At 70.0% G+C, this 115,343-nt stretch carries 96 protein-coding genes and 1 rRNA gene; 48 read left to right on the top strand and 49 right to left on the bottom strand.

Annotated elements, in window-relative coordinates; all coding sequences use genetic code 11:
- Positions 1–133: 133 nt before the first annotated feature.
- The 5 genes from BXA10_RS14855 to BXA10_RS14835 all read left to right on the top strand — a co-directional run bounded on the left by BXA10_RS14855 (position 134) and on the right by BXA10_RS14835 (position 9,325).
- Positions 134–1,402, top strand: coding sequence for a M48 family metallopeptidase (locus BXA10_RS14855; RefSeq protein ID WP_139338010.1), 1,269 nt, complete (start codon positions 134–136; stop codon positions 1,400–1,402).
- A 283-nt stretch (positions 1,403–1,685) separates the two neighbouring features.
- The gene (locus tag BXA10_RS14850) at positions 1,686–6,122 is read left to right on the top strand and encodes a S8 family serine peptidase (protein ID WP_425436069.1); all 4,437 of its coding nucleotides are present in this window, start codon (positions 1,686–1,688) and stop codon (positions 6,120–6,122) included.
- Between the two features lie 577 nt (positions 6,123–6,699).
- Positions 6,700–7,596 (top strand): alpha/beta hydrolase, encoded by an 897-nt coding sequence (locus BXA10_RS14845; protein ID WP_175649217.1) that lies wholly within the window; start codon positions 6,700–6,702, stop codon positions 7,594–7,596.
- Between the two features lie 62 nt (positions 7,597–7,658).
- Complete coding sequence (locus BXA10_RS14840; protein WP_217696774.1) at positions 7,659–8,894, top strand: serine hydrolase domain-containing protein; 1,236 nt, start codon at positions 7,659–7,661, stop codon at positions 8,892–8,894.
- Positions 8,895–9,004: 110 nt separating this feature from the next.
- The gene (locus BXA10_RS14835; RefSeq protein WP_076470938.1) at positions 9,005–9,325 is read left to right on the top strand and encodes an antibiotic biosynthesis monooxygenase family protein; all 321 of its coding nucleotides are present in this window, start codon (positions 9,005–9,007) and stop codon (positions 9,323–9,325) included.
- A gap of 128 nt (positions 9,326–9,453) precedes the next feature.
- Here the strand turns inward: BXA10_RS14835 and BXA10_RS14830 are convergent, their stop codons facing one another.
- A complete protein-coding gene (locus BXA10_RS14830; RefSeq protein WP_076470937.1) occupies positions 9,454–10,488 on the bottom strand; it encodes a PucR family transcriptional regulator in 1,035 nt (344 codons plus the stop codon).
- A gap of 172 nt (positions 10,489–10,660) precedes the next feature.
- Here BXA10_RS14830 and BXA10_RS14825 point away from each other — a divergent pair, with 172 nt between their 5' ends.
- Both BXA10_RS14825 and BXA10_RS14820 read left to right on the top strand, forming a co-directional pair.
- Positions 10,661–11,101 (top strand): MarR family winged helix-turn-helix transcriptional regulator, encoded by a 441-nt coding sequence (locus BXA10_RS14825; protein WP_076470936.1) that lies wholly within the window; start codon positions 10,661–10,663, stop codon positions 11,099–11,101.
- The gene (locus BXA10_RS14820; protein WP_076470935.1) at positions 11,088–11,633 is read left to right on the top strand and encodes a hypothetical protein; all 546 of its coding nucleotides are present in this window, start codon (positions 11,088–11,090) and stop codon (positions 11,631–11,633) included. Before BXA10_RS14825 ends, BXA10_RS14820 begins: the two co-directional genes overlap by 14 nt.
- A 436-nt stretch (positions 11,634–12,069) precedes the next feature.
- On the opposite strand, the gene BXA10_RS14815 is transcribed toward BXA10_RS14820, so the two are convergent.
- The 7 genes from BXA10_RS14815 to BXA10_RS14785 all read right to left on the bottom strand — a co-directional run bounded on the left by BXA10_RS14815 (position 12,070) and on the right by BXA10_RS14785 (position 24,285).
- Positions 12,070–17,487, bottom strand: coding sequence for a ThuA domain-containing protein (locus tag BXA10_RS14815; RefSeq protein ID WP_076470934.1), 5,418 nt, complete (start codon positions 17,485–17,487; stop codon positions 12,070–12,072).
- A gap of 93 nt (positions 17,488–17,580) precedes the next feature.
- Positions 17,581–18,432 (bottom strand): sugar phosphate isomerase/epimerase family protein, encoded by an 852-nt coding sequence (locus tag BXA10_RS14810; protein WP_076470933.1) that lies wholly within the window; start codon positions 18,430–18,432, stop codon positions 17,581–17,583.
- The gene (locus BXA10_RS14805; RefSeq protein WP_076470932.1) at positions 18,429–19,607 is read right to left on the bottom strand and encodes a substrate-binding domain-containing protein; all 1,179 of its coding nucleotides are present in this window, start codon (positions 19,605–19,607) and stop codon (positions 18,429–18,431) included. The genes BXA10_RS14810 and BXA10_RS14805 overlap by 4 nt, the downstream gene beginning before the upstream one ends.
- 31 nt (positions 19,608–19,638) lie before the next feature.
- Positions 19,639–20,643: an ABC transporter permease gene (locus BXA10_RS14800; protein ID WP_076470931.1), complete on the bottom strand. Its 1,005-nt coding sequence runs from the start codon at positions 20,641–20,643 to the stop codon at positions 19,639–19,641.
- Positions 20,640–21,665, bottom strand: a complete 1,026-nt coding sequence (locus tag BXA10_RS14795) for an ABC transporter permease (protein WP_076470930.1) — start codon at positions 21,663–21,665, stop codon at positions 20,640–20,642. Before BXA10_RS14795 ends, BXA10_RS14800 begins: the two co-directional genes overlap by 4 nt.
- A complete protein-coding gene (locus BXA10_RS14790) occupies positions 21,662–23,164 on the bottom strand; it encodes a sugar ABC transporter ATP-binding protein (protein WP_076470929.1) in 1,503 nt (500 codons plus the stop codon). Before BXA10_RS14790 ends, BXA10_RS14795 begins: the two co-directional genes overlap by 4 nt.
- Positions 23,161–24,285 (bottom strand): Gfo/Idh/MocA family protein, encoded by a 1,125-nt coding sequence (locus tag BXA10_RS14785; protein WP_076470928.1) that lies wholly within the window; start codon positions 24,283–24,285, stop codon positions 23,161–23,163. The genes BXA10_RS14790 and BXA10_RS14785 overlap by 4 nt, the downstream gene beginning before the upstream one ends.
- Before the next feature lie 304 nt (positions 24,286–24,589).
- On the opposite strand from BXA10_RS14785, the gene BXA10_RS14780 reads away from it, so the two are divergent.
- The 4 genes from BXA10_RS14780 to BXA10_RS14765 all read left to right on the top strand — a co-directional run bounded on the left by BXA10_RS14780 (position 24,590) and on the right by BXA10_RS14765 (position 29,056).
- On the top strand, positions 24,590–27,202 hold the full coding sequence (locus BXA10_RS14780) for a tetratricopeptide repeat protein (RefSeq protein WP_076470927.1): 2,613 nt from the start codon (positions 24,590–24,592) through the stop codon (positions 27,200–27,202).
- A gap of 71 nt (positions 27,203–27,273) precedes the next feature.
- Positions 27,274–28,071, top strand: coding sequence for a thymidylate synthase (locus tag BXA10_RS14775; protein ID WP_076470926.1), 798 nt, complete (start codon positions 27,274–27,276; stop codon positions 28,069–28,071).
- A complete protein-coding gene (locus BXA10_RS14770; protein WP_076470925.1) occupies positions 28,068–28,544 on the top strand; it encodes a dihydrofolate reductase in 477 nt (158 codons plus the stop codon). Before BXA10_RS14775 ends, BXA10_RS14770 begins: the two co-directional genes overlap by 4 nt.
- A 44-nt stretch (positions 28,545–28,588) precedes the next feature.
- A complete protein-coding gene (locus tag BXA10_RS14765; protein ID WP_076470924.1) occupies positions 28,589–29,056 on the top strand; it encodes an SAM-dependent methyltransferase in 468 nt (155 codons plus the stop codon).
- Positions 29,057–29,121: 65 nt separating this feature from the next.
- Here BXA10_RS14765 and BXA10_RS14760 read toward each other — a convergent pair whose 3' ends face one another.
- The 9 genes from BXA10_RS14760 to BXA10_RS14720 all read right to left on the bottom strand — a co-directional run bounded on the left by BXA10_RS14760 (position 29,122) and on the right by BXA10_RS14720 (position 39,768).
- The gene (locus tag BXA10_RS14760) at positions 29,122–30,069 is read right to left on the bottom strand and encodes a DUF389 domain-containing protein (protein WP_076470923.1); all 948 of its coding nucleotides are present in this window, start codon (positions 30,067–30,069) and stop codon (positions 29,122–29,124) included.
- A gap of 227 nt (positions 30,070–30,296) precedes the next feature.
- Complete coding sequence (locus BXA10_RS14755; RefSeq protein WP_084752795.1) at positions 30,297–31,784, bottom strand: aminotransferase class V-fold PLP-dependent enzyme; 1,488 nt, start codon at positions 31,782–31,784, stop codon at positions 30,297–30,299.
- Positions 31,781–33,205: an amino acid adenylation domain-containing protein gene (locus BXA10_RS14750; RefSeq protein WP_076470922.1), complete on the bottom strand. Its 1,425-nt coding sequence runs from the start codon at positions 33,203–33,205 to the stop codon at positions 31,781–31,783. The genes BXA10_RS14755 and BXA10_RS14750 overlap by 4 nt, the downstream gene beginning before the upstream one ends.
- Positions 33,202–34,410, bottom strand: a complete 1,209-nt coding sequence (locus tag BXA10_RS14745) for a cytochrome P450 (RefSeq protein WP_076470921.1) — start codon at positions 34,408–34,410, stop codon at positions 33,202–33,204. The genes BXA10_RS14750 and BXA10_RS14745 overlap by 4 nt, the downstream gene beginning before the upstream one ends.
- Positions 34,407–34,637 carry a phosphopantetheine-binding protein gene (locus BXA10_RS14740; RefSeq protein ID WP_084752791.1) on the bottom strand — a complete coding sequence of 77 codons (231 nt, stop codon included), beginning with the start codon at positions 34,635–34,637 and terminating at the stop codon, positions 34,407–34,409. The genes BXA10_RS14745 and BXA10_RS14740 overlap by 4 nt, the downstream gene beginning before the upstream one ends.
- Complete coding sequence (locus BXA10_RS14735; RefSeq protein WP_076470919.1) at positions 34,615–35,709, bottom strand: condensation domain-containing protein; 1,095 nt, start codon at positions 35,707–35,709, stop codon at positions 34,615–34,617. Before BXA10_RS14735 ends, BXA10_RS14740 begins: the two co-directional genes overlap by 23 nt.
- Positions 35,702–37,033 carry an MFS transporter gene (locus BXA10_RS14730; protein WP_076470918.1) on the bottom strand — a complete coding sequence of 444 codons (1,332 nt, stop codon included), beginning with the start codon at positions 37,031–37,033 and terminating at the stop codon, positions 35,702–35,704. The genes BXA10_RS14735 and BXA10_RS14730 overlap by 8 nt, the downstream gene beginning before the upstream one ends.
- Positions 37,030–38,208 (bottom strand): condensation domain-containing protein, encoded by a 1,179-nt coding sequence (locus tag BXA10_RS14725; protein WP_076470917.1) that lies wholly within the window; start codon positions 38,206–38,208, stop codon positions 37,030–37,032. The genes BXA10_RS14730 and BXA10_RS14725 overlap by 4 nt, the downstream gene beginning before the upstream one ends.
- A 270-nt stretch (positions 38,209–38,478) precedes the next feature.
- Positions 38,479–39,768 carry an MFS transporter gene (locus BXA10_RS14720; protein WP_084752789.1) on the bottom strand — a complete coding sequence of 430 codons (1,290 nt, stop codon included), beginning with the start codon at positions 39,766–39,768 and terminating at the stop codon, positions 38,479–38,481.
- Positions 39,769–39,925: 157 nt separating this feature from the next.
- On the opposite strand from BXA10_RS14720, the gene BXA10_RS14715 reads away from it, so the two are divergent.
- Together BXA10_RS14715 and BXA10_RS14710 are read left to right on the top strand one after the other, a co-directional pair.
- Positions 39,926–40,372 (top strand): DUF3592 domain-containing protein, encoded by a 447-nt coding sequence (locus tag BXA10_RS14715; RefSeq protein WP_076470916.1) that lies wholly within the window; start codon positions 39,926–39,928, stop codon positions 40,370–40,372.
- A gap of 163 nt (positions 40,373–40,535) precedes the next feature.
- On the top strand, positions 40,536–43,799 hold the full coding sequence (locus BXA10_RS14710; RefSeq protein ID WP_175649216.1) for a hypothetical protein: 3,264 nt from the start codon (positions 40,536–40,538) through the stop codon (positions 43,797–43,799).
- Between the two features lie 122 nt (positions 43,800–43,921).
- Here the strand turns inward: BXA10_RS14710 and BXA10_RS14705 are convergent, their stop codons facing one another.
- From BXA10_RS14705 to BXA10_RS31515, 3 genes are all read right to left on the bottom strand, one after another.
- Entirely contained in the window at positions 43,922–44,173 is a 252-nt protein-coding gene (locus BXA10_RS14705; RefSeq protein ID WP_139338003.1) for a hypothetical protein, read from the bottom strand.
- 149 nt (positions 44,174–44,322) lie between these two features.
- The gene (locus BXA10_RS14700; RefSeq protein ID WP_076470914.1) at positions 44,323–44,796 is read right to left on the bottom strand and encodes an ArsI/CadI family heavy metal resistance metalloenzyme; all 474 of its coding nucleotides are present in this window, start codon (positions 44,794–44,796) and stop codon (positions 44,323–44,325) included.
- Positions 44,797–44,817: 21 nt separating this feature from the next.
- Entirely contained in the window at positions 44,818–44,970 is a 153-nt protein-coding gene (locus BXA10_RS31515; protein WP_175649215.1) for a hypothetical protein, read from the bottom strand.
- Between the two features lie 79 nt (positions 44,971–45,049).
- Here BXA10_RS31515 and BXA10_RS14695 point away from each other — a divergent pair, with 79 nt between their 5' ends.
- The 3 genes from BXA10_RS14695 to BXA10_RS14685 are packed head-to-tail and all read left to right on the top strand — an operon-like array spanning position 45,050 to position 46,559.
- A complete protein-coding gene (locus BXA10_RS14695) occupies positions 45,050–45,421 on the top strand; it encodes an ArsR/SmtB family transcription factor (protein ID WP_076470913.1) in 372 nt (123 codons plus the stop codon).
- Entirely contained in the window at positions 45,418–46,155 is a 738-nt protein-coding gene (locus BXA10_RS14690) for an aquaporin (RefSeq protein WP_076470912.1), read from the top strand. The genes BXA10_RS14695 and BXA10_RS14690 overlap by 4 nt, the downstream gene beginning before the upstream one ends.
- Entirely contained in the window at positions 46,152–46,559 is a 408-nt protein-coding gene (locus BXA10_RS14685; protein ID WP_076470911.1) for an arsenate reductase ArsC, read from the top strand. The genes BXA10_RS14690 and BXA10_RS14685 overlap by 4 nt, the downstream gene beginning before the upstream one ends.
- A 152-nt stretch (positions 46,560–46,711) precedes the next feature.
- Here the strand turns inward: BXA10_RS14685 and BXA10_RS14680 are convergent, their stop codons facing one another.
- Both BXA10_RS14680 and BXA10_RS14675 read right to left on the bottom strand, forming a co-directional pair.
- Positions 46,712–48,718 (bottom strand): NPCBM/NEW2 domain-containing protein, encoded by a 2,007-nt coding sequence (locus tag BXA10_RS14680; RefSeq protein ID WP_076470910.1) that lies wholly within the window; start codon positions 48,716–48,718, stop codon positions 46,712–46,714.
- A 439-nt stretch (positions 48,719–49,157) separates the two neighbouring features.
- Entirely contained in the window at positions 49,158–49,751 is a 594-nt protein-coding gene (locus BXA10_RS14675; protein WP_245828251.1) for a TetR/AcrR family transcriptional regulator, read from the bottom strand.
- Between the two features lie 276 nt (positions 49,752–50,027).
- On the opposite strand from BXA10_RS14675, the gene BXA10_RS14670 reads away from it, so the two are divergent.
- Positions 50,028–50,585, top strand: coding sequence for a hypothetical protein (locus BXA10_RS14670; RefSeq protein WP_076470908.1), 558 nt, complete (start codon positions 50,028–50,030; stop codon positions 50,583–50,585).
- Between the two features lie 354 nt (positions 50,586–50,939).
- Here BXA10_RS14670 and BXA10_RS14665 read toward each other — a convergent pair whose 3' ends face one another.
- From BXA10_RS14665 to BXA10_RS14655, 3 genes are all read right to left on the bottom strand, one after another.
- Complete coding sequence (locus BXA10_RS14665) at positions 50,940–51,239, bottom strand: EthD domain-containing protein (RefSeq protein ID WP_076470907.1); 300 nt, start codon at positions 51,237–51,239, stop codon at positions 50,940–50,942.
- A 47-nt stretch (positions 51,240–51,286) separates the two neighbouring features.
- Positions 51,287–52,066 (bottom strand): glucose 1-dehydrogenase, encoded by a 780-nt coding sequence (locus BXA10_RS14660; RefSeq protein WP_076471032.1) that lies wholly within the window; start codon positions 52,064–52,066, stop codon positions 51,287–51,289.
- Between the two features lie 157 nt (positions 52,067–52,223).
- Positions 52,224–54,041 (bottom strand): glycoside hydrolase family 15 protein, encoded by a 1,818-nt coding sequence (locus tag BXA10_RS14655; protein WP_076470906.1) that lies wholly within the window; start codon positions 54,039–54,041, stop codon positions 52,224–52,226.
- Positions 54,042–54,235: 194 nt separating this feature from the next.
- Here BXA10_RS14655 and BXA10_RS14650 point away from each other — a divergent pair, with 194 nt between their 5' ends.
- The 4 genes from BXA10_RS14650 (at position 54,236) to BXA10_RS14635 (ending at position 58,062) form a co-directional block, all read left to right on the top strand.
- Positions 54,236–54,814 (top strand): TetR/AcrR family transcriptional regulator, encoded by a 579-nt coding sequence (locus BXA10_RS14650; protein ID WP_076470905.1) that lies wholly within the window; start codon positions 54,236–54,238, stop codon positions 54,812–54,814.
- Positions 54,814–55,953, top strand: a complete 1,140-nt coding sequence (locus BXA10_RS14645; RefSeq protein ID WP_076470904.1) for a GDSL-type esterase/lipase family protein — start codon at positions 54,814–54,816, stop codon at positions 55,951–55,953. The genes BXA10_RS14650 and BXA10_RS14645 overlap by 1 nt, the downstream gene beginning before the upstream one ends.
- A 187-nt stretch (positions 55,954–56,140) precedes the next feature.
- Positions 56,141–56,851: a DNA alkylation repair protein gene (locus BXA10_RS14640; protein ID WP_076470903.1), complete on the top strand. Its 711-nt coding sequence runs from the start codon at positions 56,141–56,143 to the stop codon at positions 56,849–56,851.
- Between the two features lie 260 nt (positions 56,852–57,111).
- Entirely contained in the window at positions 57,112–58,062 is a 951-nt protein-coding gene (locus BXA10_RS14635; protein ID WP_217696773.1) for an NADP-dependent oxidoreductase, read from the top strand.
- Positions 58,063–58,198: 136 nt separating this feature from the next.
- Here BXA10_RS14635 and BXA10_RS14630 read toward each other — a convergent pair whose 3' ends face one another.
- Positions 58,199–58,918, bottom strand: a complete 720-nt coding sequence (locus BXA10_RS14630) for a TetR/AcrR family transcriptional regulator (RefSeq protein ID WP_175649214.1) — start codon at positions 58,916–58,918, stop codon at positions 58,199–58,201.
- 30 nt (positions 58,919–58,948) lie between these two features.
- Here BXA10_RS14630 and BXA10_RS14625 point away from each other — a divergent pair, with 30 nt between their 5' ends.
- Positions 58,949–60,073 (top strand): FAD-dependent oxidoreductase, encoded by a 1,125-nt coding sequence (locus BXA10_RS14625; RefSeq protein WP_076470902.1) that lies wholly within the window; start codon positions 58,949–58,951, stop codon positions 60,071–60,073.
- Positions 60,074–60,086: 13 nt separating this feature from the next.
- Here BXA10_RS14625 and BXA10_RS14620 read toward each other — a convergent pair whose 3' ends face one another.
- The 3 genes from BXA10_RS14620 to BXA10_RS14610 form a co-directional block, all read right to left on the bottom strand.
- Complete coding sequence (locus tag BXA10_RS14620) at positions 60,087–61,232, bottom strand: RNA polymerase sigma factor (RefSeq protein WP_076470901.1); 1,146 nt, start codon at positions 61,230–61,232, stop codon at positions 60,087–60,089.
- Positions 61,233–61,239: 7 nt separating this feature from the next.
- On the bottom strand, positions 61,240–61,647 hold the full coding sequence (locus BXA10_RS14615) for a YciI family protein (protein ID WP_076470900.1): 408 nt from the start codon (positions 61,645–61,647) through the stop codon (positions 61,240–61,242).
- Positions 61,648–61,891: 244 nt separating this feature from the next.
- Entirely contained in the window at positions 61,892–62,656 is a 765-nt protein-coding gene (locus tag BXA10_RS14610) for a hypothetical protein (protein WP_139338002.1), read from the bottom strand.
- A 270-nt stretch (positions 62,657–62,926) separates the two neighbouring features.
- On the opposite strand from BXA10_RS14610, the gene BXA10_RS14605 reads away from it, so the two are divergent.
- Both BXA10_RS14605 and BXA10_RS14600 read left to right on the top strand, forming a co-directional pair.
- Positions 62,927–64,114 (top strand): low temperature requirement protein A, encoded by a 1,188-nt coding sequence (locus BXA10_RS14605; RefSeq protein ID WP_076470898.1) that lies wholly within the window; start codon positions 62,927–62,929, stop codon positions 64,112–64,114.
- Positions 64,115–64,326: 212 nt separating this feature from the next.
- Positions 64,327–65,208: an NAD(P)-dependent oxidoreductase gene (locus tag BXA10_RS14600; protein ID WP_076470897.1), complete on the top strand. Its 882-nt coding sequence runs from the start codon at positions 64,327–64,329 to the stop codon at positions 65,206–65,208.
- Between the two features lie 61 nt (positions 65,209–65,269).
- Here the strand turns inward: BXA10_RS14600 and BXA10_RS14595 are convergent, their stop codons facing one another.
- Entirely contained in the window at positions 65,270–66,196 is a 927-nt protein-coding gene (locus BXA10_RS14595) for an oxidoreductase (protein ID WP_076470896.1), read from the bottom strand.
- Between the two features lie 80 nt (positions 66,197–66,276).
- Here BXA10_RS14595 and BXA10_RS14590 point away from each other — a divergent pair, with 80 nt between their 5' ends.
- The gene (locus BXA10_RS14590) at positions 66,277–66,942 is read left to right on the top strand and encodes an acyl-CoA-like ligand-binding transcription factor (protein WP_076470895.1); all 666 of its coding nucleotides are present in this window, start codon (positions 66,277–66,279) and stop codon (positions 66,940–66,942) included.
- On the opposite strand, the gene BXA10_RS14585 is transcribed toward BXA10_RS14590, so the two are convergent.
- The gene (locus BXA10_RS14585; protein ID WP_076471029.1) at positions 66,939–67,721 is read right to left on the bottom strand and encodes a TetR/AcrR family transcriptional regulator; all 783 of its coding nucleotides are present in this window, start codon (positions 67,719–67,721) and stop codon (positions 66,939–66,941) included. The two genes, BXA10_RS14590 and BXA10_RS14585, sit on opposite strands and share 4 nt — an antisense overlap.
- A 692-nt stretch (positions 67,722–68,413) precedes the next feature.
- Between BXA10_RS14585 and BXA10_RS14580 the strand changes: the two genes are divergently transcribed.
- The 3 genes from BXA10_RS14580 to BXA10_RS14570 all read left to right on the top strand — a co-directional run bounded on the left by BXA10_RS14580 (position 68,414) and on the right by BXA10_RS14570 (position 71,649).
- Positions 68,414–70,384: an ABC transporter ATP-binding protein gene (locus BXA10_RS14580; RefSeq protein WP_076470894.1), complete on the top strand. Its 1,971-nt coding sequence runs from the start codon at positions 68,414–68,416 to the stop codon at positions 70,382–70,384.
- Between the two features lie 169 nt (positions 70,385–70,553).
- Positions 70,554–71,042 carry a nitroreductase/quinone reductase family protein gene (locus BXA10_RS14575; protein ID WP_076470893.1) on the top strand — a complete coding sequence of 163 codons (489 nt, stop codon included), beginning with the start codon at positions 70,554–70,556 and terminating at the stop codon, positions 71,040–71,042.
- A gap of 118 nt (positions 71,043–71,160) precedes the next feature.
- Positions 71,161–71,649, top strand: a complete 489-nt coding sequence (locus BXA10_RS14570) for a VOC family protein (RefSeq protein ID WP_076470892.1) — start codon at positions 71,161–71,163, stop codon at positions 71,647–71,649.
- Between the two features lie 231 nt (positions 71,650–71,880).
- Here BXA10_RS14570 and BXA10_RS14565 read toward each other — a convergent pair whose 3' ends face one another.
- From BXA10_RS14565 to BXA10_RS14545, 5 genes are all read right to left on the bottom strand, one after another.
- A complete protein-coding gene (locus BXA10_RS14565; RefSeq protein WP_076470891.1) occupies positions 71,881–73,455 on the bottom strand; it encodes an FAD-dependent oxidoreductase in 1,575 nt (524 codons plus the stop codon).
- Positions 73,456–73,478: 23 nt separating this feature from the next.
- Positions 73,479–74,342, bottom strand: a complete 864-nt coding sequence (locus tag BXA10_RS14560; protein ID WP_245828250.1) for a carbohydrate ABC transporter permease — start codon at positions 74,340–74,342, stop codon at positions 73,479–73,481.
- A complete protein-coding gene (locus BXA10_RS14555; protein ID WP_076470889.1) occupies positions 74,335–75,204 on the bottom strand; it encodes a carbohydrate ABC transporter permease in 870 nt (289 codons plus the stop codon). The genes BXA10_RS14560 and BXA10_RS14555 overlap by 8 nt, the downstream gene beginning before the upstream one ends.
- A 115-nt stretch (positions 75,205–75,319) precedes the next feature.
- Positions 75,320–76,627 (bottom strand): ABC transporter substrate-binding protein, encoded by a 1,308-nt coding sequence (locus tag BXA10_RS14550; RefSeq protein WP_076470888.1) that lies wholly within the window; start codon positions 76,625–76,627, stop codon positions 75,320–75,322.
- A 77-nt stretch (positions 76,628–76,704) separates the two neighbouring features.
- On the bottom strand, positions 76,705–77,751 hold the full coding sequence (locus BXA10_RS14545; protein WP_076470887.1) for a LacI family DNA-binding transcriptional regulator: 1,047 nt from the start codon (positions 77,749–77,751) through the stop codon (positions 76,705–76,707).
- 301 nt (positions 77,752–78,052) lie between these two features.
- On the opposite strand from BXA10_RS14545, the gene BXA10_RS14540 reads away from it, so the two are divergent.
- The 4 genes from BXA10_RS14540 to BXA10_RS14525 all read left to right on the top strand — a co-directional run bounded on the left by BXA10_RS14540 (position 78,053) and on the right by BXA10_RS14525 (position 83,089).
- The gene (locus BXA10_RS14540; RefSeq protein ID WP_076470886.1) at positions 78,053–78,421 is read left to right on the top strand and encodes a hypothetical protein; all 369 of its coding nucleotides are present in this window, start codon (positions 78,053–78,055) and stop codon (positions 78,419–78,421) included.
- Between the two features lie 139 nt (positions 78,422–78,560).
- Positions 78,561–79,907, top strand: a complete 1,347-nt coding sequence (locus tag BXA10_RS14535) for a M14 family zinc carboxypeptidase (protein ID WP_076470885.1) — start codon at positions 78,561–78,563, stop codon at positions 79,905–79,907.
- Between the two features lie 268 nt (positions 79,908–80,175).
- Positions 80,176–80,937 (top strand): hypothetical protein, encoded by a 762-nt coding sequence (locus BXA10_RS14530; protein ID WP_076470884.1) that lies wholly within the window; start codon positions 80,176–80,178, stop codon positions 80,935–80,937.
- Between the two features lie 262 nt (positions 80,938–81,199).
- Complete coding sequence (locus tag BXA10_RS14525; RefSeq protein ID WP_245828249.1) at positions 81,200–83,089, top strand: CocE/NonD family hydrolase; 1,890 nt, start codon at positions 81,200–81,202, stop codon at positions 83,087–83,089.
- A 215-nt stretch (positions 83,090–83,304) separates the two neighbouring features.
- Here the strand turns inward: BXA10_RS14525 and BXA10_RS14520 are convergent, their stop codons facing one another.
- Positions 83,305–84,132, bottom strand: a complete 828-nt coding sequence (locus tag BXA10_RS14520) for an inositol monophosphatase family protein (protein ID WP_084752780.1) — start codon at positions 84,130–84,132, stop codon at positions 83,305–83,307.
- 144 nt (positions 84,133–84,276) lie between these two features.
- Between BXA10_RS14520 and BXA10_RS14515 the strand changes: the two genes are divergently transcribed.
- The 9 genes from BXA10_RS14515 to BXA10_RS14475 all read left to right on the top strand — a co-directional run bounded on the left by BXA10_RS14515 (position 84,277) and on the right by BXA10_RS14475 (position 95,348).
- Positions 84,277–85,617, top strand: coding sequence for an FAD-binding oxidoreductase (locus BXA10_RS14515; protein WP_084752775.1), 1,341 nt, complete (start codon positions 84,277–84,279; stop codon positions 85,615–85,617).
- Positions 85,618–85,784: 167 nt separating this feature from the next.
- Entirely contained in the window at positions 85,785–86,504 is a 720-nt protein-coding gene (locus BXA10_RS14510; RefSeq protein WP_076470881.1) for a GntR family transcriptional regulator, read from the top strand.
- A complete protein-coding gene (locus BXA10_RS14505) occupies positions 86,501–87,520 on the top strand; it encodes an ADP-ribosylglycohydrolase family protein (RefSeq protein WP_076470880.1) in 1,020 nt (339 codons plus the stop codon). The genes BXA10_RS14510 and BXA10_RS14505 overlap by 4 nt, the downstream gene beginning before the upstream one ends.
- Positions 87,521–87,553: 33 nt before the next feature.
- On the top strand, positions 87,554–89,077 hold the full coding sequence (locus BXA10_RS14500; RefSeq protein WP_076470879.1) for a purine-cytosine permease family protein: 1,524 nt from the start codon (positions 87,554–87,556) through the stop codon (positions 89,075–89,077).
- Positions 89,074–90,012, top strand: a complete 939-nt coding sequence (locus BXA10_RS14495; protein ID WP_076470878.1) for a PfkB family carbohydrate kinase — start codon at positions 89,074–89,076, stop codon at positions 90,010–90,012. Before BXA10_RS14500 ends, BXA10_RS14495 begins: the two co-directional genes overlap by 4 nt.
- A gap of 691 nt (positions 90,013–90,703) precedes the next feature.
- The gene (locus tag BXA10_RS14490) at positions 90,704–92,044 is read left to right on the top strand and encodes an extracellular solute-binding protein (RefSeq protein ID WP_076470877.1); all 1,341 of its coding nucleotides are present in this window, start codon (positions 90,704–90,706) and stop codon (positions 92,042–92,044) included.
- Between the two features lie 67 nt (positions 92,045–92,111).
- Complete coding sequence (locus tag BXA10_RS14485; RefSeq protein WP_084752772.1) at positions 92,112–93,068, top strand: carbohydrate ABC transporter permease; 957 nt, start codon at positions 92,112–92,114, stop codon at positions 93,066–93,068.
- 16 nt (positions 93,069–93,084) lie between these two features.
- Complete coding sequence (locus BXA10_RS14480; RefSeq protein ID WP_076470876.1) at positions 93,085–93,906, top strand: carbohydrate ABC transporter permease; 822 nt, start codon at positions 93,085–93,087, stop codon at positions 93,904–93,906.
- On the top strand, positions 93,903–95,348 hold the full coding sequence (locus BXA10_RS14475) for a mannitol dehydrogenase family protein (RefSeq protein WP_076470875.1): 1,446 nt from the start codon (positions 93,903–93,905) through the stop codon (positions 95,346–95,348). The genes BXA10_RS14480 and BXA10_RS14475 overlap by 4 nt, the downstream gene beginning before the upstream one ends.
- Positions 95,349–95,421: 73 nt before the next feature.
- Here the strand turns inward: BXA10_RS14475 and BXA10_RS14470 are convergent, their stop codons facing one another.
- Positions 95,422–96,990 carry a glycoside hydrolase family 183 protein gene (locus BXA10_RS14470; RefSeq protein WP_245828248.1) on the bottom strand — a complete coding sequence of 523 codons (1,569 nt, stop codon included), beginning with the start codon at positions 96,988–96,990 and terminating at the stop codon, positions 95,422–95,424.
- Between the two features lie 106 nt (positions 96,991–97,096).
- Entirely contained in the window at positions 97,097–98,218 is a 1,122-nt protein-coding gene (locus BXA10_RS14465) for a glycoside hydrolase family 172 protein (RefSeq protein ID WP_076470874.1), read from the bottom strand.
- A 162-nt stretch (positions 98,219–98,380) separates the two neighbouring features.
- On the opposite strand from BXA10_RS14465, the gene BXA10_RS14460 reads away from it, so the two are divergent.
- The 3 genes from BXA10_RS14460 to BXA10_RS14450 all read left to right on the top strand — a co-directional run bounded on the left by BXA10_RS14460 (position 98,381) and on the right by BXA10_RS14450 (position 103,009).
- Positions 98,381–99,343, top strand: coding sequence for a LacI family DNA-binding transcriptional regulator (locus BXA10_RS14460; RefSeq protein ID WP_076470873.1), 963 nt, complete (start codon positions 98,381–98,383; stop codon positions 99,341–99,343).
- A gap of 155 nt (positions 99,344–99,498) precedes the next feature.
- Positions 99,499–102,006 carry a GH116 family glycosyl hydrolase gene (locus BXA10_RS14455; protein ID WP_076470872.1) on the top strand — a complete coding sequence of 836 codons (2,508 nt, stop codon included), beginning with the start codon at positions 99,499–99,501 and terminating at the stop codon, positions 102,004–102,006.
- 52 nt (positions 102,007–102,058) lie between these two features.
- Entirely contained in the window at positions 102,059–103,009 is a 951-nt protein-coding gene (locus BXA10_RS14450; protein ID WP_084752766.1) for a hypothetical protein, read from the top strand.
- 77 nt (positions 103,010–103,086) lie between these two features.
- Here the strand turns inward: BXA10_RS14450 and BXA10_RS14445 are convergent, their stop codons facing one another.
- From BXA10_RS14445 to BXA10_RS14430, 5 genes are all read right to left on the bottom strand, one after another.
- Positions 103,087–104,523, bottom strand: coding sequence for a serine/threonine-protein kinase (locus tag BXA10_RS14445; RefSeq protein WP_076471024.1), 1,437 nt, complete (start codon positions 104,521–104,523; stop codon positions 103,087–103,089).
- 308 nt (positions 104,524–104,831) lie between these two features.
- Entirely contained in the window at positions 104,832–105,392 is a 561-nt protein-coding gene (locus tag BXA10_RS14440) for a COG4315 family predicted lipoprotein (protein WP_084752763.1), read from the bottom strand.
- 528 nt (positions 105,393–105,920) lie between these two features.
- Positions 105,921–106,250 (bottom strand): dihydrofolate reductase family protein, encoded by a 330-nt coding sequence (locus BXA10_RS31880; RefSeq protein ID WP_217696772.1) that lies wholly within the window; start codon positions 106,248–106,250, stop codon positions 105,921–105,923.
- A 24-nt stretch (positions 106,251–106,274) separates the two neighbouring features.
- Positions 106,275–106,454 (bottom strand): dihydrofolate reductase family protein, encoded by a 180-nt coding sequence (locus BXA10_RS31875; protein ID WP_217696771.1) that lies wholly within the window; start codon positions 106,452–106,454, stop codon positions 106,275–106,277.
- A 129-nt stretch (positions 106,455–106,583) separates the two neighbouring features.
- Entirely contained in the window at positions 106,584–107,060 is a 477-nt protein-coding gene (locus tag BXA10_RS14430; protein WP_076470870.1) for a GNAT family N-acetyltransferase, read from the bottom strand.
- A 201-nt stretch (positions 107,061–107,261) separates the two neighbouring features.
- On the opposite strand from BXA10_RS14430, the gene BXA10_RS14425 reads away from it, so the two are divergent.
- Entirely contained in the window at positions 107,262–107,513 is a 252-nt protein-coding gene (locus tag BXA10_RS14425) for a hypothetical protein (RefSeq protein ID WP_076470869.1), read from the top strand.
- A gap of 194 nt (positions 107,514–107,707) precedes the next feature.
- On the opposite strand, the gene BXA10_RS14420 is transcribed toward BXA10_RS14425, so the two are convergent.
- From BXA10_RS14420 to BXA10_RS14410, 3 genes are read right to left on the bottom strand one after another with little or no spacing between them, the layout of a single operon-like run.
- On the bottom strand, positions 107,708–108,331 hold the full coding sequence (locus tag BXA10_RS14420; RefSeq protein ID WP_076470868.1) for an HIT family protein: 624 nt from the start codon (positions 108,329–108,331) through the stop codon (positions 107,708–107,710).
- Positions 108,332–108,375: 44 nt separating this feature from the next.
- On the bottom strand, positions 108,376–109,005 hold the full coding sequence (locus BXA10_RS14415; protein ID WP_076470867.1) for a DJ-1/PfpI family protein: 630 nt from the start codon (positions 109,003–109,005) through the stop codon (positions 108,376–108,378).
- Positions 109,006–109,007: 2 nt separating this feature from the next.
- Positions 109,008–109,973, bottom strand: coding sequence for a GlxA family transcriptional regulator (locus tag BXA10_RS14410; RefSeq protein ID WP_076470866.1), 966 nt, complete (start codon positions 109,971–109,973; stop codon positions 109,008–109,010).
- Positions 109,974–110,172: 199 nt separating this feature from the next.
- Between BXA10_RS14410 and BXA10_RS14405 the strand changes: the two genes are divergently transcribed.
- Together BXA10_RS14405 and BXA10_RS14400 are read left to right on the top strand one after the other, a co-directional pair.
- On the top strand, positions 110,173–111,309 hold the full coding sequence (locus tag BXA10_RS14405; RefSeq protein WP_076470865.1) for a glutathione-independent formaldehyde dehydrogenase: 1,137 nt from the start codon (positions 110,173–110,175) through the stop codon (positions 111,307–111,309).
- A 35-nt stretch (positions 111,310–111,344) separates the two neighbouring features.
- The gene (locus tag BXA10_RS14400) at positions 111,345–111,746 is read left to right on the top strand and encodes a GlcG/HbpS family heme-binding protein (RefSeq protein ID WP_076470864.1); all 402 of its coding nucleotides are present in this window, start codon (positions 111,345–111,347) and stop codon (positions 111,744–111,746) included.
- A 211-nt stretch (positions 111,747–111,957) separates the two neighbouring features.
- Here BXA10_RS14400 and BXA10_RS14395 read toward each other — a convergent pair whose 3' ends face one another.
- Positions 111,958–113,781, bottom strand: a complete 1,824-nt coding sequence (locus BXA10_RS14395; protein ID WP_076470863.1) for a CocE/NonD family hydrolase — start codon at positions 113,779–113,781, stop codon at positions 111,958–111,960.
- A 281-nt stretch (positions 113,782–114,062) separates the two neighbouring features.
- Between BXA10_RS14395 and BXA10_RS14390 the strand changes: the two genes are divergently transcribed.
- On the top strand, positions 114,063–115,067 hold the full coding sequence (locus BXA10_RS14390; RefSeq protein ID WP_175649212.1) for a CehA/McbA family metallohydrolase: 1,005 nt from the start codon (positions 114,063–114,065) through the stop codon (positions 115,065–115,067).
- A gap of 184 nt (positions 115,068–115,251) precedes the next feature.
- On the opposite strand, the gene rrf is transcribed toward BXA10_RS14390, so the two are convergent.
- A 5S ribosomal RNA gene (gene rrf / locus BXA10_RS14385) occupies positions 115,252–115,343 on the bottom strand; the annotation flags it as partial.

The raw sequence follows: 115,343 nt of genomic DNA, 5'->3' as shown, positions 1-115,343 counted from the left end.
CGCCCGCTGATCTTCGGAAGAGATGAGATCGGCGAGCCGGCCCCGGTGGTCACGGGCACGATCCGCACCCGGCATCAGCTGAACGGCCGGTTACGTTGTGTGAACGCCGGCGGCAAGATCGGCCATCGTGATCATGACGACGGCCGAGGCGGGAGCCTGCCCGCGTTGCGGCAAGACGACCGTGTCAACGCGGGAGGCGATGCCCTGGTGCGCCGCCTGCGAATGGAACCTTGACGGATACGACAGCGCGCGGCAGGCGCCGGAGTTCGGTTGGGCCTGGATCGACCGGCGCAGCCACCGGATGGCCGGCCGCCTGATTCGGCACCAGTACGCGGCCCTGGTCGACCGCCCGTTGGAGTCGTCGGGCCTCGGCCCGGCCGGCGTGGCGACCGCTGCGGCGTCGCTGCTTCTCGTCGTCGGCGTGCTGGCGCTCGCGGTGGTCGGCGTGTGGCTACTGTTCGCCTATCCGTTCCCGAACATCGCCGTGGTCTTCGGGGTCGCGATGATCGGCCTGGCGGTGGCGCTGCGGCCCCGGTTCGGCCGCGTCGACCCCGACCTGGAGGTCCTCTCGAAGGATCAGGCACCCGAACTGCACGCGCTGGTGGAGGAAGTGGCGGCGGCCGTGGGTGCCCCCGTGCCACACGTCATCGGGGTGGACGGCAGCCTCAACGCGTACGCGACGCAGGTGGGGCTGCGCCGGCGACGAGTCCTGGCCCTCGGGTTGCCGCTATGGGGTGCGCTGGACGGGCCGCAGCGGGTGGCGCTGCTCGGTCACGAGCTGGGCCACTTCGTCAACGGCGACGTACGCCGGACGGTGGTGACGCAGCCGGCGCTGACCATGCTCGGCAACGCTGCGGACATGTTCCGTCCGGTGGACTCGGTCCGCGGCGGCGGGCTGGTGGAGATGATCGGTGACGCGCTGGGCCGGGCGTTCTCCTGGGTCGTGTCGCGGCTGCTCTACGGCGGTCATCTCGTGTTGGTCGTCACGGCGCTGCGGGACAGCCAGCGGGCCGAGTACCTTGCCGACGAGATGGCCGCCCGGGCCGCGGGTACGGACGGCGCGAAGCGGCTGCTGGATGCGCTGCTGCAGTCCGAATCATTGGCGCTCGTGGTCCGGCAGGCGTCACGCGGCGGGCAGGGGCCGGCGGCCTGGCAGACCGGAGTCGCCCGGTCGCTGGCGGCCGCCGCCGACACGCTTCCGCTGCTGCGTCAACTCTCCATCCGGGAGCAGAGCTCGCTGTTCGCCTCGCACCCGCCCCAAGGCCTGCGACACCGCATGCTCGCCGCACGGGCCGAGCACGAACCGCGGGTGACGGTCACCGACGCCCGGATCGAACGGATCGACACGGAGCTGGCGCGGCACTACCAGCGGGTCAGCCACGCTGTCGCCTGGTCGGGCTGACCCGGGTCTCGCGCCCCGCCCGCACGTCGGCGCGGTCCGGCCACGGCCGCGTCAGGATCCTGCCGGCCACCGCCCGCGATGCCCACGAATTGCCCACTGATTGCTCGGGTTCTGCCCAAGTCTGTCCGTTGATCTTGCTCCGTCCTCATCGGACAATGATCAAATTCGTGCCGGCGCGCCGTCAGGTGCGGCGCGTTCCGCACGGATCGGGCGAACTCGGGAGGACCCACGAGTCCGCTCGCCGGCACCGGAAACCGAACGGTGCCGCTGGAGTGGAGGAACGTTGTCAGAAAGACGAACAGGTCGAGGCAGGCGCCGGTTCAGCGTCCGGCCCCTGGTCGCCGTCGCGGCGGCCATCGTCCTCGGCCTGACCGCACAACCGGTGGTCGCGAACGCGGCGCCGGCTCGCGCCGCCGTGGACGGCCAGGTTCTCAAGGAGCTGTCGGCCAAGGGCCGCACCAGCTTCCTGGTGTATCTCAAGGACCAGGCGAAGCTGGACACGGCGGCGAAGCTGCGCGGCGACGCCCGCGCCGCCGAGGTACGCCAGCAGCTCACCAGCACCGCCGACCGCACCCAGGCGGGGCTGCGCGGCGTCCTCACGCAGAAGCGGGCGCGGTACACCTCGTACTGGATCGCCAACGCCCTGCAGGTCGACGGCGACAAGGCCCTGCTGGACACGATCGCCGCCCGCCCCGAGGTCGCGCGGATCGACCCGGTGCGGTCGTACCGCATGGTCGAGCCGACGCCCGCGCGGGTCGGGACGAAGGCCGGCACGGCCGCGCCCGAGTGGGGCGTGGCCAGCATCGAGGCGCCCCGCGTCTGGGACGAGTTCGGTGACCGCGGTGAGGGCATCGTGGTCGCCAACATCGACGGCGGCGTCCAGTACGACCATCCGGCCCTGGTCGGCAAGTACCGGGGCAACAACGGCGACGGCACCTTCTCGCACGACTACAACTGGTTCGACCCGACCAACGTCTGCCCGGAGTTCAAGCCGTGCGACACCGGAGGCCACGGCACCCACACCATGGGCACCATGGTCGGTGACGGCGGCGCCGGCAACCAGATCGGTGTCGCCCCAGGCGCCACCTGGATCGCCGCCAAGGGCTGCGAGCGCGAGTGGTGCTCGGACACCTCCCTGCTCCTCGCCGGCCAGTGGATCATCGCCCCGACCGACCGCAACGGGCAGAACCCCCGCCCGGACCTGCGGCCCGACATCGTCAACAACTCGTGGGGCGGTGGCCAGGGCAACCTCTGGTACAAGCAGACCGTCGACGCGTGGCGCGCGGCGGGCATCTTCCCGGTCTTCTCGGCGGGTAATTCGGGGCCGGCCTGCAACACGGCGAACACCCCGGGCGACTACCCGCAGTCGTACGCGGTGGGTGGTTACAACTCGGCCAACGAGGTGTACCAGTATTCGAGCCGGGGCAGCTCGGCGGTGGACGGCGGTATCAAGCCGAACATCTCCGCGCCCGGTGAGGACGTGCGTTCGAGCTGGTTCGGCGGCGGGTACGCGACGATCAGCGGTACGTCGATGGCCGCGCCGCACGTCTCCGGCACCGTGGCGTTGCTCTGGTCCGCCGCGCCGAACCTGCGCCGTGACCTCGCCGCCACCGAGAAGCTGCTCAACGAGACCGCGATCGACGTCGACGCGACCGAGTGTGGCGGCACCGCCGCCAACAACAACGTCTTCGGCGAGGGACGGCTCAACGCGTACCAGGCGGTGGTGAAGGCGCCGCGCGGCGCGGTCGGCCGGGTGACCGGCCGGGTCACCGACTCGTCCACCGGCGAGCCGCTCGACGGCATCCGGATCAGCTCCGGTGAGACGCAGGCGGTGACCGGCAACGACGGCGACTACACGCTGGTGCTGCCGATCGGCGAACACACGGTGACAGCCGGCGCGTACGGCTACGGAAGCAAGAGTGTCTCGGTGACCGTTCCCGCGACGGGCGCGGTCACCGCGAACTTCGCGCTGGACCCGCCGTCGATGGTGACCGTGTCGGGGCGGGTCACCGACGGGTCCGGCCACGGCTGGCCCCTGTACGCCAAGATCGAGGTCGCGGGACGTCCAGGCGGGCCGGTCTTCACCGACCCGATCACCGGTAGGTACTCCTTCACCCTGCCGGCCAACAGCACCTACACCGTCGGTACGACGGCTCACTATCCCGGCTACCAGAAGGTCACCCGCTCCGTGCAGGTGGCAGACGTGGCCAAGACCGTGAACATCAAGGTCCCGGTCGACCACGGCTGCACCGCCGGCGGCTACGCCGGTAGCTACTCGGGACCCCTGTTCGGGACGGAGACGTTCGACGGCGCCGACACGCCGCAGGGCTGGTCGGTGGTCAACCGGACGCAGTACCCGGGGTGGACCTTCAACGACCCGGGGAACCGGGGCAACCAGACGGGCGGCAGCGGAAACTTCGCGATCGTCGACAGCTTCGTCCAAGGGCTGGACGCCCGGCAGGACACCGACCTGGTCTCCCCCACGTTCGACCTGAGGGACGTCCGGGCGCCGTACCTGCGTTTCAACAGTGACCTCTATGCCACGGCCGGCGACGACGTGGGCGACATCGACGTCACCACCGACGGTGGCAAGACCTGGACCAACGTGTGGCACGGGGACGACTGGCGACGTGGGCCCACGCAGGAGCTGGTCGCGCTCGAACCGGCCGCCGGCAAGGCCAACGTGCAGGTGCGGTTCCGGTACAGCGCGGGCTTCGGTTGGTGGTGGGCGGTCGACAACGTCGAGCTGATCGACCGGATCTGCACCCCGACCCCGGCCGGCCTCGTCGCCGGCTTCGTCACCGACGCGAACACCGGCGAGGGGCTCGACGGCGTCACCGTCGTCAGCCCGGACGCGTCCGCCGAGCAGGCGGAGACCGCGGCCACGCCGGAGGACCCGAGCATCTCCGACGGGTTCTACTGGTTCCTCTCCACCCTCACCGGGACCCACACGTTCCGGGCGAGCCAGCGGCCGTACCAGCCACTGTCGAAGGACGTCGAGGTCACCGCGGACCGGCTGAACAAGGTGAACTTCGCCCTCACCGCGGGTCGGCTCACCGTCAGCCAGACGAGCATCGAGGTGAACCAGCCGTACGGCGCCACCCGCAGCACCACTGTGACGCTGAAGAACACCGGCAGCGCCCCGGCGACCGTCGGGACCCTGGCCCGGGCCGGTCAGTTCGAGGTGCTCGGACAGAAGGGTGCGCCGCTGGCCGAACGGAAGGTGTCCGGCGTCACCAGGGCCATGAACGGGATCGCGGCCGGCCGCGACGCGAAGGCCACCGCGGCCACGGCAGCGGCGGCGGCAGCCACGGGTGACCTGGCCTGGAGCCGGATCGCCAACGCTCCCGCCCAGGTCTACGACAACGCCGCCGTGACCATCGGCGGCAAGGTCTACTCCGTGGGCGGCGGGGCCGGTACCGGTACGGAACGTTCGACCTGGGTCTACGACCCGGCGACGAACCTGTGGACCAGCCTGCCGCAGATGCCCCGAGGCCGCAGCGCGCCGTCGGCGGCGGTCGTGGACGGCAAGCTCTACGTCCTCGGTGGCTGGAACGCCGACGGTGCACCGGTCCCCACGGTGGACGTGTTCGACCCGGCCACGAACGCCTGGAGCACGCTCGTCGGCGTGTCCAACCCGGCGCCGCGGGCGGCGGCCGGCACCGCGGTCGTCGACGGCCGGATCGTCGTCGTCGGCGGCTGCCCGGACGGCAACTGCGCGGGCACCAGGAGCGTCGTGGTCTTCGACCCGCACAGCCGTACGTTCAGCACCTGGGCCGACTACCCGGTGCCCGTGGCGTACCTCCCGTGCGGTGCGATCGGCGGCGGCATCTACTGCGCCGGCGGGGTCGACAAGACGCCGTACCGCAACACGTACGGCTACGACCCGGCCGCCGACGCGTGGACGCGACTGCCCGACCTGCCTATCGACCTGTGGGGTTCGCCGAACGCGGTCGCCGGTGGGCTGCTGATCCTCGCCGGTGGGATGACCGCCAACTCGACCGTCGTCACCAACCGCACCGTGGCGTACGACCCGACCGCGAGGGCGTGGCGGGACCTGCCGAACACCCAGGTCGCCGTCTACCGCGGAGCGATGGCGTGCGGGGTGTACAAGATCGGAGGCGGCAGTGACCTGGTGACCGCCGAGTCCGAGCGGTTGAGCGGTCTCGGCGACTGTGGCGCGGGCGGCGTGCCGTGGCTCGACGTCACGCCGGGCGAGTTCACCCTGGCTCCGGGCGCCTCGAAGAAGGTCACGGTGACGGTGACGGCGACCCCCGCCACCGGCATCACGCAGCCCGGCACCTACCGGGCGGAGTTCGGGTTCACGACCGACACTCCGTACCCGGTGCCGGCGGTCGACGTCGAGGCCGGGGTCGCCGCCCCTGCCGACTGGGGCAAGATCCAGGGCACGGTCACCGGTAGGAGCTGCGACGGGACCGTGTCGGGCGTCGGCGCGACGCTCCGGTTCGACCTCGTCGGCACGAACGGCAAGACGGGTTACACCGTCGTCGCCGACGCACAGGGCCGGTACGTCTACTGGCTGCCGGCCGGTAAGTACCAGGTCACAGTCGCCAAGGACGGGTGGACGCCGAAGGTGAAGCGGCAGACGGTCAGCGAAGGGGTGACGTCGACGTACGACGTCGTCCTCGATCCGGCCTCGCCCTGCCTGACCGGGTCCACGTCCGAGGGCCGCCTGCACGGGATGTTCCGGCGCATGTGAGATGACGGTGGCCGCCGGACCTCGATCGGGTCCGGCGGCCACCTCCCGGAGCGCGGGCCGCGACCGCGTCTTCGGGTGACGAGGCGCCGAACCCAGTCCTGACGCAGATCAGGCGTGTTGCGGCTCCTCCAGGTGGTGCGGCCTTCCGGGAGCTGTGAGCGGTGCTGGCTCACCCCCGTGGCTGCCGCTGGCGACGACTTCTCACCTCGAGCCCGGCGTCACGCCGTTCGTCGAACTTGCGGAGCAGTCTGCGTCCGCTGGTTGGCGATGGCCCGCAGGAGGCCGCACGATTCCAGGGAGATACCGATGCCGGAGCCTGAGCCCGTTCCCGACGCCCACGCCGAGGATGCTACGAGTTCCCCGCAGGGACATCTCCCGACATCGACCACCACGACCGGTGGAAGTCCTGGCGTCAGCCGCCCAGCAGGCCCGTACCCGACGCCGCCCTTGCGGTACTTCGACAGATCCGTTGTGGAGGCGCGGGCTCGGTCGTAGGCGACGGTCGGTGCGTGATCTCAGGATGATGGCCGACGGATGGCGGATGATCCCGTCGGCGGTGACCGGGACGATGGTCGTCATGGATCCTGAGCTGGAAGCATTCATTCCGCTTTTTCCCCCGGCCGATCTGACCGACCCGGTCGCCAACCGTAAGAGCCTGGCCGAGTTGGCCGCCGGGGTCCCGGCACCCGACACCGTGGACATGACGATCGAGGACTGCACGGTGCCCGCTGACGTCGACGTGCGGGTGCGGATCTATCGCCCGCACCACGCGCAGGGCGCCATCGTCTGGCTGCACGGCGGTGGGTGGGTCATGGGCGACCTGGACACCGAGCACCCGTGGGCATCCCGGCTCGCGGACGCCTCCGGCGCGGTGGTGATCTCGGTGGCCTACCGCCTGGCTCCCGAACATCGCTTCCCGGCCGCCCTTGACGACACCTATGCCGTGCTGACCTGGACAGCCGAGCACGCGGCCGACCTTGAAATCGACCCGGAACGGATCGCGGTCGGCGGACACAGCTCCGGCGGAGGACTCGCGGCCGCGGTGGTGCTGCGAGCGCGCGACCAGCAGGGACCGCCGATCCGCTTCCAGCTGCTCAACCAGCCCAGCCTCGATGACCGGCAGGAAACGTGGTCGGCACGGCACTTCACCGACACCCCCTGGCTGACTCGAGACAAGCTCGCGACCGCCTGGCGGCACTATCTGGGCTCCGCACCCGCCACGCCGTACGCCGCCCCGGCGCGGGCCGTCGATCTGTCCGGCCTGCCACCCGCCTACATCGGCACGGCCGAGTTCGATCCGAACCGCGACGAGAACATCGGCTACGCGCAGCGCCTGCTGCAGGCGGGCGTATCCGTCGAGCTGCACCAATGGCCCGGCACCTTCCACGGATCGCAGGCGATCCTCTCCGCTGAGGTGTCACAACGGCAGATCGCCGAACTCGGCGCGGCGCTGCGCCGCGCTATGGCCGCCTGAGCCCGGCGTTTCGCGCACGGAAGGTCTTCGTCGCACCCATGGAACACGGAAGGACGAACGTCTTGAAGATCCGACTGACAGCAGGAACAAGCGTCGCCGTGCTGAGCATCAGTGCGGGCATGGCGATGGCAGGCCCCGCATCGAACGCGACCGAGGCCGTGCTGGCTGCCAACACGGCCCCGTCGACCGGCCTCGATCCTGCGACGCTGCGATCCGCCCTGGACAATGTCCACCGCGCGGGGATGCCGGGCGTATACGCCGAGGTACGCGACGGCAGTCAGGTATGGCGCGGCGCCTCCGGCGTTGCCGATGTCGGGACCGGCCGTCCCGTCAGGCCCGACATGCGGCAGCGCGTCGGCAGCGTCACCAAGACCTTCACTGCCGCCGCGATCCTGCAGCAGGTCGAAAAGGGCTCGATCCAGCTCGATGCGCCGATTGGCCGCTATCTGCCGCAGCTGGTGCCGGGCGAGCGCGGCAGAAAGATCACCGTTCGGATGCTGCTCAATCACACCAGCGGTATTCCGGAGTACCTCCCCTACGCGTTCCCGTCACTCAAGGAGTGGCCATCCCTGCGGGACATATCGCCGGAGAGCCTGGACGACAACCGGTTCAGGCAGTTTCGCACGACTGAGCTGATCGAAATGGGACTGGCAGCTCCTGCCGCCGGCGAGCCGGGTGCCACCCCGGGGGTGTATTCCAACACCAACTACCTGCTCCTCGGCGAACTCCTGGAGCAGGTGACCGGCACCACGGCAGAGAAATACATCACCCGGAACGTCATCGATCGCGCCGGGCTCCGGCACACTGAGTTTCCGGCCGGGCCACGGGTCAATGGGCCGCACTCGCGGATGTACGAGGCACTGTTCGGCCTGATCGACCCACCGCGCGACTACAGCGTCTACAACATGTCCTGGGTAATGACCGGGGCCGGCCTGGTCTCGACGATGGAGGATCTCAACCGCTTCTACGACAGGCTGCTACGCGGCAAGATCGTCAGCCGGTCATCGCTGGCGCAGATGCAACGCACGGTTCCGGTCATCAGCCACGAGGGGCAGCAGATCGAGTATGGCCTCGGTCTGCACAAGCTCACAGTTGCCGGATGCAGCACCTTCTGGGGCCACGACGGCACGGCCTGGGGAGCACTGACCACGTCCTGGACCCGCGCCGACGGCGAGCGGCAGACATCCATCGCGTTGAACCTCACGCGGTGGAACAAGGTCGACTCTTCGGGGAACCCGCAATCCCATCCCATCGACGAGGCGCTGTCGGCTCTTCACCAGCGGGCGATGTGCGGGTAGCCAAGACGTGCGGGCGTCGGCGGGAGGGATGACCACACCGACCTTGCCCAGGCAAGGTCGGTGTGGGAGGGCCTGAAACACGGCGAGCAAGAGAGGGTCAGGCGCAGCGAATGATCGCACGGACATGGCGAGGTTGGGCCTCACCGGCAGCAGCGGACGAGTACGAGCACCACTACGAAACCGAGGCAGCCAAGCATCTCCATCAGGTTCCCGGCTTCCGCGGTGCCCACTTGCTACGACGCAACGACGGCGACGAGGTCACGTTCACCTCGATCACGTTCTTCAGCAGCATGAACGATGTTCGCGCGTTCGCCGGCGACGATCCCGAGCAAGCCGTGGTCGAGGAGGACGCCCGCCGCGCTTTGACTCGGTGGGACGAACGCGTCACCCACCACGACGTCGCCGCCGACCTCTGGCCACGACCAGCTTGATTGCGCTAGTGGGAGCGGGTGGAGGTGGCGCGGCCACCGCGTGATCGTCTGTACGGCGCGTGGCGCCGGGTCGCGCGGTGGCGCGACCCGGCGCCGGGTCATGGATGAGGGCCGCGCGCGGATCGTCCTCAGTCGTTGAGTAGACGCCATGCGGTGAGGGCGAGCCTCGCCCGTATCAGTCCAGTGGGCTCGGTGAGGTCGATGCCCAGGGCCTTTCCGAGCTGTCCGAGTCGGCGGGAGACGCTGCTGTGGTGGAGGTGGAGGAGGTCTGCCGCCTGGCGTTGTGAGCCGGTGGCGCAGTACACGTCCAACGTGTCCAGATTTTCTGGATCATCGGCCATGCGAGCGATCGCGGCCACGTCGGCGTTGTCTCGTGCGACGTCGTGGGGTACCCGTGCGAGCAGCGCCAGCGCCCCCAGGCCGCTGTAGTGGACGATTGGCTTGCGTGAGGTGGTAAAGCGGAGGGCAGTGCGGGCTTCCTCCCAGGAACGGTCGGGGCTTCCCGCGGAACCGATCCCCGCGCGTACACCTGCCGGAAACCGCGCCGGGTGCACGGTGGTGGCCAGGATGACGCCGACGTCGGCGAGCGACGCCACCTTCACCGGGCGAGCCGGGCAGACCAAGCCGGCGACTCGATCGAGCGAGAGCCGCGACCGTACGGCGATGACGCGGACCAGCAGGTCGGCGGCGAAACCCAGGAGCCGTAGCGCCCGGCTCCTTGCCGCATCGTCGCTGTCGGAGCTGATCGCGAGCTCTACGAGGGCGGGGTCGGCCATGGTGGTGCGGGCCGGACCGTATCTCTCGACAACCGCCGCTGCGGCGATGGCGAGCCGGTCCAGCAACAGTTCGTCGAGCGGACCCGGCGCGGCGGTACGTTCCAGCCACACGGTGCCGATTTCCTCCTCATCGAGGGTGATCGGTACCGTTGTGGACGCGGGCGGCGGCGGGGCGGTCGCTTGCCTGCCCTCAGGCGACATGCGGGTCGCCTGCCCCGTGCCGTGAAGCCGAATCCCGGCCACGCACTCGGCCAGGCTCGCCGAGGCACGGGCCAGCGCGGGGAGATCCACCCGTCGGCGCATCAGCGTGTCATAAAACATGACAACGCGGATCGCACCTTCGGCGTGCGCATCCAGGTGCGACAGCCGTAGGGCCAGTGCCTCCATGACAGGAGAATAGGTGGCCGATCGGCGCAGACGTAACCGTTCGAGCGGCAGCGCGTGACGCGGCGCCTGCGCCCGGGTGACGCGCGCCGGGGGCGCCGCCTCCACTGTCAATCAACTCGACGCAACGGTGAAATGGTTGTATGGCCTAACCATCAGGTTGTATCGTCGAACCATGGTTGACGGCGATGACGTGGGGACGGCACAGGATGCCCTCATGCGGTTCATCCGCAACTTCGGCCTTCACCAGCCCGACCGCACACCGTGCGGGCAACCACTGCCCGTCTCGGAGGCACACGCCTTGGCGGAAATCGCTCGGGATGGCCACCTGCGGCAGGCCGAACTGACCCGGCGCCTACGGCTTGAGAAGAGCACGATCAGCCGCTTGGTCACCAACCTCGAACGACGCGGCTGGATAACCCGACAGGCCGCCAGCGAGGACGGACGAGGCGTCCTGCTTCAACTCACCGAGGCCGGAGTCACCGCCGCGGCACTACAAGCCGAGGCGCGCCGAACCAGATTCACCACGCTCCTGGCCCGTATCCCTGACGATCAGCGCGCGTCAGTCGTGCACGCGCTGCAGACCCTGGCGGAGGCCGCCGATGAGAAGCCCTGACCACTCCAACATCCGCCGCTGCGCACTCGCCGTGACCGCCGCCCTGGCGACATTGAGTACCGGCTGCGCCGACGGCAGCCGCGAACCGACGACGTCCGCAACCGGGCCCGATCGGCAGGCGCAAGTCGCCGAGCGGGGCGAATCCATCATGCCCTTCGACCTCGACCGCACCACCCACCACTTCACGAAGACCGACAGCGGGGGCGTTCAGACCGTCGTCGCCGACGATCCCCGGGACATCAACCAGGCGACCCTCATCCGACACCACCTGCAGCAGGAGGTTGACCGGTTCCGCCGCGGTGACTTCGCCGACCCCGCCGCCATTCATGGCGACGACATGCCCGGGCTCGCCGTGTTACGCAGCAGCGCCGGCAAGATCGAGATTGAATACGAGACGACGGTTGACGGCGCGCGCATCACCTACGCCAGCGATGCCGTCGAGATCGTTTCGGCCTTGCACGCCTGGTTCGACGCGCAAGTGCGGGATCACGGCATGCACGCCACTCACGGTGCACCGTCCTTGACAGGGTGACCACGCCCCGATCAACGCGCCGCACCCACCCGGGTCGACGATCGCGCTCCCCCTCTCCGACCGGCGGGCGCGGTCGAGCCAGCTGCGCGCGGCCCTGGGCGTTGGCTGGCGGTTCGCGGTCTACGAAAGGGCGAGTCACAGCCGATCGCCGACGAGACGAAGCCGGACGGTTCCAACAACCCCGAGGGCCGCGCGCGCAACCGCCGGGTCGAGGTCCCGTACCAGCGGAAGCCCGCGGCGCATGCGAGAGCGTTCCGGGTGGTCGACCCGGCGGGCGTCACGTCGGTGAACTTCGACGCCGGCCTGTTCGGGAAGATCGAGTCGCGGTGAGTTGAGCCGCCGCGGACGGAGACGCCGGAAGACCGGGTGCCGGAGCACGCCACGCGTGCTCCGGCACCGGTCGGGAGCCGGCCGGCACCGGCCCGCCGTCATCACCTCACAGGTGGGCCCTCAGGTAGGCGCTGGCGGCGACCAGTTGGGCGCGCGCCTGCTCGTCGTCGACGGCGCCGGCGAAGGCCGTGAACCGGTCGAGCGCTGCCCGGGCCTGCGCCTTCAGCCCGGCCTTCGCCATCTGCTCGGCCACCTTGAGCTGCGCCGCCAGGAGAACCGCGCGAGCCGGCGGGACCGACCCCTCCTTCCGGTACCGCTCCAGCAGCGCCCTGGTGTTGGCGTACGTCGCCACCACCTCGAACGACGCCGTCGACTCCGTGACGTTGCCGGCCTTGTCGGTGGCCACCGCGGTCACCCGGTGGGTGCCGGCCGTCGGCGCGGCCGCTCCGCTGACCTGCTTGCCGTCCAGCGTCACCACCACCGACGCGACGCCCGATGCCGGGTCCGCCGCCGACGCCGTGATCGGCAACTCCTCACCGAGCTGGTAGGAGCCGCCGTCCTCGATCCCGCCGAACTTCACTGTCGGACCGGTGGCGTCGACCCGCAACGGCACCACCGACTCCGTCGAGACGTTGCCCGACTCGTCGACCGCCCGGAACCGCAGCTCGTGGGTGCCGTCCCCGCTCACCGGCACCGGCTGCCGGTAGTCGGCCCACTCGCCGTCGCCGGCCCGGTAGGAGATCCGCACCGGGCGGCCGCTGTCGTCCGACCCGGTCGCCGAGACGGTGACCGGCGAGACGTACCACCCGTTGTCGCCGTTCGGTGCCGCCGGGTCGACCGTCACCGACACCGACGGCGGCGTGGTGTCGACCACCCGGAAGTAGTCGAACGCCACAGTCACCGGCGACACCTGCTCCGGGCCCACCGCCATCAGACCGAACGACGTCATGGCGGCGTCGTTGGTCACCGGGTCACCCAGCGACGTCCAGTTGACCCCGCCGTCGCTGATCTCGGCCGAGTAGGTGTTCCCGGTCCGCTTCAGCCGCAGGTCGTACCAGCCGCTCTCGGTCGTCTCCGCGACGTCGACGGACCGGTTGCCGCCGTTGCCGAACTGCCCGTTGCGCTCCGAGACCAACTCGGCCCGCAGATCGGTCGGCGAGCCGCCGGCGTTCGTCGCCACCACGTCGAACTTCACGTAGTTGTCGTCGTCGGCGTACACCAGGAACCCGGCCAGCTGCCAGCGGTGCAGCATCGTCGGCGTCAGCCGGGTCTGGATCGTCCAGTCCCCGTCGGGCAGGTCCTGGAGGATGAAGTTGCGCGGCGAGACGGGGTTGCTGTCGTTGATGTCGCCCGGCTGCGTCTCGATCCGCAGCTGCCCGTCGGCCATCGCGACCTTCGACGAGACGTAGCGCACCACCGCGTTCCACCGGCAGCCGTCGAGCTTGTCGCCGTCGAACTCGTCGCTCGGCGCAATCGAACCGCCGTCGGGCGAGTCGCAGCCCGGTCCCGGCTCGGGCTCCGGATCCGGATCGGGGTGGATCGCCTCGTCCACCAGGCTGAACCCGGAGAACTCCACCTCACTCTTGGCCGAGGTGCTGTGCGCGGTCACCGCGAGTCCGATGTCCTGCGGGCTCACCGCGCCGGCGAGCGTCACCGGGTCACCGACCCGGGTGAAGTTCACGCCGTCCTTGCTCCAGTAGCCGTAGTACTGGCTGCCGTCGCGGACGATCCGCACCCATGCCGGGTAGCTCGTCGTGCTCGCGCCGGTGCTGGCGTCGAGCTGCCCGTTGCCGTCGGTGTCGCGCAACCACTCGAACCCGAGGCCGGCACGCAGCGTCATCGCCGCGTACCCGGGCGAGGTGCCGGGTTGGGTGATGTCGTTGCGGACGATGAGCCCGGCCTTGGCGGAGGCGTTGGTGTTGCCCTGCCGCTCGATCTTCACCGTGGCCGTCCACTCGTTGCCCGCGGCGGCCGGGCGGTACACCGCGCCGTACTGGTCGGTGCCCTGCCACATGTTCGCGCCGCCGGAGTTGATCACCCAGGTGTCGGTGTCCGGCCGGTCGAAGGTGGCGTCGGCGTTGCTGAAGGTCTGCCAGTCCCCGTACAGGTCACCGACCTCCACCTCGACGATGCGGGAGGTGGTGCTGGCGCCCTTGTCGTTGGTGGCGACCGCGGTCAGCTGGTAGCGCTGCTGCGTGGTGGCGTTCCACGTCACCGCGTACGGCGCCGTGGTGTCGGTGCCGATCGAGGTGTCGCCGGCGAAGAACTCGACCTTGGTGATCGTGTTCTCCGCATCGCTCGCGTCGGCGGTGACCTCGATCGCGCCCGGCTCCAGGTCGTCCTCGGCGGTCGGGGCGGTCACCGCGACCTTCGGCTTGCTGGTGGGTGAGACGCCCTTGCCGTCGGCCTCGATGAAGTTCAGCCGCCGCTCGCCGGCGCCGGGAAAGACCGCGTACAGGGTGAAGGTCTCGCCCGGGTCGGTGACGTCGACCGGTACGTCGACGTAGCGGCCGGCGGGCGTCGCCGGCACCTGCGCGGTGCCCAGCAGCGCGCCGTCCGGCGCGCCGCGACGCAGCTCGACGGTGCCGGCGCCGGCCGCGCTGACGCGTAGGACCAGCTTGTCCACGCCGTGCAGGTGCACCGGGTCGTACGACGCCCACGCGCCGTTCTGACCGGTGATGGCGTTGGCGTGGCCCTCCACGTCCCGCGCCGGCGCCACGGTCACGCCCTGGGACGCCTCGAAGAATTCCGCCTCCCGCTGCTTCGGGAACAGCAGCGTGGTGTCCGACCCGGTGAGCGCGGGAATGCCGCCCGCACCACCGGAGTCGGTGTAGCGGCCGTCGAGGGCGTAGAAGACGTTCATGTCGTCGCTGTGCCCGCCGCCGAGGGAGGTGGCCACCATGCCGGTCCGCCCGTGCAGCGGATCCGCTGGGTGCGCGTGTTCGTCGTGGCCGAGCGCCGGTTGGATCACCACGTCCGCGTCGTCGATCTGGCTGTCCTCGGCGTCGGTGACCGACAGCTTCCAGCTGATCTCGTCACCGAAGTCGAAGAACCCGCCCTTCGGGGGCAGTTCGAAGCGCACCTCGGGTCGCTTGTTGCCGACCGTGACGGGCACCGTCGTGGTGCCGGTCTTGCCGTGCGGGTCGGTCACCGTGAGTCGAGGGTTGTAGACGCCGTTGTCGGTGTACGTGTGGGTCGGCTTCTGCTCGGTCGAGTCGACGGTGCCGTTGCCGTCGAAGTCCCACGCGTAGGTCAGCTGCTCGCCCTCCGGGTCGGACGACGGAGCACCGTCGAACCGCACCTCGAGCGGGGCGTGTCCGGAGTCCGGCGTGGCGGTGGCCTTCGCCTCCGGGGAGCGCGAGCCGGAGATGTAGTCGATGCGGTACAGGCCCGAGTTCGGGTTGTCCCGGCCGAAGCCGCCACCCCAGTCGAGCACGTACAGCGAGCCCTCCGGGCCGAAGCTCGAGTCGATCGGCGCGAGGAACTGCTCCTGCGGCAGGAACGGGTTGACCTTCTCGACGTTCCCCTCGCCATCGGGAATGACCGAATACATCTTGTTGCGGGACCACTCGTAGAAGAACGGCTTGCCGTCGTAGTACGCCGGGAACTTGGTGTCCGAATCCAGGTCGGGGTCGTACTGGTAGAAGGGCCCGCCCATCGGGGCGAGCCCACCGCCCTGCGGGATGACCGACGGCACCGAGGAGCGCTTGTAGCCGTACCACATCTTCGCCGGCTTGGCCGCGGGCAGCTCAGTGAGGCCGGTGTTACGGATCGAGTCGTTGACCGGGTTGGCGCAGTCGAAGTAGGCACCGACGGTCACCGGGTTGGTCCGGTAGTCGACGTCCCGGAACGGCTCGTTGTCGCCCATGCACAGCGGCCAGCCGTAGAAGCCGGGTTCGGTGATGAGGTTCCACTCGGCGATGCCGGCGGGGCCGCGGTCGGGGTTGTCGTTGCCGTTGTCCGGCGAGTAGTCGGCCATGCCCAGCGCGCCGGTCCGCGGGTCGATCGAGAAGCGGAACGGGTTGCGGAAGCCCATCGCGTAGATCTCCGGGCGGGTCTTCGCGGTGCCCGGCGGGAACATGTTCCCCTCGGGGATGGTGTACGTGCCGTCCGGCTCCGGATGGATACGCAGGATCTTGCCGCGCAGATCGTTGGTGTTGGCCGAGGTGGCACGTGCGTCGTGGAAGGTGTTGTCGCGTTCCGACAGCGGCGCGTACCCGCCGGACGGCTCGGAGTGCGGGTTCACATCGTCGCCCACGCCGAGGTACAGGTTGCCGTCCAGGCCGAAGGCCAGCCCACCGCCGGTGTGCCCCGGCTCGTCGGGCAACCGCCGCGCGGGCACCTCCAGCAGCACCTTCTCACTGGCCCGGTCGATCTGCGACCCCTCACCCACCGTCAGCCGGGACAGCCGGTTGACGAAGTTGGCCGGATCGGAGTCGTCGCCGCTCGCCGGGGAGTAGTAGACGTAGAGGTGGCCGTTGGTCGCGAACGCCGGGTCGAGGGCGATGCCCAGGAGGCCGTCCTCGCCGCCGGAGTACACCGGGATGGTGATCGCGGTCGACGTGGTCCGGCTGCGCGGGTCGTACACCCGGATCTCGCCGCGGACCAGCTCGGTGAAGAACACCCGGCCGTCGGGCGCGACGTCCATCGCGTACGGCGCGCTGGTGTTCTGGTCCAGCGGCACCCGCTCGAACTTGTCCCAGGTGGTCGCGCCGCAGTCGCCCTCGACCATGCCGGCTGCCCACTTCACCCCGCCGACGATGTGCTGCACCAGTCGCGGCTCGCCGGTGTAGTGCGCACCGAAGTGGCCCATTCCGGTCATCCAGGCGCGGCCGCCGTCGTACGGCTTGCACCAGGAGATCGGGTGGTCGTAGCCCATGGCGTTGCCGCCCGGGTCGTACGTGGTCTCGTCCATGGTGGCGAGCACGTGGGCGTCGCCGCGCACGTTGAGCGCGTAGTTGTACCACTCGTCGGCCCGTTCCCACCGTTGCGGCAGGTGGCTGGTCGACGGGTGTGTGCGGTCCTCGACGCGTACCGTTCCGGGAAGGCCGGGGCTGCTGCCGGTGGCCGCGTGGCCGGGCATCAGCGAGCCGATCATGTTGTCCCACCACGTGTAGTTCCCGCGCATGTCGGTCGCGTTGTGGATGGCGACGATGCCGTGGCCGGCCTGCATGTAGCGCTCCATCGCCGCCTTCTGGTCGGCGGTCCACGGGTCGCCGGAGGCCTGGAACATGACCAGGGCGTCGAAGTGTGCGAGGTCCTCGTCGTTGAAGATCGACGAGTCCTCGGTGTGCTCGGTGGTGATCCCGGCTTCGGCAAAGGCCTCCTGGAGCACCGGAACGCCCTGCTCGATCGCTTCGGCGTGCCGGTACTGGGTGGTCTTCGTGAAGATCAGGACGTGGGCGTCGCCGTGCGAACCCGGATGGGCGGCGGCCGGCGCTGTGCTGAGCATGGACATCGCGAGCGCGGCGGCGACCGGCATCGCGAGCAACCGTCCCCACCGGGGACGCCAGGTCACGTTCATGGGGTGCTTCCTCCCTGGGACGTGAGGTGCTGTCGTGGTCGTGACCGTGCGGCGTGCCGGCGCCGTCGGACCGGGTGAGCGGGCTGGTAGGGGTTAGGGCATCACCGCCTTGAGGAACTTGAGCCCGTCCACGGCGATCGCGTCCTGGCTCGCCGCCAACGGCCGCCAGATGGAGGCCGCGGTGGCGATCGTCGCGTTCTCCGCGGTGAACGACTCGATGCACAGCGGGCCGGTGTAGCCCGCGTCGTCGACCGCGGCGATGATCGCCGGCCAGTCCAGGTGGTCGGTGCCGGGCGTGCCGCGATCGTTGCCGCAGACCTGGACGTGCGCGATCCGCCCGGCGGCTGAGCGGATCGCCGCCGGGACGTCCGTCTCCTCGATGTTCTGGTGGTAGACGTCGAGCGCGAGCCCGCAGTGTGGCAGGTCGCCGATCGCCTCGAGGGTCTGGCCGATGGTGTTGAGCAGGCTCGTCTCGTACCGGTTGAGTGGTTCGACGGCGACCGTGACGCCGGCCGCGCCGGCGTGGTCGACGACGGGGGTGAGGTTGCCGCGCAGCTGCTCGTACGCCGCGGCCCGCTCGCCCGGGGACAGCCGCCAGGTGCGGCCGACCGAGGCGTACGCCGGGCCGGCGATCACCGGCGAGCCGACCGTCGCGGCGGCGTCCACCACCCGGCGCAGGTAGTCCTGGGTGGACCGGATGGTGGCCGGATCCGCGGCGACGAGTTCCCGGCCGGGTGGCATGACGAGGCAGACGGTGGCGCCGAGGCCGTGGTCGGTGAGCACCTGAGCGGCCAGCTTCGGGTCCCAGTCGTCCGGGTCCTCGACCGGGAGTTCGAGCACGTCGAAGCCCCACCCCGCGACCTTGGCCGCGAGGGCGGCCAAGGTCGCGTCGGTCAGCGGCGAGGTCCACACCCACGTGTTGACCCCGAGTCGATGTCCGGTCACTTCCACGGTCCCGGGTAGCCCGGCATTCCCTCGCACCCGCACATCGCGTAGTGCAGCGGCGGCATGTCCTGCTGCACGTACTGCTTGACGTTCTCGCCGGTGATGCGCGGCTGCGGCAGCACCCACTCCTTCGGCACCTGCTCGCCCTTGAGAATCTTCAGGGCGGCGATGACCGGGGTGCGCCACTGGTAGGTGGGGTAGGTCGGCGCGACGGCGGTCAGGCCCTCGTCGACCCAGAGCCGCAGGAAGTCCTGCTGGTCCTCACCGACGAACGCGGGCACCTCGACGCCGGCGTCCTGGAAGGCCTCCACCGCTGCGACGGCGGTCGCTCCGGCGTCCATCCACACGCCGTTGATCTCACCCTCGCGCTGGATGTAGTCGGCCACGATGCTCTTGGTCTTGGCCGCGTCACCATCGGTGAACTCCACGCCGACCACGTCGAGCTCGCTGGCGGCGAAGATCTCGTTGGCCGCCGCCCACCGCTGCTCGAGCACGTCCACGCCGGGCAGGATGCGCAGGGCGAGAACCTTGCCGCCCGGCTTGACCTTCTCGGTCAGGAACTCCGCGCCGTTCGCCCCGAAGGCGAAGCCGCCGATGGGGTGGATGAAGGTGACCGGGCAGCCGGTGTTGACACCGCGGTCGAACACGATCACCGGCACGCCGGTCGCGCACGCCTGCTCGACGGCCGGGGTCAGGGTGGCGGTGGTGTTGGGCGAGATGACGATCGCCGAGCAGTTCCGGCCGCTGAGCGACTGGATGTCACTGATCTGCTTGTCGTCCTTGGCCTCCGCGTCCAGCACCACGAAATCGCTGATCTCCGGGTGTAGCTTCACCTCCTGCTGCATGGTCTTGAGGCCCACCTGCCGCCACGGGTTGTCCACCGCGGCGTTGGAGAAGCAGAGGGTGTACTTCCCGCCGGTCTTGGCGAACTTCGTGGTGTCCACCATCTCCGGCTCGAGCATCTGCTCCCACGGCTTGCCCTCCGGGCCCTGCGGCGTGGCGTTGCGGAACGCGAGCTGCCGGTCGTACTCGGCCTGATCGAAGAACTCCGACTTGCGGGTGTCGGAGCCGGACGACGCGGCGGCGCCGGGGTTGGTGTCCTCGGGCAGGTCGCTGGAGCATCCGGCGAGCGCGAGTACGCTCGCCGCGGCCACCAGGGCCCATCTCTTGGTCATTATTCGTGTTCTCCTCACTGGCCAGGGAACTTCAGGAGGGTGCGGGTTGCGCTGTGTTGCGCTGCTTCGGCCGCGTCCGCAGCCGTTGCCGCAGGCCGCCGCCGAGCGAGGCGTAGGCGACGGCGGCGATGATGATCAGGCCTTGTACCGCCGACTCGAGGGCGCCGCTCACACCGAGCAGGTTCAGCAGCGTGAACAGGGCCTCCAGGGACAGCGCGCCGGCGGCGGCCGCGACCACCGAGCCGCGCCCGCCGCCGAGGAGCACGCCGCCCAGCACGACGGCGGTGATCGCCCGGAACTCCAGGCCGTTGCCGACCTGCGCGGAGACGCCGGCGAACCCGCCGAGCAGGATCGAGGCGACGGCGGCGAGCAGTCCGGAGAGGACGAACCCGAGCAGCCGGAGCCGGTCGACCTGACCGCCGGACAGCCGCACCGCGGCCTCGTTGTCGCCCGCCGCGACCAGCGCGCGGCCGGTTCCGCTGCGCATGAACAGCGCCGCGGCCACCAGGATCGCCGACAGGATCAGCACCGACCACGGGACCTCGCCGAGCACCGGTACGTCCAGGGCGCCGCGCCCGAACGTCCGGAACCCGGCCGACAACGCGCCGCGGGGTGCGCCGTCGGTCCACAGGAAGGTCGCGCCGTCGAGCACGAGCAGCATGCCGAGGGTGACGATGAACGACGGCACCAGCAGTTTCGTCGTGATCAGCCCGTTGACCAGGCCGACCAGCAGCCCGAACCCGAGCACGAGCAGGATCACCGAGGTGGTGGCCGACTCGTTCCCGTCGATGAGCCGGGCGGCGATGACCACCCCGGCGGTGACCAGGGCGCCCACCGACAGGTCGAAGCCGCCGGAGACGATGACGAAGTACTGCCCGATGGCGAGGATCATCAGCGGCGCGGCGCGCTTGAGCAGCGCCAGGTATCCGGACGGTTCGTCGTAGGCGGGGCCGGCGATCGCGAGGCCGACGAGCAGCAGGAGCAGGACGACGAGTACCGGGGCGGTGCCCTCGGCCAGGCGCGGACGCCAGGTCATGCCAACCTCCCCCGGTTGCGGTCGGCCATCATGCGGCGGGCGTAGAGCGCGACCGCGGTCACCAGGACGACGCCGCGTACCACGTCCTTGAAGAACGGGTCGACGGCGAGGTCGTCGAAGATCGTGTCGAGGGTGGCGAGGATGAGCACGCCGCCGATGGTGCCGACGACGCCGCCGCGACCGCCGGCGAGCAGGGTCCCGCCGAGCACAACGGCGGCGATGGACTCCAGGTCGTAGCCGGCGTCCGTGCCGACGTACGGCGCACCGGAGCCGAGCCGGCTCGCCAGGTAGATCCCGGTGAGGCCGGCGGCGACCGAGCACAGCACGTGTGCGGTGACGACGACCCGGCGGGTCGGTACGCCGGAGAGCCGGGCCACCTCGATGTCGCCGCCGACTGCGTACATGTGGTAGCCGGGGCGGGTCCGCGACAGGTACCACCAGGCCAGCGCGGCGACGGCGAGCATGAGCAGTGCCGCGACGGGCAGCGGCCCGATCCGGTCGTAGCCGAGGTGCTGGAAGCTGCGCGGTACGTCGCCGGCCGGTCCGGTGTAGTTGTTCTCGAGGTAGCCGCGCAGGACCAGCGCCACACCGAGGGTGGCGATGAACGCGTTGGCCCTGAGGACGGTGATGACCAGTCCGTTTACCAGCCCTACGGCGGCGGCCACGGCGAGCGCGAGCAGCACGCCGGGTACGACCATGCCGTTCTGCCCGGCCATCGTCTCGGCCGCGAGCAGCGACGTGAGGCCGATCAGGTAGGCGACGGACAGGTCGAGGGACCCGGTGAGGATCACCATGGTCTGGCCGATCGCGACGAGGCCGAGCGCGGTGGACCGGGTGAGGATGTTGAGGATGCCGGCCTGGTCGAGCAGGACCTCGCCGCGCATCCCGACGAGCACGCTGCCGACGACGAGCAGGGTGACGAGCGCGAGGTAGACGACTACGACCGGGGTGAGGCGCGAGCGCACTCCGGGCCGGGTGGCCGTCTGGTCGGCCGGGGCAGCCTTCTCCCGCAGGATGCTCATGCCGCCGCACCTGTCCGGTGCCCGGTGGCGAGTGCCATCACGTCCCCCTCGCTCGCGCCGGCCGGCAGTTCACCCGCGAGCGCGCCGTCGTGCATGACGAGGATCCGGTCGCTCATTCCGATCAGCTCGGGAAGTTCCGAGGAGATCATCAGTACCGCCACGCCGCGCTTCGCGAGGTCGCGCAGCAACTCGTGCACGGCCCGCTTCGCGCCGACGTCGATGCCGCGCGTCGGTTCGTCGACGAGCAGCACCCTCGGTTCGACGGCCAGCCACTTGGCGAGGACGACCTTCTGCTGGTTGCCGCCGGACAGGAAGCGCACCTCCTGGTGCTCGCCGCGAGCCACCACGTTGACCAGGTCGAGCAACGCCGGCACGTCGGAGCGGGCGCGGGCGCGTGGACCGCGCAGGGCGGCGCGGCGTACCAGCAACGTGTTGTCGCGTACGGACTGGCGAAGGGCCAATCCGTCGCCCTTGCGGTCCTCGGTGACCATCGCGATCCCGAGGCGCACGGCGGTGTGGGGTCGGGTCACCCGCCGTGCCACCCCGTCCACCTCCAGCCTGCCTCTGGTGAACGGCTCGACGCCGAAGACCGCGCGGGCGAGTGCCGATCGGCCGGAGCCCTGCAGCCCGGCCAGTCCGACGATCTCCCCGGCGCGTACCTCGAGGTTCAGGTCGCGTACGCGGGCGTTGGCCGCGCCGTGCAGCGCGAGGCGGACGGGCCCGAGGTCTTCGGGCCGGGCCCGGTCCGGGTAGTACTCGCCCAGGTCACGGCCGACCATGTGGCGGACGAGGTCGTCCGGGGTCAGGTCGCGAGTCGGCGCGCAGGTGACGAACCGGCCGTCCTTGAGCACGGTGATCCGGTCGGAGAGGTCGAACACCTCGCGCATGCGGTGCGAGACGTAGAGGATCGCGATGCCCCGCTCGCGGAGCCGGCGGACCAGGTCGTAGAGCAGCTCGACCTCGTGGTCGGCGAGCGCGGCGGTCGGCTCGTCCATGCCCAGGACCTGCGCGTCGGTCGACAGCGCCTTGACGATCTCCACGACCTGCCGCTGAGCGACCGACAGCGACGACACGACCGCGGTCGGGTCGATCCCGTCCTCGCCGAGCCAGTCCAGCAGTTTGCGGGTGTCGGCAACCATCCGCCGGCGGTCGACCTGCATCCGCCGTACGGGCTCACGACCGAGGTAGACGTTCTCGGCGACGCTGCGATGCGGCAGCAGGGTGAACTCCTGGTGGATGATCGCGATGCCGGCGCGCTGAGCGTCGGTGGGACCGGTGAAGGACACCTGGGCGCCGTCGACCTCGATGGTGCCGCCGTCGGGCCGGTGCACGCCGGCCAGCACCTTGAGCAGCGTGGACTTGCCCGCGCCGTTCTCACCCATCACCGCGTGCACCTCGCCGCCGCGCAGGTCCAAGTCCACACCGTGCAGCACGGGTACGCCGAGGAAGGACTTGCTGATGCCGGTCAGCCGTACGCGTGGTGTCGGGTCGGGTGTCATGTGGGCACCTGCGTCCACGCGCCGTCCGAGGCCGCCGAGGCCAGCACCGCGTCGGTGATCCGGACGGCGCGCAGGCCGTCGGTGAAGGTGGGCAGACCGTCCGGGACCTCGCCGCGCACCGCCCGGTAGGTGTCGGCGACGAACGCGTCGAAGCAGTCCTGGTAGCCCTGCGCGTGTCCGGCCGGCAGCCGGACGTAACGCGCGGCGGAGGGGTGCAGCGTCGCCGGGTCACGCAGCAGCGTCCGGCCGCCGTCGCGCCGGCCGATCCACAGCCGTTCCGGGTCCTCCTGGTCGAAGCCGAAGCTCGCCTCGGTGCCGGAGAGTTCGAGCTGCAGCCGGTTCTTGCGCCCGGCGGCGACCTGCGACACCACCAGCGTCCCGACCATGCCGGCGGTGGTGGTGAAGTGCACGGTGGCCAGGTCCTCGGTGGGCGTCCGGTTCCCGGAGGCGCGTTCGTGCACGACCGCGGTGCGGGCGGACAGCCGGCTGATCCGGTCGCCGGTGGCGAACTCGAACAGGTCGCACCAGTGCGAGCCGATGTCGGCGAAGGCGCGTGACGGCCCGCCGAACGCGGAGTCGACTCGCCAGTCGTCGTCGGACGGACGGGACAGCCAGTCCTGGAGGTAGCCACCGGTCACGCTGGAGAGGTGCCCGGCCTCGCCGGCGGCCAGCCGGGCCCGGAGCTCGCGCACCATGGGGTGGAAGCGGTAGACGAAGGGGACGGCGGTCACCCGGTCACCGGCCGCCTCGACGAGCGCCACCGCCTCGGCGCTCCCGGTTGCCAGCGGCTTCTCGCAGACGACGTGCACGCCGGCGGCGAGCGCGGCGGCGACGACCGGGGCGTGCGACGCGTTGGGCGTACACACGTGCAGCACGTCGACCTCGGCGTGGTCGAGCAGGGCGGCCAGGTCCGGGTAGCCCTCGTCGGCGCCGGTGGCCCGCGCGGCGGCGGCGGCGCGGTCGGGTCGCGAGGCCACCACTCCCACGACGCTCGCGCCGGCACGGCGCGCCGCCTCCGCGTGTACCTGCCCCATGAACCCCGCGCCGACGAGCGCAACGCGCAAGGTCTGCCGCTCGGATTCGAGGCCACCGGACGCAGTTGCCAGATCGGCCATAGACATGCGTCGACGGTAACGACCACTTATGCCATGGTCAACCAAAAGTCATGTCGATATCGCGGATAGTTATAAGATCAGCAGAGAAAGTACCCGTACCGGCCGACGTAACATCCCGTTGGTTATCGAACAACGCAAATGATCACGGGATAGTGCATTATGATCCACAGTGGCCGCAGCGGAGCGGCAACCGCATCCATCCACTGTGGATCCGCTGGGGTCCTTCGTTCGCCCGGGCCGGTACCTTTGATGCGTCCCGACCGCCCGGCACTCCCCCGGCCCCGGCCGCCACATCTGACGTGAGGGCAACATGACGGCCGCCGACTTCGGCGTCGAGCCGACCACCGCGAGCAACCCTGAGCAGTACGTCATACTGCTGCGTCGCATCCGTGACCAGTCCGGCCTCGCCTACCGCGAGATCGCTCGCCGGGCGAAACGCACTGGGGACGTACTGCCGGCGAGCACCCTGGCGACCATGCTCGGCCGGCCGACGCTGCCCCGCCGCGATCTGGTGTCGGCCCTGCTACGCGCCTGCGACGTGCCGGACGACCACGTGACGAAATGGCTGGCGGTGTGGGGGCAACTGGCCGCCGCTCGTGCCGCGGCGAAACCCCCGGCCGCCGGCCCCGGTGGCGAGCCGCCGCGGCAGCGGCCCTCTCCAACCACCCGGTCGGCCCGTACCGCACCCGCGAGCGGTGCCGTCGCGCCGAACGTCGACGACCTCGGGCCCGCACCACATACGGAGGGTTCCGCCGTCCTGCGCCTGGTTCCCGCCGGAGGCGAGACCCGATCGGCCACTCGGCGACGAGGACGGGCCGATCCGACCGGCGGGGCGCGCGACGGTGCCGTCGTGCGTGGGTTGCCGTGGAGGTCCGCCGACGTGAAGCAGCCCGTGGACGACGAGCCGGACGTACCCGTCCCGTACCAGCTGCCCCCGCCGCCACCGCTGATGGTCGGGCGCTCGACGGAGATCGACCGGCTACTCGCGGCGGCCGAGGCCGACGCGGCAGTGTGCCTTGTCGAAGGAGCCGGCGGGGTCGGCAAGTCCGCGCTCGCCCTGCACGTCGCGCACCGGATCGCCGAACGTTTCGACGGTGGCTGCCTCTACACCGACCTGCGCGGGGCTGCGGCCGGCATCGCGGCGGCCGAGCCCACGGAGGTGTTGGCCCAGTTCCTTCGTGCTCTGGGTGTACCTGCCGTCCCCGCGTCGCTCGACGAGGCGTCGGCGTTGCTGCGTACGTGGACCGCCGAACGGGGCGTGCTCGTGCTACTCGACAACGCCGCGTCGGCGGCGCAGGTCCGGCCGCTGCTGACCAGCGGTCCCGGATGCACGACGATCATCACCAGCCGGTGGATGCTTCCCGACCTCGACACCACCTCCCGGATCCGCCTCGAACCGTTACCCGACGACGCGGCGTTCGCCCTGTTCACCGGGCTCACCGGCAGCCAGCGAGTGCAGGCGGAGCCGGCTGCCGCGGCGACGGTGGTCCGCCGGTGCGGCGGGTTGCCGCTGGCGTTGCGAATCGTCGGCGCCCGCGCCGCGGCCCGGCCGGACGCCCCGCTCACCGGTCTCGCCGAGCGGGTGGACGACGAGGGCCTGCGGCTGGACGTGCTGGAGGTCGGCGACCTGTCCGTACGGGCCAGCCTGCACCTGGGCTACCAGGCGTTCGAGGACGCGCCGCAGGACGAGCGGCGGCAGGCGGCGCGGCTCTTCCGGTTCGCCGCGCTGCCGGACTGGACGCACTTCACGACGTACGGGTGCGCGGCGCTCGCCGAACTGTCGGTGACGGACGCGGAACGGGCGCTGGACGCGTTGGGCGACGCTCATCTGATCGATTCGGCCGGCGCCGGTCGATACAGGTTCCACGACATCGTCCGGCTCTACGCCCGCGAGCGGGCGCAGGCGGTGGACGACCCGTCCCACCGGGATGAGGCCCTCGGCCGGCTGACCGTATGGCTGCGTTCGGCCACCATCCACGCCGCCCGGCTGCTCTACCCGCACGACCGGCTCGGTGTCGACGGCCCCGCCCCGGTGACCGGCCGCGGGCCGGTCCTCGACGGCACCGACGACGCCTGGGCCTGGTTCGAGCGGGAGCACACCAACCTGTTGCTGATAGCCCGCCAGCAGGCAACGGCCGGGCGGAACCTCACCGAGGTCAACGACCTGGCTCTCATCGCGGTCAAGTTCCTGGACTACGCCGGATACATCGCCGAGCAGCAACAGTTCGGGTACCTCGCGGCCACGGCGGCGCGGCGGCTCGACGACCGTTCGGGCGAGGCGTCCGGGCTCAACATCGTCGCGGTCGCGCTGCTGCGTCAGGGCCGCCTGGACGAAGCGCTGCCGTTGCTACAGCGGTGTCTGACGGTCCAGCGCGAGCTCGGCGACCGGGGCCGCGAGGCCGCCATCCTGAACAACCTCGGAAACGCCCTGCGCGACCGCGGTGACCTGACCGGCGCCCTGCAGCACCTGCGGGACGCACTGGCCATCCGGCGGGAACTCGGTCAGCGGCACAAGGAAGGGTTGGTGCTCGACAACCTGGCTCTGGTATACCAGCGCCTCGGCGACCACTCCCGCGCGCTCGCGTGCCACGCGGCGGGACTCGCTGTCGTCGACCGGGGCACCGATCCGTTGCGTGAGGCGCAGGCGCTGGTCAACTTCGCCGAGACGCTGCTGGCCGCCGGCGACCACCGGACGGCGATCGTACGCGCGGGTGAGTCGCTGGAGATCTGCCGACGTTACGGCCATCAGCGGGGCATCGGCCTGGCGCTACAGGTGCTGGGCGACGCCCACGCGGGCCTCGGAGAACGTGCCGCGGCTCAGCGGCACTGGCGGGAGGCGCTGGGCAGGCTCGACGGGCTGGACCCGCAAGCGGCCGCCCGGCTACGTTCCGCTCTGGCTGCCGAGGGGCGAGACGGTACCTGATCGTTTCGTGACGTGCGGCACGAGGACAGGGCGTGATCGCAGAACCGGAGGTCAGCGCTAGGCTCGCCGGTATGCCGGACACCCAGTACGAAGACCTGCTCCGCCACGTCCTTGCCACGGGCGCCCGCAAGGAGGACCGCACCGGCACGGGCACTCGGTCGATCTTCGGCCACCAACTGCGCTACCGGCTCTCCGACGGTTTCCCGCTGATCACGACGAAGAAGGTGCACTTCCGCTCGATCGCGTACGAGTTGCTGTGGTTCCTGCGCGGCGACGGCAACGTCGCGTGGCTCCAGGAGAACGGCGTCACGATCTGGGACGAGTGGGCGGCGCCGGACGGTGACCTCGGCCCGATCTACGGGGTGCAGTGGCGGTCGTGGCCGACCCCGGACGGCGGGCACATCGACCAGATCGGTGAGGTGCTGCGCACGCTGCGTGAGAACCCGGACTCCCGGCGGATCATCGTGTCGGCGTGGAACGTGGCCGACATCCCCCGGATGGCGCTGCCGCCCTGCCACGCGCTCTTCCAGTTCTACGTCGCCGACGGCAAGCTCTCCTGCCAGCTGTACCAGCGCAGCGCGGACCTGTTCCTCGGTGTGCCGTTCAACATCGCGAGCTACGCGCTGCTGACGCACATGATCGCCGAGCAGGTGGGCCTCGGGGTCGGTGACTTCGTCTGGACCGGCGGCGACTGCCACATCTACGACAACCATGAGGAGCAGGTCCGCACGCAGCTCGCGCGCGAGGCGCGGCCGTTCCCCACGCTGAGCCTGAAGCCGGCCGACAGCCTCTTCGACTACACCTACGAGCACATCACGCTCGACGGCTACGACCCGCACCCCGGCATCAAGGCGCCGGTGGCGGTGTGATCGGGGTCGAGTGGGCGCAGTCGGCCAACGGCGTCATCGGCCGCGACGGCGCGCTGCCGTGGCACCTGCCGGAGGACCTGAAGCACTTCCGCGAGCTGACCTCGGGCGCGACCGTGATCATGGGTCGGCGCACCTGGGAGTCGCTGCCGCCGCGGTTCCGGCCGCTGCCGGGCCGGCGCAACCTCGTACTGTCGCGGACCCCGCAGGAGGGCGTGGAAACCTTCCCCGACCTGCCGCAGGCGCTCGCCGCCGTGTCCGGGGACGTCTGGGTGATGGGTGGCGCGGCGGTGTACCGGGCGGCGCTGCCGTTCGCGGACCGGATCGTGGTCACCGAGATCCGGGAACTCTTCGACGGGGACACGTACGCGCCGGACGTCGGGCGCCCGCCGGACTCCGTCGGAGACTGGCAGGAGTCGTCGACCGGCCTGCACTACCGGTTCCTGACCTGGGACCGAGGCCAGCGGCCGGGCTGAGCGAGCGCGGTGGCCCAACACTGATGCGGACCTGGAAGGGAACCATGCGCAGCTTCGAGATCACCCCGATCGGTACCGTCCAGAACGAGAGGACGGACGTTCAACACACGGACAACTGGGGCGCCGTCCGCAGCACCATCCTCGTCGACGAGCGCTTCGGCGACGCCTGCCTACAGGGTCTGGACGGCTTCTCCCACGTGGAGGTCCTCTTCGTCTTCGACCAGTTCCCGGACCACGGCGACTATCGCGAGCCCAAGCCGAACCGCGGCCGTCCCGACCTCCCGCCCGTCGGCGTGTTCGCCGGCCGCGGCCCGCGCAGACCGAACCGCATCGGGGTGACGTGCTGCGCCATCGAATCCGTCCACGGTCGCGAACTGACGGTGGTGGGCCTCGACGCGGTCTCCGGCACCCCGGTCATCGACCTGAAGCCGGTGATGGTGGAGTTCCTACCGGAGCACGTCACACAGCCGGAGTGGGTCAGCCGCCTGATGTCGGAGTACTTCCGGCCGTGAGGCGCGCTCTCCAGGGCCGGGGGCCCTTGGTGCGGACGGCGACTCGAACCCCGTCGTCCTCCTGCTCACGCGGCGGGCCGACGGCGGGAACGACGGGCCAGGTTCCACCACCAGAGCTGCTGCACGGCGAGGGTCAGCAGCCCGGCCAGCACGATCGCGCACACGTTGATGATCAGTTGGACGGCCGAGCCGCCCGCCTCGTCCCAGACCCCGTACGCCCCGGCGACCGCCACGTTCGCGGCCGCCGGGACCGTCGTGACCGAGATCAGCACACCGACGAGGCTGCCGGACTTCTTCGAGGTCAGCGAGAGCATGCCGGCGACCCCGGCCAGCAGGCCCACCACCCAGGAGAGCGCGTCCGGACGCCAGATGAAATCGGTCAGCGGGCGGTCGGCCAGCAGCATCCCCCGACTGACCAGCCCCATGGCCGTCAGCGCCCAGGTGCTCAGCACCGTGGCCACCATGGCGGCGAGGAAACCCACCACGATGGCCTGAAGCGACCGCCACACCGTGTCGAACCGGCGACGCAGCAGGCCCACGCAGATCGCGGCGAGCGGCCCGAACTCCGGGCCGACCACCATCGCACCGACGATGAGGATCGGCTGGTCGAGCAGCACACCGATCCCGGCGATCATGGTGGCCACGATGATCAGCACCAGGTAGGTGCCGCTCAGTTCGGTCTGCTCACCGGTCTTCGCCGCGATCTCGTCCCAGACCACCGCGTCGGCGCCGCTGCCGGGTGCCTCCCGCGCCGCCCGGTCGGCGGCCACCGAGATGGCCAACTCGACGTCGTCGGCCGCGATGCCGCCCTGCGCCTCCACACCCAGCCGTCGCAGACCCTGCAACACGCTGTCCGCGCTCTCCCGGACCACATCGCAGGTGATGAGATCACCCGCGGGCTGGCGGGCGGCCCCCGGTAGCACCACCAGATGCGTCACACCACGTTCGGCGGCCAGCAGATCGGTGACCGCCGCCGACTGATCCGGCGTCGCGATCACCCTCAGGTGCAGCACACTCTCCCCCTCGTTGGCCGGACGGTCCTCCCTTGCCCGTCCAGCCGTCGCGACTCTACCGGCCGGTCTTCAGCAGGGTGCTGACCGCAAACGGGCCGGGGATGTGCCATGGCCGCGGCACGGTGTCTACCCGCAGCGCGATTCGAACGCACTGTCCTGGGTTCACGCCAGGTGCCTCCAACCGTCGGGCGCTACCGGGCACGTGTTGCCGGATGGGGTGCCCCTGGTCAGCAGCGGATCCTGGGTGCCAGCCGGAGGTCCGTGGGGCCGTTCCGGTCCAGGTAGGTCGAGGCGGCGAACGCCAGGAAACGCTCGGCGTCCGCCGCGGTCGAGGCCAGCCCGAAGGACAGCCGTACCGCACCGCCGGTCGGCAGCCGCAGCGTGGCGAGGTGCTGGTCGATCGTCTCCGGACGGCTACGGATCGAGTGGCGGAGCAGGTCGCCGTCGATGCCGAAGGCGGCCTCGGCCGCGCCCGGGTTGCAGAAACAGCCGGTACGCAGGGCGAAGCCGGCCGTCGACGACTCGACCGCGACGAGCCGCTCGTCGACGAGCGAACCGTCCGGGTGGTGGAAGTTGAACGCCACCGTGCCACCCCGCGCGGTAACGGTCGACGGACCGTAGATCCGCACCAGTGGTCGGCCGTTGCGGTGCCGCAACGCGGTCAGCTGTTCGAGTAGCCATCCGGTGAGCAGCTCGACCCGGGTGTGGATGACCTCGACGCCGATCGAGCCGAGCCAGCTCAGCCCGAACTCCACGTCGGGGATGCTGAGGAAGTTGAGGGTGCCGTCCTCGAACCCCGACTCGTCGCCCATCGGCTGGTGCCAGTCGCCCTGGACGCTGACAGCGCGGATGGTGCCGCCGGCGAACCAGGGGCGGCGCAGCCGGGCCAGCGCGTCACGCCGGGCGAGCAGCGCCCCGACCCCGGTGGGGTAGCCGAAGAGCTTGTACCAGCTGAGGCAGACGAAGTCCGGGCGGACGACGCTCAGGTCCAGCCGGTTCGTCGGCGCGAACGCCGCGGCGTCCAGCAGCACGTCGTAGCCGTGCTGCTGGGCAAGGTCCACCCAGGTCAGCGGATGCTGCACGCCGGTGAAGTTGCTCTGTGCCGGGTACGCGAACAGCCCCGAACCGCCGGGGTCGTGCCGCCGGAGGCGGCCGGTGAGCCGGCCTCGAGCGGTGGTCAGCGCGGCGATCACATCGGGTTCGGCCACCCGCAGCTCGGGCCCGGTCAGCGGTACGTAGCGCACCGGCGCGCGGGCCGCCCGGGCGTACTCCCTCATGCCGTTGACGGAGTTGTGGTTGTCCCAGGTCAGCACGAGCGGGCGACCACGGCCGAAGTCGTACGCCTCGCCGACCAGCCGGCAGGCGCCGCTGGCGTTCTGGGTGAAGATGACCGCGTACTCGGCCGGGTCGGCGCGGAAGAAGTCGAGCACCGCGCGCCGGGCCGACTCGACGAGTGACCCGGCGGCCTCGGAGGTGGGGTTCTCCGAGTGCGGGTTGCTGTACAGGCCGCCGAGCAGCCGGTCGTGGTGGGCGACGATCTGTGCCCGCGCGGCCACCCCGGCGCCCGTGTAGTCGAGGTAGACCCGGCCGTGCCGGTCGAGGTGGCGATACTCGGTGGCGCGCAGCTCGTCGATGCGGGTGGTGCCGGAGTACGCCGTGGCCGCGGCGACACCTGTTTCCGCAGCCGCCGCGCGGGCGTGTCCCTCGGTCGTCATGTGCGGTGCGGCCAATCCGGTCGGTGGGTCGAGCCGTCGGCGCTCACCTCCCGAGCATCGCACAGCGTCGATGTGACGGGTCTGTCGTGATTCTGCGCCGGCGCAGCGGCCCGGCGGGGTGGGCCGTCCCCCGCAGGGCCGATCCGGCTCAGCGCGCTGCGGTCGAGTTTGCCGTTGGGCAGGGTGGGCAGCCGCGGCACCCGCTCGAACACGGTCGGCACGGCCACGGCGGGCAGCCGGTCGAGCAGATGCGCCCGCAGGGTCGCCGGCTCCACCGGTTCGGCGCAGACGACGAACGCGACGCCCTGGTACGGAACGGCGACGCCGGCCAGGAGCACCGCCGGATGCGACATCAGGGCGTGTTCGATCTCGGCCGGTTCGATCCGCATGCCGCCGACCTTGAGCTGCTCGTCGACGCGTCCGTGGTAGCGGAGCAGGCCGTCGGCGCCCAGGCTGACCCGGTCGCCGGTGCGGTACACGGGACCTCCGGACACCACTCCGGGCGAGGAGATGCAGAGCTCGCCGTCGTCGATGGAGACGGTCGTGCCGGGGATCGGTCGTCCGATCGGTACCGGGTCCTCCCCCTGCACACACCGGTGCACGGTGCTCCAGACGGTGCACTCGGTGGGCCCGTACTCGTTGTAGAGCGCCGCGTGCGGCATCCGCTCGTAGTGCAGGTCGACCAGTCCGGGCGGGCAGCTCTCGCCGGCCACGATCACGGTGGACAGGCTGGGCATCGGCGCTCGTAACGCCAACCGGTACAGCGACGGCACCATCAGCGTGTGCGTGGGCCGGTGCGCGGCGCCGGCCCGCACCAGCGCCCGTACGTCGAACGGCCGCGCACTCGGGATGATCAGGGTGCCGCCGGTGCACAGCGTCCAGTAGATGCCCGCGACGGAACTGTCGAACGAGATCGACGAGCAGAGCAGGAACCGCTGCGGCGGCGGGCCGTAGTACTCCAGACGGGCCTTGGTCGAGTAGCTCAGCGCCGCCCTCGACACGGTGACCGGCTTCGGCACGCCCGTCGAGCCACTGGTGAACATGGTGTACGCGTCCGGCCCGTCCCGCCACGGCGAGCAGCCGACCGGCGGCAGTGACGTCAGCAGCTCCTCGGTGAGGATGACGCTGGCGCCGCCGGCCGAGATCATCAGTTCCCGGCGGGCCGCCGGGAAGGCCGCGTCCACGGGGACGTACCGGGCACCCGCCCGCAGGACCCCGAGCATGGCCACGACGGCCCACCGCGACAACCGGGTGTGCACGATCACCGGGTCACCGGCGGTCACTCCCCACTGTTCGAGGTGCAGGGCGACCGCACTGCTCAGGCCGTCCAGGTCCGCGTACGTCAGGGCCTGCTCGGGATCCACCACGGCCGGCGCCTGGCGGCGCGTGCGCAGTTGGGCGGCCAGCGCGTCGGGGATCATCGTCGCCTGCCCACGACCGGCATCCGCTTGATTCCGTGCAGCCAGGCCGACCGGACGCGCTCAGGCTCACCGGTGGGCTCGAAGGAGGAGAAGGTGGCGAACAGTTCCTCGAAGAAGATGCGCAACGTCATCCTGGCCATCGCCGATCCCAGGCAGTAGTGCCGCCCGTCCCCGAATGCCAGATGCCGGTTCGGGTGCCGGTCCGGGTGCAGCGTGTCCGCGTCGGCGAAGACTGCCTCGTCGCGGTTCGCCGACCCGAGCCACACCACGACCGGTTCCCCCGCCGCGACCGGTACGCCCCCGACGCTGGTGTCCCGCGTGGCCAGTCGCATGAAGTGCCCGGCCGGCGTGGCGAACCGGAGCGCCTCCTCGACCACGCGGTCGATGCGCTGGGGATGCCGGGCCCACTCCTCGTAACGCCCCAGGCGGATCAGCTCGGCCAGCGCCACGCGAGGCACGTGCGGGATGGCGGCGGCGCCGCCGAGGAGCACGCTGTAGCAGTTGGCCACGACGGCGCCGGGACGCAGCGGCATGGCTCCCAGCAGGTCCACCAGGTCCCCGCGTGGCTGCCGCCGATGCTCGAACAGCAGGTTGAGCAGGTACGCGAACAGCTCCCGGTGGCCGCGATCGAGGGTCGCGGACGGGCCGTCGGGCAACATGACGTCCCGGTCGTGTTCGGCCACCGACATGGACACCCACCGGGCCAGGTCGGGCCAGTCGGCGGCCCGGATGCCCATCAGCGGCTTCAGGAAGGCCAGCGGCAGGGTCGAGGTGAGCTCGGCGAAGTCCAGGTCGCCGCCGGCCGGGCGGAGCATCTCCCGTACGAAGGAGCGGATGGCCGGTGCGTGCCGCGCCACCGCGCGGCCGGTCATCTGACGTTGCAGCGGACCGCGGATGAGTCCGTGTCGCGGCGGGTCGCTCGCCGCGAACTGCTGGTCGCGCGCCGGCTCCGGCCGGCCGATCATGCTGAGCATCACCCCGCCGGTGGAGGTGAACCCGGCATGGTCGGTCAGGACGGCTCTGACGTCGGCGTAGCGGGTCACCGCCCAGAAGCCCGACCGGTCGTCGACCGGGTGCCAGCCGACCGGATCCCGACGGCGCAACGCCCGCCACACGGCGTGCGGGTCTCCGACGTCGTACAGGGCGGGGTCGGCGAGGCCGGTGCCGCCCCGGGGGCAGATGTGGTCACCCGGCGGGCTGCTCATGCGGCCAGCACCTCGTCGACCAGTTCGGCGATGGTCGGCTTGAGGAACAGCACCGCCGCGTCGACCTCGATGCCGAACTGCTCGTACACGTCCATCAGCAGGTCGGCGGCGAGCAGGGAGTCGCCGCCGAGGGCGAAGAAGTTGTCCTCGACGCCGACCGGCGTGATGTTGAGCTTCTCGCTCCAGAGCCGGGTGAGCATCGCCTCAAGCTCGGGTCGCGTGGGCATCGATCTCCTCCCATCGGTCGACGAATCGCCGTATCAACGCGCGCATCTCGGTGTCCTGGTAGGAGCGGCGGTAGCGCACGCAGGCGGTGTAGTTGCCGGACGCTGCCGGTTCGAGCCAGAACGCCAGCCCGTTTACGGGCAGCACCGGCCCGCCCAGGCCGAGCCCGGGCGGGACCGTCAGCGGTTCGACTCCGGCACCGTCGGGCACCTGGATGACCTCGAACTGGGCCAGGCTCGGTCCCCCCTCGGCGAACAACGCGTCGGCCTGCGGTACCGCGTCCAGCAGCAGCGGAAACGGGATCTCGTTGGCGTACGCCTCGGCGAACGCGTGGTGCACCGCGCCCACGGTCGGCGGGCCGAGCCGTACCGGCAGCACGTTCATGTAGAGCCCCACGGTGTCCCAGTCGGATCTGCGTCGGCCGTGGGTCAGCACCGGGACGACGGTCTCGTTCTGGTGGAGCGGGCCGAGGGCCCGCGCGAACGCGGTGAACAGTACGACGAACGGCGTGCTGCGCACGGCCCGGGCGACCGCACCCGCCCGCTCCTGGGTGATGCCGCTCGGTGCCCGGATCTCCGCCGTGCCGAGCTCACCGCCCGTACCCGGGGCCAGGGCCGGGACGTCGGTGAGCATCCGGGTCCAGAACGGCTTGAACCGGGTGACCCGGTGTGGCGGGTGGGTGGCGGCACGCTGGTGGTAGTACGCGGGCGCCGGTCCGCTGCCCGGTTTCAGGACCTCGCGGACGAGCAGCCGCATCGACCACGGGTCCGAGACGTCGTGGTGGGCGACGAGCAGCAGTTCGGTACCGGCCAGGTACGCCCAGAGCAGGCATCGCGCGTCTGGCGGGTACCGGCCGGCGGCGGCCGCCGCCCACACGTCGTCGACTGTTCGCAGCGGAACCGGTCCCTCGCCCAGCACCGGGTGCCGGGCGACGAGGGCGTCGAGGGCCTGCCGCAGCGCGGCGGGGTCCGGCTCCGCCGGCAACCGGATCCCGCCCAGCGCGACGAACCGGTCGGCTTGCGCCGGTCTGCCCGCCCAGGACAGGATGCGCTGTCCGAACGGCTGGTCATGCACGTCGTCCTCCTCCGGTGGCCTTCCCGGCCATGTCGATGGGTACCTGCTCGCGCCGGGCCGGCTCCGGTGCCGGCGGTGTCGGGGTGTCCCGCTCGGGGCTCCCGTCCGGCAGGTCACGCTCCCAGCGCAGGGGTGAGAAATAGAGCCAAAGGCCGGAGGCCCACACCCCGGCGGCGGCGATCCAGAGCGTCGGCCGTACCCCGAGCCAGCTGCCCAGCAGGCCGCCGGCCAGGGCACCCACCGGCATCACCCCGAAGATCACCCACCGGACCGAGGCCGTCATCCGCCCCAACAGTTCCGGCGGGCACGCCCCTTGCCGGTAGCTGACCGCGGCGGCGTTGTAGATGGCGAACAGCGCACCCATGCCGGCCATGCCGACCGTGTAGGCGACCGGACCCCAACCGGGTTGGGCTGCCGGTACGAGCATTACCGTCCAGCCGAGCCCCAGCGGGGCGATCCAGATGATCCGCGCCGTGCCCACCAGGCGCGCCAGCCGTGCGGACAGCAGCCCGCCGGTGATCCCACCCAGCGTGGTCAGCGCCATCACCGCCCCGACGGTCTGTTCGCTGAGATGCAGGTCGCGCACCAGGTACAGGACGGCCAGCGCGAAAATCATCTGACTGAACAGGTTGAGCGACGCCGAGGCGGCCACCAGCCTGGGCATGATCGGATGGCGGAACACGAAGGACAGCCCAGCAGCCAGCTCACGTCGGAAGTCCGGCCGGCGGGTCCCGACCGGTGGTTGTTCCGATCGCCGGATGAACAGCAGGGACACCGCGTTGACCAGGTAGGCGAGCGCGTCGACGCCCGCCGTGCGCGCCACCCCCAGCGCCGACGCCACGACGCCGCCCGCGCTGTATCCGGCGATACGCGAGACCGAGTACGTGGTGGCGAGCTTGCCGTTGGCGTCGAGCAGCTGGCCGCCGGGGACGACCGCCGGCAGGAAGCTCTGGTGCGCGGTCTCGTACAACACGGTGCAGACGCTGGACAGCAGCGCCACGATCCAGAGGTGGATCATCGTGACCCACCCGGTCCAGGCGCCGACCGCGACGGTTGCCACGAGCCCGGCCCGGGCGAGGTGGCAGACCACCATGACCCGGCGTTTACGCATCCGGTCCACCCACACCCCGGCGGGCAGGGACAGGAACAGGTAGGCGACCATCCGGGTGGCGCTGAGGACACCGACCTCCACCGCTGAGGCGTCCAGGACGGTGACCGCGAGCAGCGGAATGACCAGCAGCGAGACGGCGTCACCGACCTCGCTGAGGGTCCGGCCCGACCACAGCACCATGAAGTCGCGGTTGCGCCACAGGCTCACGTTCATCGCGCGTCCTCGACGGAGCGCAGCAGAAGATCGACCATCGCGGTCAGGAACCGTTCCACGTCCGCGCGCCCGTACCCGTCGCGCATCACGCGCAGGGTCAGCTGCACCGACGGGTACGCCCTGGCCACCAGGTAGAAGCTGGCCCCGCTGTAGGCACGGGGTGGGAGCCACTCGATGCGCCCGGGCGTGACCTCGGACGGCTCGGGGTCGGCGTCGTCCGGCGGCGGAAGGAAGGTGAAGTAGCTGCCGTGGTCGAAGTCGTGGGTGCCCACGGCGAACGGGTCGTACACGCCGTGCCGCATGGCGTTCACCGCCGCGACGTTGACCTCGCGGGCCACCGGGCCGAGTGGGCCGCCGGGATCGCAGGAGGCCAGCATGGGCACCCACTGGGTCATGGACGACACCAGCCGCCGCACCGACGGCTCCAGACGGTTCGCGGACAACTGCCACAGCAACTGATCCGCCACCCCCGTGCTGGCGGCCAGTACCTGCGCGTAGACCGCGAGCAGCAGGTTCGGCAGGGTCACCTGGAGGTGCTGTGCCGCACGGCGCGCCGCGCCGTACGGGATGCCCGTGTGGGCGTGCGCCCGCAGCAGAGCACCCCGGGACACCGGTGTCCGGGGCACGGCGGTGACCATCTGCCGGCGGTACTCGCCGGCCGCGGTCAACCTGTCCCGGAACGCGTCGCTGCGCTGCCGTTCGGCCAGTTCACGCGGTGCCGGGGCGGCACGGAGAGGTTCGTCGCGCAGCAGGGCGTAGAAGTCGGACTCCAGGGTCCGTACCGCGGCGCCGTCGGCCGCGATGTGGTGGATCACCAGTTGAACCTGCGGTGGCTCGTCGTCGCAGGTGTGGACCCAGGCCCGCCAGGCCGGCTGCTCGGTCAGGTCGAACGGCTCCCGGACCGACGCCTGCGCGAACCGCACGAGCGGGTCGCGCAGGACCGCCTGGCGCACCTCGCCGGGCTCGTCGGCGGGGCGGTAGACGGTGCGCAGCGACTCGTGCCGCAGCGCCAGCGCGGTGAGGGTGTGCCGGACCTGCTCCACGGTGATCCCGGCGGGGATCGGCCACGCGAGGTCGAGGTTCGACTCCCACAGCTGCTCGGGTGGGCGCACCATGAGGGCCTTCCACATGGAAAGTTGCCCCATGGTGAGCGGGTAGCTGCCCTGAATCCGCATGAATCCTCCAGCTCTGCGCGGATGGGTGGCCACCTCGCGGTGACCACCCACCGTGGTTCTCGTGCTCTCTCAGCTGGCGCAGTCGTCCTTACGCATCGCCGCACCTCCTCTCGTCAGCGCCGTCGATCTCCTCCGGTGATGAGGGTGGATCCGGAGGTGCATCGCGGGATGATGGAGCTTCGGGGTCAGGTCCAGCTGACGCCACGCTTGCCGACGCTGCGCATAGCGTTCCTCCCCTCTGATGGGGCGGCCCGTGCCCGCCCGGTGAACTCAGCGTCGGCCGCCGCCGGACTCCGCGACAGGGCTGCCGGCGATCGAGGTTGTTCGAAGTTGTTCGAGCGGCGCCGCGGCCGTCACCGGCGCGGCCGCACGCTGCCGCCGCCACAGCGGTACGAGAGCGAGGACCAGCGACGCACCCGACAGTCCGCTGAATCCGATGACCGTGGTGGCCGCCCAACGGTCCGCGGCCATACCCGCCACGACCATCGCCATCCCCTGGAACCCGCTCAGACCGGTGATGGCCACGCCGAACGCGCGCCCCCGGTACTGGGCCGGCACGGCCCGGCCGAACAACGCGTTCAACGGAATGGCGAAGGCGCTGGCCGCGCCCGCCGACACCAACAGCGACAGCACCACCCACAGCGGCGGGGCGAGCCAGACCGCCGCCAGCACCCCGGCGGCGAGTACCGCCAGGGGCAGGACCAGTCGCGCCCGAGTCGACGGTGGGCAGAGCCGGGTGAGAGCCACCCCGCCGAGGGCCATCCCCGTCGGCGCCGCCGCCAGTAACAGTCCGACCGTGCCGGCGCCGCCGCCGTACTGGCCGGCCAGCGGTGCCATCAGCCCCTCCGCGGCGTAGGTGAACGCGCTGGCCGTCCACAGCACCAGGACGTAGGCGCGCAGCCGGGGATCGTTCCAGATCACCAGGAGACCGGCAGCTCGGCCGGGACGCGCCTGGCTCGCCGACGGGCGGGGTGCGGGGCGGCGGCGGACGCCGATCATGATGAGAAGCGCGGAGAACAGGAACGTGCCGGCGTCCACCAACAGGGCGCCCCGCAGCGACAACAGCGCCACCAGACTTCCGCCGACGGCGAAACCGAGCACCTGCACGACCTGGGCGAAGATGTTGTCCACCCCGTTGGCCACCGGATACCGGTCACCGTCGAGGACCTCGGGCATCAACGCGGCCCGCGCGGCGACGAACGGCGGCCGCAACAGGTTGACCGCGAAGAGCAACACCACCAGGGCGGGTGCCGCGAGGCCGGGCAGCGCCGCCAACGGGATGAGCGCCGCGCGCGCGAGGTCACACCCGACCAGGACCCGCCGCCGGGGGAACCGGTCGGCAAGGCCGGACAGCAGCGGTCCACCGGTGAGCCAGGCCAGATAGGAGCTGGCGTACGCGGCCGCGGACAGCGCCGCCGAACCGGTGCCGGTGTACACGAGGTACGCAACGGTCACTGCGGTGAGCTGGTCCCCTGCCAACGACAGCAGGTACGCCCCGAACAGGTAGCGGTATTCGCGCACCGCGAACACCTCTCTGTACGTCGCGGCACGCTCGGTCACGCCGGCCCCCGTCCTACCCCACCACCGGTTGTCATCACGGCGGTAGGTGCAGACCGTAGCCGCGCCATCGCCGTGCCGGCCGGCTGCAGGCGTTCGAGGTCGTTCGGATCCGTTCGCGCTGAGGCACGGGCTGGCGTGGCGTTCCTAGGATCGCGACGTGGACGAACGGTGGGAAGAGCTCCACCCACGGCGGCGTAATTTCATCACCGCGCTGATCGCCGTGATCGTAGCCGCCACGTTCATGTGCTGCGTTGCCCTCTACAACGGCACTGTTGCGATAGAGCTCGCGACTCGCGGCATCACCACCGAGGCGACCGTTGTCCAGGTCGACCGCTTCCAACGTGGCAGCAACGTCATAGTCGAGTTCACTGCCCAGGGCGGTGACACCGTGAGCGTGGAGTGCACGAGTTGCAGCCCCGAGTTGGGCGAAGGTGACCGGGTGCGGATCCGCTACAACCCCGAAAACGTTGCCTCGGGCGTGGAGGACGCCGAGAACCAGGGTGCTCGACGCGTCGCACTGTTCGCGCTTGCCGCGGTCGCCGTACTGCTGTCGGCGGCCGGGTTCATCAAATGGCGCCTGGCCCGCGAACGCACGTCCGTCTGATCCGACGTGCTCGCCGGCAACCCCGACAAGCTCCGGCCGTGGACGACGGGGCAGCAGCAAGACGAGGGCCCGACGGCAGCACACCGGCCGCCCGGGCACCAGGGCCACCGAGCGAAGTAATAATCAATCTCGTCCCGGTGCGCGTCCGGGCACAATCAACGCCGTGCTCGCCGCCACCCGCGCCCTGCTGGCCTCGCTCGATCCGCTGCCCTACCGCAAGCGGATGAACCGCCTCGCGGAATGGGCGCGTACCGTGCCCGACCGCGCCCAGGTCTGCGTCGACCTACGCGAGCAGGGCCCCTACGAACGGCATCTCGCCCTGATCGCGGCGATGGTGGCCCGGGACGCCGACGGCATCGCCGCCGCCACGCGCGACCCCCAACCGTCCATAAGGGCCGCCGCGCTCGCCGCCGCGCTGCGCGCCGGCCTGCCGGTTGGTGATCTCGTCGATCGGCCCGCGACGGAGCGGCAGCGTGTCTATCGGACGTTGCGCCGCCGGCGTGCGCCCGCTGTCGCTGAGGCGCTGATCAGCGAGGTCCGGGCCCAGTTCGGTGACGAGGAGGCCGCCGCGCTGCTGCCGGCCTGCGGCGCCGATACGGTACGGGAGTTGCTGCCCGACCTGGAGCACGCGCTCAACCTCGAGCGGCTGGTCCGCTGGCATTCCGGCCCGCTGCTGGACCGGATCCGCGAGCGGCTGGCCACGGCCCCGACCGAGTTGCGCGGACGGATCTGGGGCGAGGCCGCCGGAGCGGTGCTGCGATGCGACCCGGCTCAGGCGCTCGACCTGCTCGAACGGTACGCACCCGAGGGGTCGCTGCCCGGCCCGCTGCGCGCGTACGGACGGCTCGCGGCGTACGACGCGATTCGCGTCGTACGCCTGCTCACCGCGCCGAGCCGCGCGGCCTGGCTGGGGCGGACCGCGCTGCCCCCGGCTCTGCTGCGGCGCCTCGCGGCGCTGCCCACCGACGAGCTGGCGCCGCTCGCCAGCCGGTTCCGCGAACAGAGCGGAGGACTGGCCGCGCTGCTCGACGCCGTCGCGCCGGGCAGGCGCGGAGAGCTGTACGGCCGGGCGCTGGCGGAGGTCGACACGGCGGTGTTGATACCGGCTGCCGAGATCATGGACGTGCTGCCGGCGACGGCCCGGATCCGCGAGGCGACCCGGGTGTTGGGTCTCGCGAGGATCCGTGAGCGGGAGTCCGAGGTGCGTGTCTGGAGCGCGTATCTCGCCTGGCCGGACGCGTCCGCGGCGCTGCAGGCCGCGTTGCGTTCCGGTGACGCCGACGAGCGGGCGCACGGGTACGCGCTGCTGGTGGCGGCCGCCCGCCGCTCCCGCGACCCCCGGGCGGCGGCCGAGGTGATCGTCCGGCTGGGCCGGCTGCGCAACGAGCAGGATCCGGTACGAGCGGCCGCCCTGAACGCGCTGGCGAAGATGGCGCCGCTGCTCACTGCTGACACGGCCGTCGGGCTCACGCAGCTGACCACCGACGCGGTCGACGCCCGCGACGCGTCCGCCGCCACCACCACGGCGCTGAGCACGCTGGCCGTCGCCGTCCTGCAGCACCACGTCGCGGTGCCGCAGCTTCGCGACTGGGCGCTGCTGACGATCGACCTCGTCAACACGAGCGCGAACGTGCCGGTACTGCGCCGCTTCGACACGGTGCTGCGCCGCGGCCAGGAGACGCTGGTCTTCGAGCGGCTTCGCGGCTGGGTCGAGGCGGGCATCGCTCGCGGCCGGTACGGTCCGCTGTTCGCGCTCACCCACGCGCTCGGCAAGCGGGCGCGGCAGCTGCCGCAACTGCAGGATCTGTTGCGTCGGGCGATCGGCCCCGGCACGCTGCCGTCGGTGGCCCGGACGGCGATCGGGTTGTGGCTGGACGACCCGCGTACCCGGTCGGACCGGGTCGCCGAGGTGCTCGACATCGACGCGACGGCGGTGACGATCCACGAGGTGTGGGCGACGATCTGCGTGTCCCGCACCGACCTGCTCGACCCGGTGCTGGACCGCCGCCCGAGCGGCCGGTTCGTGGAAGCGGGGACGCGATGGGTGCCCGCCTGGGCGTCTCACACCGAGCGCTGGCTGCCCCGCCAGCAGGCCCGCTTCGTGGACCTGCAGGAGCTCATCATCGCCGACGCCGGGCAGGGAGCGTGGCGGCGCGCGGCGGCGATCCGGGCCGCTGCGGGCGTATCCGGCGCGGGCCGAGAGCTGGTGCTGCGTCACCTCGACGCTCCGGAGGTGGCGATCGCCGAAGCGGCACTGGGCGCGCTGGTCTGGACCGACCGGCCGGACGAGGCGCTGCCGGTGCTGCTGCGGTACGCCGACAGCGACCGGGCTCGGGTCGCACTGTACGCGGCCGGCCGGGCCGCCCGGCACGTTCCGCCGGCGCGTCTGGCCAATGGGCTCGGCCAGTTGGTGACCGGGGCTGTGAAGGTCACGAGCCGGAAGGAGGCGGCCCGGCTACTGGCGCGCTACGGGCCGCCGCGGATGATGGCGACGCTGCTCGACGCGTACCTGAACCCGGACACGCACCGCGACGTCCGCGCGGCGATCGTCTCCGCGGCTCGGCAGCGGCTGCGGACCGAGGCGAGTTGGAGCATCCTGCGTACGGCGGTCGGCGGCAGCCGGGAGGAACGGCGCGCGGTCCTGAGCGCGTACCCGTACACGATCCCGGAGCGGCACCGCCCGCGATACGGCGCACTCATCGTCGAGGCGTGCCGCAGCACCGACCGGGAGGTCCGGCGCGCCGCGTTCGGCCAGCTCGGGGAGTGGGCGCCGTGGCTGGTCGGGGTCACCGAACTGATCGTGGACCGGCTCTCCGACCTCGACGAAACGATGGTGAACATCGAAGTCGCCAATCTGCTGAAGGCCGGCGGCGACGCAGTGCTCGGTGTCGCGCTGACCCGGCTCGTGGACCGTGACGCGGACGACGAGCATCCTGGCGACCCCGCGTCCGACCGTCCGGCCCGACGCCGAATCGAACTTCTCGCGCGTGGCGCGGTCGTCCGGTCCGGAAGCCGGCCGGTCAGTGCTGACCGGAGCGCACTTGTCGAATCGGCGCGCTGGCTGGCCGGCCATCCCGCCTTCTTGGGCACGGCCGCCGGGCTGCTGGTCGACCTCGGCCGGCTGGACAACCTGGACGAGGTCGCCGCACTGTGCGCGGGCCGGCCCGTCCTCGCCGTCCGCACCGCCGAACACGTCGGCGCACGCCTGCGCGGCCTTCACGAGTGGCCCGACCCGGCGATCCTCTCCGGCACCGTCACACGGTTGGCCGGGCGCGGCGATCTCGCCGGGGGGCTGTTCGCGGTGGCACTGGTCCGGCACGGGGCCGGCTTCGGCTGGCAGGCCCCATGGCGGGATCTGCTGCTCGATCTACGCCGGCACGTGGACGCCGACGTGCGCGATGAGGCGTACGCCGTCGACATGAGCTGAACGCCTCGATCCGGCAGCCGGCGGTCCCCGACGCTTCGAACCCTGCAACCATCGGCGAACCGCATGCCTTGACCGGTGCCCCACACCGCCGTCCGCGACCGGCTTCGGTTGCCGCGTCGGCCTCAGCCCGGTGGCTGCGTGGCTGCGTCGCCGGTCTGCTCACGCCACTGCCCGCTGTCGGCCCGGACGAGACGCTGCACCATCGAACGGGCCTCGTCCTCGGTGTCGAACTCCCAGCGAAGCACCTTGCCGGTCTCGGAGTCGCCGGCCCTGGCCACGACGTGCCAACGGACCTCGCGCGCGAGCCACACGTCACGCCGAGTGAGTCGCCCCCACACCCCGTTCCACCAGCGCGCCACCAACTCCTTCGCCACCCGCCCATCGTACATATGTTCGATCCCGGGTCGGCGGCTGGTCCCCGGCCGTACCGCCCGCCGATTCGTTGATCTCCGCCGTCGACCGCAACGGCGGGTAACCGGGTGCGCGCCTGATGGATACCTGCCGCCAGGCGCGCACCCCCCGTTCAGCAGCAGCGGGGCGTGGCTCCGCTGGTTGCCAGCTCCTTTTCCGCCTCGGCGCCGCTCGCTTCGCCGCAGCGGCATTCGCCCTCGGTCGCCTTGGCGAGGGTGTCGGCGTCCGCCTTGACGGTGTAGACCTCCCAGGGCTCGCTGCCGGGACCGCGTACCCAGACCTTGTCCTGGAGGGCGTAGCAGCACTCGGTGTCGTTCTCCTCCAGGGTGATCAGACCGGAGTCGGCGAGGCGCCTGGTGGCGGCGTCGACGTCGTCGGTGCTGAAGACCTCGACGCCCAGGTGGTCCATGACGGTGGGCCGGTCGGCCTCACCCTCGATGAGTACGAGCTTCAGGGGCGGGTTCTCGACGGCGAAGTTGGCATAGCCGGGACGGCGCTTCGCCGGCTCGACGCCGAACAACTTCGAGTAGAAGGTGACCGAGCTCTCGAGGTCGGATACGCGCAGGGCGAGCTGGACACGGGACATGGTTCCTCCTGGTGGCGAGCGTCAGCGGACGAAGGCGTTGGTGAGCGAGGTGGTGCGACTGCGCTCGCGGTGGGCGTCAGCGCGGCAGGCGGCGGTGCACACCTGGCCGCACGACTCGCACAGCGTCAGGCCCCGGACGTGGTCGGCACGACGACGGCGGATGAGCTTGATCATCGCTTCCCCTCCTGTCTAGATGGTTTTCGAATCAGCCCCCACTGTTGCAGCCTGTTTTGACGTCTGTCAAGCTAGAGAAATGTCGAAACAAAGTCTGCCGGTCGTGGACCTCCAAGCGGTCGCCTGCTGCGCCCCGCTGGCGGTCCGCCCGATGGACGCCGAGCAGGCGATGGTGGTCGCGCCGATGTTCAAGGCCCTCGGCGACCCGGTCCGGCTGCGGCTGATGTCGATGATCGCCTCGGTGCCGGAGATGTGCGTGTGCGATCTGACCCCGGCGTTCGACCTGTCCGGGCCGACCATCTCGCACCACCTCAAGGTGCTGCGTGAAGCCGGCCTCGTCGACTCCGAACGGCGCGGCACGTGGGTGTGGTACCGCGTCAAGCCCGAGGCGTTCCGCCAGCTCGGCGCGCTGCTCGACCTGCCCGCCACGACCGCCCCCGCCGACGCGTGAGCCGCACCCTCGCCCGCCACGCGTCAGCTGAATTCGTCGGCACCGCGCTCCTGGTCGCTGCCGTTGTCGGGTCCGGGACCGCCGCCGCTCGGCTCTCCCCCGGTGACGTCGGGCTCCAGCTGCTGGAAAACGCTATCGCCACCGCGTTCGCGCTGGGCGCGCTGATCCTCATGTTCGGGCCGGTGTCCGGCGCGCACTTCAACCCCGTCGTGTCCGCCGTCGACTGGTGGCTCGGCCGCCGCGCTGACACCGGCCTGACTGGCTCGGACCTCGCCGCTTACACCGCCGCACAGGTCACCGGCGCGATCGCCGGTTCCGTGCTGGCGAACCTCATGTTCGACCTGCCGGCCGTCGCCTGGTCACAGACCGACCGCACCGGCGGGAACCTGTGGCTGGCCGAGATCGTCGCCACCGCCGGCCTGGTCGTCCTGGTCTTCGCGCTCGCCCGTAGCGGCCGGACCGCCACAGCGCCTGCCGCGGTGGGCGCCTACATAGGTGCCGCCTACTGGTTCACGTCGTCCACCTCGTTCGCCAATCCCGCAGTCACCATCGGCCGTGCCTTCACCGACACGTTCGCCGGCATCGCCCCCACCTCAGTGCCCGGCTTCGTGGTCGCCCAACTCGTCGGCGGCCTGGTGGCCGTCGCCGCGCTCGCCGCCTGGTACCCCCGAGCCCAGCGCGCAGCTGACTCCGTTGTCATGCCCCACCTCGCCCAGGAGACCGAAGCGCGATGAGCGACAAGCCCAGCGTCCTGTTCGTCTGCGTCCACAACGCCGGCCGCTCCCAGATGGCTGCCGGCTGGCTACGCCACCTCGCCGGCGACACCATCGAGGTCCGCTCGGCCGGCAGCGAACCCGCTGAACAGATCAACCCGGTGGCCGTCGAGGCCATGCGCGAGGTCGGCATCGACATCACCGACCGGACCCCGGTGCGTCTCACCTGGGACACGGCCGAAGCCAGCGACGTCATCATCACCATGGGCTGCGGCGACGCGTGCCCCGTCTTCCCCGGCAAACGCTACGAGGACTGGAAACTCACCGACCCCGCCGGACAACCCATCGACGTCGTTCGCGAGGTCCGCGACGACATCCGGAGTCGAGTAAGCGGCCTGCTCGCCGATCTCCAACAGCGGCGGTGACCTCCGGCGGGCCGGAGCGCCGGCAGCTACCGTTCAGACCTGAGACCTGACGCGCCGGCGATGGCTGCGCCCTCGACGCGAAAAGCCGACACCGACGGCAAGCCGCGGATGCGGGGCCTGCCGCCGGTATCGGCGAACGGAGGGGAAGCGGCTCAGGCGCAGGTGATCACCGGGGTCGCCCAGTCCGCGTGGTCGTAGTTCTGCCCGTCGACCGGGTCCGTACGCAGCTCGACGACATCCACACCGTCGACCGCGACGTCGAGCGGGACACCGGCGCCCGCCCCGGTGGCCTCGGCGGTGGCGAGACCGACCCCGTCACCCCAGACCTCGAACCGGACCCGGCCCTGGTTGCCGACCTCGTCGTCGATCCCGACCGTCACGGTGAACCGGCTGCACCGCGAGTCGAGGAAGTACCCGATCCGGCTCGGCGCGTGGCTGCCGAGGCCCTTCTCGTGGACGGTGCCGGCGATCGTCAACGGCCTACCGTCCCCGGCCGCCGTCTCGCCGTTGCTCCGGTCCCGCTCGACCGGACCCCAACCGTTCTCCGCGTACAGCCAGGGCAGGTCGGACAGGTACGACGTACCGGCCGGCGCCGGGGACGCCACGGTGAACCGGCCCGCCGCGGTGCCGGCGAACACCCGGTCGCGCCAGATCCAGCTCGCGCTCGCCGTCAGGTCCACCGGACCGAGATCGGGACCGTCCGCGGTCAGCCGCCAGGTCGCCGTGCCGGTCCGGCCGGGAGCGATCGAGCCGAGCTGCGTCGGTCCGGTGGCCGTCGCGGTCCAGTCCACCGGAGCGGTGAGCGCCAGCCGCGCCCTCGTCACGGCGGTCGTACCGTCGTTGTGGACCGTCACCGTGACCGTGTTCGCCTCGCTGCCCCCGACGTACGGCTGGGCCGGCGTCACGTCGACGGCGACCATCGGCGGCAGCCCGGCGGTGCCGCCGGCGCTGACCCGGAGCATGACCGCGCCGTGGCCGGGGACCTGGGCGCGCACCCGTCCCCCGGAGGCCGCTGTGGTGTCGGTCCACAGGTCCCGCACCCGGTATCCGGTGGCGGCTCGTGGCAGCCCGAGTTCGGTCGCCGTGGTGCCGATGGTGGCCGGCGCCGACGCCCGGTTGAGCAGGACGACGGCGACCGAACCGTCGGACATCCTCTTGGTCCAGACCTCGCTGTCGCCGTCGTCGCGCAGCTTCGCGCCCTGCCGCCCGCTCCAGTCCTGGTTGACCGCGAGCACGTCCGGATCGGTGAGCTGGTTGCGCGCCCACGCCGGCATCGAGCGCACGTCGTTGCCCGCGATGAGCGGCGCGTTCAGCAGCGCCCACAGGCTCATGTGGGCACGGCTCTCGCCCTGCGTCAGACCGGGATTGCCGACCTCGAGCATGTCCGGGTCGTTCCAGGCGCTCGGGCCCGAGTACGCCTCCAGCCCGACCTGCTGGTCGAGGAGCGACATCACGCTTGACCAGGAGTCGGTGATGTCGCCGGTGGTGCGCCACAGGTCGCCGCCGACCGAGTCGCCCCACAGCCACGGATCGTTCTCGCCCCATTCGCAGATGCTGTAGACGATCGGCCGGCCGGTCTTCGCCAGCGCGTCACCCATCGCCTTGTAGCGCTCCTGCGCGGGGACGCCCTGGTTGTTGCAGTTGTCGTACTTGAGGTAGTCGACACCCCAGTCGGCGAACGTCTGCGCGTCGAGGTCCTCGTGGCCGAGGCTGCCCGGCATGGTCCGCGCGCAGGTCTCGGTGCCGGCACTGGTGTAGATGCCGAGCTTCAGGCCCTTGGCGTGCACGTAGTCGGCCAGCGCCTTGATGCCGCTCGGGAAGCGCTCGTGGTGGGCGACGTAGGTGCCGGTGACGGGGTCCCGCTCCTTCTCGGCCCAGCAGTCGTCGATGTTGACGTACTCGTAGCCGGCAGCCGCCATTCCGGAGGCGACGATCGCGTCCGCCGTGTCGCGGATCAGCTTCTCGTTGATGTCGCAGCCGAACGTGTTCCAGCTGTTCCAGCCGAGGGGCGGCGTCTGCGCCAGCTCCGACCCGGTCGGTGCGGAGGCCGTCCGCGACGGCGGCACTCCAGGCGGTGGCGCTCCCTGCGACGGCGGAGCGGCGGCCGCCGGGACGGCTAGGGCGAGGGCGAGGGCGAGGGCGGTGACGACTGTCCGCATGGCGGCTCCATAAGGGCGGCGGGTGCGAGTCGGATCCATCCGCGACCATAGATGCCCCTGAGTGAATGAGTCAAGAAGTGTGCGATCGTGTTGAAAAGGAGGGGCCGTGCTCACCGCTGCCCGGGTCGAGCCGGTCGAAGGGCACCAGCGTTGCCGTTGTATTGGTCTGCTCATCCTCTGCGTGTACCGCCACAGTGCACCCAGGCCATGCCATGAAGCCGCCCCCGCCGCCGATGCCATTGGCTTTGGTCAGTCGCACACTGACGCCGCCATCCTCCACGTAGGCCGACACCGTCCACCTACCGAGTGGGAATAACGCCGCGACCGCGCCGAGGAGGCCAACGGCGTCGCGTAGGTGCGCGTACACCTGGAAGCTGCAGCCGACGCCCAGGCAGCGCCTTTCCTCACCCTCGGCCGGTCAGGCGTTCTGGTACGCGACTCAGGATGACTGGCGCGCGGCGTGGGTTCGGATGAGCCCCTCGACGCCGCGCAGGAAGGTCTCGGAGATCAGCACCGGGTCGAAGAGACAACCGGCCGCCATGGCGCCGTCGCGGAGCATGACGAAGTGCCGCGCCGCCGGCTCGGCCTCGCTCTCCTGGATGTCCGCCAGCAGGGCGTTGATCGTCTCGAGGAACCACTGCCGATGAGCGAGGACGGCCTGGTGCACGGCGTTGTCGGGGTCGGGATACTCCGCGACGGCGTTCAGGAAGGCGCAGCCGCGAAAGCCGGCGGACTGGATGTCGCGGGCGATCGACTCCGCAATGGCCTGGAGGGCGTCCGCCGCCGGCCGGCCGGCGGCGGACGCCGTTTCCACGTGGTCGCGGATGGCTTGATCGGCCGCCTGCAGATAAGCGACGACGAGATCCTCTTTGCCGGGGAAGTGACGGTAGAAGGTGGCCCTGGTCACTTTCGCCTCGGCGATGATCCGGTCGACGCCGACCGAGTGGATGCCCTCCGCGTAGAAGATCCTGGTCGCCGTGGCGAGGAGTCGCTCTCGCGCCTCGGACGGCCGGGCCCCGGTCTCGCTACGCATCATGCCTCCCACATTAGCGAACAGAACGTTCGGTCAGGGCCTTCGGACGACCGCCGATCCGCACCCCGCCGGCCACGATCACGCCCGATGCACCAGCCCCCTCCAGCTGCACAGCGGCAGCGCAGCAGCAGGTGGGTAGAACGTTCGGTCTTGACAGGGCGGTGCGCGGTCGCTACGTTCGATTATTAGACAGAACGTTCGTTCTACAGGGTGGTATTCCGGCCGCAGCCCGTGCTGGTGGCGGTCCCCCTCAGGAACCACACCGAAAGGATGACCATGACCACCGTTGCCACACCCGGCATCTCGACGACGGCCTCCGCCCTGCGGCGGCTGTACTTCGTCCGCTTCGCGTTCGCCATCGTCTGGGCCGGCCTGGCGTTTGCGGTCGCCAAAGACCTCAACCCTCTCGCCGTCACGCTCTTCGTGATCTACCCGCTCTTCGACGTCGCCGCCGCCATCGTCGACGCCCGCGCATCGCGAGCCACCGGGTCACCAGCCCTGTTGTACGCGAACATCGCCGTGAGCCTGCTCGCCGCGATCGGCCTGGCCGTCGCCGGCACCTCCGGCATCCCGGCGATGCTGCAGGTGTGGGGTGCCTGGGCGATCGTGGCCGGGCTGATTCAGCTGGTCGTGGGTGCCACCCGTCGCAAGATGGGCGGCCAGTGGCCGATGATCATCAGTGGTGGCATCTCCGTGCTCGCCGGTGGGTCGTTCCTCGCGGCCGCCTCCGCGGAGAGCCCGGCGCTGACCAACGCGATCGGCTACGCCATCCCCGGCGCCATCTTCTTCCTCATCTCGGCCATCCGCCTCGGCCGGGCCGCGAAGGCGAACTGACATGGGAGACACCACCTGTGACGTGGTCGTGAGCGGTGCGGGACCGGTCGGGGAGAACGTCGCCGACCGGGTCGTCGACGACGACGGGACGCTGATCGGCGACGGTTGGCTGTAGGCGGCTGGTGACGTCGACCGGCGGGTGCTGCTGACCCATCAGGGCAGGTATCAGGGGCGCGCTGTCGGTGACGTGGTCATGGCGCGGGCGAAGGGCAGTGCGGGAAGGTCGACGACGGCCGGTGGGGCCGGCACTGGGCTTGCGCACTGCGGGGCCAATCCGTCGAGAGCGTCGGCGGGCACGGTGGGTGGGCTCGATTCGGCGCTTCGGGCCTGTCGATCCGAGGCGTCGACACGGCACTACTCGATGTCCGAGAAGAGCCCCGTGATGGTCACGTCCGCCTGCGTGAGCCCGCCGAAGACGGCACCGGCGACGGGCGTGGCGACCGCGGCGGAGGCATCCTCATAGCTGTCGAAGTACAGGTCGAGGATCCGGTACGCGGGGGTGGCCGTGCCGTCCTCCTTCGGCCACACCTTGGCCGATTCGACCCGTCGCAGCTTCGGGAACGTGTCCACGGCCTTCCGCACGTCCGCGTAGACCCTCTCGAACTCGTCGGGGTTCTCGGGGTTGCCGATGATCAACGTGATTTTGGTGGGCATGGGTGCGGCCTTTCGTATGCGTTGTGGGCGATGGCGAGGGCACTCGCCTACGCGCCCTGCCCCTGGTTCTGCATCAGGCCGCCATCCATGAAGTACGTCGACCCGGTGACGTAGTCGGCGTCGTCGCTGGCCAGGAAGACGGCGAGCTTGGCGATCTCCTCCGGCTGCGCGGCCCGCTTCCAGGGGATGGACTGCACCTGCTCCTCCAGGAACTTCGGGTCGTCGATCGCCCGTTGGTTGAACGGGGTGAGCACCATGCCGGGCCCGATGTTGTTGACGTTCATACGCATCGGGGCGACTTCCAAGGCGATACTCTTCGCCAGTTCCAGCATGCCGCCCTTGCTCGCGTCGTAGTCGGAGCCGCCGGCCCGGGCCACCTCCTGATGAATGGAGGTGATGTTGATGATCTTCCCGTGTCCGCCCTGGTCGCGACGATGCTGGATGAACCGCCGGCAGCAGAAGAACATCCCGTACAGGTTGGTGCGGATGGCCCGGTCCCAGGTCGCGGTGTCCAGGTCGGCGACCGGGATGCCGGAGGCGTCCACGCCGGCGTCGTTGATCAGAATGTCCAGCCGGTCGAACTCCGCAAGGGCCTCGTCGAACATCGCCTCCACCTGGTGCTCGACGCTGATGTCGCCCTGCACCACGACAGCCCGCCGGCCGGTCTTCTCGATCTCGGCCTTCGTGTGGTTCGCGCCCGCGTGGTCGTGCAGGTAGTGCACCACCACGTCGGCGCCCTCCCGGCCGAACTCGATCGCCGTGGCCTGTCCGATGCCCGAGTCGGAGCCGGTGATCAGTGCGGTCCTGCCCGCCAGTCGTCCGGCCATCAGCACGCTCCCCTCCGTAGCTGCCGCATCGCGCCGGGCGTACCCGCTCGCCGTACCTCTAACCGAGCGGGATCGGCCAGGTCTACCGGGCATTGCGGCGGTGTGGCGGCCAGTGTCCCCGCACCGCGACGCGCGGCTTGCCCGACCGGGGGCCAGATCACCGCCCGGGTGGCGCGACAGGTCCGGTTGACGGTTCCGTGCCGGACTCGGACTGGCCGATGGCCCAGGCGGCGTTGATGAGGCCGATGTGGGACAGCGCCTGGGGAAAGTTTCCGATCAGGCTGCCGTCGCGGCGATCGATCTCCTCGGACAGCAGGCCGAGGTCGTTTGCGCGGGCGGTGACACTCTCGAAGATCTGCTTCGCCGCGTCGAGCTGCCCGGCCATCGCCAGCGCCTGAGCCAGCCAGTACGAGCAGATGATGAAGGCGCCCTCCTCCCCCGCCCCGGTCCAGCGCTGCACGAGGTCGCCGCGCCCCAGTTCCCGTCTGATGGCGTCAACGGTGGAGACGATCCGGTCGTCGTCGCCAGGGAGGAACCCGATGATCGGCATGACGAGCGCCCCGGCGTCGAGATGCTCGGATCCGAACGCGCCGGTGAACGCCCCGCGCGCGGTGCTCCAGCCGTCGGCGAGAATCGCCTCGCGGCACTGCTTCATGGCGTACGACCACCGCGGGACCTGCGCCTCGGCGTTCAGGGCCGGTGCGAGCTTGACGGCCCGGTCCAGGGCCACCCAGCAGAGCAGCTTCGACGTCAGGTAGTGCCGCTCGCCCTCGCGTCCCTCCCAGGTGCTGGCGTCGGGCTCCCGCCACGTCGCGGCGGCCTGGTCGGCCAGTGAGCGCAGCAGGCCCACGGCGGCCGGCGAAGGGTCCGCGAGTTCGTGCCGCAGGACCCAGGTGCACTCCAGGATCTCACCGAGGACGTCGAGTTGCTTCTGCTGCCAGGCGTTGTTGCCGACGCGTACCGGTCGGCTGCCCTGGTAGCCCTCGAGGTGTTCCAGGGTGTGTTCGGTGAGGTCCCGCTCGCCACCCACGCCGAACATGATCGGCACGTGGTCGCCCTCGTTCAATGATCCGATGGAGGCGGCCATCCAGTCGAAGAAGCGGTGCGCCTCGTCGGGACAGGCGGCGACCCACAGCGCCCTGAGGGTGGCGCTGCCGTCGCGCAGCCACCCGAACCGGTAGTCCCAGTTCGCCGCGCCGCCGACCTTCTCCGGCAGCGAGGTGGTGGCTGCCGCGACCACTGCACCGGTCGGTTGGTAGGTCAACGCCTGAAGCACCAGGGCGCTGCGCCGGACCTGTTCCCGGTAGGGCCCCCGGTAGTCGTGGTGGATGCGGTCCCAGGACTGCCAGGCGACGACGGTGTCCCGCAGTGCGGCGCGCCCGTCGAGCGGCACGATCGGCGGGTCGGCGGCCCGGCGGTGGTGCAGGGCGAACACGGCGCTGTCCCCCGCCTCGAGGGTGAACCGCCCGGTCACCAGCGAACCGTCGACGGCGAGATCTCGATCAGCGGTCAGGATCAGGCGGTCGGCGGCTCCGGATATCTCGATCCCCACCGGCGTTCCGGCGACCGTGGGATTCACCAATCCGTACTCCGGCCGGGCCGCGACCTCGACCGCGACGTCCACCGCGCCGTCGACGACCTCGACCTGCCGTAACAGGACGTGCGGAGAGGTGTAGCCGATCCGGTGGCCACGTTCCCCGGCACCGAGGCTGAGGGCGTCGGTCAACCACAGCACGCCGCTGTCGGTGTGGAACTCCGTGCGCAGCACCATCGTGCCGTCGAGATAGTGACGGGAGGTCGTGTACCGCCCGAGCGGTCGTATCGACCAGAATCCGCCGGTAGCGCCGAGCAGACGCGCGAAGACGCTCGGCGCGTCGAAACGCGGCGGGCACCACCAGTCCACGGACCCGTCCGAGGAGACCAACGCCGCGCCGTGACTGTCGCCGAGAAGCGCGTAGTCACTGATCACAGCCACGCCCGGCTCGTACCCGCAGTGGCGCTCGCTAAGCCCGGGGTTGCCCGCCGGCGGCCGACTCGGGCCGCAGATGCCCAGCAGCCATCGCCCGTTGACGGCAGAACGCGTACCCCAGGGTCGGTTGCGCGGGCATGGCGATCATCCACCTAAACGAATGCGTATAGGTTATTTCCTACTAGGTGTAGGATGGGGGCATGGCACGAGCGAACCTGACCTCAGCGGTCGTCATCGCGGCGGCGGCGGAACTGGCGGACCGAGAAGGGTTCGACGCGATCACCCTGTCTGCGCTGGCCCGCCGCTTCGGGGTGCAGACCGCGAGTCTCTACTCGCATGTCCGCGACCGGTCCTCGCTGCTCGACGGCGTGCACGAGCTGGCACTCGGCGAACTCGCCGACCGGGTCGCGATAGCCATCGGCGGCCGCTCAGGCCGAGACGCGCTCATCGCTCTCGCCGACGCGCACCGTGACTACGCCCGCCAGTTCCCTGGCCGCTGGGCCGCTCTGCAACGCCCGGCCGCGTCATCGACCGTCGACTCGGAAGCGGCCGGTCACCTTGTCGCGCTGACTCTGGCGATGCTCCGCGGCTACCAGTTGCCCGAGGCCGAGCTCGTGCATGCCACCCGGCTGCTCGGCGCCACCATCAACGGTTTCCTGGCGCTCGAGGCGAGCGGCAGCCTCAGTCACCGCGAGCCCGCGACTGACGTCTCGTGGCGTCGCGCGCTGGATGCGCTCGACACCGTTTTCCGCTCCTGGCCGACCGATAGGCAATCCTGATGCAGATCCTCCCCGAGTTCGTCCGCGGCGTCGCCGAGGTCGAGGTCACCCCACGCGGCATCCGGCCGCACCGGCTACCCGCCTGGGTACGCGAGCAGTTCCCGGACGGTCAGCTGCTCTCGATGGAGAGCCAGCCGTCCGGCGTACGCATCGTGTTCCAGACGACGGCGAGCGCGTTCGACCTGGTGACCCACCCGACCTGGATGGCCTACACCGGCGCCGAGCGACCACGTGGGCGCATCGACGTCTACGCCGACGGGGAGTTGATCGTCCGCGACGTGCTCGACGGCGGCGATCGGGTCGAGGTCGACCTCGTCAGTGGCCAGACCGCGCTGCACGTCGGTGAGGCGCACACGACCACGGTCTCCGGCCTGGCCGCCGGCCGTCACCGGGTCGAGGTCTGGCTGCCGCACAACGAGACCATCGAGCTGATCGAGCTGCGGGCCGACGCCCCGATCGAGCCGGACGACGCCAGGCTGCCCCTGTGGGTACATCACGGCAGCTCGATCAGTCACGGCTCGAACGCGCTGGCCCCCAGCGAGATCTGGCCGGCCGTCGCCGCCCGCCATGCCGGCGTCGAGCTGCGCAACCTCGGCCTGGGCGGCAGCGCCCTGGTCGATCCGTTCCTGGCCCGTGTGATCCGCGACGCTCCGGCCGACTACATCAGCGTCAAGCTCGGCATCAACGTCGTGAACCTCGACGCGATGCGGCTCCGGGCCTTCGTCCCCGCCGTCCACGGCTTCCTCGACACGATCCGCGACGGCCACCCGGAGGTCCCGCTGCTGCTGATCTCGCCCCTGTTCTGCGGCGTCCACGAGGACACTCCCGGCCCGGGCGCGATCGACCCCGCCTCGATCGGCACCGACCAGGTGCGTTTCGTCGCGACCGGAACACCCGGGGACGTCAACCTGGGACACCTGACACTCCAGGTCATCCGGCGCGAGCTGCGTTCGCTGACCGACCGTCGCGCCTCCGACAAGAACCTGCACTACCTCGACGGCACCTTCCTGTACGGCCCGGCCGACGCCGTCGAACTTCCGCTGCCCGACGGCCTGCACCCGAGCGCCGAAGCCCACCAGCGCATCGGTACCCGATTCGCCGCGTACGCCTTCACCGGCGCCGGCCCCTTCGCCCGCTGATCCCGGCCCACCGCCGGCCCGACCAGCACTTCAGTCGTGGTCTGTCGATTCGGTGTCTTCGCTGGTGGCCGTGAGTTCCGAGCCCTCGGGTCGATTGAGCGGTGAGAACCGCCGCGTAGGCCACTTCGGCGCTTCTCGGCAGGCGCGGCACGTCAGGCAGTCGGTGGTCGCGGTAGGTTGCACAATCATGGCCACGACCGCCGATGTCCGTCGCGAACTCGCCGGCCTCGCCGACCCGGAACGGGCGAGAGGGTTGAGCCGGTTCCTGCAGATGGTTCCCGGCGGGTACGGCGAGGGCGACAGGGCCATCGGTGTCTCCGTGCCCGAGCAGCGCAGGGTGGCTGCCCGGTACTGGCGCGAACTTTCCCTCACCGAGACGGCGAAGCTGCTGACCAGTGGCGTGCACGAGGAGCGGCTGACGGCGCTGTTCATCCTGGTGCGCAAGTTCGCCAAAGGCGACGAGGAGCAACGGAGCAAGGTCTTCGGCACCGTTCTCGCCAACACCGGGCACATCAACAATTGGGACCTGGTGGACTCGTCCGCGCCGTACATCGTCGGTCCCTGGCTGATCGACAAGGACCGGAGCGTCCTGGATCGGTTGGCCGGCTCAAGCCTGGTGTGGGACCGGCGCATCGCCATCATGGCGACTTTCGCCTTCATCAAAGCCGGCGACTTCCATTGGACCTTCCGACTGAGCGAGAAGCTCCTATGCGATCCGCACGACCTCGTCCACAAGGCGGTGGGCTGGATGCTGCGCGAGGTGGGCAACCGTGACAGGGCGGCGGAGGAGGAGTTCCTGGCCCAGCGGTATCGGGCCATGCCCCGAGTCACGTTGCGCTATGCGATCGAGAAGTTCGAACCGCAGCGACGTAGGGACTATCTGTCTGGCACGGTTTAACTGTTCGGCTCATGCCCGGGCAGCGGCAGCCGGCGCGACGCCGGCGCAAGGAGGTGCCGACCTGTTGCGCTGCCGGCCTTCCCGGTGACACGGCCCGTACCCTGCTCCATCGCGTTTTCCGCACCCGGATGGGCGGCGGATCGCGGAAATCCGGCAGGATGCCGTTTAACACCGAGAGAATGCGGGAGTCAGCCGGGGCAGCCCTGCTCGGCGGTGTCACGCGGGCTGATCTGGCTGCACCGGGAAGGAGACGTCGTCGGATGAGCACGATGCGCGCCGTGAGAGCCCACTCCAGAGGCGGCCCGGAACAGCTCATGTACGAGCAGGCGCCGCGACCCGAGCCGGGGCCCGGTGAGGTGCTGGTGGCGGTGAAGGCGGCTTCCATCACCCCTGGCGAGCTCACCTGGGGGGCGACCTGGACGCACAACCCGGACGGCTCAGGCCCGGAACGCACCCCGATCATCCCGTCGCACGAGTCCTCCGGAGTCGTCGCGGCGTGCGGTGCGGGGGTGGAGAGCCCTGCCGAGGGGGAGGCTGTCTACGGGTTGATTCCCTTCACCCGTGACGGCGCGGCCGCCGAGTACGTCACCTTGCCTGCGGCCGTCGTGGCGGCCAAACCCACCACCGTTGACCACGACCACACCGCGGCGCTCCCACTGGCCGCGCTGACCGCCTGGCAGGCGCTGGTGGACCACGCCGACCTGCAGGCCGGCCAGCAGGTGCTGGTGCAGGGCGGTGCCGGCGGGGTGGGGAACTTCGTGGTGCAGATCGCGGCCGGTCTCGGTGCGCGGGTAAGCGCCACAGCGTCGGCGGCCGACCTTGATTTCGTCAAGGGCTTGGGCGCCGAACAGGTCATCGACTATGCGCATGACCGCTTCGAGGATCAAGTCCGCGATGTGGATGTCGTCGTCGATCTTGTGGGTGGGTCGACGCTGTCGCGATCCTGGTCGGTCCTGAAGCCGGGCGGCATCCTGGTCGGCATCGCTGCGCCTCCCGACCAGCAGGAGGCGGCCCAGCACGGTGCCCGCGGGGTGTTCTTCGTCGTCGAGCCTGAGCAGAAGGCGTTGCGTTCCATCGCCGAGCTCGTCGACAGCGGCCGGTTGAAGCCGGTGGTGGACCGCGTGCTGCCCCTCGCGGAGACCCGCGCAGGTTACGAGGCACTCGAAACGGCCAAGCGCCGCGGCAAGATCGTCATTCACGTCGCCGACTGAGCGTTCGCGGCCCCACCGCCGGGACAACTCGCGCTCCTCCGCGACTAAGCGACCAACCCGCCCCTGCGCGTAACGATCTGGCGCTGAGGCCTCCCCGCCGGGGCAGGGCTCGCCGCCCGATGTTCCGGCACGACGTTCAGGTGCGGCCGGTGATCCCATCCAGGATGGCGGTCAGGTTGTGCTGAAAGGTCTCCTCGGCGTCGAGGTGGGCGCCGTCGATGACGAGCCGGGCGACGATGGGATAGCGACCCGTCTCGAGCATGCGTGTCAGGTAGGGCCCGAGGGCGGTCTGCCAAGCGGTCACGTCGGTGCCGGTTGAACGGGCGGTGCGGCGCTCGGTGATCTCCCTGCGGAGCGCTCCGACGATGAAGGCGTTGAGGGCCCCCACAACCCGCTGGAGATCGTCGATGCTGCGCACGCCAGGGGCCTCGTTGAGCGCCGCCGCGGTGGATTCGCCCACGGCGAGAGCGTGCGGCCCCAGGTGCGGCCTTCCGCCGAGCAGGTCGACGAACCACTCGTGCTCAAGAGCGGCATCGCGGGTCCGGTGAACGATGTCCAGCACCGTGGCGCGCCACTCGGAGTGCCGGCCGGCCTCGGCAATCTGGGCATAGACGGCATCGACCATCAGATCGAGCAGCTCGGACCTGTTGAGCACGTAGTCGTAGAGCCGCATCGGACCAACACCGAGTTCTTTGGCGAGCTTGCGTATCGATAGCCCGTCGAGGCCGCGTACATCGGCGAGCCGGATCGCCGCGGTGGCGATCTTGGCGCGGCTCAGCGGCACCGGCGCCGCCCGCGGTTGAGGCTCGGGCCGTTCCCAGACGGGCAGCGGTGCGATACCGTACGGCGTATCCATAAGATACAGCGTACGGTAACGAGGTTGAGGATGCGAATCGCGATCGTCGGTGGTGGCCTCGGTGGCCTGACGCTGGCCCGAATCCTGCACCGGAACGGCATCGACGCGGTGGTGTACGAACGCGAGGCGAGCCGATCCGCCCGATCACAGGGCGGATCGCTCGACCTGCACCCGGAGTCCGGGCAGAAGGCCCTGGCCGAGGCGGGCCTCGCCGGCCGGTTCCGGGCCGAAGCACGCCCCGAAGGCGAGGAACATCGCATCCTCGACCCGGCCGGACGCACCCTCGTGCACCACAGGCCACGACCCGGCTCCTTCTCCGGACGCCCAGAGATCGATCGGAGCGCACTGCGTGATCTTCTGCTCGATTCGCTCCCCCGCGACGCGGTGGCCTGGCAGCACCGGCTCGTGGCGGCGACGCCAAGACCCCACGCAGGCTTCAAGCTGACGTTCGACGGCAGCCGCAGCGCCGACTGCGACGTCCTCATCGGCGCGGACGGCGCACGCTCGGTCGTCCGGCCGCTGCTGACCGACGCGGCACTGTCCTCCGTGGCCACCTTGGTGGAGCTGACCATCAGCGACGCCGACCGGCGCCACCCCGATCTCGCCGAACTGGTCGGCCCCGGGAACCTCTGGTGTGTCGGCGTGAACCAGATCCTGGCAGCGCAACGGCTCGGCGACGGCAGCATCCGCGTCGGGATCTCCCTACCCCCGGACGATCGGCACCCGGGCGCCTACCGCAGCAAGCGCGCTCTGCTGGACATGTTCGACGGCTGGGCCCCCAACCTCACCGCGCTCATCGAAGCCGCCGACGGCCCGCCAATCCCACGCAGGATCGAGGCGATGCCCACCGGTTCGCGCTGGGCCCACCAGCCGGGCATCACCCTCATCGGTGACGCCGCGCACCTCATGCCGCCGGTCGGCGAGGGCGCCAACCAGGCCATGCTCGACGCCGCCGAACTCGCCGCCGAACTCGTCAGCAACCCCACCGATCCCGACTCGGCGATCCGGAGGTACGAGGAGGCGATGTTCAGCAGAACTCACCCGATCGCCGAAATGTCCGCACGCGTCCAGGCGATGATGCTGTCCCCCACCGCGGCCGACGACATCGTCCGCTTCTTCACGCCGCGACCCACCGAGCCGGCACCCGCGGACTGACGACGCGCGACCGTCAGCGATCCCGACGAGCGTTGAGCCGAGCGGCCTGGCGCGTCAGGTGGTCGCGCTCCGCGAGGTTGGGGGCCCTGCGAGCCGCTTCGGCGTACAGCCGTGCCGCCGTCGTCAGGTCACCGTCGCGCTCGTGGAGGTACGCCGTCACCGCGGCATGGCGGGGCAGTGCGTCGTCCAGCGCCGCGAGCGCCGCCAGCCCGGCGCGCGGTCCGTCCGCCTCACCGACGGCCACCGCACGGTTGAGCCGGACGACCGGGCTGTCCGTCAGGCGTGCGAGCTCGTCGTACCACTCGACGATCTGCACCCAGTCGGTCTCCTCGGCGGTGGGCGCGTCGGCGTGCAGTGCCGCGATGGCGGCCTGGGCCTGGAACTCGCCCAACCGATCGCGGGCGAGAGCCGCCTGCAGGATCTCGACGCCCTCGGCGATCGCGGTCGTGTCCCATCGACTGCGGTCCTGCTCGGCGAGCGGCACCAGGCTGCCGTCGGGCGCGGTCCGGGTGGCGCGTCGGGCGTGGTGGAGCAGCATGAGGGCGAGCAACCCCGCCACCTCTGGGTGGTCGATCGCGGCCGCGAGCTGCCGGGTGAGCCGGATGGCCTCGGCGGCCAGGTCGACGTCGCCGGAGTAGCCCTCGTTGAAGACCAGGTAGAGCACCCGCAGCACGGTGGCGACGTCGCCGGGCTGGTCGAACCGCACGCCGGAGACGGTGCGCTTGGCCCGGCTGATGCGCTGTGCCATGGTCGCTTCGGGCACCAGGTAGGCCTGGGCGATCTGGCGGGTGGTCAGCCCGCCGACGGCGCGCAGCGTGAGCGCGACCGCCGACGACGGTGTCAGCGACGGGTGCGCGCACAGGAAGTAGAGCTGGAGTGTGTCGTCCACCGCGCGCGCGGGCCCGGGCGCCGGTTCCTCGTCGACGAGGTCCTCGCGGCGGCGGCGGGCGGCGTCCGCCCGTGCCGCGTCGAGGAACCGGCGCCAGGACACGGTGACCAACCAGCCCTTCGGGTCCTGCGGTGGGTCGGCCGGCCAGACGCGAACCGCCTCGACCAGAGCGTCCTGCACGGCGTCCTCGGCCGCCGCGAAGTCGGCTCCGCGGCGGACGAGGATCCCGAGCACCTTCGGCGTGAGGCTCCGAAGCAGTGCCTCGTTCATGTCGGGGTCACTCCGTGATGGTGGGCGGCTCGGTCAGGAACGGACGCAGCTCGAGCCACTCGTGGATCGGCTTCCCACCCGCACCGGGAGCGGCCGACAGCTCCCCGGCCAGTTCGACGGCGCGCTCGTAGCTGTCGACGTCGATCACCATCCAGCCGGCGATGAGGTCCTTGGTCTCGGCGAACGGGCCATCGGTGACCGGCGGGCGCCCCTCACCGTCGTACCGGACGAACGTCCCCTCCGGGGCGAGCGCCTGGGCGTCGACGAACTCGCCGGTTCCCTCGAGCCGAGCGGCGAAGTCGCGCATGTACTGCATGTGCGCCGAGATCTCCTCCGGCGTCCACTGGTCCATCCGCACGTCGTTGACCGCAGCCGGAGCGCCGCGGTAGTGCTTGAGCAGCAGGTACTTGGCCATCGTGGTTCTCCTCGGTGCTCGTGCGACCCGTTCTGGTCACGTTCACCCCGGGGACGGAGCCGGTCACGGATTCTCGACATCGCCGCCGGAACTTTTTCGACGCCCGTGGACGAGCCTGGGTGAGCTGTTCAAGCGTCGCACGCCGGCCATGGCTGGTCGGAGAGGGTCCACAGCCCCGATTGCCCGACGTCGGACGAGGAGTTCTCCACGGCTGAGCGGCAAGCCGCATCTGAGCCGACTGTTCTCAACCCCGCAGGCCAAGCTGACGGTACAGCGCGGCTGGCGCGGCCGTCGCTCCTTCAGGCCGGATGACCTCGACTGCTGTGCCGAAGGCGCTGTAGCGCAGGGACGCGTCCGGAATGCCGTTGGCTGCTGGCATCACGAAACTGACGAGCCGACCGTCCGCATCCAGCGTCGCGCGGAACGGGTGGCTGCCTGCGCTGTCAGGGAACGTCTCGCCGGGGCCCGGCTGGAAGTTGATGCCGTTGCCCGCCCGCATTCGGGTCACGTCGATCGTTCCGGTGACGTACGGGGCCGCTGCTCGTGCGGTGACGACTGCGTCGATGAGACGTGCCGAGCCGCCCGGGTCGTTCTTGCCCGGAGCAAAGCCGACGGCGAAGTCCGGCGGCACGCGGGTCGGGTCGAGGACCATCCACCGGTGGCCGACACCAGGAAGATCGGCTTCACTCTTCAGGTAGATCTCGTCGTCGATCAGCCGGATCTCGACAACCCGTCCGGCCGCCGAAATCGTGATGGTGGCACGCTTGCCGACGGTGTCGACGTGCGACAGGGTCGTGACCTGGCCGGCTATGTCGGTGTCGACGCGGAAGCTGGTCTGGTCGATGAACTCCGTGCCGGAGCGCAGGAGATCCATCGCCTCGGCCCTCGTGGCGGCGTCGGTGCTCTCAGGCGACCCGGAGGGCCGGCCGTCTCCTGCGCTCGTGCCGACCGAGCACGCCAGTAAGAGCAGCATTCCTGCGACAACCCCGCCGAGCCGCGCCCGCGTCATGGCCGCATGCTAGACGGCATTCGCAATCCGAGGCGGCACGCACCGCGGGCCTTCTCGGGACATGACTGTTGTCGGCCGCACGAACGCAGCCGCGGCCCAGAGGCAGTCCGCGGCGCCGCCGCTGAAGCTGGCGGGAGCTGCATTGACGACCGCCGCCCGGAGGATGCACCGGCAAGATCTGAGGGTTGACGTCTCGTACGGGTGAAAGCCACGCGATGTCCGTCGCAGCGTGATACCAAGTTCGGAAGAGACAAACCGGACGAGAGGGCTGTGACGCAGACACGGTGGGGGTGGATTCTGCGTAGCCAGGAAGGCCCCCGCCGAATCTCCTACCTGGAACTGCTCTTCGACCTCGGTCTCATCGTCGCGCTCACCCGGCTGTCCGACCGCCTGACCGGCGATCTCAGCTTGGACCATGCGGTGGAAACCATGGTCCTGCTCGCCGCCATCTGGTGGGTCTGGACGGTCACGGCGTACACCACCGACTGGTACGACCCCCGCCTGCCAGCGGTCCAACTGATCGTCCTCGTCGTGTTGTTCGGCGGATTGCTGATGTCACTGGCGATCAGCAGCGCCTTCGAGGGAGTCAGCGGGATCGCCTTCGCCGGGGCGTACGTGGGCCTGCACCTGTGTCGCGGGCTCGTCCTCATCGCGGCCCTGCGCGGTCACGCGCTGCGGACGCGGTCGCTGCGGGTGCTCATCTGGTTCTGCCTGACCGGCGTGCTGTGGGTGGTCGGCGCGTTCCTGCCCAGCCCGATCCGGCTGGCGATCTGGGCGACGGCGGTCCTGATCGACTACACGGTCAGCTTCTTCGGGTATCCGCTGCCTCGGCTGGGCCGTACGAGCAACGAGGAGATGCGGGTAGCGGGCGAGCACCTGTCGGAGCGCTACCGGCAGATGTTCATCGTCGCCCTGGGCGAGATCATCTTGGTAGGGGTACGGCGTTACGGAGACCCCCCGTTCGTCTCGCTGCGGACAGCGGCACTGATCCTCCTCTTCGTCATCACCGTGACCATGTGGCGGATCTACATCGTCTACGTCGCCGACCATCTCGCCACCGGAATCGACGAGGCCACCAGTCCCGGCCGTTTCGGCCTGGTCGTGGCGTACGCCCATCTGATCATGGTGTCCGGCGTGGTGCTGGTCGCCGCTGCTGGTGACATCGTCACCAGGAACCCCATCGGGGAACTGAACGCCATCCAGTTGGCGATCGTGGTCGCCGGCCCGACGGTGTTCCTCGCCGGCCGGACCTTGTACGCGCTGGCGGCGTTCCGGGCGATGCTGTGGCGAATGCCCATCGGTGTGCTCGTCCTGTCGCTGCCGGCGCCGATGATGAAAGGGCTGCCGCCACTCGCGGTCGCCGCCACCATAACCGCCGTGATGGCGGTGATCGCCTTCGTGCCGCACTACGGGCGGTCGGTGTACCGCACCCGCTGGCACATCCGCACCCGCTGGTGACTGTGGGCCTACCGAACACGGCCCAGCCGGATGACGCGTGACCGGACGCCCCGCGGTCGCACGATACGCGGCACCAACTTCCGCACGGCTGCGAGGAACGCCGCGACACCCTCACCGGGACGTCTGTCACCAACCGTGGAACCTCCCGAGCATGATCCGTAGAGTTACCGCAGCCACCCGGACCAGCGCGAGAGCCAGGAGCGTGACCAGGAATGAAGATCGGGTTCGTTGGGCTCGGAGCGATGGGCCAGGCGATGGTGGCCAACCTGCTCGCCGCCGGTCACCCCGTCCAGGTCTGGAACCGTTCGCCGGAGCCGGTGCGGGAGATGACCGAGCAGGGCGCCACCGCGGCCGCCGACCTGGCCGAGATCTTCACGTGTGACGTGGTGCTCAGCGCGCTCAGCGACGACGACGCGGTCACCAGACTCCTCCTCGACGAGGATCTGCTGGCCGGCGCCCCTGCCGGCGCCGTGCACGTGAACACGGCGACCATCAGCAGTGAACTCGCGGCCCGCGCTCATCAGCGCTACGCGGAGCTGGGCCTGCGCTACGTCGCCGCGCCGGTGCTGGGCAACAGTGAGGTGGCCCGCGCCGGAAACCTGACCGTGCTCGTGGCCGGCGAGGCCGAGGCGATCACGGTCGTCCAGCCCCTGATCGACGTGATCGGCCGCCGCACCTGGACGATCGGCGACGAACCCGCGCGGGCCAATCTGCTCAAGATCATGGTCAACTACCTGATCGCCTGCTCTATCGGGGCGATGGCCGAGGCGACCACCGTCACCGAGGCCGCCGATCTCGACCCGAAGCTGCTCATCGACATCGTCAGCGAGCATTTGTTCACGGGTGTGGTCTTCCCGAACTACGGCCGGTTGATCGGCGCCCGCGAGTATGAGCCGGTCGCGTTCAAGCTGGCGCTCGGGCACAAGGACGTGAACCTCGCGCTCGACAGCGGGCAGGCGCACGGGGTCCCGTTGCCGCTAGGTGGAGTGCTGCGCGACGCGTTCATCGACGCCATGGCGCACGGGCAGTCCGAGCAGCACTGGGTCGCTGTCACCGAGGCCGTACGACGTCGTGCCGGTCTCGCGCGGGAATGAGGCGCGGAGCCCGTAGCCGTCCGCCGCGCGATGGTCACCTTCTGACTCGAAGGCAGGTGGATCAGCGCGATGGCCGGAGCGCCTCGAACCGTACGCCGGTGGCCTGCTCGGACAGTTTCCAGAGGCGGCGACCGTTCTCCGGATCGGTCGCGGCGCGCGACAGTTTCCCCGGTACGGGGTAACCGCGTAGTTCGCCTGGCCCGCCGGGGACGACGAGTTGACCCGGGCGGGCCGAGGCGTCGGTGGCGGCGAACAGTTGGGGCAGGGCACCACGGTCGGCGGGCTGCGCCAACAGCGGGTTGCCCAGCCGGCCCAGCACCAGCCGCCAACCCTTGGTGGTGGCGCTGAACTGCAGGTTCGTGGCGGTGTAGCCAGGGTGGGCCAGGATGCTGCGAACGGGGCTGCCCGCGTCGCTGAACCGACGGTGCAGCTCCCAGCCGAAGATGGCGTTGGCCAGTTTGGACGAGTTGTAGGCGCCCATCGGCGAGTACCGCCGGGTGTCGTCGAAGGGCAGCCGGGCCCGTCGGTGGTTGACCGAGGTCACCGTGACCACACGCGGGTCACGGCCGGCTAGCAGCAGGTCGAACAGGAGGCCGGTGAGGGCGAAATGCCCGAGATGGTTCGTGGCCAACTGCAGCTCGTGGCCCTGCGGGCTGAGGGCGTACGGTGTGGCCATCGTCCCGGCGTTGTTGATCAGGACGTCCACCCGGCGGTGTGACGCGTGCATCCGGTCGGCGAACTCACGGACCGAGTCGAGATCGGCCAGGTCGATCCGGAGCACCTCCCAGCTCGTGCCGGGTGCCGCACCGAGCGAGGCGGCGGCTGCCCGACCTTTCGCCTCGTCGCGGACGGCCATCACCACGTGGGCGCCCCGTGCGACGAGCGCCCGGGTGGTGACCAGACCGAGTCCGCTACTGGCTCCGGTGACGACGAAGGTGCGTCCGCTCAGGTACGGGATCCGGTCCGCGGTCCAGCGATCAGCATTCATGCGTTCTACGGTGCTATCGATGGCACTCAGTGTCAAGTAGTGCGCGGAATGCCGAAATGGGCATGGCATAGCATCGGTGCATGGCAACGAGGTCGGACACCACGCTGGCCGAACGCAAACGGCAACTCGTCGCCGAGGAGCTGCGCAACGCGGCCCTGATGCTGCTGGCCACCCGCGGCTTCGACGCCGTCACGGTCGACGACATCGTCGCGATCGCGGGCATGTCACGGCGCACCTTCTTCCGCTACTTCGCCTCGAAGGAGGACGTCGTCGTCCGGTTCCTCGCCGACATGGGCGCGGACGTCGTCACCGAACTCGCCGCCCGGCCGAAGAACGAAGCACCATCGGTCGCGCTGCGTCATGCCATCTGGCGACCGCTCTCGGGCTGCGCCGACCAGCCCGACCACGCCGAGCGATCCCGGATCGTGGTCCGGCTCATCCTCGACACCCCCGCCCTGCACGCCCGCTGGCTGGAACGTCAGATCCAGTGGCGCAGCGGGCTGGCCGCCGAACTCGCCGCCCGCCACGACCTCGACCCGAGCACCGATCCGTACCCGCAGATGGCCGCGGGCATGGCCATGCTGGCCCTGGACGCGATACTCCAGCAGTGGCGGCCCGGCGACGACGAACATCGCCTGGCCGAGCTGACCGACCGCGCCTTCGCCGTGGTGGCGCCGGCGTTGGACGCCGGCGCCGACAAGCGCCGAGCGGTCGGCCGGGCGCCAGATCTCCTTCTCGCGCCCTAGCGGGCGGGTCCGGCCTCGGCCGAGCGCTCGGCGACGACCACCGAGATGCCGTCGAGCACCCGCCGGAGACCGAACTCGAAGGCGTATTCCGGCCCGTAGGCCGCACCGTGCGCCTGCCCGGCCGCCGTGCCGACCCGAGCGGCCGTCGGATAGCTACCCGCCTTCATGAACTTCTCCAGCCAGGGGGCGTGCAGCTGCCACCACTGGCCGTCTGTCATGCCGGTCTCGCGTTCGAGGTCGGAGACCTCCGAAGCGGCCCGCGCCGAGTTCTTGGCGTGCCCGAGGACCAGCGTGAGTACGGCGTCCATCTCCACGTCGTCGAGCCCGATGCCGGCCACCGCGTTCAGCTCGTAGTCGTACTTGGCGAGCATGTTGGGACCGAGCACGGGCCGGCTGGTCTCGGCGCGCAGCATCCAGGGGTGTGCGCGGTAGAGGGCCAGGTTGTCCCGCGCGATCCGCTCCAGCTTGCCCCGCCAGCCATCGGGTACGTCCGTCGGGCGTTCCATCTCCCCGTAGAGCGTGTCGATCATGACGTCGAGCAGTTCGGCCTTGCCGGGCACGTATGTGTAGACGGACATCGTTCCGACACCCAGCGCCTCGCCGACGCGGCGCATGGTGAGCGCGTCGATCCCCTCCGCGTCGGCGATCTCGATCGCCGCCCGGACGATCCGGTCCACACTGAGCCCGGGCCCGGCGCCGCGGCTGGTCGGCTCCCGGGTCCGCCACAGAATGGCCAGGCTGCGGGCGGGATCCACCTTGCTCTTGCGTTCCCTCGACATGGTGGCGTCATCGTACCGGCCGCCTACCGTATGACGTACGGCAATGGCAGGTCGGCCGCCGGGTGAGGGTCGGACAGAACCCGAACACCGCACGGATGTACGACCCCGACCCGGGGGACTCGCCGCCGTGGACGACTGGCGCCGGTACGGCGGGCGACCCGGTTCCTGACCGACGTGATCAGGCGCGGCGGCGACCGTGTCAGGGTGCACGGGGGACGTGGCCGACCAGCAGCAGTCCAGGACCACCGTCGGGGGTAACGGCAGCGTCATCAGGGCGGACGGTGAGGAGGGTCCATCCGGCAGCAACATCCGGTATTCGAAGCCGTTGCCGCTCGTGCCGTGCACGCCGATGGTGAGGATGTCGTACGAGTCGCGCTGGAGCGTTTCAACGAGCGCGGGCAGCGAACGGACCCGCACGAATCTCACCCGCCCGACGTCGTGCAGCTCCTGCAGCTTGGTCGATTCGGCCTGGGCGCCGGGCAGCTCGTCATCGAAGAAAGCCCCAACCGTACGGATGGCGATCAGCGCTCGCGCGAACCCGATGAGTTCCCGAGATCTGAAGGCCGCGAGGAAGTCCAACCCTGCTGGTGCCCCGACCAGAGACACTGGGTGCCCCCGAGCGCGTCACCGGACCGGCCCCCACCGAGGTACCGCCACCTCAGCGAGCTCAGCTCACCTTCTGGAGGTACTCCATGGCCACGACCAGCCATCCCAACCAGACACCAACGCCTCCTGAGCCCGCCGACCACGATTCGGTGCTTCCTGAATTGCGGGAGATGTGGTGGGAGACCGGCATGCGGGCCCGCGCCGGGGCCGGCCTGTTCGCCGTATTCACCGAGCTGCCCCGCCTGGTCTGGTCCGCCGTCGCGGTGAGCTGGCGCGCCGACCGGGTGCGGACGTCCGTGGTGGCGGCCACGACGGTGGGCGCGGGCGTGATGTCCGCGTTCGGGCTCCTCGCGGCCCAGCGCGTGCTGGTGGAGCTGTTCGCGGGCGGGCCCACCGCGGACAAGGTGATCGCCGCACTGCCGGCCCTGCTCGCGCTGGCGACGGTGACCGCGCTACGTGCCGGCATGGCGGCCGCGATGGGGTACGCGCAGAACGGCCTCACCCCGAAGGTGGACCGCGAGGTGGAGCGGGGTCTGTTCGAGGTGACCACGGCGGTGCGGTTGGAGGCGTTCGACGCCGACGCGTTCGCCGACGACATGGAGCGCGCCTCTCGCGGCGCGGAGTCCACCACCGCCTTGGTCCAGGCGTCGATGAATCTGCTCGCCGGCCTCAGCGGCGTCCTCGCGGTCGCCGTCGCCGTCATGGTGATCCACCCGTTGCTGCTGCTTGCCCTGCTCGTGGCCACCGTCCCGAACGGGTGGGCGTCGCTGCGCGCGGGGCACCTGCGATACCAGACCTACGCGGCCGGGTCGGTACGCCGGCGGCGGCTGTGGCTGCTGCACCGGCTGATGGCCGAACGCGTCTCGGCCCCCGAGCTACGCTCCTACCGCCTCCGCGGTTTCCTGCTGGACCAGTACGACCGGGTCATGGGCGTCGAGACCAACATTCAGCTCGCCCTGGCACGCCGGGTCACCACGACCACCACCATCGGCGCGATGGTCGGCGGGATCGCCACCGCTGTCGTCTACGTCCTGCTCGGCCTGCTGCTCATCGACGGGCAGATTCCCCTGGCCGCCGCCGCGACGTGCGTGATCGCCGTCCAGTCCGCGCAACGCTCCCTCGCGGTGGTCACCTTCCAGATCGATCGGGTCTACACCGAGGGGCAGCACTTCCGCGACTACACCGGTTTCATGACCCGCGCCGCCGACTACCTACCCGCGCAGACCGACCCGTCCACTGCAAAGCCGGCGCCGGGCCGGCTGCAGGAGATCGCGTTGGACGCGGTGAGCCTTCGCTACCCGGACCGCGACACCGCCGCCGTCGAGCAGGTCAGCCTGACCATCGCGGCGGGACAGACGGTGGCGTTCGTCGGGGAGAACGGCTCCGGCAAGTCAACCCTCGCCGCCATGATCGCCACCCTGCGTACCTCCACCGCCGGCACCATCCGCTACAACGGACGGCCGGCGGCGGACTGGGACATCGACGCGCTGCGGGACCGGATCGCGGTCGTCACGCAGGAGTACCACAAGTGGCCGTTCACCGCCGCCACGAACATCGCCATCGGCGACATCACCAGCACACCGTCTCGGGAGGGCATTCAGGGCGCCGCGGCCCGCGCCGCCGCACACGAGATGATCAACGAGCTGCCCCACGGGTACGAGACGCTGCTCGACCGCACCTTCGCCGGTGGCCAGGACCTCTCGGGCGGACAGTGGCAGCGCATCACCGCCGCCCGCGGGTTCCTCCGCGACGCCGACCTGCTCATCATGGACGAACCGTCCTCCGCCCTCGACCCTCGCGCCGAGGACGCGCTCTTTCAGGCCATCCGCGACCGGCAGGGACAGGCGACCACCATCCTCATCACCCACCGGCTCGCCAACGTCCGCCACGCCGACCGCATCTACGTCCTGCACCATGGCCACCTCGTCGAGGCCGGCACGCACGACGACCTCATGGCCCTCGGCGGGCGGTACGCCGAACTGTTCACCCTCCAGGCCTCCGGCTACGGCGCCGGCCCGTCCGCCGGGCCACTGCCCCGGCAGACCGCCACCGCCTGAGCGCGCGCCATGACACCGTCGGACCCGACGGAGCCCACCCCACCGGCCTCGATGATCGTGCGCGGCAACTCGGGCAGCGGGGTTGGCGGCCACTCGGCGTTGCGGGTCTGACCGAAGCTGCGATTGACGCCGTGTTTACGCCGTGGCCTGATAGCCGGAGGAGGTCGCCATGGCGGTCGAGGACGGCACGAAGGTACCGCGGCTTCCGCCGCGCTGGTTCATCCGTACGGCCTGGTCGGTCCACCGGGCCCTGTATCGAGTCTTCGGCGGCCGGATCGGGATCTGGCGGCCACGCGCGGACCGCTGGGGCACGTTGCGGCTGACCACCACGGGACGGCGGAGCGGACAGCAGCGCAGCGTCATCGTCGCGTACCTGGAGGACGGACCGAATCTGTTCACGCTGGCGATGAACGGGTGGGGTGCGGGTGAGCCCGCCTGGTGGCTCAACCTGCAGGCACATCCGGATGTGACGGTCGACCTGGTCGGCGGTCGACGGCTGGTACGCGGTCACGCGGCGACAGGCGACGAGCGGTCGCGGCTCTGGGCCCGCTGGCGCGAGATAGACCCGAACATCGACGCGTTCGCGACGCTGCGGTCGTCGGAGACCGCGGTGGTCGTCCTGGAACCCCGTCCCGGTGTCGGACCCGACGCCGGTTAGCTGACCAGTTGACGGCCAGTCATCGCCGCCGGGACCCCTCCCCTCACCCGCTACAGCAATTGAGCTGTCAGGTTGCGCGAGGGCGTCGTACGCGTGGTGATTAGGTACTGTCGCGGCCATGAGCGGTGAGGCGCCGGTGCGGGTGGCGCTGCGGGTCAGTGACGTGAGCGCGGCCACGACGCTGTATCGAAGCTTCGGCTTCGTTCCGGTGGGCACGGTGCCTGGCCGGGACGGTGATGTCGTGATGGCAATCCTGCGCAGGGGTCCGTTGCAGTTGCTGGTTGACGCACTGGTAGGCATTCCGTTCCCGGACAGTGTGCGGGAACGTCAGACGAAGCTCGGTCCACGCGGTCTCGGCGTGGTCATTGGACTGGAAGTTGAGGACGTCGAGGAGGCGGCGCGGCGTTGCCAGGCTGCAGGGTGCGTCATCGGTACCGGTCCGGTGGATGCGCCGTGGGGCGAACGGTACGTCGAGTTCGAAGACCCGTACGGCTACGCGTGGAAGCTCTTCCGGCTGACCGGCTCATCGGACGACGGCCTGCATGCCGTCCGCGATGCGTGGTTCGGGCAGCCGGGTTCGCCAATGGCCGTCGAGCACCATGAATGACGCCGTGCACCGCGGCCCTCCCCCAGCGGAATGGCCAGCTCACACAACTGATCCTCGCCGAGGTGGCACCGGCTGCCGGGGCGCGTGCCGGTCGACCACTGTCGAGGGTCGACCGGCCGACCGGCCGACCGCCGGGGCACGGGCTTCGGAAGCCCATGCCCAACGGCGGACGGCCGGACGCTCATTGTCGCCGGTGTCGTGCCGCGTTGGCCGCCGCGAGGCCGGAACCCGTCACCGGGTCTGCACGCGGATGTCGTCCGGCCAGTGCATCTGGACGCCCAGGTCGGCCAGGGTCGCCTGGAATTCGGCACACAGCTCGGGCTTCGACCGCACCGCGCGGGGCGGTACGCCTCGCTTGATGCTGAACGCGGCCAGCGCTCCGGCGGCCTCGCCGACGTTCCACTCGACCGGGTGCAACCGGTAGCAGCCGTTGGTGATGTGTGTGACGCCGAGGGACTTACCGGCTGCGACGAGGTTCTCCAGCCGGACCGGCACCAGGGCGCCGAGCGGCACCTGGAAGGGGTACGTCGCGATGTCGAGGTAGCCGCGTCCGGAGGTGCTCGGGTGCAGGTCGATGCGGTAACAGCCCACTCCGACGCTGTCGTCGAAGGTCTCCGCGCTGGTGGCTCCTGGTCGGGCTTCGACGCCGACGTGCTGCTCGAGGACGGTGAATTCGGCCCGGATGCGTCGCGCCTCCCGGATGTACGGGGCGGCGGCCAGACCGTCGGTCGTACCCAGCACGTCGCCGTTGGGACGCAGCATCGGATAGCCCGCCCCGCCGTCCGGGCGTGGCGCCTCGGTCTGCAGCCAGTGGACGAAGGAGAGGGTGAGCTGCCGGGCACGTTCGAGACCCGCGGCGCGTTCCGGTGCGGAGACACCGGTGATCGGGGTGAGCCAGTAGTCGATCTGCGGCCAGTTCACGAGGGTGATGTCGGGAACGGCCGGGTTCACGTGCTGTCCGTAGCGGATCCGGCGGAACGTCCAGAGGTCACGTTCACCGGGCGCGCCGAAGAGCGGCCGTCGCAGCGGCTTACCGGTCTCCGGCTCCTCGGTCACCCAGCCGAGTTGCGGGCCGGGCCAGTGCGCGGCGCGGTAGCTCTTCCAGAAGTCGTACTCCTTCGGCCGGTCGATCGTGTGGTCCTCGCCCGGACGGAGTTCGAGCGCGACGCACCAGGTGATGGCCTGCTGGTCGTGCGGGTCGGCCGGACCCGTCAGCGCGTGCAGTTCGCCGGTCTCCGCCGTGCTCTCCGCTCCGAGGACGTGCTCGCAGCCGGTGAGCGGCAGCAGGTCACCCTCTTCGGTGGCGTCGAGGACGTAGCGGGCGGTGATCCGCACTGTCGCGCCCTCGCGGGTGTCGGTGAAGGTGACGGCGTCGACCCGGTCGAAGGTGACCTCCGCCGAGGCCGGCTCGTGCCGGGTGAGCAGCCGCACCTGACCCATGCTCAGCCAGGGTTGCAGCATGTCGCGGAGGACTTCGTGCACGACCGTCGGCTCGGCGGCCAGGTTGCTGACCCAGGCCTCGCCGGGGTTGAGGTGTGCCGCGGCCAGTGCGGCCGGGGTCAGCGGGCGGTTGCGGCGGTATGCCTCGCGTACCGCGTCGCGCATCTGACGGTAGGTCGCGGTGACGCCGGTGTGTTCCACCCAGGGGTGCTCGTCCGGCGGAACCGCCTGGGCGGTGAGCTGCCCGCCGATCCAGTCGGTCGAGTCGGTCAGGATGACGGTCTGTCCCAGCCGTGCGGCTGACTGGGCGGCGGCCACGCCGCCACAGCCCGCGCCGACGACGAGGACGTCGCAGTCGAGTTCCATGTGAATCTTTCGGTCGGGGGGGTCTAACGGGAGTTGGCGTGCGCGAGGCTGTCGGTGATCTGGCGCCGCGCCAGCACGTACGCCAGAAGCACCGGCAGCGTGCTGATCGCGGTCGCCGCCATCTGCACGTTCCACAGCGGATGCCCTGTCGCGTCGGTGTACGCGGTGATCGCGACCGGCACGGTGAACAGCTCCACCCGGTTGAGGAAGACCAGCGGTTCCAGGTAGGAGTTCCAGCTCGCGAGGAACGCGATGATCGCGACGGCACCGAGCATGGGCCGGGCCAGCGGCATCGCGATGTGCCAGATGATGCCGAGCCGGCCCAGCCCGTCGAGTTGGGCCGCCTCTTCCACCTCGGGTGGCAGGGATTGGAAGAACTGCCGGATGAGGAAGGTCGCCATCACACCGGTGGCGCCGAACACCGGCAAGATGATCAGCGGCACGTGGGTGTCGACCAGATTGGCCAGGCGCAGCATCTTGAACAGCGGGATGAGGGTAACCTCCGCCGGCAGCATCAAGGCGCTGAGCAGCAGGAAGAACAGCAGGTTGCGGCCGGGGAACCGCAGCCGCGCGAACGCGTACCCGGACAGCAGCGACAACGCGCAGGTCAACGCGGTGACAGCCGCCGCGATGTAGACGCTGTTCCAGATCTGACGGGCGAACGGCTGGAGGCGGAACACCTCGCTGAGGTTCTCCCACGCCACGTGCTGCGGGATCAGGCGCGGCGGGTACGAGAAGATCTCGGCCGGCGGCTTGAGCGCGCTGGAGGCCATCCACAGGAACGGGAAGACCAGCGGTGCGACGGCGAGGACGAGCAGGACGTACAACAGCACGCGCAGCGCCACGGGCCGAAAGCGCGCCGCCCGGCCGGATGTTTGATCACTCACTGTGCACCCACTTCTTACGCGCCCACCACTGCACGGCCACCAGGCCCAGCGTGATCACGAACAGCACCACGGCGAGCGCGCTGGCGTACCCGGTGCGCATCAGTTCGAAGCCCTGCTGGTAGATGGCGAAGGCGAGCACCGTGGTGGCGTGGGACGGGCCGCCGTTCGTCATCAACATGATGTAGTCGAAGACCTGGAACGAGCCGATGAGCGTGATGATGACGACCACGAGGGTGGTGGGGGCGAGCAGTGGCAGGATCACCCGTCGTTGAACCTGCCATTCGCTGGCTCCGTCGAGACGGGCCGCTTCGACCGCCTCCTTCGGGATGCTGCGCAGTGCTGCCAGGAAGATGACGGCCTTGAGTCCGACGGTCTTCAGGGCGGCTACCACGGTCACCGCGGCCAGCGCCGGCTTCGCCTCGAACAGCCAGTTCGGCCCGCTGATCGAGAAGACGCTGAGCAGGCTGTTGACGGTGCCGCCCTCACCCTGCAGCAGGAACCTCCACACGACGGCCCACGCCGCCTGCGACGTCACCACGGGCAGGAAGGCGAGCGCCAGGAACAGCTGCGCGCCGCGCAGTTTGCGGTGCAGCACCAGTGCCAGGAACAGCGACATCACGACATTGATCACGACCAGTCCGGCCGAGAAGATTCCGGTGGTGACGACGGATCGCCAGAACGCCGGGTCCTCGCTGACCATCGTCTGGTAGTTGTCCAGCCCCACCGACCGAGCATCCGGGGCCAGCAGGTTGCTGTCGGTGAAGCTGAGCACCAACACCGTGATCAGCGGGATCAGGACGACGACGAGGAAGCCCAGCATCTGCGGGCTGATCAGCAGGTACGCGGTGAGCGTCTCTCGCATGCGCCTCGTACGCCTCACCGAGCGCCCGGCCTGCGCTGTCCGGCCTTGTGTGGCGCGCCCCGATACGGGCCGGTACGGCGACGGCGGCGCCGTCGCGGACTTTGTGGTCATGGCGTCAGGACCCCGCGACGTCGCGCTTCAGCAGCGGGTCGAGCTGCTGGCACAGATCGTTCATGACGTCCTGCGCGTTCGCGTTCTGTGCCCAGAGCTTGTCGAAGACGGGAGCCGAGGTTTGCAGCACCTCGGGCCACGCGGACGGGTACCGGAACGGGTAGCCCTTCTCGATGCTCGACACCAGCACCGGGTCGATCGCGTCCTTCGGCAGCGGGCCCTGAGCGTAGATCTGCTCTGCCTCGGCGAGTACCGACTTGCGGGCCGGCGGGAAGAAGGACGCCAGCTTCTGGGTGCCTTCCTTGCCGCTGAGGTACTTGACCAGTTCGGTGGCGAGCTTCTCGTGCTTGCCGCCCTTGAAGGCGACCAGGCCGGCCTGCCCGGTGAAGTTGACCGGGCCACCCGGCCCGGCGGGCAGCGGGGCGACTCCCCAGTCGAAGCCCGCGCCCTTGAGCTGGCTCAGCCGCGAGGTCTGGGTGAAGGTCACGGCGGCCTTGCCGGCGAAGAAGTCAGCCTCGTTGCCCGGCGGTACCGCGGTCTTGTCCGTGAACGCCATCGCGCGGTACGCCTGAATCGCCGCAACCGACTCGGGCGAGTTGAGCTGGCACTGGCCCGTGTCAGGGTCGAAGACCTTGCCACCGTAGGCGCGGATCAACGGTTCCAGGGTGGTCCAGACGAGTTTGCCGTAGATGCCGCCGTCGTTGCTCTGGAAGGCGTAGCTTCCGGTGGGCAGCGTCGGCTGCACCTTCCGGCCGAGGTCACTCAGGGCCTGCCAGGTCCAGCCGCCGGTGGCGGCGAGCTTCGCGGGGTCCTGCGCACCGGCCTTGGCGAGCAGGTCCTTGTTGTAGATGGTGAAGAACGGGCTGGTCGAGAACGGTACGCCCCACACCTGGTCGCCGCTCTGCCAGTTGGTGAACGAGGCCGGCACGAAGTCGTCGAACTGGTACGAGGCGTCGTCCTTCAGCTGCGGCCCGAGGTCCACAAGCTGGCCGTTCTTCGCCATCCCGACCGCGTCCGGGGCGCCCATCCACCCGAGGTCGGGCGGGGTGCCCCCGGACAGCCGGATGGAGATCTTGGTGAGGTAGTCCGCCTGGGGGATCGACTGGATCTCGACCTTGCCACCGCCGTGAGTCTTGGAGAACTCGGCGGTGAGGTCGTTGAGCAGCTTCAGTTGGTCGGGGTTGGTGGTCCAGACAGTCATGGTCATGTTGTCTGAACTGCCGCCGCTGTCGCCACTGCCGACACCGCAGCCGGTGACGGCGAGGGTGGCCGCCACCGCGGCGCCGAGCAGGGGGGCTCGGAGTCGTCGCATGCTGATGGTCCTCCTGGTGCGAGGGGATTGGGGATCTTCAGGAATGTCGGATGGGTGTGGTTGTCAGGGGTCCCGTTCTAGCGGGGAACGGCGGTGAGGGTTCGGCCGGGCGCCTCGGGGCAGGGCACCAGCCGGCAGCCTGGCGGCGCGCCCTCCAACTGGGCGAGGAGGTCCTCCACCGCGAGGTGGCCGATGCGATAGCCGGGGACGGTGAAGCCGGACCAGGGGGTGTCGGCGCCGTCCTCCTCCGTCAGACCCGCCACGGCGAGCGACAGGTGCGCGTTCCGGTCCGCGCCCACCTTGGTGGCGAGTCCGCCGACCAGTTCGGCGTACTCGCTGTTCTCCAGCATCAGACCGGTCACTCCGGCGTCGAGCAGCCGGTGAAGCAGCGCCTCGTCGACCTCGGAGACGGGTGCGAAGTGCAGCTGTGCGTCCAGTTCGCTGGCGGTGATCGCGGAGAGCCTGTCGATCGAGGCGGGCAGGCTCTGGTCCGCGCCCAGGTATGCGATCTTCCGATGACCGAGGGCGGCGAAACGCTGCGTCAGCGCGCGGGTGGCGGCTGCGTAGTCGGGGGCGACGCTCGGGACCTCACGGCCGTCGGCGAGGAAGCGGCGGCCGATGAAGACGAAGGGGTACTGGTCGGCGGAGAGCTGCTCCAGTTCGGCAGGGATCTCGTCCCGGCCGAGCAGCACGGCCGCGTCGGCCAGCCGCAGCTTGTTCTCTCCGGAGGCGTAGATCGTGCGCACTCCCCCGCTGTTGCCGTCACGCCGCCCGGCGGCGCTCGTGAACAGCAGAAGGTCCTGGTCGTGCGCCTCCGCCGCCTCCTCGATGCCGAGGAGGAACCGGTGGTAGAAGGTGCGGTGCGCGACGGGGAACACCTTCTCGTAGGTGAACACACCGATGATCTGGCTACGACCGTTGGCGAGCCGACGTGCGAGTGGGTCCGCGCGGTAGCCGAGCTCCCGCGCGATCGCGAGAACCCGTTCGCGGGTGGCCTCGGGAATGCCGTCGGCCCGGTCTCGCAGAATCATCGACACGGCCGCCTGCGTGACGCCGGCCTGCCGTGCGATGTCCGCCTGCGAGACCCGCGACCGGCCGCTCCGCCCCGATCCGCTTATGCGCATAAGCGGACGCTACGCACGGACATTCGAGCGGTCAACCCGTAGGCAGAAATTTTTTTCGGGCCGCCGGAGCCACCCGGCGTCGCCGCGGTCGGAGATCAACATCCTCGCGCCGTGGATCTTCCCGGGCCGCGTCACCGGTGCGGCGACGCCCGGGCAGCGAGCGCCATCGGCTCGCGCCTCCCGTCCCAAGGGGCAGGCGGCGACGCCTGCAACGGGCGATTCGGCTACACCTGTGGATCACTAAACTGCGGCGATGGCGACCCCTGCCCCACTCCACCCGCCGGCTCGACCGTCCCGGTCCATGCGGGTTCCGCTCCGGACGCTTCCCCTCCTGGTCCTCGCCGGGGCACTGCTCGGTGCGGCGGTGACCTGGCAGGTGACCCGCGACAAGGGTGAGCCGGCGATCGTCCGGGGAACGGTGACCGGGGTGAACTCCGACGGCACGGCGATCGGTTTCACCGCCGACAGCGGGAGTCGCGAAGGTGAGGGGCTGGCGCTGATCGCGGACGTCCCTTGGACCGACGCCGCAGGCGTGTTGCACGGCGGCACCCGCCCCACCTGTCTGCTCCCCGGGTCATCCGGGCAGCGGCTCGAGCTCGGAATCCTCGACGTCGGCGGTCGCGGCGACTGGCCGTCCAGAGCCGTGGTGTGGGTGCACTGCCTGAACTAGGAAAACCGCGTAGTTACCAAAGGGAGATCGTTGTCGGGTGGCCCGCGCACCGGTGGCGCTCTTGGATGGAGAGAAGTAAATCAATCGATCGAGTGAAGGAACTTGCAGACCCGGACCACCGCGTAGAAGGGGATCACTCGTGATCGACGCCCATCCGTTCCGATGGAAGCACCGACTGCCGACCGCCGCCGTCGCGCTCACGCTCAGCCTCGGGGCTGTGGTCGCACCCGCCACCGGCGCCGCCGCCGCGGAACCCACCCTGCCCAGCGGCAACACCGCGTACCGGACGCTGGCCGATTACGAGAGCGACATGGCCGAGCTGGCCGCCCAGCACCCGACCCTGGTCAAGCCGATCACGCTGCCCTACAAGACGACCTCCGGCCGGACCGTACGCGGCATCGAGATCAGCAACAACGTCCAGGCGAACGACGGCAAGCCGGTCTTCGTGGATGTGGGCATGCACCACGGCAACGAGTGGCCCAGCGGCGAGCTGACCCTGGAGTTCGCCATCGACCTGGTCGAGAACGCCCGCGACCCGTACATCGCGGACCTGCTCGACCGGGCCCGCGTCGTGGTCGTGCCGGTGGTGAACGTCGACGGATTCGTCCGCAACCGCCGGCAGAACGACACCAACACGGACATGAACCGCAACTACGGTCTGGGTTGGCTACCGCTGTCGTCGGCCGGCGCCGCCCCCTGGTCCGAGCCGGAGAGCAGGAACATCGCGTGGTTGCTCTCCACGAGGCAGGCAACGGTGTTCAACACCCAGCACACCTGCATCCAGGTGGTGCTCTACCCGCCGCTGCAGCTCGCCGCCGGACCGGCGCAGGACACACCGCGCCTGCACCGGCTCGCCTCCGCCGTCGCCGCCCAGTACGGGCCCACGTACCGCGCGCTGCCCTCCGCGGAGGACTACGAGACGACCGGTGAGGCCATCGATTGGGCGTACTACGCCACCCGCGGCCTCTCCATCACCAGCGAGACGTGTCCGAACGCCGGGGCGGCCCGGACTTACCAGACGCAGGTCCTCGACACGTACGCCGCGCACCGCGGGGCGATGCTCGAGGCCCTCGAGACGACCGCGGACTCCGCCGAGCACGCGATCATCGAGGGCAAGGCGCCGAAGGACGCGGTGCTGCGGCTCACCAAGTCGTTCGAGATGTACACCAGCCCGTACGCGCAGCCCGACGGCAGCGTCCGGCCGACGTCGTTCACCACCACGCTGAGCTCGGACCTGGACGTCGTGCAGCCGAACGGGAAGTTCCGCTGGGCGGTCAACCCGTCGTACCGGCCCGCTCCGGCCTACCAGGCCGACGGCGTACGCGGAAACCGGACCGGCTTCTACACCGAACCGTGGATCCTCACCTGTGAACGGCCGGACGGCACGGTGCTGCAGACCGCCCGGGTCAACGTGGACCTCGGCGAGCGCGTCGAGGTCGACCTGCAGCAGTGCAAGCGCGACTTCCACCGCAAGGACCTCGGTTGAGGTCCGACAACTGACACACCGACGACACACGGGGCGGCAGAATCTCTTCTGCCGCCCCGTGTCGTTCAGATGATGGACTACGGCAGGCTCTGCTATCGGATGGGTGGGTCTGCAGTGCCGCGCATCGACCCTCGCCAAGGTCCGTCGATTCTCGGTGAGCGGGTCCGACACTCAGGGAGAGACAGTGGCGGATAGGACGAGCGATTCTTCTGTTCTCCTCACCCGGCCGCGTCCATGGCGGATGTCTCCGTCGTGGCTGGGAGTTCTCGTGGCGGTCGGCCTGGTCGCGGCCGGCGCGGCAGCGCTGGCGCCGATCAACAGCGACTTCTACCACGTCTGGATCTACAACGACCCGCAGACCAACGAGGAGCTGCACGAGGAAGTCATGATCGAAGTCTTCATGGCTCACACGTCGGGCTTCTTCTGGGGTCAGATCATCGCACTGATCCTCGGGGCGTTTCTGGCGGCGAGGGTGCGGGGGATGTCGCGGGCGTTGGGGTCGGCCGTCTGCGCCGGTCTGCTCCTCGCGGCAGTCGACTTCGCGGTGGCCTGGCAGTCGTCCGCAGGCGTCCGGCAGCGGATCGCGTGGTGGACCGAGAATCACCCGGGGTTCCTACCCACCGACCCGCTTTCCGATGGCGGGTTTCACCATGTCCTGGCCGTCGGGCTGGCCTCGTTCCCGGTCGCGGCGATCGCCGGAGTCGGCCTCGGCACCCTGATCACGCCACTGCTACGCCTACCCGCTGTGGTCGTGGCGATCCTGACGGTCCTGGCCGCGGTGCCGTACGGTGCGTTCGCCGCGGTATCCGGTTGGTTCGCCGCAGCTGCCGACGGGGAGCCTGTGGCACTCTTCGTTCTGCTCGCGCTACTGCCGCCGGCGGCGGTCACACCTTCCGCGGTCCGCACCGCCATCGGTGACCACGGCGACGCCTTCACCAACACGATGCTTGTCAGTGGCGTTGTCTGGGCGCTGCTCCTGCTCATCGCCGGCCTTCTCGCTCGACACCGCCGATCGCGATCAGGGCGCTGACCGGCGGAGAGGCGCGCCGGCTCCGGGCTCACCGAGGGCTCGGCCAGCTGGTCGAGCCGGCGGCCCCAGCCCCGCGGCCGTGGCCCGCCGGCGCTCCGGCGCGGGACTCATCGGGAATCGTCTCGGCAGATGCCTATGTGGCGCGCCGCGGACTTCGTGCATCTGCCTGATGACGATCATGCGGCCGTTTCGTAGCGTGCGGTGATGGTCGCGCCGGCGCGCCAGGAGAGCGTTGCCCGCCGGCCGGATGAGGAGGCAGGTCTTGAGGACGATCATTCCGGTCGGCGCGGTGATGGTGATGCTGGCCGTGACGACGCCGGCGATCGCCGCCGAGCGGGTGGAGACGCCGACGGTCACCGTGGCGGACGGAGTCACCCAGCCGGTGTTCGGATATGCCGATGCGATCCGCGAGCGGGTCTGGGTCGACACCGACTTCGACAGTGACCGGGACGGCATCAAGGACGTCGTCCGCGTCGACCTCATCCGGCCGGCCGCCACCGAGCAGGGCCTGAAGGCCCCCGTCATCATCGACAACAGCCCGTACTACACCACCTTGGGGCGCGGCAACGAGTCCGAGCTCAAGGTGGACACCGACGGTGACGGTCTTCTCGACCGCTGGCCGCTGTTCTACGACAACTATTTCGTGCCCCGTGGCTACGCGATCGCGCTCGTCGACATGGTCGGCACGGCCGGCTCGACCGGCTGCCCGACCATCCAGGGTGCGAACGAGAACGCCACCGGACCGGTGGTGGTCGACTGGCTCAACGGCCGCCGCAACGCGCACGACTCCAACGGCGATCCGGTGGTGGCCGACTGGCACAACGGCAAGTCGGGGATGATCGGAAAGTCGTACGACGGGTCGCTGGCGATGGCCGCGGCAGCGTCCGGCGTTGATGGCCTGTCCACCGTTGTTCCCATCTCCGGCCCGTACAACTACTACGACTACACCCGCGGCAACGGCATCGTCACGCGGGGCAACAACTATCTCGGGTCGCTCGCCCGGACCATCACGGCCGACGACTCTGCTCGTCAAACGAAGTGCGCGCCGGTCTGGAACGAGATCGCGGCCGACGACGGCGACGAGCACGGCGACTACACGCCGTTCTGGCACGAGCGGAACTACCTGGACGACGCCGCGAAGATCAAGGCCAGTGTGTTCCTCGTGCACGGCATACAGGACGACAACGTCCGAGCTGATCACTTCAGCAAGTTCTGGCAGGCACTGAAGACGTACGACGTGCCGCGAAAGCTGTGGGTCGGCCGCGTCGGCCACATCGACCCGTTCGAGTTCCGCCGGGAGGTCTGGGTCGACACGTTGCACCGCTGGTTCGACTACTGGCTCCAGGGCATCGACAACGGGATCATGAGTGAGCCGGGAGTCGATGTGGAACCGTCCGTCGGCGTCTGGGAACAGCACGCGGACTGGCCGATCCCCGGCACCGGAAACGTCAACGTCTGGTTGCGTTCCGGGGCCGACAGCGCCGGGGACCTCGCACTCACCCCGGCCATGGGCGCGCCGACGACCCGGACGTTCACCGACAACCCCAGCCAGACCGAAGCCGCTATGATCAGCAACCCGGATCAGCCGGACGGGAACCGGTTGGCCTTCCTGTCCCCGCCGCTCACCGAGGACCTGCGCATCTCCGGCACCCCCGTCGTCAACCTCACCGCGTCGTCGAGTCTCGACGAGGCCTACTTCGGCGCGATCCTCGTCGAGTACGGACCGAGCACGCAGAACAGCCGATCCGGCGACGGTGTCCTTCAGACGACGCTGCCCGAGCAGTGCTACGGCGAGTCGAGCCCAGCCGACGACGGGTGCTACCGGCCCATCGCCTACCGGCCGACCGACGTCACGCAATGGCGGGTGACCAAGGGGATCCGCGACGGGCAGAACCGGGACTCGGTCGCGGCCCCCGAGCCGATGACGCCCGGCACGATGTACGACATCAGCATCCCCCTGCTGCCTGAGGACTACGTCTTCTCCGCCGGCAACCGGATCGGCGTCATCATCGTCGGCAGCTACCGCAGCTACTCGGCCGAAACGCTCGCGTCGCGACCGGACGTCACCGTGAACACCAAGGTCAGTCACCTCTCCCTGCCGGTGCTCGGCGGTCAGCAGGCCGCCCGCCGAGCCGGGATCCCGCAGCGCTGACCAACCGCTGACTCCCGACGACGACCAGCAAGAGGCACCCTCGCCCGGGGGTGCCTCTTCTGCGCTCGGTGGTGGACCATTCTCGGCGGGATCCGAGACCCATCCCAGCAGCTCGGGGGCCGATCACACGGTTCACCTTCCCTGCCGCCGACTCTGAGCGGTCCCTTCGGGGCTGCTGATGGGCTCGGTGATCGCGCCGGAGCCGCCGACGGGGGTCAAGGGCGCGCGGGGTAACCAAGCGCGGTCAGCAACTGGCCGTGCAGGTCGGCGTTGGAGTACAGGCCACCGCCTTGATCGCCCGCGTGTCCTCCGGTTCGATCGGTGAAACGGCCGCCCGCTTCCTCGACCAGGAGGATCCACGGCGCGTGATCCCAGACGTAATAGCGCTCGACCAGGAAGGCATCGATCTGGCCCCGCACGAGCTCGACGAGCGGAAGGGGGCTTGCCGGTGCGTGGGCCACACCCGGTGGGAGATCAGCGCCGGACACGTCGTCCAGAGCTTCGAGTCGAGCATCGGCCAACACCGAGGTGGCGCTGACCGCAAGGCGCTTCGTCTCGGCCTCCTCGCGGGGCCAGGACGACTCGAAGGAACCACCGCCTCGGGTCGCCCACCAGCAGCGGCGCAGCGCAGGAGCGGTGACGACCGCGAGCTCGATGCTCCCAGCGACCTGCAGCGCGACGTGGATCCGCCAGTTCGGGTCACGCCGGCTGAAGAACGACGTGCCGTCGATCGGGTCGATGATCCAGACCCGCTCGGACTCTCCGACTCGACCGAACTCCTCGCCGAGGAGTGCATCGTCCGGCCTCGCCGAGGACAGCGTCTCGCGAAACAAACGCTCGACCGCCCGGTCGGCTTCCGTGACCGGTGTGCCGTCAGCCTTCAGCGTTGCCGGAACGCCAGACTCGAAATGAGCGAGCGCGAGTTCCGCCGCCAGATCCGATGTGTCGAACGCGAGTCGTAGGTCATCGGCGCGATCCACGAGCATCGACGCTATCAGGCCCGCGTGGCCCTCAGGACGCCCGCCGACGACCTGTTCCGCCATCGGTGCCTCGCCGTACGCACAGGAGCGGACGGCCGAATACGCCCGACCGGGAGACGCAGTTCACAGCCTCTGGGTATCACACCTTGCCGGGCTACCTCGTCATTACCACGTAGGGATCAAATCCTCCTGCGCGGAAGGAACATCGTGAGCTCACCGGCGGAAAGGCTTCGGCGCGACTTCGGCGGCGACATCATCGAACCGGGTGAGCCGGAGTACGAATCGGCGAGGCACTCACCGTTCGCTTCCGGTAGTCCTGCCTATGTCCTGCGCCCCAAGGACGTCAGCGACGTGCAAGCAGGCGTCCGGTTCGCGGCCGGCGCGGGGCTTGCGCTGGCCGTGCGGGGTGGCGGGCACAGCTTCCCGGGCTTCGGCACCAACGACGGCGGCGTCGTGATCGACCTCAGCCGGCTCACGAGCGTGCAGCTCATCGACAAGGAACGCCACCTCGTGCGGATCGGTGGCGGTGCCACCTGGGGTCAGGTCGCTGCCGCTCTCGCCCCACACGGCCTGGCGATCTCCTCGGGCGACAACAAGCGGGTCGGTGTCGGCGGGCTGACGTTGAACGGCGGCATCGGCTGGAAGGTCAGGAGATACGGCCTGGCCATCGACAACGTGGCCGCCGCGGAGGTGGTCACCGCCGACGGAGTCCTCGTGCACACGAGTGCAGCGGAGAACCCAGAGCTGTTCTGGGCGATTCGCGGCGGCGGCGGGAACTTCGGGATCGTCACCGCCTTCCAGTTCGTGGCGCACCCGACGACGGACGTCTTCTTCGGCAGGATCGCCTTTCCGGCATCCGAGGCGGCCAGCGTGCTGCAGGGGTGGGCGGACTACCTCCGTACCGCGCCCGAAGCGCTCACCTCGACTGTGAACCTCGCCAATCCACTCGCGGGCGGACCTGAAGCACCGGTGGAAATCTACGTCGCCTTCGACGGCGATGACCCGGCGCCCGCGGCACAGGCCATCGACCCGATCCGCCAGCTCGGTACGGTGATCGACGACAACGTGGCGCTGCAGCCCTATGCCGACACGCTCGTGGACGGCGTGGCCCCACCGCCGGGAATTCAGTTCCTGAGCCGGAGCGCGTTTGTCGACAAGGAATCGGTATCCGAGGTCCTGCAGATCCTCAGCGAGGTCGGAACGTCCCAAGGGTCACCGCTCATCGCCGTTCGCAGCGTCGGCGGTGCGGTATCCCGGATCCCCGGCGACGCCACCGCCTACACGCACCGCGAAGCGGAGTTGATGGTCGTGACCACCGCAGCGGGTCCGGAACCGGTCGTCGGGGCGATTCGTCCCGCGCTTGAGGCGATCTGGCGGAGACTCGCGCCGCACACCAACGGCGCCTACGCGAACTTCCTTGGCAGCGCCACGGACGAGGACGTCGCGGCGATCTATCCCGCGGAGACCTACCAGCGGCTTGTGGCGGTCAAGCGTCAGTACGATCCCACCAACCTGTTCGCCCACAACCACAACATCCGGCCGCAGTAGGCAGTTCGGGGCCAGCTGCGTCGTTTTCTCCGGGCGGCCGGTCCGCTGGTCGTCACGCCTGCCGGTCAGTGCCCTTTCCGCACTGACGGTGCCGCTGGTCGCTGCGCGTGCCGGGGGATGATCGTGGCGACTGGCTGAACGTCCTGGCCAGAGTTAACCTTCTGAACATGTTCGGACAGGTTCTCAAGCTCAAGCACGAGCGGGTCGCTGAGCAGCTCGCCCGGGAGATCCGTGGTGGCCGGCTGGCCCTCGGCAGCCAGCTGCCCGGCGAGCATGCTCTCGCGACCCGGTTCGACGTGAGCCGGAACACTGTCCGCCAGGCCCTCGCCGACCTGATCCGCCAGGGGTTGATCGAGACCCGCTCCGGCAAGGGATCGTTCGTGACCTTCGACGGCCGGACGATCGACGACCGGCTTGGCTGGTCCCGGGCCCTGGCCGAGCAGGGCGTCCCCACAACCGTACGCATCCTGCGTCTCGAGCTGGTCCACGAGCCCGAGCTGGCCGAGCGGTTCGACCTGCAGTCAGCCGAGTGCGTCGCCGTCGACCGGCTCAGGTCGCTCGACGAAGGCCGGGCGATCTCGATCGAGCGGAGCCTGGTTCCTGCCGTCGGCCCGCTGCGCAACCTGCCCGAACAGGGTCTCACCGGCTCCCTGTACGCGGCGCTGCGCTCGGCCGGGCTCACGCCCGTGCAGGGCGAGGAATGGGTGGATCTGTCCCGGGTGACGCAATCGGATGCCGAGCTGCTCGGTTGCGCTCCCGGTGATCTCTACCTGCGCACCCAACGGCTGAGTCGGGACGCGCGGGGTGAATTCGTCGAGTACGTGGAGAGCCTGTTGAACCCCGACCGGTTCCGGCTGCACCTGCGCTTCGGAGAGGCGTCGGAATGAGTACCCCGTATCCTGCTGTGCCGATCGAATCGCGAGCCGTCGGGGCCCTGACCGGGCTCGCCGTCGGCGACGCGCTCGGCATGCCGACCCAGTCCATGCCGCGCGAGCGGATAGTCGCCCGCCACCGCCGGTTGGCCGGCTTCGAGCCGGGCCCCGCGGACCAGCCGATCGCGCCCGGGATGCCCGCCGGCACGGTGACCGACGACACCGAGCAGGCGCTGCTGCTCGGGCGGCTGCTCCTCGACGGTCGGGGGCACGTCGACGGGCACCGCCTCGCCCGGGCGCTGCTCGCCTGGGAGGACGACATGCGCCGGCGTGGATCGCTGGACCTGCTCGGCCCGTCGACCCGGGCGGCGGTCGCCGCCGTGGCCGCCGGCCGTCCCCTCGAGGAGGCCGGCCGGTTCGGCACGACGAACGGGGCAGCGATGCGAATCGCGCCGGTGGGGATCGCCGTACCCGCGGCCGACCTGGACCTGCTCGTCGATCGCGTCGTCGAGGCGAGCTGGGTCACCCACAACACCGGCGTCGCCCTGGCCGGCGCCGCCGCGGTCGCCGCCGCGGTCAGCGCCGGCCTGGACGGTGCGGACACCGCGACCGCCACGGCGACGGCCGTGCGGGCGGCGCAGCTGGCCGCGGGACGCGGCAACTGGATCGCGGCGGCGGACATCGCCACCCGGATCGCCTGGGCCGCCGAACTGGTCGCCGGCCGGACGCCGGACGAGGCGGCCGACCTGATCTACCGCCTGGTCGGGACGAGCGTGGCGACGCAGGAGTCGGTTCCGGCGGCATTCGCGGTGCTCGCCGTTCACCCCGACGACCCGTGGCAGGCCTGCCTGCTCGCGGCGGGTCTCGGCGGTGACACCGACACGATCGCCGCCATGGTGGGCGCCATCGCCGGCGCCGGCCACGGAGTCGAATCCTTCCCGGACACCGCACGGGAAACGATCGCAAGAGCCAACCATCTTCCACTGGCAGAACTGGCGACCCAACTGCTCGCCCTTCGTCAGCCCCGCTGACGGCCGGCACCCGCAGGGAAAGGCAGGACGACGATGTCCACGACGGACCTGGCCGGCACGATTCCGGCCGACACCAACCGGGTCGGCGCCATCGAGACCCGAGGCATCGAACCGGTGCCCTCCACCGAGCGCACGGGCGGTCCGGGCCAACTTTTTTGGGTCTGGTTCGCGGCCAACATCTCGATCCTGGGACTGCCGCTCGGCGCCACCCTGGTCGCGCTGCGCGGCATGAACATCTGGCAGGCGCTGCTGGTGGCCGCGATCGGTTCCTTCGGTTCGTTCGCCCTCGTCGGCCTGATCAGCGTGGCCGGGAAGTGGGGCGGCGCGCCCAGCATGACGTTGTCCCGGGCGATCTTCGGACCGCGCGGCAACCACGGGCCGACCGTGATCTCGTGGCTGTCCCGGGTCGGCTGGGAGACGGTCAACACGACGACCGCCGCGTACGCGCTGCTGGCACTGCTGGACATCGCGTTCGGGCTCACGGCGAACCCCGTGCTCACGGTGATCAGCCTGCTGGCCTTCGTGGCGCTCACCCTGGTCGTCTCCGGTCTGGGGCACGCCACGCTGGTCTGGATCCAGCAGTGGGCGACGTACGTCTTCGGCGCGTTGAACATCGTCGTCGCCGCGTTCCTGATCACCCGGGTGGACTGGCACGCCGTGCTCGACGCCCCGGCCGCACCGCTGAGCGTCGTCATCGCCGGGATCGGTGTGATCGCCGCCGGCACCGGCATCGGGTGGGCGAACGCCGGCGCGGACATGGCCCGCTACCAGCACCGCAACGTGCCGGGCGGGCGGATCGTGGCGGCGGCCTCGGCCGGTGCCGGGATTCCGCTGTTCCTGCTCATCGGGTTGGGTGGTCTGCTCTCGGCCGGCGACGGCACCCTCGCCTCCGCCAGCGACCCCGTCTCGGCGATCCAGGTGATGCTTCCGTCGTGGATGGCGGTGCCGTACCTGCTCGCCGCCTTCGGCGGCCTGCTGCTGTCCAACAACCTCTCGGTCTACTCCGCCGGACTGACCATGATCACCCTCGGCATCCGAACCCGCCGGGTGGTGGCGGTGGGCCTGGACATCGTGCTCACCCTGGCCGGTGGCATCTACTTCATGCTGATCGCCGGGAACTTCTACGGGCCGTTCATCACCTTCATCTCGCTGCTCGCCGTACCGATCACCGCCTGGGTGGCGGTATTCCTGGCCGACATGCTCTTCCGGCGCGACTACGACCCGCGCGGGCTGATGGACACCACCCGGACCAGCGCCTACTGGTACCACGGCGGGTTCCGCTGGTCGGCCGTGCTGCCGTGGCTGGCCGGTACCGTCGTCGGTCTGCTCTTCCTGACGGCCTCGACCTCGGCGGACGACGTCTGGTTCAGCGGACCGCTCGCGGATTCCTGGCTGGGCACCAACGGCCTCGGTTGGGTCGCGGCGTTCGTCGTCGCCGGCGCCCTGTACCTGCTGTTCGGCGTCAGGAGCGCCCGGCGCAGCGGCACCGCAGGGCAACGCGGGGACGCCCGGCCCGAGGCGGACGCAGAGGACCGCACCGCCGGGACACGGCGATGACCGGGCCGTCGCCGCGGCTGGTGCACACCGGCAACGTCGTCGTCGACGTGGTGATGTACCTGCCGCGGCTGCCCGAGGTCGGCGGAGACGTCCTCGCCTCCAGCAGCCGGATCACCGCCGGCGGCGGGCTCAACGTCATGGTCAGCGCGGCACGCCAGGGACTGTCCGTGGCGTACGCCGGAATGCACGGCACCGGACCCTTCGCGGACCTGGCCCGCGAGCAGCTGGTCCAGGCCGGCCTCGAGCTGGTCCAGCCGGCGCTGCCGGATGTCGACACCGGGTTCAGCGTCGCGCTTGTCGACCCGAGCGGGGAACGCACCTTCGCCACGAGCGTCGGCGCGGAGGCGCAGCTCGGACCGGCGGACCTGGCGCGGGTCGACCTGCGACCCGGCGACGTCGTGTACGTCTCCGGCTACAGCCTGGCCTACCCGTCCAACGGCCCGGCACTGGCGGCCTGGCTACCGACGATCCCCCCGGAGGTCACCGTCGTGATCGACCCGGGTCCCCTGGTCGCCGAGATCCCCTCCCCCGTGCTCGCGTCGGCCTGGGAGCGCGCCGACTGGTGGAGTTGCAACGAGCGGGAGGCCCAAATACTCACCGATCAGGCCGCCCCGGAGGCGGCTGCCGCAGCTCTCGCGATGCGCGGCGCGCGGGCCGGCGTGGTGGTCCGCACCGGGCCGCAGGGCGCAGTGCTCGCCACCGGCGGCCGAACCCTGCGGGTGCCGGCCTTCCCGGTGGCCGTGGTGGACACCAACGGCGCCGGGGACGCCCACGTGGGCGCGTTCGTCGCGGCCCTCGTGAGTGGTCTCGACCCGGTCCAGGCCGTTCGTCGCGCGAACGCCTCCGCCGCGCTGGCCGTCACGCGGCAGGGACCGGCGACCGCTCCGACCGCCGTGGAGGTCGACGAGTTGCTGGCGGCGCATCCGGCTCGGTGACCGCGCGCCTGGTAGGCGACCGCGCGGGCATCCCGGCCGGCCGGTATCCGGGTACTGCCGGTCGTGGTCAGCCCGGATTGGTCCACGTTCCGACGGGCCGGTGACGGTCCGGGAACGGTCGATGTTCCAGCCCAGACCGACGATCAGCCGTCGGGCCCTGGAACGTCAGCGCTGGTGGCAGGCGTGTCGCGGCAGGGACGCCACCTCCACTTCGGACGACGACATCGTCCTGCCGCAGAAGACCCGGTATCCGGTGCCCGGCCAACGGCGATCCGGTGCCGGCCAACGGCGATCCCGTCCCGCCGACTCGCGATCCCTCGGGCCCCCTGCCTCGGCCCGCACAGCGCAGCGTTTGCAATCGGTTTCGCGCAGTTGTCACAGCTAGAACCAAGTTCCAGCGGGGCGTCCTTCGACTTCTTGACGAAATCGATTCCATCCTGTTCACTACGAGCCACTCGACCCCCGAGCGAAGGCGCTGGACCCATGCCGGAAACCTGCACCACACGGTTTCGTAACCACCTGCGGTGTGGTGCGGGGCCGGTGTCGGTGGCCGCCATGCATCCGCGGCCGAACCCTGATCTTGTCGTTGCTCCCGGGGGTCGCGACCCCTCGCCACAGGTCGCGGCCGGGTCAATCGTCTGAAAGTTGGTCGGCAGGCGGTTCGGCGACGAGCCGCAGGACAGGAGGAGCAGTGCCTCGACGGCGTAGCACACTCGCGTTGGCGATATCAGCGGCGGTCGCGGCGTCCCTCGCGCTCAGCGCGTGCGGCAGCGGCGGCGGCGGCGCCAGGACGGAGGGCGGCAAGACCGTCATCACCTTCTGGCAGCAGAAGTTCGAGGACTACCAGCAGGCCTGGTTCAAGAAGCAGGTCGACGCCTTCAACGCCTCGCAGGACAAGGTGAAGGTCGACTACCAGGTTCAGCCGGCCGACACGTGGGCTCAGAAGCTGAAGGCCGCGCAGGCCGCCGGCAAGGCCCCCGACGTACAGACGACCAGCTACGGCAACATCCCGGCGGCGGTCACCAATGGCGAGCTCGCCGAACTCGACGGGCTGCTTCCGGCGAGCGCGTTCGACGACATCAAGGACAACGTGAAGAGCTTCGTCACGTTCAACGGCAAGCGCTACGCGTATCCGATGCTCGTGGAGCCGTCGACGGTGTTGTACTACCGCACCGACCTGGCCGCCGCGGCGGGCCTCGACCCGAAGAACCCCCCGAAGTCGTGGGACGAGCTCGTCCAGTGGTCGACCAAACTGACCACCCCCAAGGTCAAGGGCATGACGATCGCGTCGGCCGCCCCGGACCTCGCCTGGTCGAGCTGGGGCTTGCAGTACAACGCCTGCGGCCACCTGCCGATCGCCGACGACTGGTCGAAGGCGAACGCGACCGATCCGTGCTACGAGAAGCTGCTGCAGCTCTACAAGACGCTCTACCAGGGCGGCCTCATGCCCAAGACGCCGAAGGTCGGGTACGCCGACGGCGCCTCCTACGGCCAGGGTGAGGTGGCCATGATGGCCGGTGGGTCGTGGGTCGTCGGCCAGCTCAAGGCGGAGTTCCCCAACATGATCTCCAAGACTGCGGTGGCGCCGTTCCCGTCGATCGACGGTGACCAGACCAAGACGACCGCCACGCTGGGTGGCTGGACCTTGACCGTCGACGCCAAGTCGAAAGCCAAGCAGCAAGCCGCGCAGTTCGTCCAGTGGCTGCTCGCCGGCGACCCGGCGATCATGGCGGACTTCTTCAAGACCAGCGGCTTCTCCAAGTACACGGTGCGTACCTCCGTGGACCAGGCGCTGGCCGGCAACCCGGACGCCTCGTCCGACCCCTTCATGAAGACGATTTCCACGAAGGTGGTTCCGTACGGCAAGCAGGAGCCCGCCTACCCGTACGACATCGCCCTGGCCTTCGGGACCGCCGTGGAGAGCGCCATGAAGGGCACGGCGAGCATCCCGGACGCCCTGAAGAAGGCCGACGAAAAGATCAACGACGTCATAAAGAAGCAGTCTCTGGCCGGTACCCAGCCTCGGCGATGACCTGACACGCCCCGGTTCCCGGGGACGTGGCCGTGTCACGTCCCCGGGGATCGATCGATTGCGAGGGATGAGCGTGGCTCTGCTCGACTCAAATCGTGCCGCGGCTTCGCCGAAGGCCCCGGGGGCGGTGCCCCGGCGCGTCGGAGCGCGGCGCCAGGACAATCTCACCGCATACCTGATGATCGCGCCCATGGTGGTCCTGCTCGGCGTATTCGTCATGTGGCCGCTGGCTTACTCGGTCTACCTCAGCACGTTCGAAATCAGCTTCTACAAGGCGCCCAAGTTCGTCGGCGCCCAGTTCTACAAGTACGTCCTGGAGAGCGCGGACTTCTGGCACTCGATCCTGATCGGCCTCTCTTACGCCCTGCTGGTCGTACCGACAGGAATCGTCATCGCACTGCTGTTGGCGAGCTTCATCAAGACATTGAGCAAACGTGTCGCCGCCTTCATGAAGGTGACGGTCTACCTGCCGGCGGTCGTGTCGACCGTCATCGCGTCGGTCCTGTTCACCTTCATGTACCAGGACGCGGGTGTGGTGAACTGGTTCCTCAGCCTGATCAACCACGCCCCGATCGCCTGGCTCAACAGTCCGCAGTGGGCGCTGCCCGCCATCGCGGTGCCGGGGATCTGGCTCGGATTCGGGATCACCACGCTGATCCTGCTGGCGGCCTTGCTCGACATCCCCGACAGTTACTACGAGTCGGCGATGCTCGACGGCGCGAATTTCTTCCAGCGCCTGCGCTACATCACCATTCCGCTGCTGAAGAACGTCCTGCTCTACCTCTTCGTCACCGGGTTCACGCTCGCCATCCAGATGCTGGACCTGCCGCTCATCATGACCAACGGCGGCCCGACCGGCGCGACGACGACCCCAAACTTCTACATCTTCAACAGCTTCCGTGAGCTCACGCCCTACGCCACCAGCTACTCGCTGACCGCGTCGCTGCTGCTGTTCGTCGTGCTGGGCGCCATCTCCATCGTCATCTTCCGGCTGATCCGGTCCGACAAGGCCGTCGACGGCTGACCGGGAAGGAACCGCCATGCCTGTAGGCACATTTCGCAGGGCCGGCTCGGCCATGCTCGTCGTCCTGATCGCCGTCAGCGTGCTCTTTCCGCTGGCCTGGATGGCGATCGCCGGATTCAAGGGCAAGGACGAGGTCCTTCGCTCACCGTTCCAGTTCTTCCCCGACATGTGGCGGTGGAGCAACTACACCGCGATCCTGAAGGATCACACCTTCACCCGCGCGATGATCGTGACCTTCGTCGGGGCACTCATCTTCACCGTGCTCAGCCTCGTCGTGAACTCCATGGCGGCGTACGCGTTTGCGCGGCTGGAGTTCAGGGGCAAGCGGTTCTGGTGGGTCTACTGCATCATGCCGATGTTCATTCCGACGATGGCGATCCTGCTGACGTCGTTCGTCGTCGTGTCGAAGCTCGGAATGCTGAACACCATGGCCGTGCTGATCATCCCCGGGGTCGCCTCGGCCGCACAGATGTTCTTCCTACGGCAGTACTACCTGAACTTCCCGATCGCGGTCGAGGAGGCCGCGATGATCGACGGCGCGAATCGCTGGCAGGTCTTCCTACGCGTGTTCCTGCCGCAGTCGGCCGCGCCGTTCGTGGTGGTCGGCATCGCCTCGTACCTGGCGTACTGGAACGCCTACGTGTGGCCGATCCTGACCATCACCGACCCCAGCTTGACCCAGATCATGCAGTTCCTCGGCACCTTCCGCTCCGATCGCGGTAACGACTGGGGCATGCTGATGGCCGGATCCACGTTGGCCTCACTGCCCACCGTCCTGCTGTTGCTGATCTTCCAGCGGTACATCGTCAACGGCGTACGCATCTCGGGGATGAAATGACGACGCCTCTCGACCGGCCGCGCTACGACCGGGCGACGCTGCGGCCGGGCATCGTCCATTTCGGCGTCGGCGGGTTCCACCGGGCTCACCAGGCTGCCGTCCTCGACGAACTCATGAACATCGGCCTCGCTCACGACTGGGCCGTTTGCGGGGTCGGCGTCCTGCCCGGCGACGCTCGGATGCGCGACGTCCTGATCGCCCAGGATCACCGGTACACGCTCCTGCTCAAGTACCCCGACGGCACCCGCCGGGCCCGCGAGATCGCCGCCATCGTCGACTACCTCTACGCCCCGGATGCCCCGGACGCCGTCATCGAACTGCTGGCCGACCCGGGCGTACGCATCGTTTCATTGACCGTGACCGAGGGCGGTTACTACATCAACCCCACCACCGGAGATTTCGACGACTCCGATCCGCTGGTGCGCCACGACCGGCAGCCGGGCGCGGTTCCGCGCACCGCGTTCGGGCTGATCGTCGCCGGTCTGGTCCGCCGCCGTGCGCGCGGCGTTCCGCCGTTCACCGTGCTCTCGTGCGACAACATTCCGGGCAACGGCAACGTCACGCGCAGGATGATGGCCGCGTTCGCCTCCGGCATCGACCCCGAGTTGGGCCGCTGGATCGCCGGCGCCGTCGCGTTCCCGAACTCGATGGTCGACCGGATCACTCCCGTCACCACCGACGCCGACCGGGAACAGATCGCGGCGGAGTTCGGCGTCGCCGACGCCTGGCCGGTCGTCGCCGAGCCGTTCCTGCAATGGGTGATCGAAGACGACTTCCCGCTCGGGCGGCCGCCGCTCGAGCGGGCGGCCGGCGTACGCCTCGTCGACGACGTCGAACCGTACGAGCAGATGAAGCTGCGCCTGCTGAACTGCTCGCACCAGGGCCTGTGCTACTTGGGTCACCTGCTCGGATACCGGTACGCCCACGAGGCGGCCCAGGACCCGCTGATCGTGGATCTACTGGCGAGGTACATGCGCGAGGAGGCCACGCCGACGCTGCATGCCGTGCCCGGCGTGGACCTGCCGGCGTACCAGGAGACCCTGCTCAGCCGTTTCGCGAATCCGCACATCCGCGACACGATCGCGCGGCTGTGCGCGGACTCGTCGGATCGGATATCGAACTGGCTGGTACCCGTGATCAGGGACCAGCTCGCCGCGGGCCGGAGCATCCGCCGATCGGCAGCGATCGTGGCGAGCTGGGCTCGTTACGCCGCGGGCATGGACGAGCAGGGACGGCCGATCGACGTGGTGGACCGGCGCCGGGACAGCGTGATGGAGTACGCCGCCGCGGCCCGCACGGACCCGGTGGCCTTCCTGAAGCAGAGTGACGTGTTCGGAGACCTGGCCGTGGACGAGCGGTTCGTTGCCGCGTACCGATGGGCATTGGATTCGCTGCACCGCGACGGTGCCCGGGCGACCCTCGCAGCGCTGGCCGATTCCTGAGACACCGCGGCTGCTGTCCGATCCCAGCCGAGTGCGGCGGGCCGACGACCGGCCCGCCGCACCAACCGGCTGATCACGTCCTGGTGAGGGAGAAGTCGTCGAGCTGGATCCAGATGTCTCCGCTGTCGGTCCGCACGCCGGCGTACACCACCACGGAGGTGTTGGCCCTGCTGTTGAAGTTCACGACGATTCGCGTCCACGAGCCGATCGCTGTGTAGTGGGCCTGACCGATCACGGCTCCGGACGGTGTGCGGACACCCAGGAATCCGGTCCGGCTGTTTGAGGATGTGCGGACGAAGCCGGTCAGCTGGTACGCCGTGTTCGCCTCGACCGGAACGGTCTGGTGCACGTCCTGCCAGCCCCGGTTGAAGCGGGCGAAGCCGTTGCGGTCGCCGGAGTAGCCCCAGCGCGAGTTGTCGATGCCGCAGTTGCCGCTACACGCCCAGGTGCCGTCGGTGCCGGTGCCGGTGAGCGCGCCGCGTTCGAAGCTGGGATCGCCCACGAGGTTCGGGGCGACGACGGCGCCGGTCGCGTCGATCCGCACCTTCATGAGGTAGACGTTGTACGGATTCCACTGGGACATGGTGAAGTAGAGCGTGCCGCCGGAGCTCCACGGGTGCAGGAAACCGCCGTACAGGCCCGGGTAGTCGGCGGAGCTGACCACGATCTGGGCGCCGCTCCACGGCCCCTGCGGGCTGGTCGCCGTCCGCAGGACGATGTCCTCGCCCTGCAGGTACATCATCACCCACCGGCCGATGGAGGAGTCGTAGCGGACCGACAGCTCCGAGACCGGCGCGTCCACCACGGCGACCGCGGCCGCCTCATCGTTCGCGATCCAGGAACTACCGTTCCAGTACTGGTACGCCGACTGCGTCAGCATCTGCGCCTCGGGAACGCGAGCCAGGTAGGCGTTGCCGTTGCGACCGCTCGGGGTGCCGAAGACGTAGACGTAGCCGCCGCTGCGGGCGAACGCCTGCTGCTGGAAGGTGTCGGTGAACGACGGGTTGTCCCAGGTCGGCGTACCGGTGGTGGACCAGGTGTCGCCGTTGTCGTCGGAGTATGCGATCTGCGCGTAGTTGGTGTCCCACTGCCCGGGTGGACCCCAGTGGCGCACCGACATGAACGACACGTACTGGCGGTCGCCCACGGCGATGCCCGCAGTGGGGATCTTGGTGACCTCGCCCGTGCCATCCGGCTGGTGCAGACCGGGCAGGATCTCGCGGGCCCGGCCGTCGGGGCCGGTCACCGCGCTGGCGAAGTCCATGCCATCGCCGGGCGTCGTGTCCGACGAACGCAGCAGGACGTTGCTGCGCCAGTTGGCGTCGCCGCTGCCCAGGACTCCGCCGCCCGGGCCGATCCAGGCGTCACCGAAGGTGTCGCCGAAGGCGGTCAGGACCTGGCCGGCGTTGTTGTCCCACATGATGCCGAGGTCGGTCGCCTTGACGTTCCAGCGGCCGTAGGTGTCGTTGGGCGAGTCCGGGCCGGTGATCTTCTCGATCAGGGTGGCGCTGGTCCTGGCGCTCGTCGCGTAGGTCGGCCCGGTGGTCACGAGGAGCGCCGCGCCGGTCAGGCCGGCGGCGACCACGAACGCCGTGGCCGCGCGGGATTTGGATCTCGGGCCGCCGGGGATGAGTCTGAACACGAAGTGGTCCTCCCTGTACCCGGAACGCCCGCGCCTACCGGATGTAGACCTCCGGCCACGTACGTGGCCGGAGGGCCGGCGCCCCGTCGTCTCTGGGCCGCCGCGGTCAGGCGGGCGGTCGGGGCGGTTGCGCGCCCAGGTCCGGCACCGGTGCGCTACCCAGGTGAACCTCCATGTCATCGGCGCTGGGCGTGCGCGGCCGGCGCGCGGTGGGCCGGTCGAGGTAGAACAGGGCGGTGGACGCGATGTCGTCGCGCAGCGGCAGGTAGCGCCAGCCGGAGCGCCAGCCGAGCGCCTGGATGTCGACCCGCAGCCGCTCGGCGAAGTGGATCGGGTCCGGCAGGTGCCAGCGGTACATGCCGAAGCGTTGCTGGCTGACGTAGAGCCCGTCGGGGCGGATCACCTGCGGCATGCCGAGGTAGGGCGTGGAGAACTCGGTGTAGCCGCGGCCGGGGACGTCGAAGTTCCAGGCGCCGCCGAAGTAGTCCTCCGTGCCCGTACCGCAGATCGTCGGGTAATCGTCGTCGGCGTCGAGGTAGAACTTGATCTCGCCTTCGCCCCACCAGCCGTTGCTGTTCACGCCCCAGGCGAGATACGTGCCGACGTAGTGGCCGGCCCCAGTCACTCCCTCGATGATCGTGTGCGGCTTCAGGTACTCCAGCGGGTTGCTACGCCGCCACTGTGCGTGCAGGTACCCGAGGCCGGAGTAGTCGCCGCCGATCTCGTAGGTGATCTGGTAGTAGACGCGAACCGGGACGGTGGACAGGTTCTCGAGCGTCAGCCGGGCGCCGTCGCGGAACGGCATGGGCCAGTAGGAGTTGAAGCCGCCGTTCGGGTTCGCGGCGATCATCTGCGAGTTGACCTGCGTGAATTCGCCCCAGCCGGAGCAGAAGAAGTCGCCGTAGGGCACCTCGATGGCGGGCTCCTCGGCGCCGTCCCAGTACGCCCGGAACAGAAGTGTGCGCCAGTTGTCCTTGTGCGTGGTGATCCAGATGTGGTTGATCTGGCCCGCGCCCGAAATCGTTGCCAGGTCGAAGGTGGCACCCGCCGCGATGTCCACGCTCGGCGAGATCTTCCAGCCGGGTCCAAGGTCACGCGCGCACTCGGCGCCGGTGCCGGTGGTGGCGCGACCCCCGCCACCAGCCGACCCGTCGAAGTTCTCGGGACTGATCGACCGTGTCTGAACCGACCGCAGGCGTGCGATCGTGGCGAGGTCGGCGTTGGCCATCGTTCTCCAACCGGGTTGTCGGCGCGCTGGTTATACCAGGCGGGGGTGCCTGTCCTTGCAATCGATTTCACTACGCTAGAGTTGCGTGGCGGCCGTGTCAATCGTCTGTCACCCCTGCCGGCCGGAACTCCCGTGGCCCAGTGAGCACCCCTGAGGAACGTGATGGCAACGATTTACGAGGTCGCATCGATGGCCGGTGTGTCACCGTCGACGGTCTCCCGCGTGCTCAACGGCCAGAACGTCTCCGCGGAGAAGGCCCGGCGCGTACGCGAGGCGGCCAAGGCGCTCTCGTTCACGCCCAGCCGTATCGCCCGTACCCTGCGACTGCAGACCTCCGAGGTGATCGCGCTGGTGATCCCGGACATCGAGAACCCGTTCTTCACCGCCATGGCCCGCGGCGTCGAGGACGTCGCCCAGGCTGCCGGATACTCGGTCGTGCTCTGCAACTCCGACGAGGATCACGCCAAGGAGGCCCGGTACCTGGACATCGCCATCGAGGCCAAGATGGCGGGTGTCATCCTCGCCGCGGCCGGCGACAACTGCGACCTGAGCGGGCTGATCGAGCGTAATCGCCCGGTCGTGGCGGTCGACCGCAGCCCCCACGGATTCGACATCGACGCCGTGATGGTGGACAACCGGGCCGGTGGCCGGACCGCCACCGCCGCCCTGCAGAGCCAGGGCTTCAGCCGGATCGCGTGCATCACCGGCCCACGCGATGTCGAGACCGCCGTCCATCGCGCCGACGGCTGGCGCGACGCGGCCCGCACCACGGGCCCCGTCGACGAGCGCTATCTGAAGTACGCCGACTTCCGGGTGGATGGCGGCAACAAGGCGATGCGTGAGCTGCTCGCCATGCCGGAGCCGCCGGACGCCGTGTTCGTCGCGAACAACCTGATGGGCGTCGGCGCGTTGCAGGTGCTGGCCCAGAGCGGCCAACTGCCGCCCGCGCTCGGTGTGGCCGTCTTCGGCGACCTGCCGTTCGCGCCGATCGCACCCATGGCGATCACCGTCATTCCACTGCCGGCCCGGCGCCTCGGCGTCACCGCCGCGAACCTGCTCCTCGACCGCATCAACGGCGACGACCAGCCGCCGCGCACCATCGTGCTGCGCAACCAGGCGGCGTAGACCGTCGACCGGCTCGCATTCCTGGTGCGACGCCGTTGACGAGTGAAATCGATTTCTGCCAGGGTGTAGCGCATGCAGAGCCACAGAGCCGTGATCGGGATCGACACCGGCCCCTCCGGCAGCAGAATCCCGCTCGTCGACCAGGGCGGTGCGCGATGAGGGTCCACGGTCCCGACGCCACCGTGGCCGCGTTCCCCCTGGGCGGGATCGGAACCGGAAACGTCTCCGTGGGTGCGCGGGGTGACCTGCGCGACTGGGAGCTGGCCAACCGGCCAGACAAAGGCGCACAGTTGCCCTTCTCCTTCTTCGCCATCCGCGCCGCGCGAACGGGACACCCGCCGGTGACGAAGGTCCTGGAGGCGCGGCTGCCCGGGCCGCACGAGGGGGATCAGGGGTACTACGCGGGCAAGCTGGCCGGGCTACCGCGGCTGGACGGCAGCCGGATGCGCGGCGAGTACCCGTTGCTGCGCATCGCCTTCGAGGATGCCGAACTGGGCGTCGATGTCGAGCTGACGGCCTTCACGCCGTTCGTGCCGCTCGACGCCGATGCGTCCGGCATACCCGGGGCGGTGCTGCGGTACGAGGTCACCAATCCGCTGCCCGAGCCGGTGGACGTCACCATTGTCGGCTCGCTGGCGAACCCCGTCGGCATCACCGGGCACGACGTCTTCCACTTCCCCCGCTACGCCGGCCAGCCGGAGATCGCCTGGCTCGACGAGCCCCGGCTGCGTGGGCTGCGCTTCGGCACCGACCTCGCGCCGGACGACTTCCGTTACGGCACCGCCGTGCTCGCCACCGCCGACCCCTCGGTGACCGTCAAACCCCAATGGTTGTCCGGCTTCTGGCAGGACGGCGTACAGGCATTCTGGGACGACCTGCGCGAGGACGGGCGCCTCGAGACCGAACCCGAGTTCAGCCTCGATCAACCGCCCTATCCGGACTGGTTCACGAAGCTGCGCGTCGGGTCGATCGGCATCGTCCACCGGCTGCCCCCAGCGGGACGCCAGGCGTTCGAGTTCGTGCTCACCTGGCACTTCCCCAACCGGCACCGGGCCTGGCAGGGCAACATCAACCTCGACAACACCCACGCCGACCAGGTCGTCCGGAATCATTACGCCACCTCGTACGACGACGCCTGGGCGGTGGCCGCGCACCTGGTGGACAACCTCCCGGAACTCGAATCGCATACCCGGAACTTCCACCGGGCGCTGTTCGGCAGCTCGCTCCCGCCGGAGGTGATCGACGCAGCCACCTCGAACCTCGTCGTACTGCGGAGCACCACCTGCTTCCGCTTGGCGGGCGGCCGATTCGCGGCGTGGGAGGGCAGCTTCGACCACTCCGGCAGCTGCGAAGGCACCTGCACACACGTGTGGAACTACGCCCAGGCGGCGGCCTTCCTCTTCCCCGAACTGGAGCGCGACGCCAGGCGTACCGAGTTCCTGCACGAGACACGCGCCGACGGGCGGATGAACTTTCGTGCCAACAGCGTCTTCGGCAACGCGCCGTGGGACTTCCACCCGGCCGTCGACGGCCAGCTGGGCGCGGTGATCCGCCTCTACCGCGAATGGCGGTTCAGCGGTGACGACACCCTGCTGACGCAGTGCTGGCCGGCGGCGAAGCGGGCGGTCGACTATGCGTTCCGGGTGTGGGACTCCGACGGCGACTTCGTCCTGGACAGCCAGCAGCACAACACGTACGACATCGAGTTCTACGGCGTCAGTTCACTGGCGAACTCCATGTTCTTCGCCGCGCTGACGGCCGCGGCGGCGATGGCCGCGTACCTCGCCGACGACGAGACAGCGACGCGCTACCGGGAGGCCGCCAGGCTCGGCGCCGAGCGCATGGACGCGTTGCTCTTCAACGGCGAGTACTACGAGCAGCACATCCAGGACGTCGACGAACGCCGCTACCAGTACGGCACCGGCTGCCTGAGCGACCAGGTCTTCGGTCAGCTGCTGGGCCACCTCGCGGGGCTGGGCCACGTGCTGCCCGCCGACCATGTCCGCAGCGCGATCGCCGCCGTCCACCGGTACAACTTCCGGCCCGACCTGACCGGCCAGCACAGCGTGCAGCGCACCTACGCTCTCAACGGCGAGTCCGGCCTCGTGCTCTGCTCATGGCCGAACGGCGGCCGGCCGCGCATTCCCTTCGTCTACTGCGACGAGGTGTGGACGGGCGTCGAGTACCAGGTCGCCACCCACCTCGTGCTCGAAGGGCTCGTCGACGAAGCCCTGCAGATCGTCCGCGGGGTCCGTGACCGCCACGACGGCATTCGCCGCAACCCGTGGAACGAGGTCGAATGCGGCAACCACTACGCCCGATCGCTGGCCAGCTGGGGAATGGTCGTGGCGCTCGCGGGGGCCGACTACGACGCGCCCACCCGCACGCTCACCTTCCGGCCCCGGCTGCGGCCTGACCAGCCGCCGGCCGCAGGCGAACCGCACGCGGCGGCCGGCGAGATGCGGCTGCCGTTCACCACCGGCACCGGCTGGGGAGAACTACGGCTGACCACCGGCGGCGCCGAAGTCGAACTGCATGCCGGCCACCTCGATCTCCACAGTCTCGTCGTCCACCATCCGCGACTCGGGCGCCTCGCCAGCGGCCCCGTCCTTCTCCATACGCCCGACATCCACCAGCTGCCGCTTCGGGAGGATCACCCATGACCGCGTACGTGCCCGTGCCGAGCGAACGTCGCCGCGGCGAGGTGAACGGCAAGTGAGCACCTTCGGCAACCTCCCCCTGACCGAGGGCCCGTGGGTCCGCCCCACCGCCGAGCTGCCGGCCGAACCGCGCTGGGGCCACGCCGACGGCCTGCAGATCGGGCTGGCACCGCTGCCCGGGCCCCGCGGACTGATCCGCGTCTACGCGCCCTACCTGGGACATACCAGGGAGCGGGTGGTGAACTTCTTCGCAATCGAACCCACGCCGGCGGGCGCCGACGAACGGGGCTACTCCGAGCTGGAGTGGAGCGAGCTGGACGGCGCGTCTGGAAAGCGTCTCTGGTCACTGGACGATCCGGCGGACACCCAGCCGACCGACCCGCTGCACCCGGCTCGCGGAGTCGTCGACAAGGACGGCGGAGTCGAGCGGTTGACCGTCTTCATCGGCTGTGAACGCTTCGCCAACGGCGCGGACGTGTATCTCCGCGCCACCTTCCGCGCCGACCGCCCGCACGAGGTCGCCGTCGCGCTGTTCCGTCGCGACAGCTCGGTGCCGCTGAATCGGGCGACAATCTCGGCGACGATGGGCAACTGGGCCCGGCTACGTCGACTGCACCTCGCGGACCGAGTGGTGACGCCCAAGGAGCTGTGGCCGGGCTTCGGCGGTGACGGTTTCACCGTGCACGCCCGCTTCGGGCTCGCATCCATGCTGCGGGAAGCCGACGGCGCGGCACTCGTCACGGCCGAACCCGATGAGGAGTTCCCGGCCACTGCGGCATACGCCGAAGGCACCAGAGACCATTGGCACTACCTCGGCGAGCGGGCGGCCCAGAGCTGGCGGGCGCCGGCCCCGGGACCGGACCTCGAAGTGCTGGTGAACGGGCGATTCTGCTACTGGGCATCGCAATCGCCCATACCTGGCGGCACCTCGTTCGAGAACTTCGAGCTCAGCGAGCCGTTCGTGGACGGCCGCGAGTACGTCTTCGCCGTGCAGCCCATGGGCTGACTGCCGCACTACGTGTCGACCGCGGACACCGGCGAGGTCGCCGACCTGAACGGCCGATGCAGCTGCCACTCGCCGCACTAGAGCCCTGGCGCGACGGTCGCTCCGGCTGTCGGTTCGTCCGCCGTCGGGTCCTCGGTCGGGTCCTCGGTCGGGTCATCGGTCGGGTCAGCCGTCGGCCCCTCGGTCGGCTCCACGGTCGGTGTTGCCGTAGTTCCGCCGGTCGGCGCTGCCGTCGGTTCCCGGGTAGCGCTTCCGGACGTGGTGGGGTGTGGTTTCTCCGAACTGCTCTCGCCTGAGGGCGTAGGTCTGCCCCCTGTCCCCTCGCCTGCGGAACCGGTGGCAGTCGGGACAGCGGATTCAGGCGCTCGAACCGGCATGTCGGCAGGACTGCGGGTGGCCGGTTCGCCGCCACCGGCGCCGGGGCCAGGCTCCCCCTCTTGTGGCGGCGCCGGTGTCGGCGCTGCGGGTGGCACGGACGGTCCGCCGGTCGGGCCCGACATCATCCCGGTGGGGTCAGCGAACACCAGGACGGCAGCCACGGCGGCCAGCGCTCCGAGAAGCACCGCGAGCGTCGTGTTTCCGCGTCTGGCGGCCTTGCTCGACGTACCGGCGAGGGTCGGCTGAGGGGCGGCCAGGTGCACGGTGGGTGGCCCGGTCGAAACCACCCCGGCGGTGCCCGGCTGCTCGGATGAGTCCACGAGGGCCTGCGCTGCGGTGGCCATGGCCGCCGCCGTCGGGAACCGGCGAGCTGGCTCCTTGGCCATCGCGGTGGCCACCAGCTGCCGGACCTCCGCCGGGACGTCCTCGGGCAGCGGCGGCGGTTCGTCTTCGAGGTGCTGAATTGCCACCGCGAGGGCGTTGTCACCCTGGTACGGGGGCCGACCGGCGAGGCAGTGGTAGACGACGGCACCCAGTGCGTAGATGTCGATCGCCGCTGTGGTCTCGTTCTTGGACACCTGTTCGGGCGCCATGTACAGGGCCGTGCCGAGGACCTCGTTCGTTCCGGTCAGACTCGCCGTGTCCTGCGTGACGGCCACCCCGAAGTCAACGAGTACGACGTGCCCATCGGGCTCGATGATCAGGTTGTGGGGCTTGACGTCACGGTGAATGACCCCGGCGTCATGGGCGGCCTGCAGAGCGCGGGCGGTCTGTGCCGCGACCGACATCGCTTCGGCGACGCTCAGCCGGCCGGCCTCGGCTATCCGCTCCGACAATGGCTGTCCCTGCACACATTCCATCACCAGGTAGGCGACCGGCGCTCCCGACCGGGACGTTTCGCCGTAGTCGTAGACCTGGGCGACACCCGGATGGCGCAGGGCCGCCATGGCGCGCGCCTCGCGGCGGAACCGTTCGCTGAAACCCGCGTCGGCGACCAGGCGGGGATGCAGCATCTTGACGGCCACACAGCGGTCCAAGGTTTCGTCGACGGCCCGCCACACGTCACCCATCCCGCCGCTGGCAATCGTTTCGACCAGGCGGTAACGGTCTCCGACAAGTTGTCCCACAGTCGGCATGACCATCCCCTACCCCGGACTCGCCCACCTCAAGCACCGCGGCAACGCCGTCGGCCAGGTATGGGCCACTGCGGGTCAACCTGCCTGGGTGAGCGTGCACACCGGCGGTGGCCAGGAGCCGATGGCGCCGCTGGGCGATGCGCAGATGCAGGGCGGACGGCTGAGGGTTGCCTACGGCGAGGTGACCATCCAGAACGCCCCGCGCGTGCGACGTGGAATGAATACGCCACTCAATGTGGAGCAGACCGCGGGCGTTGGTCCAGTGCGTCACCGGACCAACGCCCGCACGTCGAACGTTCGCCTCACAGTCAGTACAGACTGGTCGAGCCGGAGCCGGTCGTCGCGGCGGCTGACGGGGCGCTCGTGGTCGATGGCCCCGCGGCCGCCCCTGCGTCTGGCTTGATCACGTGCCACGTGCCCAGCACACCTTCACCGTTGGTCTGGCCCGGCGCCCTGTCCTGCGTGTAGCGGTACGCCGGGTGCCCGTCGTACACGGCCTGCGTCGAGCCGTCCGGACGCGAGATCGTGCTCAATTTGCCCGGCAGCGTTGTACCGCTCGCGGCGCTCGGCATGCCCGTAACCGGCGGCCACAGCGCCGCGCACTCCCCCGTGCACGCAGACGACGTCGGGGTGTCCGGGTCGAACCTGTAGAGCGTGAAGCCATGCGAGTCGGTCAGAACCTTGCCGAGAGACGTGTCCGCGGTGCCGAACACCGCGCCGGACGCGCCACTGCCAGACGATGCGGAAGCCGCCGGCTGCGACGCGGACGACGCAGCCGAAGCGCCGCCGTTCTGCTGAGCACATCCGGCCAACGCGGCAAGAGCCGCAACGGTCGCCCCGACGCGGACAACATGAGTACGCCTGTTCATGACAGTTCTCCCTCATGAGCGGTGGAACTTTCCATACTGAGCCCACGCGGATCAGCCAAAATCGGTTCGGAAGGTGTGATCCACCAGACATCCGGCACGCCGAACAGGGGGTCCTGCCGGCAACGCGGTCGTCGGGATATCGCAACCGGCCGCTGACGGTCCGCCTATTGGCGCTGCGAGCGGGCCGAATGCCGTACTCCCTGCGGCTGATGGCGAAAGCGGATGCGGCCGCGGTCGTCCGCCGTGGGCGCGACGCGGGGATCATGATCAGGGCGCTCAACCTTCATGACGCCCGGCAGCAGGACGGACCGACGACCCCAGAGGGCACCGCGGCGCCTCGTCTCGGCTCGGCGCCTGCTCGAGCGCGTGGCCGGCCCGATGAACACCTCGTGGCACCGCCGCCGGACGATGTTGAGACTGCCGCGAGGAGACTCCGGCCGCCGCACAATTGGCCCGGCCCCTGAAGAAGGGACCGGGCCAAACCGACGACCACCGGTTCGTGGCCTACTCGGGGAGCGACGTGCCGGCCTACTTGGGAACGTAGACGTGGACGACGATCCCGGAGTCGAACCGGTCGACGTCGGCCAGCTTGAGGTGAGTGGTGTCGAAGCCGGCGCCCTCGAACAGGCGCTTGCCGGCGCCGACGACGACCGGGAAATACCAGAAGTGGAACTCGTCGACCAGACCGTGCTCCACCAGAGTGCGGTCCAGCTCGCCGGTGCCCCACTTCAGGATGTTCTCGCCCGGCTGCTCCTTCAGCTTGGCGACCTCCTCGGCCACGTCGCCTTTGATGAGGGTCGCGTTCCAGGTGGTTTCGGTGAGGGTCCGCGACGCCACGTACTTCGGCAGGCTGTTCATCCGGTCAGCCTCCGGCCTCGTACGTCACCGCCCCAGCAGCAGGGCGTCCGCCGAGTTCATCAGCGTCTCCGCGTAGCCGGCGTGGCTCGCGTCCCAGTACGGGTGGCCCCAGTGCTGCGGCTCCGCGCGGGACGCCGTCGAGGGGCGGGTGTCGTCGATGACCCCGTCCAGCGACACGAACGTCGACTCGATGAGCTTGCGCATCCTTCTACTCCCTCAGATGGTGCCGACGGCCGTCTGGTACCGCCTGCCTGATGTCACAACACGTGACCCCCGAGTCGCGCACGCGGTTTGCCATTTCATGGACACGCTCCTTGACCGTTGCCTCTGTGGCTACAGCGGGCGCGCCGCTTGGGCTGGTGGCAGTGTCTTGCGGAGGATGTAGTTGAAACCGAACTCGGTCTCGCTCGTGCGGACATCGGTGTATCCCAGTTTGAGGTAGAAGCCGTGAGCGGTGATGCTCGCACCGGTCTCCATGCGGTCGTACCCGTCGCGCGCGGCCGAGACTTCCACCTGCTGCACGAGTTGACGGCCAATCCCTCGCCGGGCGAAATCGGGATCGACGAACATCGTGTAGACCTCGTTGCCCACTCGGGAAACGGTGCCGACCACCACCCCGTCGCCCTCGGCCACGTAGATCAGGCGGCTTGCCGACAACTCGATGAACCGCTCGGCCGTGAAGTGCGCGCACATCTTGTCGATGACGTGTTGGGGATAGTCGCGGCTGTTCACTTCGCGCAGGCATCTCTGAACGATCTCGGCGATCCGCGGTGCATCGCCCGGGCGGAATAGACGGACCTTGATCGCCACGGCGCCTCCTGGTGTTCGGCAGGACTGGCCAGAGCATTTCAGATTCGGCCAGGCGCCGTTGCGCGCCCGCTATCGATCACGCCAATCGTGACCCCGGCCATCAGCTGACGGGGTTCGATCCGCAGTGGACCGAGCGATTGATGCCTTTTGGACTGCCCAACGTCGACGCCTACGCGCTCAGGCTGCGACGGAGACATCAGCTTGGCCTGGCTCGACGACCTGGTCAGGAGGAACGGCGGTGTGAGCTTCGGGCACCTGGACGTGCCCGTGCCCTGCTGTCGTGCCGTGGTCAAGCTGGACAGCCTGCGCTACGAGGAGCCGATCGGCTTCGCCTGGTTCGAGATCAGCGCCACGAATCCAACCCGGGCAAAGTACGAGCTCGACGCCGAGGAACTCGCCGTAGTGGCTGGACTCCTTGGCCATCCTGTTACGCAGATCCTCGCCCACTACTGAGGACAAACGTCCTGCTGCCGGCAGGCCAGCCGACTCCGACGTATCCGCTCATCGCCGTTGTCCCCTTCGCACGGACACTGCCGTGCGGGTTGGAGCCGGCTGGCACACCCTCTAAAGCTTCCTAGGACATTAACTTCCGGAGACCAGGGATGCCATCAGGCTCGACGCGCCCCTCGGGTCGTTGCTCAGGTCGGTCAGGCGGCCGGTTCTCCGGTGGGCGACCGGTGGCCTCCGTGCGACGCGACCAAAGCGTCCGCCACGACCTCGGCGTCAGCTTCTGCCACCTCCGCCGGGTACTCCGGCAGCAGGTCGTCCCAGACGACCAGCCACGACCCGTACAACTGGGCCTGCCCCTCGGGCCGAGCGAAGAACCAGACGTGCAGGTGGGCGCCACCATCTCCGAAGCGGTAGACGTGGGCCCGCGCCACGTGCGGCAGCGCCTGCATGTGGCGCACGATGCGGGTGCTCAGCAGCCCCAGTTCGGCGGCCAGTTCGTCAGGTAGATCCGCCATGTCGTAGTGATCGCGCGGATGAAGCATAAGCACCAGCGGGACGCCCACTCCGGCGATCCGGACCAGCCGCCAGTGATCGTTGAACCAGATCCCTTCGTCCCGATCGCGGCAGGCGTTGCAGTCCGACGGATCCTCGCCGTGTCGCGGCGGCTCGGGAAGCACCGGCGGGCGTAGCGGCGCCACGCGCAGACCGTCCGGCTCGAACGGACTGATGTCCCATCCCGTCATGCGTGCCAGCGGAAGCCGACGCTCGCTGTCCGCGACGGCGACTGCGTGGTCATAGAACTCGTCGGGTCGCAATGCCATGCGGCGAAGACTAGTACGACAAGATCCCAAGAGATCTTCAGGCCTCAAGCGGCGCCGATCAGGCGCAGGGCCGGCTCGCGCAGTTCGGCCGGGGCGACATCCGGGTGGCCGGCGTTGAACGGCGGGTCGGGCGCGTACTCGATGGCGAGTTGGACCGCCTGCGCGGTGACGCGGTCCCGCATCAGCGCGAGGAGCGTGAGGGCCATGTCGATGCCGGACGCCACCCCGGCCGCAGTGACGATCTTGCCATCGGTGACCACCCTTTCGCTGACCGGCTCGGCACCTACCGTCGCGAGCCGCGACAGCCAACCCCAGTGTGTGGTCGCCCGCCGGCCCTGCAGCAGGCCGGCGGCGCCGAGCAGGAACGAGCCGCTGCACACCGAGGTGGTCCAGGTGCTGTGTTCGTGCGCCTGCCGGATCCAGTCGAGCAGAGCCGCGTCGGCCATGGCGGAAAGCGTTCCGGGACCACCGGGGACGAGCACCACGTCCGGCTGCGGCACGTCGGCGTAGGTGGCGGTCGCCGTCAAGGCCAGGCTGCCGACGTCATCGACGACCGCGCCGGTCGCCGCGGCGACGAAGGTGACCGTCACGTCCGGCGCGAACGCCAGCACGGTGTACGGCCCGACCGCGTCGAGTGCGGTGAACCGCGGGTACAGCGGAATCGCGACGTGCATGCTCAACTCACCTTCGCTTGGAACCGGCGCCGGTAGTCGCCGGGAGAGATCCGCCAGTGCCGGCGGAAGACGCGGTACAGGGTCTCGGACGCGCCCAGCCCGGACTGCCGGGCGACGGCGTCCAAGGGTTGGCCGGTGACCTCGAGGAGCCGGCGCGCGGCATCGGCCCGGCTACGCTCGACGTAGCGGCCCGGCGAGATGCCGGTCTGCTCGGTGAAGACGCGGGAGAAGTGTCGCTCGCTCATCGCGGCCCGGCGCGCCAGGCTGGGGACGCTGAGATCGGCGGTGGGGTTCTCGTCGATGTACGCCTGCAGCCGCCGCAGCGGCTCGTCACGCGGTGTGGTGGCACGCATGGCCGTGCTGAACTGGCTCTGCCCGCCGGGCCGATGCAGGTACACGACCAGGCCGCAGGCGACATCCCGGGCCAGCGCGTGGCCGTGGTCGGCGGCGACGAGCGCGAGTGCGAGGTCGACGCCCGCGCTGGCGCCGGCCGACGTCCAGACCGGCCCGTCGTTGATGTAGATCGGGTCATCGTCGACGTCCACCTCGGGGTACCGCTCGGCCAACTCGCCGGTGGCCAGCCAGTGCGTCGTCGCCCGGCGTCCGGCGAGGAGCCCGGCCTCGGCGAGCAGGAAGGCCCCGTTGCAAACGGACGCCACGCGCCGCGCCGAGCCGGCCAGTCGGGCGATCCCCTCGATCAGGTCGCGGTCGCCGAGTCGGTCCGGCACGGCCAGCCCACCCACCACCAGCAACGTGTCGACGGGTCCGTCGATGTCCGCGATCGCCGTGTCGACGTGCGTCGTAAGGCCGTTGTGAGCTGGGACGGTGCCTGTCCGGACAGCGGTGACTTCCAGCCGATACCCGCGTGTCGGCGACAGCAGGCTGGCCGTGCCGAACACGTCGGCGGGGCCGGCGAGGTCGAGCAACTGGAACCCGTCGAACACGACGAGCACGACGCGGCGGTGCATGCGTCCATGCTCACTGGCCCGGCGAGATGGCGTCAACGACACGGATATTGCACATTGCGCCACGCTCGGGGTCCGGCCCCCGACCGCGGGACGCACGAAAGCGGAATCATCTTCCATCCCGGGCGCGCGGCGGACGCTCGCGACCTAGCGTCGTCGGCATGAGCATCGCGCAGCAGACCGTGTGCGGCGAGGCCGGGTCATGAAGGCGGTCGTCTACCACGGGCCGCGCACCGTCAGCGTCGACACCGTCGAGGATCCCCGCATCGAGGACCCGACCGACGTGATCGTGAAGATCACCTCCACCGCCATCTGCGGTTCGGACCTGCACATGTACGAGGGCCGTACGAAGGCGGAGCCCGGACTGGTCTTCGGCCACGAGAACATGGGCACGGTCGTGCAGGTCGGCTCCGGCGTCGCGTCGGTGAAGGAGGGCGACCGGGTGTCCATGCCCTTCAACGTCGCCTGCGGCTTCTGCAAGAACTGCCTCGCCGGCTACACGGGGTACTGCCTCACGGTCAACCCGGGCTACGGCGGTGGGGCCTACGGCTACGTCGCGATGGGGCCGTACCGCGGCGGGCAGGCCGAATACCTGCGCGTACCGTTCGCCGACTTCAACTGTCTCCAGCTGCCCAAGGGCGGTGAGCACGAGAACGACTTCGCGATGCTCGCCGACATCTTCCCGACCGGCTATCACGGCGTCGCGATGACGAACCTGCGTCCCGGCGAAACGATCGCGGTCATGGGTGCGGGGCCCGTAGGGCTGATGGCCGCCTACTCGGCGGTGATCATGGGCGCGGCGAAGGTGTTCGTGGTCGACCGGGTACCGTCGCGCCTGCAGCTCGCCGAGTCGATCGGCGCGATCCCGGTCGACTACTCGAAGGCCGACCCGGTCGAGCAGATCCGCGACCAGACGGGCGGCGACGGCACCGACAAGGGCGTTGACGCGGTCGGCTACCAGGCCACCGCGACCAGCGGCGAAGAACAGCCGGCGAGCGTGCTCAACAGCCTGATCGAAATCGTCCGCGCCACCGGCACGATCGGCGTCATCGGGTTGTACGTCTCGCAGGACCCGGGTGCACCCGACCCGCACTCGGCCAACGGCGAACTGCTGTTCCGGGTGGGCAAGCTCTTCGAGAAGGGCCAGCGGTTCGGCACCGGGCAGGCCAACGTGAAGGCCTACAACCGGTACCTGCGCGACCTGATCATCGCCGGTCGGGCGCGGCCCAGCTTCGTGGTCAGCAAGCAGATCCCCCTCGACGACGCGCCCGACGCGTACGCGCGATTCGATCGCCGTGAGGAGGGCTACTCCAAGGTGGTCCTCAAGCCCGCCGCCTGAGCCGACAAACCGACACTCACTCGCAGGGAGCATCCATGGCGACCGTCAACCTCGCCGACGCCCGCCGGATCATCGAGGCCGCGGAGGCGCGCGCCGCCGAGATCGGTCAGCCGATGAACATCGCCGTGGTCGACGTGGGCGGCAACCTCGTCGCTCACGTACGCATGGACGGCGCCTGGACGGGCAGCATCGACATCAGCGTCAACAAGGCGTGGACGTCGCGGGCGTTCGACATCGCGACCAAGGAGCTCGGCGCGAACTCGCAGCCAGGGCAGCAGTTCTACGGAATCCACGCCAGCAACCACGGCCGCGTGATGATCTTCGCCGGCGGTATCCCGCTGCGCCGCGGTGGCGAGGTGGTCGGCGCGGTCGGCGTCAGCGGCGGCACGGGCGAGCAGGACCAGACCGTTGCCGAGGCGGGCGCGGGCGCCCTCTGACGGTTCCTCAGTGCACGGAGCCCTCGGGCGCAGGCGCCCTCTGAGGGGTTCCGTGCCCCGGGAAGCTCGTGGTGCTGGCGCGAAGGACCGAACCGCGGCCGCGCGGATCAATCTGCGCCCACGCGTCCGACACCGTAGCCGGCCTGTCGCTGCGCCCAGGGCAGTGATGCCAGGGGGCCCGGCACCAGCTGGTGCCGGGCCCCCTGTTCGGTCAGCGCTTGTGGGGAAGCTTCAGCTCGAAGGTCCCGGGGCCGACGTTGCTGAGCGTGGTCGTGTTCGCCGCGACGTACCGGTCGAGGTACGGGGAACGATCACCCTGGGTCGGCACGTCGAACCGCGGGTCCTGCACGTCGAGGGCGAGCCGAGCGTCGGAGACCTTGATCGTCTGCCCGGAGGGAACGTCTCGCCAGCCGGATGCGCTGACGGTCCCGATCTGCACCCCCAGCCGATGGCCTGGCTCGAACGTCCAGTCCGTCGCCTTCAGCTCGACCAGGGTCGACCGGCTGCCGTCCAGCAGCGCGGCGTTCTCGTTGAACATCGTCGCCGTGCCGTCCGGCGCGACGTCCCACAGCCGTACCAGCACGTTGCCCTCGCCGGTGGTCTTCAACGTGACCTCCGGCGTGGCCGTGATCCGCACCTGCTCGGCGACGGGCGTGGAGAAGGTCCAGAAGTTGTTGCCGGGTGCGCCGGCGTTCTCCGTCTGCACGGCTGCCAGCGGGCCGGACGACGGCGCGTCCTCGATGTCCCAGCCCTTGGCCTGCGGCGGCGACGCCAGCCGAGCCGTGCTCTGTGCGGCGCCGCCGTCGTCGACGTACCGCCCCGGCGACAGCCGCACCCGGTACGAGCTGTCGGCCTTCGGCCAGGTCGCCTGCGCCCGCCAGTTGGCGAGGCTGTCCTCGATGGCGAACGCCGGGTCGGTCACCGACGGCTCGATGCCGCGCAGGTACTGGTCGTAGAAGCGCATCACCTCGTCGAACCAGCCCGCCCGTCCCATCCTGAGCCGGCCGTCGGCGGTGGTGTCGTTGCCGCGGACGTGCTCCCACTGGCCGAGCCAGCCCCGTTCCGGGCCCTTGTGGTTGTCGAGGTACTGCTCCATGTCCTCGGGCTTGGTGTTGTCCTCGATGAAGCCCGACGTGACGAACAGCGGCGTGTGGGTCCCGACGGCGCGGGTGGCGAAGTCGCGGGCCCGCCAGTACGGCGACATCGGATCGGGGTCCTGGGTGTCGGTCTGGTTGTTGCTCAGGCACTCGGGGTGGCTCGCCTCGTACTGCGCGTTCGCCTTGTAACGGTCGCTGTCATCAGGCAGCGGCGCCATCGTCGCGATCGAGCCGTACCCTCGTGGGCTGCTGGTCGCGTTGGACCGCGGCACGCCGTTGCTGAACAGGTAGTTGTACCTGTTCCACGTCGGTTCCTGGGCGACGATCGCACGCAGCGGCTTGAGCTTGAGGACGTTGGCCGCCAACCCGGTGTTGGCGTCGTACGACTTGCCGTACATGCCCACCTTGCCGGTCGACCAGGGCCGGCTGGCCGACCATTCGACGGCTGCCTTGATATCGGCCTGCTCCCCTGGCCCGAGGAAGTCCAGGCATCCGGTGCTGCCGCCGAAGCCGCGCAGGTCGACCATGACGAAGGTGTAGCCGCGGGCCATCAGGTCGGCGCCATCGATGAAGTCCTGGAAGCGGGCCGAGGGTCCGACCCGGTCCCAGCCCTCGGGGTCGGTCTGGCCGGCGTGGGCGAAGTAGGGGCCGATCGAGAGGATCACCGGCGTCTTCGCGTTCGCCGGCAGGTGCGCCGGGCGCAGCACGTCGGCGTGCAGCTCGACGCCGCTGCCGTCCGAGGACGGGAAGTACGCCTCGGTCCACGCGGCCCCTTCGGGCACCCGTGGGTTCTCCTCGTGGGTGATCGACTCGTCGGCTGCCGCAGTGGCTGTCCCGGCTGCCTGCGCCGCCGCGGGCGATCCGCCCGCGCTGACGGTCGTGATGATGGCCAGTGCACCGGCCGCCGATACGGCCGACACCTTCCTGCGAAGGTTCATCCGTCCTCCCCGTGACGAGCTCCAGGCGATGCCCCGCCCGGCTAGCCATCGAGGCTAACGGATCTTCACCTTCCTGTCTCCCATCGATTGCCGGTTTGCGGCAGCACCGCGCGCTTGACCGCCTCGCTGTCGTGCAGCGAGTTCACCATGACGAAGTCGTGGACCGAGCTGTGAACCACCGCCGGTTGCGTCCGCAGTTGCCGAGGTCGGTACGCCAGGGCTTGGCGCTCAGCGCATAGCTGATCTTCTGATTGGATGTCCAAGATGGCCGGGATAAGCGCATGACGACGGCGACCCTAGCTGAGGCAGAGTTCCCGCCCAGACGGGTGGCCGGACGGGGGCGTGGCTGGTATCGGGGCGACTGTCACGTGCACTCGCAGCGCTCGCATGGCGGTGAGCTGACGCCGGAGCAGCTTGCATCTGCCGCCCGTGAGGTCGGGCTCGACTTCATCGCCATCACTGAGCACAACACTGCGGACACCCATGGTGCCTGGGGCTCGCTCGCCGGTGACGATCTGCTGGTGGTCCTTGGCCAGGAGATCGTCACCGACACCGGACACTGGCTCGCGTTAGGCATAGAGCCCGGCCAGGTCATCGACTGGCGCTACAACCAGCGCGATGGCCTGATCGACCAAGCCCTGAATCATGTCCATGAAGCCGGTGGTCTGTGCGTCGTGGCCCACCCGCACGCGCCGTACCCGTCCGGCGCTTTCATGTATCCGTTCCAGGGATTCGATGCGGTCGAGGTATGGAACGGGCTGTGGAGTTCGGACCTGCCCTGGAACGCTGACAACGAGGCGGCGGTGGCCGAGTGGGGCCGCGGCCTGGCGGCCGAGGTACACCACGGGCGTTGGCGTCCAGCGATAGGCAACAGTGACGTACATCTGCGAGGTCAGATCGGCACTCCGCAGACGGTCGTGCTGGCCGAGGAGCTTGGCATCGGCGCCGTGCTCGCCGGCATCCGGGCCGGGAAAACCTGGATTGCCGAGTCGGGCGCGGTTCGGCTGTCGTTCACCGCCCGCGCCGGCGACCGCAGCGTCGGGATCGGTGAGCAGCTGGACAGCGACGGCGCGCCCATCGTGGCCCGGGTGAAGGTGACGGGTGTGCCGGCCGGCACGGTCACCTTCCACACCGACCGGGGCGCGGTGCACCGCGACGTGTTGCCTCAGGAGGGCGCAGGCACGATTGACTGGCACACCAGCGCCGAGGAGTCGATGTTCGTCCGCGTCGAGGTACGCCACTCCACCGGGCACATGGCGGCGATGACCAACCCGATCATGATCTAGAGCCACGGCAGTGCGACCCCGCGGCAACAGCTACCGGTTCGGTTGCACCATCGGCGGCATTGAACTCGGCCGCTTTGTCGGGCTGGGGCGAACGAGAGTGCCCGCTGGTCTCCTAGCCTCTTCCGGGGCCGGAAACGCGTTCAGGGCCACCCCCTTTTTCGGGGTGGCCCTGAACGGAAAGAATGTCCGGCGGTGTCCTACTCTCCCACACCCTCCCGAGTGCAGTACCATCGGCGCTGGAGGGCTTAGCTTCCGGGTTCGGAATGTTACCGGGCG

It is taken from the genome of Micromonospora avicenniae, from assembly GCF_900156065.1.
In the GTDB taxonomy this organism is placed as follows: Bacteria; Actinomycetota; Actinomycetes; order Mycobacteriales; family Micromonosporaceae; genus Micromonospora; species Micromonospora avicenniae.
Note: the sequence above shows the minus strand (reverse complement) of the source record. Positions and strands in the feature narration are given on the sequence as shown.

Excerpts from the sequence above, each read along its gene's own strand:
- BXA10_RS14855 (WP_139338010.1), top strand. The coding sequence starts at position 134 with ATGACGACGGCCGAGGCGGGAGCCTGCCCGCGTTGCGGCAAGACGACC.
- BXA10_RS14845 (WP_175649217.1), top strand. The coding sequence starts at position 6,700 with ATGGATCCTGAGCTGGAAGCATTCATTCCGCTTTTTCCCCCGGCCGAT.
- BXA10_RS14835 (WP_076470938.1), top strand. The coding sequence starts at position 9,005 with ATGATCGCACGGACATGGCGAGGTTGGGCCTCACCGGCAGCAGCGGAC.
- BXA10_RS14830 (WP_076470937.1), bottom strand. The coding sequence starts at position 10,488 with ATGGAGGCACTGGCCCTACGGCTGTCGCACCTGGATGCGCACGCCGAA.
- BXA10_RS14825 (WP_076470936.1), top strand. The coding sequence starts at position 10,661 with ATGGTTGACGGCGATGACGTGGGGACGGCACAGGATGCCCTCATGCGG.
- BXA10_RS14820 (WP_076470935.1), top strand. The coding sequence starts at position 11,088 with ATGAGAAGCCCTGACCACTCCAACATCCGCCGCTGCGCACTCGCCGTG.
- BXA10_RS14815 (WP_076470934.1), bottom strand. The coding sequence starts at position 17,487 with ATGAACGTGACCTGGCGTCCCCGGTGGGGACGGTTGCTCGCGATGCCG.
- BXA10_RS14805 (WP_076470932.1), bottom strand. The coding sequence starts at position 19,607 with ATGACCAAGAGATGGGCCCTGGTGGCCGCGGCGAGCGTACTCGCGCTC.
- BXA10_RS14800 (WP_076470931.1), bottom strand. The coding sequence starts at position 20,643 with ATGACCTGGCGTCCGCGCCTGGCCGAGGGCACCGCCCCGGTACTCGTC.
- BXA10_RS14795 (WP_076470930.1), bottom strand. The coding sequence starts at position 21,665 with ATGAGCATCCTGCGGGAGAAGGCTGCCCCGGCCGACCAGACGGCCACC.
- BXA10_RS14790 (WP_076470929.1), bottom strand. The coding sequence starts at position 23,164 with ATGACACCCGACCCGACACCACGCGTACGGCTGACCGGCATCAGCAAG.
- BXA10_RS14785 (WP_076470928.1), bottom strand. The coding sequence starts at position 24,285 with ATGTCTATGGCCGATCTGGCAACTGCGTCCGGTGGCCTCGAATCCGAG.
- BXA10_RS14780 (WP_076470927.1), top strand. The coding sequence starts at position 24,590 with ATGACGGCCGCCGACTTCGGCGTCGAGCCGACCACCGCGAGCAACCCT.
- BXA10_RS14775 (WP_076470926.1), top strand. The coding sequence starts at position 27,274 with ATGCCGGACACCCAGTACGAAGACCTGCTCCGCCACGTCCTTGCCACG.
- BXA10_RS14765 (WP_076470924.1), top strand. The coding sequence starts at position 28,589 with ATGCGCAGCTTCGAGATCACCCCGATCGGTACCGTCCAGAACGAGAGG.
- BXA10_RS14755 (WP_084752795.1), bottom strand. The coding sequence starts at position 31,784 with ATGACGACCGAGGGACACGCCCGCGCGGCGGCTGCGGAAACAGGTGTC.
- BXA10_RS14750 (WP_076470922.1), bottom strand. The coding sequence starts at position 33,205 with ATGATCCCCGACGCGCTGGCCGCCCAACTGCGCACGCGCCGCCAGGCG.
- BXA10_RS14745 (WP_076470921.1), bottom strand. The coding sequence starts at position 34,410 with ATGAGCAGCCCGCCGGGTGACCACATCTGCCCCCGGGGCGGCACCGGC.
- BXA10_RS14740 (WP_084752791.1), bottom strand. The coding sequence starts at position 34,637 with ATGCCCACGCGACCCGAGCTTGAGGCGATGCTCACCCGGCTCTGGAGC.
- BXA10_RS14730 (WP_076470918.1), bottom strand. The coding sequence starts at position 37,033 with ATGAACGTGAGCCTGTGGCGCAACCGCGACTTCATGGTGCTGTGGTCG.
- BXA10_RS14725 (WP_076470917.1), bottom strand. The coding sequence starts at position 38,208 with ATGCGGATTCAGGGCAGCTACCCGCTCACCATGGGGCAACTTTCCATG.
- BXA10_RS14700 (WP_076470914.1), bottom strand. The coding sequence starts at position 44,796 with ATGTCCCGTGTCCAGCTCGCCCTGCGCGTATCCGACCTCGAGAGCTCG.
- BXA10_RS31515 (WP_175649215.1), bottom strand. The coding sequence starts at position 44,970 with ATGATCAAGCTCATCCGCCGTCGTCGTGCCGACCACGTCCGGGGCCTG.
- BXA10_RS14695 (WP_076470913.1), top strand. The coding sequence starts at position 45,050 with ATGTCGAAACAAAGTCTGCCGGTCGTGGACCTCCAAGCGGTCGCCTGC.
- BXA10_RS14685 (WP_076470911.1), top strand. The coding sequence starts at position 46,152 with ATGAGCGACAAGCCCAGCGTCCTGTTCGTCTGCGTCCACAACGCCGGC.
- BXA10_RS14680 (WP_076470910.1), bottom strand. The coding sequence starts at position 48,718 with ATGCGGACAGTCGTCACCGCCCTCGCCCTCGCCCTCGCCCTAGCCGTC.
- BXA10_RS14675 (WP_245828251.1), bottom strand. The coding sequence starts at position 49,751 with ATGCGTAGCGAGACCGGGGCCCGGCCGTCCGAGGCGCGAGAGCGACTC.
- BXA10_RS14670 (WP_076470908.1), top strand. The coding sequence starts at position 50,028 with ATGACCACCGTTGCCACACCCGGCATCTCGACGACGGCCTCCGCCCTG.
- BXA10_RS14665 (WP_076470907.1), bottom strand. The coding sequence starts at position 51,239 with ATGCCCACCAAAATCACGTTGATCATCGGCAACCCCGAGAACCCCGAC.
- BXA10_RS14660 (WP_076471032.1), bottom strand. The coding sequence starts at position 52,066 with ATGGCCGGACGACTGGCGGGCAGGACCGCACTGATCACCGGCTCCGAC.
- BXA10_RS14650 (WP_076470905.1), top strand. The coding sequence starts at position 54,236 with ATGGCACGAGCGAACCTGACCTCAGCGGTCGTCATCGCGGCGGCGGCG.
- BXA10_RS14645 (WP_076470904.1), top strand. The coding sequence starts at position 54,814 with ATGCAGATCCTCCCCGAGTTCGTCCGCGGCGTCGCCGAGGTCGAGGTC.
- BXA10_RS14640 (WP_076470903.1), top strand. The coding sequence starts at position 56,141 with ATGGCCACGACCGCCGATGTCCGTCGCGAACTCGCCGGCCTCGCCGAC.
- BXA10_RS14635 (WP_217696773.1), top strand. The coding sequence starts at position 57,112 with ATGAGCACGATGCGCGCCGTGAGAGCCCACTCCAGAGGCGGCCCGGAA.
- BXA10_RS14630 (WP_175649214.1), bottom strand. The coding sequence starts at position 58,918 with ATGGATACGCCGTACGGTATCGCACCGCTGCCCGTCTGGGAACGGCCC.
- BXA10_RS14625 (WP_076470902.1), top strand. The coding sequence starts at position 58,949 with ATGCGAATCGCGATCGTCGGTGGTGGCCTCGGTGGCCTGACGCTGGCC.
- BXA10_RS14620 (WP_076470901.1), bottom strand. The coding sequence starts at position 61,232 with ATGAACGAGGCACTGCTTCGGAGCCTCACGCCGAAGGTGCTCGGGATC.
- BXA10_RS14615 (WP_076470900.1), bottom strand. The coding sequence starts at position 61,647 with ATGGCCAAGTACCTGCTGCTCAAGCACTACCGCGGCGCTCCGGCTGCG.
- BXA10_RS14610 (WP_139338002.1), bottom strand. The coding sequence starts at position 62,656 with ATGACGCGGGCGCGGCTCGGCGGGGTTGTCGCAGGAATGCTGCTCTTA.
- BXA10_RS14600 (WP_076470897.1), top strand. The coding sequence starts at position 64,327 with ATGAAGATCGGGTTCGTTGGGCTCGGAGCGATGGGCCAGGCGATGGTG.
- BXA10_RS14595 (WP_076470896.1), bottom strand. The coding sequence starts at position 66,196 with ATGAATGCTGATCGCTGGACCGCGGACCGGATCCCGTACCTGAGCGGA.
- BXA10_RS14590 (WP_076470895.1), top strand. The coding sequence starts at position 66,277 with ATGGCAACGAGGTCGGACACCACGCTGGCCGAACGCAAACGGCAACTC.
- BXA10_RS14585 (WP_076471029.1), bottom strand. The coding sequence starts at position 67,721 with ATGTCGAGGGAACGCAAGAGCAAGGTGGATCCCGCCCGCAGCCTGGCC.
- BXA10_RS14580 (WP_076470894.1), top strand. The coding sequence starts at position 68,414 with ATGGCCACGACCAGCCATCCCAACCAGACACCAACGCCTCCTGAGCCC.
- BXA10_RS14575 (WP_076470893.1), top strand. The coding sequence starts at position 70,554 with ATGGCGGTCGAGGACGGCACGAAGGTACCGCGGCTTCCGCCGCGCTGG.
- BXA10_RS14570 (WP_076470892.1), top strand. The coding sequence starts at position 71,161 with ATGAGCGGTGAGGCGCCGGTGCGGGTGGCGCTGCGGGTCAGTGACGTG.
- BXA10_RS14565 (WP_076470891.1), bottom strand. The coding sequence starts at position 73,455 with ATGGAACTCGACTGCGACGTCCTCGTCGTCGGCGCGGGCTGTGGCGGC.
- BXA10_RS14555 (WP_076470889.1), bottom strand. The coding sequence starts at position 75,204 with ATGCGAGAGACGCTCACCGCGTACCTGCTGATCAGCCCGCAGATGCTG.
- BXA10_RS14550 (WP_076470888.1), bottom strand. The coding sequence starts at position 76,627 with ATGCGACGACTCCGAGCCCCCCTGCTCGGCGCCGCGGTGGCGGCCACC.
- BXA10_RS14545 (WP_076470887.1), bottom strand. The coding sequence starts at position 77,751 with ATGCGCATAAGCGGATCGGGGCGGAGCGGCCGGTCGCGGGTCTCGCAG.
- BXA10_RS14540 (WP_076470886.1), top strand. The coding sequence starts at position 78,053 with ATGCGGGTTCCGCTCCGGACGCTTCCCCTCCTGGTCCTCGCCGGGGCA.
- BXA10_RS14520 (WP_084752780.1), bottom strand. The coding sequence starts at position 84,132 with ATGGCGGAACAGGTCGTCGGCGGGCGTCCTGAGGGCCACGCGGGCCTG.
- BXA10_RS14510 (WP_076470881.1), top strand. The coding sequence starts at position 85,785 with ATGTTCGGACAGGTTCTCAAGCTCAAGCACGAGCGGGTCGCTGAGCAG.
- BXA10_RS14505 (WP_076470880.1), top strand. The coding sequence starts at position 86,501 with ATGAGTACCCCGTATCCTGCTGTGCCGATCGAATCGCGAGCCGTCGGG.
- BXA10_RS14500 (WP_076470879.1), top strand. The coding sequence starts at position 87,554 with ATGTCCACGACGGACCTGGCCGGCACGATTCCGGCCGACACCAACCGG.
- BXA10_RS14495 (WP_076470878.1), top strand. The coding sequence starts at position 89,074 with ATGACCGGGCCGTCGCCGCGGCTGGTGCACACCGGCAACGTCGTCGTC.
- BXA10_RS14485 (WP_084752772.1), top strand. The coding sequence starts at position 92,112 with ATGAGCGTGGCTCTGCTCGACTCAAATCGTGCCGCGGCTTCGCCGAAG.
- BXA10_RS14480 (WP_076470876.1), top strand. The coding sequence starts at position 93,085 with ATGCCTGTAGGCACATTTCGCAGGGCCGGCTCGGCCATGCTCGTCGTC.
- BXA10_RS14475 (WP_076470875.1), top strand. The coding sequence starts at position 93,903 with ATGACGACGCCTCTCGACCGGCCGCGCTACGACCGGGCGACGCTGCGG.
- BXA10_RS14465 (WP_076470874.1), bottom strand. The coding sequence starts at position 98,218 with ATGGCCAACGCCGACCTCGCCACGATCGCACGCCTGCGGTCGGTTCAG.
- BXA10_RS14460 (WP_076470873.1), top strand. The coding sequence starts at position 98,381 with ATGGCAACGATTTACGAGGTCGCATCGATGGCCGGTGTGTCACCGTCG.
- BXA10_RS14455 (WP_076470872.1), top strand. The coding sequence starts at position 99,499 with ATGAGGGTCCACGGTCCCGACGCCACCGTGGCCGCGTTCCCCCTGGGC.
- BXA10_RS14445 (WP_076471024.1), bottom strand. The coding sequence starts at position 104,523 with ATGCCGACTGTGGGACAACTTGTCGGAGACCGTTACCGCCTGGTCGAA.
- BXA10_RS14440 (WP_084752763.1), bottom strand. The coding sequence starts at position 105,392 with ATGAACAGGCGTACTCATGTTGTCCGCGTCGGGGCGACCGTTGCGGCT.
- BXA10_RS31880 (WP_217696772.1), bottom strand. The coding sequence starts at position 106,250 with ATGAACAGCCTGCCGAAGTACGTGGCGTCGCGGACCCTCACCGAAACC.
- BXA10_RS31875 (WP_217696771.1), bottom strand. The coding sequence starts at position 106,454 with ATGCGCAAGCTCATCGAGTCGACGTTCGTGTCGCTGGACGGGGTCATC.
- BXA10_RS14420 (WP_076470868.1), bottom strand. The coding sequence starts at position 108,331 with ATGGCATTGCGACCCGACGAGTTCTATGACCACGCAGTCGCCGTCGCG.
- BXA10_RS14415 (WP_076470867.1), bottom strand. The coding sequence starts at position 109,005 with ATGCACGTCGCGATTCCGCTGTACCCGCGGTTCACCGCACTCGACGCG.
- BXA10_RS14410 (WP_076470866.1), bottom strand. The coding sequence starts at position 109,973 with ATGCACCGCCGCGTCGTGCTCGTCGTGTTCGACGGGTTCCAGTTGCTC.
- BXA10_RS14405 (WP_076470865.1), top strand. The coding sequence starts at position 110,173 with ATGAAGGCGGTCGTCTACCACGGGCCGCGCACCGTCAGCGTCGACACC.
- BXA10_RS14400 (WP_076470864.1), top strand. The coding sequence starts at position 111,345 with ATGGCGACCGTCAACCTCGCCGACGCCCGCCGGATCATCGAGGCCGCG.
- BXA10_RS14395 (WP_076470863.1), bottom strand. The coding sequence starts at position 113,781 with ATGAACCTTCGCAGGAAGGTGTCGGCCGTATCGGCGGCCGGTGCACTG.
- BXA10_RS14390 (WP_175649212.1), top strand. The coding sequence starts at position 114,063 with ATGACGACGGCGACCCTAGCTGAGGCAGAGTTCCCGCCCAGACGGGTG.